At 58.1% G+C, this 115069-nt stretch carries 111 protein-coding genes, 1 pseudogene and 1 riboswitch (2 of these 113 only partly in view); of the genes and pseudogenes, 45 read left to right on the forward strand and 67 right to left on the reverse strand.

What is annotated here, in order from left to right:
* The 3 genes from tolQ to ACP7A4_RS12935 all read right to left on the reverse strand — a co-directional run.
* On the reverse strand, positions 1-216 hold the start of the coding sequence (gene tolQ / locus ACP7A4_RS12925; RefSeq protein ID WP_426247215.1) for a protein TolQ. It extends 495 nt beyond the left edge of the window; the window shows 216 of its 711 coding nt (coding positions 1-216); it begins with the start codon at positions 214-216; the stop codon falls past the left edge of the window.
* 92 nt (positions 217-308) lie between these two features.
* On the reverse strand, positions 309-2210 hold the full coding sequence (locus ACP7A4_RS12930; RefSeq protein ID WP_426247217.1) for a phytase: 1902 nt from the start codon (positions 2208-2210) through the stop codon (positions 309-311).
* A 38-nt stretch (positions 2211-2248) separates the two neighbouring features.
* A complete protein-coding gene (locus ACP7A4_RS12935; RefSeq protein WP_203302587.1) occupies positions 2249-4783 on the reverse strand; it encodes a TonB-dependent receptor in 2535 nt (844 codons plus the stop codon).
* Between the two features lie 385 nt (positions 4784-5168).
* Here ACP7A4_RS12935 and ACP7A4_RS12940 point away from each other — a divergent pair, with 385 nt between their 5' ends.
* Entirely contained in the window at positions 5169-6089 is a 921-nt protein-coding gene (locus tag ACP7A4_RS12940; protein WP_203302586.1) for a GGDEF domain-containing protein, read from the forward strand.
* The gene (locus ACP7A4_RS12945; protein WP_426247220.1) at positions 6086-7117 is read left to right on the forward strand and encodes an AraC family transcriptional regulator ligand-binding domain-containing protein; all 1032 of its coding nucleotides are present in this window, start codon (positions 6086-6088) and stop codon (positions 7115-7117) included. Before ACP7A4_RS12940 ends, ACP7A4_RS12945 begins: the two co-directional genes overlap by 4 nt.
* 24 nt (positions 7118-7141) lie before the next feature.
* Here ACP7A4_RS12945 and ACP7A4_RS12950 read toward each other — a convergent pair whose 3' ends face one another.
* Positions 7142-8173: an Ldh family oxidoreductase gene (locus tag ACP7A4_RS12950; protein ID WP_059763260.1), complete on the reverse strand. Its 1032-nt coding sequence runs from the start codon at positions 8171-8173 to the stop codon at positions 7142-7144.
* A gap of 131 nt (positions 8174-8304) precedes the next feature.
* Between ACP7A4_RS12950 and ACP7A4_RS12955 the strand changes: the two genes are divergently transcribed.
* The 14 genes from ACP7A4_RS12955 to ACP7A4_RS13020 all read left to right on the forward strand — a co-directional run bounded on the left by ACP7A4_RS12955 (position 8305) and on the right by ACP7A4_RS13020 (position 19869).
* On the forward strand, positions 8305-9180 hold the full coding sequence (locus ACP7A4_RS12955; RefSeq protein ID WP_203302583.1) for an SIS domain-containing protein: 876 nt from the start codon (positions 8305-8307) through the stop codon (positions 9178-9180).
* Between the two features lie 13 nt (positions 9181-9193).
* A complete protein-coding gene (locus ACP7A4_RS12960) occupies positions 9194-9943 on the forward strand; it encodes a transporter substrate-binding domain-containing protein (RefSeq protein ID WP_048401917.1) in 750 nt (249 codons plus the stop codon).
* Between the two features lie 103 nt (positions 9944-10046).
* Positions 10047-10766, forward strand: a complete 720-nt coding sequence (locus tag ACP7A4_RS12965) for an ABC transporter permease (protein ID WP_426247224.1) — start codon at positions 10047-10049, stop codon at positions 10764-10766.
* Positions 10763-11473 (forward strand): ABC transporter permease, encoded by a 711-nt coding sequence (locus ACP7A4_RS12970; RefSeq protein WP_048364948.1) that lies wholly within the window; start codon positions 10763-10765, stop codon positions 11471-11473. The genes ACP7A4_RS12965 and ACP7A4_RS12970 overlap by 4 nt, the downstream gene beginning before the upstream one ends.
* Before the next feature lie 48 nt (positions 11474-11521).
* Positions 11522-12763, forward strand: a complete 1242-nt coding sequence (locus ACP7A4_RS12975) for an NAD(P)/FAD-dependent oxidoreductase (protein ID WP_059763261.1) — start codon at positions 11522-11524, stop codon at positions 12761-12763.
* Positions 12764-12842: 79 nt separating this feature from the next.
* Positions 12843-13568 (forward strand): amino acid ABC transporter ATP-binding protein, encoded by a 726-nt coding sequence (locus ACP7A4_RS12980; protein WP_426247531.1) that lies wholly within the window; start codon positions 12843-12845, stop codon positions 13566-13568.
* A 156-nt stretch (positions 13569-13724) separates the two neighbouring features.
* A complete protein-coding gene (gene pnuC / locus ACP7A4_RS12985) occupies positions 13725-14288 on the forward strand; it encodes a nicotinamide riboside transporter PnuC (protein ID WP_048364951.1) in 564 nt (187 codons plus the stop codon).
* Positions 14285-14809: an AAA family ATPase gene (locus ACP7A4_RS12990; protein WP_426247227.1), complete on the forward strand. Its 525-nt coding sequence runs from the start codon at positions 14285-14287 to the stop codon at positions 14807-14809. The genes pnuC and ACP7A4_RS12990 overlap by 4 nt, the downstream gene beginning before the upstream one ends.
* A 323-nt stretch (positions 14810-15132) precedes the next feature.
* A complete protein-coding gene (locus ACP7A4_RS12995) occupies positions 15133-15591 on the forward strand; it encodes a hypothetical protein (RefSeq protein ID WP_059763264.1) in 459 nt (152 codons plus the stop codon).
* Complete coding sequence (locus tag ACP7A4_RS13000) at positions 15588-16157, forward strand: hypothetical protein (protein ID WP_059763265.1); 570 nt, start codon at positions 15588-15590, stop codon at positions 16155-16157. The genes ACP7A4_RS12995 and ACP7A4_RS13000 overlap by 4 nt, the downstream gene beginning before the upstream one ends.
* A gap of 70 nt (positions 16158-16227) precedes the next feature.
* Complete coding sequence (locus ACP7A4_RS13005) at positions 16228-17001, forward strand: hypothetical protein (protein ID WP_048364955.1); 774 nt, start codon at positions 16228-16230, stop codon at positions 16999-17001.
* A 60-nt stretch (positions 17002-17061) separates the two neighbouring features.
* Positions 17062-17742, forward strand: a complete 681-nt coding sequence (locus tag ACP7A4_RS13010) for a C39 family peptidase (RefSeq protein ID WP_059763266.1) — start codon at positions 17062-17064, stop codon at positions 17740-17742.
* 43 nt (positions 17743-17785) lie between these two features.
* On the forward strand, positions 17786-18532 hold the full coding sequence (locus ACP7A4_RS13015; RefSeq protein ID WP_426247230.1) for a hypothetical protein: 747 nt from the start codon (positions 17786-17788) through the stop codon (positions 18530-18532).
* A 47-nt stretch (positions 18533-18579) separates the two neighbouring features.
* Positions 18580-19869, forward strand: a complete 1290-nt coding sequence (locus ACP7A4_RS13020; protein WP_203302579.1) for a hypothetical protein — start codon at positions 18580-18582, stop codon at positions 19867-19869.
* A gap of 64 nt (positions 19870-19933) precedes the next feature.
* On the opposite strand, the gene ACP7A4_RS13025 is transcribed toward ACP7A4_RS13020, so the two are convergent.
* Positions 19934-21259 carry a sigma-54 dependent transcriptional regulator gene (locus ACP7A4_RS13025; protein WP_059763269.1) on the reverse strand — a complete coding sequence of 442 codons (1326 nt, stop codon included), beginning with the start codon at positions 21257-21259 and terminating at the stop codon, positions 19934-19936.
* 342 nt (positions 21260-21601) lie between these two features.
* Between ACP7A4_RS13025 and ACP7A4_RS13030 the strand changes: the two genes are divergently transcribed.
* Complete coding sequence (locus ACP7A4_RS13030) at positions 21602-21868, forward strand: hypothetical protein (protein ID WP_203302577.1); 267 nt, start codon at positions 21602-21604, stop codon at positions 21866-21868.
* Positions 21869-21994: 126 nt separating this feature from the next.
* Here the strand turns inward: ACP7A4_RS13030 and ACP7A4_RS13035 are convergent, their stop codons facing one another.
* The 6 genes from ACP7A4_RS13035 to ACP7A4_RS13060 all read right to left on the reverse strand — a co-directional run bounded on the left by ACP7A4_RS13035 (position 21995) and on the right by ACP7A4_RS13060 (position 31948).
* Positions 21995-22735 carry a vWA domain-containing protein gene (locus ACP7A4_RS13035; protein ID WP_426247233.1) on the reverse strand — a complete coding sequence of 247 codons (741 nt, stop codon included), beginning with the start codon at positions 22733-22735 and terminating at the stop codon, positions 21995-21997.
* Positions 22660-23667: an ATP-binding protein gene (locus ACP7A4_RS13040; RefSeq protein WP_426247235.1), complete on the reverse strand. Its 1008-nt coding sequence runs from the start codon at positions 23665-23667 to the stop codon at positions 22660-22662. Before ACP7A4_RS13040 ends, ACP7A4_RS13035 begins: the two co-directional genes overlap by 76 nt.
* Before the next feature lie 15 nt (positions 23668-23682).
* Positions 23683-27453, reverse strand: a complete 3771-nt coding sequence (cobN, locus tag ACP7A4_RS13045; protein ID WP_426247237.1) for a cobaltochelatase subunit CobN — start codon at positions 27451-27453, stop codon at positions 23683-23685.
* Positions 27454-27456: 3 nt separating this feature from the next.
* Positions 27457-28524, reverse strand: a complete 1068-nt coding sequence (gene cobW, locus ACP7A4_RS13050; RefSeq protein WP_048364963.1) for a cobalamin biosynthesis protein CobW — start codon at positions 28522-28524, stop codon at positions 27457-27459.
* A 93-nt stretch (positions 28525-28617) separates the two neighbouring features.
* A riboswitch (cobalamin riboswitch) is annotated at positions 28618-28816 on the reverse strand.
* A gap of 44 nt (positions 28817-28860) precedes the next feature.
* Positions 28861-30426, reverse strand: coding sequence for an amidase (locus tag ACP7A4_RS13055; RefSeq protein ID WP_426247239.1), 1566 nt, complete (start codon positions 30424-30426; stop codon positions 28861-28863).
* Between the two features lie 85 nt (positions 30427-30511).
* Positions 30512-31948 (reverse strand): coniferyl aldehyde dehydrogenase, encoded by a 1437-nt coding sequence (locus ACP7A4_RS13060; RefSeq protein ID WP_426247241.1) that lies wholly within the window; start codon positions 31946-31948, stop codon positions 30512-30514.
* A 195-nt stretch (positions 31949-32143) separates the two neighbouring features.
* Between ACP7A4_RS13060 and ACP7A4_RS13065 the strand changes: the two genes are divergently transcribed.
* The 5 genes from ACP7A4_RS13065 (at position 32144) to dmpG (ending at position 36801) form a co-directional block, all read left to right on the forward strand.
* A complete protein-coding gene (locus ACP7A4_RS13065; RefSeq protein WP_426247243.1) occupies positions 32144-33124 on the forward strand; it encodes a flavin reductase in 981 nt (326 codons plus the stop codon).
* Positions 33125-33170: 46 nt separating this feature from the next.
* A complete protein-coding gene (locus tag ACP7A4_RS13070; RefSeq protein WP_426247245.1) occupies positions 33171-33944 on the forward strand; it encodes a glucose 1-dehydrogenase in 774 nt (257 codons plus the stop codon).
* 80 nt (positions 33945-34024) lie between these two features.
* Positions 34025-34816 carry a fumarylacetoacetate hydrolase family protein gene (locus ACP7A4_RS13075; RefSeq protein ID WP_203302571.1) on the forward strand — a complete coding sequence of 264 codons (792 nt, stop codon included), beginning with the start codon at positions 34025-34027 and terminating at the stop codon, positions 34814-34816.
* A 22-nt stretch (positions 34817-34838) separates the two neighbouring features.
* The gene (locus ACP7A4_RS13080; protein WP_426247533.1) at positions 34839-35768 is read left to right on the forward strand and encodes an acetaldehyde dehydrogenase (acetylating); all 930 of its coding nucleotides are present in this window, start codon (positions 34839-34841) and stop codon (positions 35766-35768) included.
* Between the two features lie 10 nt (positions 35769-35778).
* Positions 35779-36801 carry a 4-hydroxy-2-oxovalerate aldolase gene (dmpG, locus tag ACP7A4_RS13085; RefSeq protein ID WP_059763280.1) on the forward strand — a complete coding sequence of 341 codons (1023 nt, stop codon included), beginning with the start codon at positions 35779-35781 and terminating at the stop codon, positions 36799-36801.
* Between the two features lie 73 nt (positions 36802-36874).
* Here dmpG and ACP7A4_RS13090 read toward each other — a convergent pair whose 3' ends face one another.
* Together ACP7A4_RS13090 and ACP7A4_RS13095 are read right to left on the reverse strand one after the other, a co-directional pair.
* Entirely contained in the window at positions 36875-37957 is a 1083-nt protein-coding gene (locus ACP7A4_RS13090; RefSeq protein WP_059763281.1) for an NAD(P)H-dependent flavin oxidoreductase, read from the reverse strand.
* Between the two features lie 111 nt (positions 37958-38068).
* Positions 38069-39637: a L,D-transpeptidase family protein gene (locus tag ACP7A4_RS13095; RefSeq protein ID WP_059763282.1), complete on the reverse strand. Its 1569-nt coding sequence runs from the start codon at positions 39635-39637 to the stop codon at positions 38069-38071.
* Between the two features lie 138 nt (positions 39638-39775).
* On the opposite strand from ACP7A4_RS13095, the gene ACP7A4_RS13100 reads away from it, so the two are divergent.
* Together ACP7A4_RS13100 and ACP7A4_RS13105 are read left to right on the forward strand one after the other, a co-directional pair.
* On the forward strand, positions 39776-40489 hold the full coding sequence (locus tag ACP7A4_RS13100) for a murein L,D-transpeptidase catalytic domain family protein (RefSeq protein ID WP_426247248.1): 714 nt from the start codon (positions 39776-39778) through the stop codon (positions 40487-40489).
* A 113-nt stretch (positions 40490-40602) separates the two neighbouring features.
* Complete coding sequence (locus ACP7A4_RS13105) at positions 40603-40869, forward strand: hypothetical protein (protein WP_059763284.1); 267 nt, start codon at positions 40603-40605, stop codon at positions 40867-40869.
* A 1927-nt stretch (positions 40870-42796) separates the two neighbouring features.
* Here ACP7A4_RS13105 and ACP7A4_RS13110 read toward each other — a convergent pair.
* From ACP7A4_RS13110 to ACP7A4_RS13265, 32 genes and pseudogenes are all read right to left on the reverse strand, one after another.
* Positions 42797-43708: a hypothetical protein gene (locus tag ACP7A4_RS13110; protein WP_426247250.1), complete on the reverse strand. Its 912-nt coding sequence runs from the start codon at positions 43706-43708 to the stop codon at positions 42797-42799.
* A complete protein-coding gene (locus ACP7A4_RS13115; protein WP_426247252.1) occupies positions 43708-46020 on the reverse strand; it encodes an ATP-binding protein in 2313 nt (770 codons plus the stop codon). Before ACP7A4_RS13115 ends, ACP7A4_RS13110 begins: the two co-directional genes overlap by 1 nt.
* On the reverse strand, positions 46001-47287 hold the full coding sequence (locus ACP7A4_RS13120) for a DNA cytosine methyltransferase (protein WP_426247254.1): 1287 nt from the start codon (positions 47285-47287) through the stop codon (positions 46001-46003). The genes ACP7A4_RS13115 and ACP7A4_RS13120 overlap by 20 nt, the downstream gene beginning before the upstream one ends.
* A gap of 190 nt (positions 47288-47477) precedes the next feature.
* Entirely contained in the window at positions 47478-48302 is an 825-nt protein-coding gene (locus ACP7A4_RS13125; RefSeq protein WP_426247256.1) for a DNA adenine methylase, read from the reverse strand.
* Positions 48303-48452: 150 nt separating this feature from the next.
* Positions 48453-48980 carry a lysis protein gene (locus ACP7A4_RS13130; RefSeq protein ID WP_426247258.1) on the reverse strand — a complete coding sequence of 176 codons (528 nt, stop codon included), beginning with the start codon at positions 48978-48980 and terminating at the stop codon, positions 48453-48455.
* The gene (locus ACP7A4_RS13135; protein WP_426247260.1) at positions 48977-49522 is read right to left on the reverse strand and encodes a glycoside hydrolase family 19 protein; all 546 of its coding nucleotides are present in this window, start codon (positions 49520-49522) and stop codon (positions 48977-48979) included. The genes ACP7A4_RS13130 and ACP7A4_RS13135 overlap by 4 nt, the downstream gene beginning before the upstream one ends.
* Before the next feature lie 46 nt (positions 49523-49568).
* A complete protein-coding gene (locus ACP7A4_RS13140) occupies positions 49569-50615 on the reverse strand; it encodes a phage late control D family protein (protein ID WP_426247262.1) in 1047 nt (348 codons plus the stop codon).
* 636 nt (positions 50616-51251) lie between these two features.
* Positions 51252-51638 (reverse strand): hypothetical protein, encoded by a 387-nt coding sequence (locus tag ACP7A4_RS13145; protein ID WP_426247264.1) that lies wholly within the window; start codon positions 51636-51638, stop codon positions 51252-51254.
* The gene (locus ACP7A4_RS13150) at positions 51635-52990 is read right to left on the reverse strand and encodes a hypothetical protein (RefSeq protein ID WP_426247266.1); all 1356 of its coding nucleotides are present in this window, start codon (positions 52988-52990) and stop codon (positions 51635-51637) included. Before ACP7A4_RS13150 ends, ACP7A4_RS13145 begins: the two co-directional genes overlap by 4 nt.
* Before the next feature lie 163 nt (positions 52991-53153).
* Positions 53154-53360: a tail protein X gene (locus ACP7A4_RS13155; protein WP_426247268.1), complete on the reverse strand. Its 207-nt coding sequence runs from the start codon at positions 53358-53360 to the stop codon at positions 53154-53156.
* Positions 53335-54180 (reverse strand): phage tail protein, encoded by an 846-nt coding sequence (locus ACP7A4_RS13160; protein WP_426247270.1) that lies wholly within the window; start codon positions 54178-54180, stop codon positions 53335-53337. The genes ACP7A4_RS13155 and ACP7A4_RS13160 overlap by 26 nt, the downstream gene beginning before the upstream one ends.
* Positions 54181-54191: 11 nt before the next feature.
* Entirely contained in the window at positions 54192-57230 is a 3039-nt protein-coding gene (locus tag ACP7A4_RS13165; RefSeq protein WP_426247272.1) for a phage tail tape measure protein, read from the reverse strand.
* A 148-nt stretch (positions 57231-57378) separates the two neighbouring features.
* Positions 57379-57687 (reverse strand): phage tail assembly protein, encoded by a 309-nt coding sequence (locus tag ACP7A4_RS13170; RefSeq protein WP_426247274.1) that lies wholly within the window; start codon positions 57685-57687, stop codon positions 57379-57381.
* An 11-nt stretch (positions 57688-57698) separates the two neighbouring features.
* Positions 57699-58202, reverse strand: coding sequence for a phage major tail tube protein (locus ACP7A4_RS13175; protein ID WP_426247276.1), 504 nt, complete (start codon positions 58200-58202; stop codon positions 57699-57701).
* Positions 58203-58214: 12 nt separating this feature from the next.
* Complete coding sequence (locus tag ACP7A4_RS13180; protein WP_426247278.1) at positions 58215-59387, reverse strand: phage tail sheath subtilisin-like domain-containing protein; 1173 nt, start codon at positions 59385-59387, stop codon at positions 58215-58217.
* A 90-nt stretch (positions 59388-59477) separates the two neighbouring features.
* Positions 59478-59924, reverse strand: coding sequence for a phage tail assembly chaperone (locus ACP7A4_RS13185; protein WP_238938308.1), 447 nt, complete (start codon positions 59922-59924; stop codon positions 59478-59480).
* Positions 59925-59926: 2 nt separating this feature from the next.
* Positions 59927-61078, reverse strand: a complete 1152-nt coding sequence (locus tag ACP7A4_RS13190; protein ID WP_426247535.1) for a gp53-like domain-containing protein — start codon at positions 61076-61078, stop codon at positions 59927-59929.
* A gap of 171 nt (positions 61079-61249) precedes the next feature.
* Positions 61250-62107: pseudogene (locus tag ACP7A4_RS13195) on the reverse strand (phage tail protein); the annotation flags it as partial.
* A complete protein-coding gene (locus ACP7A4_RS13200; protein ID WP_426247280.1) occupies positions 62104-62706 on the reverse strand; it encodes a phage tail protein I in 603 nt (200 codons plus the stop codon). The gene ACP7A4_RS13200 and the pseudogene ACP7A4_RS13195, both read right to left, overlap by 4 nt.
* Entirely contained in the window at positions 62703-63590 is an 888-nt protein-coding gene (locus tag ACP7A4_RS13205; protein ID WP_426247282.1) for a baseplate assembly protein, read from the reverse strand. Before ACP7A4_RS13205 ends, ACP7A4_RS13200 begins: the two co-directional genes overlap by 4 nt.
* Positions 63587-63913, reverse strand: coding sequence for a GPW/gp25 family protein (locus ACP7A4_RS13210; RefSeq protein WP_426247284.1), 327 nt, complete (start codon positions 63911-63913; stop codon positions 63587-63589). Before ACP7A4_RS13210 ends, ACP7A4_RS13205 begins: the two co-directional genes overlap by 4 nt.
* A 6-nt stretch (positions 63914-63919) precedes the next feature.
* The gene (locus ACP7A4_RS13215) at positions 63920-64153 is read right to left on the reverse strand and encodes a hypothetical protein (protein WP_426247286.1); all 234 of its coding nucleotides are present in this window, start codon (positions 64151-64153) and stop codon (positions 63920-63922) included.
* 82 nt (positions 64154-64235) lie between these two features.
* Entirely contained in the window at positions 64236-64481 is a 246-nt protein-coding gene (locus ACP7A4_RS13220; RefSeq protein ID WP_426247288.1) for a hypothetical protein, read from the reverse strand.
* 167 nt (positions 64482-64648) lie between these two features.
* Complete coding sequence (locus tag ACP7A4_RS13225) at positions 64649-65212, reverse strand: phage baseplate assembly protein V (protein ID WP_426247290.1); 564 nt, start codon at positions 65210-65212, stop codon at positions 64649-64651.
* Positions 65209-65718 carry a hypothetical protein gene (locus ACP7A4_RS13230; RefSeq protein WP_426247292.1) on the reverse strand — a complete coding sequence of 170 codons (510 nt, stop codon included), beginning with the start codon at positions 65716-65718 and terminating at the stop codon, positions 65209-65211. Before ACP7A4_RS13230 ends, ACP7A4_RS13225 begins: the two co-directional genes overlap by 4 nt.
* Entirely contained in the window at positions 65711-66376 is a 666-nt protein-coding gene (locus tag ACP7A4_RS13235; protein ID WP_426247294.1) for a hypothetical protein, read from the reverse strand. The genes ACP7A4_RS13230 and ACP7A4_RS13235 overlap by 8 nt, the downstream gene beginning before the upstream one ends.
* Entirely contained in the window at positions 66373-66693 is a 321-nt protein-coding gene (locus ACP7A4_RS13240) for a head-tail joining protein (RefSeq protein ID WP_426247296.1), read from the reverse strand. Before ACP7A4_RS13240 ends, ACP7A4_RS13235 begins: the two co-directional genes overlap by 4 nt.
* Before the next feature lie 2 nt (positions 66694-66695).
* Entirely contained in the window at positions 66696-67691 is a 996-nt protein-coding gene (locus ACP7A4_RS13245) for a major capsid protein (RefSeq protein ID WP_426247298.1), read from the reverse strand.
* Positions 67692-67754: 63 nt separating this feature from the next.
* A complete protein-coding gene (locus tag ACP7A4_RS13250; RefSeq protein ID WP_047275417.1) occupies positions 67755-68099 on the reverse strand; it encodes a head decoration protein in 345 nt (114 codons plus the stop codon).
* Positions 68096-69205: a head maturation protease, ClpP-related gene (locus tag ACP7A4_RS13255; RefSeq protein ID WP_426247300.1), complete on the reverse strand. Its 1110-nt coding sequence runs from the start codon at positions 69203-69205 to the stop codon at positions 68096-68098. Before ACP7A4_RS13255 ends, ACP7A4_RS13250 begins: the two co-directional genes overlap by 4 nt.
* Positions 69202-70686, reverse strand: a complete 1485-nt coding sequence (locus ACP7A4_RS13260; RefSeq protein ID WP_426247302.1) for a phage portal protein — start codon at positions 70684-70686, stop codon at positions 69202-69204. Before ACP7A4_RS13260 ends, ACP7A4_RS13255 begins: the two co-directional genes overlap by 4 nt.
* Positions 70687-70893 carry a phage head-tail joining protein gene (locus ACP7A4_RS13265; protein WP_047275423.1) on the reverse strand — a complete coding sequence of 69 codons (207 nt, stop codon included), beginning with the start codon at positions 70891-70893 and terminating at the stop codon, positions 70687-70689.
* A 136-nt stretch (positions 70894-71029) separates the two neighbouring features.
* Here ACP7A4_RS13265 and ACP7A4_RS13270 point away from each other — a divergent pair, with 136 nt between their 5' ends.
* Complete coding sequence (locus ACP7A4_RS13270) at positions 71030-71473, forward strand: hypothetical protein (protein ID WP_426247305.1); 444 nt, start codon at positions 71030-71032, stop codon at positions 71471-71473.
* Positions 71474-71475: 2 nt separating this feature from the next.
* Here the strand turns inward: ACP7A4_RS13270 and ACP7A4_RS13275 are convergent, their stop codons facing one another.
* From ACP7A4_RS13275 to ACP7A4_RS13310, 8 genes are all read right to left on the reverse strand, one after another.
* Positions 71476-73488: a phage terminase large subunit family protein gene (locus ACP7A4_RS13275; protein ID WP_426247307.1), complete on the reverse strand. Its 2013-nt coding sequence runs from the start codon at positions 73486-73488 to the stop codon at positions 71476-71478.
* Positions 73489-73491: 3 nt separating this feature from the next.
* Positions 73492-74100, reverse strand: a complete 609-nt coding sequence (locus ACP7A4_RS13280) for a terminase small subunit (RefSeq protein ID WP_426247308.1) — start codon at positions 74098-74100, stop codon at positions 73492-73494.
* 164 nt (positions 74101-74264) lie between these two features.
* Positions 74265-74603 (reverse strand): phage holin family protein, encoded by a 339-nt coding sequence (locus ACP7A4_RS13285; RefSeq protein WP_047275720.1) that lies wholly within the window; start codon positions 74601-74603, stop codon positions 74265-74267.
* Positions 74604-75113: 510 nt separating this feature from the next.
* Complete coding sequence (locus tag ACP7A4_RS13290; RefSeq protein WP_169837198.1) at positions 75114-75473, reverse strand: hypothetical protein; 360 nt, start codon at positions 75471-75473, stop codon at positions 75114-75116.
* Complete coding sequence (locus ACP7A4_RS13295) at positions 75466-77682, reverse strand: VapE domain-containing protein (RefSeq protein ID WP_426247311.1); 2217 nt, start codon at positions 77680-77682, stop codon at positions 75466-75468. The genes ACP7A4_RS13290 and ACP7A4_RS13295 overlap by 8 nt, the downstream gene beginning before the upstream one ends.
* Positions 77672-77890 carry a TraR/DksA C4-type zinc finger protein gene (locus tag ACP7A4_RS13300; RefSeq protein WP_170047835.1) on the reverse strand — a complete coding sequence of 73 codons (219 nt, stop codon included), beginning with the start codon at positions 77888-77890 and terminating at the stop codon, positions 77672-77674. The genes ACP7A4_RS13295 and ACP7A4_RS13300 overlap by 11 nt, the downstream gene beginning before the upstream one ends.
* Positions 77883-78401: a phage regulatory CII family protein gene (locus tag ACP7A4_RS13305; protein ID WP_169836235.1), complete on the reverse strand. Its 519-nt coding sequence runs from the start codon at positions 78399-78401 to the stop codon at positions 77883-77885. Before ACP7A4_RS13305 ends, ACP7A4_RS13300 begins: the two co-directional genes overlap by 8 nt.
* Positions 78402-78740: 339 nt before the next feature.
* Positions 78741-79001 (reverse strand): hypothetical protein, encoded by a 261-nt coding sequence (locus ACP7A4_RS13310; protein ID WP_426247314.1) that lies wholly within the window; start codon positions 78999-79001, stop codon positions 78741-78743.
* A 79-nt stretch (positions 79002-79080) separates the two neighbouring features.
* Between ACP7A4_RS13310 and ACP7A4_RS13315 the strand changes: the two genes are divergently transcribed.
* On the forward strand, positions 79081-79812 hold the full coding sequence (locus ACP7A4_RS13315; RefSeq protein WP_426247316.1) for a LexA family protein: 732 nt from the start codon (positions 79081-79083) through the stop codon (positions 79810-79812).
* On the opposite strand, the gene ACP7A4_RS13320 is transcribed toward ACP7A4_RS13315, so the two are convergent.
* Positions 79799-81076, reverse strand: coding sequence for a hypothetical protein (locus ACP7A4_RS13320; RefSeq protein WP_426247318.1), 1278 nt, complete (start codon positions 81074-81076; stop codon positions 79799-79801). The two genes, ACP7A4_RS13315 and ACP7A4_RS13320, sit on opposite strands and share 14 nt — an antisense overlap.
* Positions 81077-81413: 337 nt before the next feature.
* Between ACP7A4_RS13320 and ACP7A4_RS13325 the strand changes: the two genes are divergently transcribed.
* The 6 genes from ACP7A4_RS13325 (at position 81414) to ACP7A4_RS13350 (ending at position 83536) form a co-directional block, all read left to right on the forward strand.
* On the forward strand, positions 81414-82007 hold the full coding sequence (locus tag ACP7A4_RS13325) for a hypothetical protein (RefSeq protein ID WP_426247320.1): 594 nt from the start codon (positions 81414-81416) through the stop codon (positions 82005-82007).
* Positions 82008-82015: 8 nt separating this feature from the next.
* Positions 82016-82300: a phage antirepressor KilAC domain-containing protein gene (locus tag ACP7A4_RS13330; RefSeq protein WP_426247322.1), complete on the forward strand. Its 285-nt coding sequence runs from the start codon at positions 82016-82018 to the stop codon at positions 82298-82300.
* A gap of 25 nt (positions 82301-82325) precedes the next feature.
* The gene (locus ACP7A4_RS13335; protein WP_169964868.1) at positions 82326-82466 is read left to right on the forward strand and encodes a hypothetical protein; all 141 of its coding nucleotides are present in this window, start codon (positions 82326-82328) and stop codon (positions 82464-82466) included.
* A complete protein-coding gene (locus tag ACP7A4_RS13340; protein ID WP_426247324.1) occupies positions 82459-82785 on the forward strand; it encodes a pyocin activator PrtN family protein in 327 nt (108 codons plus the stop codon). The genes ACP7A4_RS13335 and ACP7A4_RS13340 overlap by 8 nt, the downstream gene beginning before the upstream one ends.
* Before the next feature lie 42 nt (positions 82786-82827).
* Positions 82828-82965 carry a hypothetical protein gene (locus tag ACP7A4_RS13345; RefSeq protein ID WP_156466854.1) on the forward strand — a complete coding sequence of 46 codons (138 nt, stop codon included), beginning with the start codon at positions 82828-82830 and terminating at the stop codon, positions 82963-82965.
* A 286-nt stretch (positions 82966-83251) separates the two neighbouring features.
* Positions 83252-83536, forward strand: a complete 285-nt coding sequence (locus tag ACP7A4_RS13350) for a pyocin activator PrtN family protein (RefSeq protein WP_047275453.1) — start codon at positions 83252-83254, stop codon at positions 83534-83536.
* On the opposite strand, the gene ACP7A4_RS13355 is transcribed toward ACP7A4_RS13350, so the two are convergent.
* Complete coding sequence (locus ACP7A4_RS13355) at positions 83514-84647, reverse strand: site-specific integrase (RefSeq protein ID WP_426247326.1); 1134 nt, start codon at positions 84645-84647, stop codon at positions 83514-83516. The two genes, ACP7A4_RS13350 and ACP7A4_RS13355, sit on opposite strands and share 23 nt — an antisense overlap.
* 100 nt (positions 84648-84747) lie before the next feature.
* Here ACP7A4_RS13355 and dusA point away from each other — a divergent pair, with 100 nt between their 5' ends.
* A complete protein-coding gene (gene dusA, locus ACP7A4_RS13360; protein WP_426247328.1) occupies positions 84748-85758 on the forward strand; it encodes a tRNA dihydrouridine(20/20a) synthase DusA in 1011 nt (336 codons plus the stop codon).
* Positions 85759-85821: 63 nt separating this feature from the next.
* Here the strand turns inward: dusA and rssC are convergent, their stop codons facing one another.
* The 3 genes from rssC to ACP7A4_RS13375 all read right to left on the reverse strand — a co-directional run bounded on the left by rssC (position 85822) and on the right by ACP7A4_RS13375 (position 88480).
* Positions 85822-86304 carry an anti-sigma factor antagonist RssC gene (gene rssC, locus ACP7A4_RS13365; protein WP_048364970.1) on the reverse strand — a complete coding sequence of 161 codons (483 nt, stop codon included), beginning with the start codon at positions 86302-86304 and terminating at the stop codon, positions 85822-85824.
* Positions 86301-87485: a two-component system response regulator RssB gene (gene rssB, locus ACP7A4_RS13370; RefSeq protein ID WP_059763287.1), complete on the reverse strand. Its 1185-nt coding sequence runs from the start codon at positions 87483-87485 to the stop codon at positions 86301-86303. The genes rssC and rssB overlap by 4 nt, the downstream gene beginning before the upstream one ends.
* Positions 87486-87790: 305 nt before the next feature.
* Positions 87791-88480, reverse strand: coding sequence for an MlaA family lipoprotein (locus ACP7A4_RS13375; protein WP_059763288.1), 690 nt, complete (start codon positions 88478-88480; stop codon positions 87791-87793).
* Positions 88481-88793: 313 nt separating this feature from the next.
* Here ACP7A4_RS13375 and ACP7A4_RS13380 point away from each other — a divergent pair, with 313 nt between their 5' ends.
* Positions 88794-89057, forward strand: coding sequence for a DUF4404 family protein (locus ACP7A4_RS13380; protein WP_426247331.1), 264 nt, complete (start codon positions 88794-88796; stop codon positions 89055-89057).
* Positions 89058-89128: 71 nt separating this feature from the next.
* Here the strand turns inward: ACP7A4_RS13380 and ACP7A4_RS13385 are convergent, their stop codons facing one another.
* Positions 89129-93985 (reverse strand): NAD-glutamate dehydrogenase, encoded by a 4857-nt coding sequence (locus ACP7A4_RS13385; RefSeq protein WP_059763290.1) that lies wholly within the window; start codon positions 93983-93985, stop codon positions 89129-89131.
* 509 nt (positions 93986-94494) lie between these two features.
* Here ACP7A4_RS13385 and ACP7A4_RS13390 point away from each other — a divergent pair.
* Positions 94495-94851, forward strand: coding sequence for a hypothetical protein (locus tag ACP7A4_RS13390; RefSeq protein ID WP_059763291.1), 357 nt, complete (start codon positions 94495-94497; stop codon positions 94849-94851).
* Positions 94852-94947: 96 nt separating this feature from the next.
* On the opposite strand, the gene ACP7A4_RS13395 is transcribed toward ACP7A4_RS13390, so the two are convergent.
* Together ACP7A4_RS13395 and ACP7A4_RS13400 are read right to left on the reverse strand one after the other, a co-directional pair.
* Entirely contained in the window at positions 94948-95814 is an 867-nt protein-coding gene (locus ACP7A4_RS13395; protein WP_426247334.1) for a DMT family transporter, read from the reverse strand.
* Positions 95811-96572: an iron-containing redox enzyme family protein gene (locus ACP7A4_RS13400; protein WP_059763293.1), complete on the reverse strand. Its 762-nt coding sequence runs from the start codon at positions 96570-96572 to the stop codon at positions 95811-95813. The genes ACP7A4_RS13395 and ACP7A4_RS13400 overlap by 4 nt, the downstream gene beginning before the upstream one ends.
* A gap of 146 nt (positions 96573-96718) precedes the next feature.
* On the opposite strand from ACP7A4_RS13400, the gene ACP7A4_RS13405 reads away from it, so the two are divergent.
* From ACP7A4_RS13405 to ACP7A4_RS13450, 10 genes are all read left to right on the forward strand, one after another.
* On the forward strand, positions 96719-97591 hold the full coding sequence (locus ACP7A4_RS13405) for a LysR family transcriptional regulator (protein ID WP_426247336.1): 873 nt from the start codon (positions 96719-96721) through the stop codon (positions 97589-97591).
* A gap of 174 nt (positions 97592-97765) precedes the next feature.
* A complete protein-coding gene (locus ACP7A4_RS13410) occupies positions 97766-98725 on the forward strand; it encodes an AAA family ATPase (RefSeq protein WP_048364979.1) in 960 nt (319 codons plus the stop codon).
* A 3-nt stretch (positions 98726-98728) separates the two neighbouring features.
* On the forward strand, positions 98729-99673 hold the full coding sequence (locus ACP7A4_RS13415; RefSeq protein ID WP_426247339.1) for a DUF58 domain-containing protein: 945 nt from the start codon (positions 98729-98731) through the stop codon (positions 99671-99673).
* Positions 99670-100164, forward strand: coding sequence for a DUF4381 domain-containing protein (locus tag ACP7A4_RS13420; protein ID WP_059763296.1), 495 nt, complete (start codon positions 99670-99672; stop codon positions 100162-100164). Before ACP7A4_RS13415 ends, ACP7A4_RS13420 begins: the two co-directional genes overlap by 4 nt.
* Positions 100157-101233, forward strand: coding sequence for a vWA domain-containing protein (locus ACP7A4_RS13425; RefSeq protein WP_426247341.1), 1077 nt, complete (start codon positions 100157-100159; stop codon positions 101231-101233). The genes ACP7A4_RS13420 and ACP7A4_RS13425 overlap by 8 nt, the downstream gene beginning before the upstream one ends.
* Positions 101230-102957: a tetratricopeptide repeat protein gene (locus tag ACP7A4_RS13430; protein WP_426247343.1), complete on the forward strand. Its 1728-nt coding sequence runs from the start codon at positions 101230-101232 to the stop codon at positions 102955-102957. The genes ACP7A4_RS13425 and ACP7A4_RS13430 overlap by 4 nt, the downstream gene beginning before the upstream one ends.
* Entirely contained in the window at positions 102954-104588 is a 1635-nt protein-coding gene (locus tag ACP7A4_RS13435; RefSeq protein WP_059763299.1) for a BatD family protein, read from the forward strand. The genes ACP7A4_RS13430 and ACP7A4_RS13435 overlap by 4 nt, the downstream gene beginning before the upstream one ends.
* Positions 104589-104639: 51 nt before the next feature.
* Positions 104640-105884, forward strand: coding sequence for an exonuclease SbcCD subunit D C-terminal domain-containing protein (locus ACP7A4_RS13440; RefSeq protein WP_426247346.1), 1245 nt, complete (start codon positions 104640-104642; stop codon positions 105882-105884).
* Positions 105881-109522 (forward strand): AAA family ATPase, encoded by a 3642-nt coding sequence (locus tag ACP7A4_RS13445; protein WP_426247348.1) that lies wholly within the window; start codon positions 105881-105883, stop codon positions 109520-109522. The genes ACP7A4_RS13440 and ACP7A4_RS13445 overlap by 4 nt, the downstream gene beginning before the upstream one ends.
* Positions 109519-110115 (forward strand): glutathione S-transferase, encoded by a 597-nt coding sequence (locus ACP7A4_RS13450; protein WP_059763302.1) that lies wholly within the window; start codon positions 109519-109521, stop codon positions 110113-110115. The genes ACP7A4_RS13445 and ACP7A4_RS13450 overlap by 4 nt, the downstream gene beginning before the upstream one ends.
* A 106-nt stretch (positions 110116-110221) precedes the next feature.
* Here the strand turns inward: ACP7A4_RS13450 and ACP7A4_RS13455 are convergent, their stop codons facing one another.
* From ACP7A4_RS13455 to ACP7A4_RS13480, 6 genes are all read right to left on the reverse strand, one after another.
* Positions 110222-110761, reverse strand: coding sequence for a cytochrome b (locus ACP7A4_RS13455; RefSeq protein ID WP_426247350.1), 540 nt, complete (start codon positions 110759-110761; stop codon positions 110222-110224).
* Complete coding sequence (locus ACP7A4_RS13460; RefSeq protein WP_426247352.1) at positions 110758-111840, reverse strand: catalase family peroxidase; 1083 nt, start codon at positions 111838-111840, stop codon at positions 110758-110760. Before ACP7A4_RS13460 ends, ACP7A4_RS13455 begins: the two co-directional genes overlap by 4 nt.
* A gap of 249 nt (positions 111841-112089) precedes the next feature.
* Positions 112090-112263 (reverse strand): hypothetical protein, encoded by a 174-nt coding sequence (locus tag ACP7A4_RS13465; protein WP_165599935.1) that lies wholly within the window; start codon positions 112261-112263, stop codon positions 112090-112092.
* Between the two features lie 138 nt (positions 112264-112401).
* Entirely contained in the window at positions 112402-113574 is a 1173-nt protein-coding gene (locus ACP7A4_RS13470) for a lactonase family protein (RefSeq protein ID WP_426247354.1), read from the reverse strand.
* The gene (locus ACP7A4_RS13475) at positions 113564-113863 is read right to left on the reverse strand and encodes a DUF5629 family protein (protein ID WP_426247356.1); all 300 of its coding nucleotides are present in this window, start codon (positions 113861-113863) and stop codon (positions 113564-113566) included. The genes ACP7A4_RS13470 and ACP7A4_RS13475 overlap by 11 nt, the downstream gene beginning before the upstream one ends.
* A gap of 82 nt (positions 113864-113945) precedes the next feature.
* Positions 113946-115069, reverse strand: the end of a protein-coding gene (locus ACP7A4_RS13480) for a dermonecrotic toxin domain-containing protein (RefSeq protein WP_426247358.1). 3580 nt of this gene lie beyond the right edge of the window; the window shows 1124 of its 4704 coding nt (coding positions 3581-4704); its start codon lies beyond the right edge, outside the window — the gene reads right to left on this strand; the stop codon is at positions 113946-113948.

Raw genomic sequence — 115069 nt, forward strand, 5'->3', positions numbered from 1 at the left:
CTCGCGGTACAACGCGTTCAGCTCACCGGGCGCACGCAATCGTTCGGCAAAAGCGTCCATGCCACGCTCGCTGCGGCGCAACACAGCGCTGCGGCGCACGATTAAAAACCAGCTCAGCAACGACGCCAGAAACAACACCAGCATCACCCCTTTGACCAACAGACTTGCGTCGCTGATCAGACCCCAGATCGTCATGTGTTCCATGCTGGCTTGCATGCCTTACTCCTTGCTCAAGTAGGCGCCGCTCTGCGCGAGTGACGCACCGAAAGATTCAAACCCACAGCGGTGAACGGCTGATGACAGCCCGATCAAGGCAAGTTCAGGGTTTTGGCCACATCGGCCCACGGGATGTATTTGTAGTTCTGACTGTGCTCGGGCATACGCTTGCGCCCGTCCTGCACCACCAGCATGCCTTGGGTAAACGGGCCGCCGAGGTTGGCGGAGGTCACTTCCAGGCCATCGGTCTCTGACGCACCGTCAATCCCGGCCTCGGCGTTCACGCCGACCCGAAAGGCGCCACGTAACGCATACGGCGGTTGCGCATCGAGCACCACGTAGCTGTCATTACCCTGGCTGGAAATCACCAGGTAGCTGTTTTTTTCGCCCTGATACAGCGCCAGCCCTTCAATATCATCGTGCACTGGCCCACCGACGTTGATCACGCTGCTCAGGGCGGCCGGTTGCTCGGGTCGCGCGTCCAGTGCCCACACCGCCACGTCTTCCTCACCGATAAACAGGCGTTGATGCGTGTCATCGGCAACACAGCCTTCAGGTTGGGTCGCGACCTTGAACTGACGCACCAGTTCGCCTTGCACCTGCTCGCCCTTGGCGCTCAAGCGGTGTTGCAAAAAGGTGCCGTCCTTGTCATTGGCAAAGCTGTAGATCTCACCCGTGGGCGCCTTGAACAGGCACAACCCGTAAATATCCTTGAGCGGTGTCGGCACCTCGCCTGCTGCACGGACCTCACCTGTGGCGCGGTCGATGCTGAACACGCTCAGGCTGTTGTGATCCCGATTGGTCGCCACCGCCAGATCCACAGTGCGCGTGCCCAGCTTGAAATCCGGGCGTACATCAACGTTGTTCAAGCGCCCCACTTCCAGATGCTGTACGCGCCGCCCTTGCAGGTCATACACCTCAAGGCCGTTCTTTTTATTAGTGCCCAGCACCCGACTCAACGCCGGATCGTGCGGGTGAAGCCAAATCGCCGGGTCATCCGCCGCATCGCCCTGGCTCACGACGGGGTCGGTTTGTACGGAAGGTTTCACCACGGGCAACACCGGCGGCACACTCACCGGGACGGGATTCCAGCTCAGTCGGCCTTCAAACAGCTGATTGTTGTCAGCGTCCTGCACCCACACGTCCAGCCCTTGTGGCGTCTGGCGCACCGCCAGGTGCTCGGGTTCAACCAGCGGCTTCAACGGGAAGCGGGCCACGGGCGACCAGCCCTTGCCTTGCTGCTGATAGAGGTGCAGTTCGCCAGCTTTTGGATCAAGGCCCAGCATCCCGCCCGGTACTGGCACCATGGCCCCGGCCGCCTGTTTCACCTCGCCAAACGGCTCGATCATCGCCACCGGTACCCGTGAAGCCTGCGCCTCGGCATGGGCCGGATACGCCCACCAGCCCACCTTCTGTTCATTGACGAACAACTGATGTGCCGTGTCGTCGACCTGACACAAGCCAGCCTCTGGCGGCAGCGGCAGGCTGCGCACCAAACGCGGCTGATTCAGCCGTTTACGGTCTGCGGCCACCAGCCATTGCTCGCCCTTGCCCTCCTCGCCGACAGTGAACAGGTAAATATTGCTTGCCTCGTCGCGGTACAGACACACACCGTTGACCGCGTAATCACGCCTCGGTAAATAGACCGGCGCCAGCCATTCGTGGCTCTGGGGATTGAGGCTGAACAGCGCCACTTGCTGTTTCTTCTCGTCATGGCTGGCCACCAGCACTTGATCGCCCAAGGCGCGACTGTCCAACGAGGCGAATGCCCCCGGCACATGGCTCAGGGTTTTGCCTTGCGCGTCGAGCAGCAACACACCTTCACGCTTGCTCACCGCCAGGCGCTGATCCCCGGCGAGCCAACCCAAGGCCTGGGCTTTGGTGGTGCTCCAAGGCTTAAGCGTCGGCGCGGTTACGGGCGTGGCGGCCTGCGCATGGCCTGCACTCAGGCTGATCAACAGCGGCAACAGGCACGGTTTACAGTTAAAACGCATGATCGAAGATTCCTTCTACAGGCCCGCTCGGGCCGCACTTAGAAATGGGTAAAGGTCAGGCCCAACGAATAGGTCGGCCCGTACTCTTCGTACTGGTTGTTGTAGCGACGGTTGCCGCTGTAGACGAAGTAAGGCTGGTCGGTGAGGTTTTGCGCCTCGAAGCTGACTTGCAGGTTTTTGGTCAGCGAATAGCGGGCACTGAAATCAACAAACGTCTGCGCATCGACATGCAGGTCGTGGGCTTTGTCAGCGATGCCCGCCAACTCGTAGAGGTACTGCGATTTGTAGTTGGCCGACAGGCGCAGGCTGAGTGTGTCGTCCTCCCAGCCCAGCATCAGGTTGCCCACGGTGTCGGATTGGTTGGGCAAGTCGATGTCACGCTTGCGGTTCATCCCCCGGGCCTGGTCAAAGCCTTCAATGCTGGCGCTGGAGCGGCTGAACGTCGTGTTGGCACCCAGCAACAGGCCATTCCACGGCGCGGGCAGCCAGTCAAATTTCTGCGAGTAGGCCAGCTCCAACCCGTACAACTTGGCGCTGTCACCGTTGGCGTAGGTATGCGCCTCGCTAAAGTCAGCCCACTGGCCGCTGCCCGCCAAATCGTTGTTGTAGACAAAGTTCTTGATGTCTTTATAGAAAAGGAACGCCGAGACGGTGCCCGCCTGCCCCATGTAGTGCTCGATGCCGAGGTCGAAGTTGCTCGATTCCAGCGGCTTGAGGTTGGGGTTGCCAAAGGTGGCTTGGTCATCGTCGATCACAAAACCCGGTGCCAACTGGCCGAAGGTCGGCCGCACCACGGCGTTGGTCCACGCGGCGCGCAGTTGGGTGTTTTTGCCCCATTGATAACGCGCGTGCAGCCCCGGCAACCAGTGGTGGTAATCGCGTTTGGTGTCCTGCGCTTCAAACACCCCGTCGCGCGCGCCAGTGCCCTTGGCTTCAAACTCGGTGCCTTCGTAGCGCATGCCCGCGATAAAGCGCCAGTCGTCGATGTCGACGGTATTCATCACGTACGCCGCATTAATGTCTTCGCGAATTTTGAAATCATTGGCCCGCGACTCCTGCTCATCGTAGTAAGCATCGGGGTTAAGCCCGCCGATCAGATCCTTGATCGCACCACCGCTGAGACCGGGGCCGAACTGGCCCAATTGATAGTGCACGTTGCCCTTGTCGAACGCGCTCATGTTCAATTGCGCGTCGTTAAAACCCGCCTCGTCGAAGTCCTTGTAGACCCAGGCATTGAGGTCGTTGTCTTTATTGCGCCGACTGACCTTGCCGCCAAATTTGGCCTGCGCGGCATAGCCTTGCACGTCATAGTCGCGGGCCAGATCAAGGCGGATATTTTTCTCGGTGTCCTGGGTGTTTTGCGCTTCCCAGTCCACCTTGTCGAGCGAGAAATTCGACGGGTCATAAAAGCCCGCTCCAATGATCGGACGCGGCTTTTCGGTGTCGTAAAAACCACTGTCGGGGAAATTCGTGTTGCCCTTGAAGGTGGCGCCGGCGATATGCCCTGGGCTGTCTTCGCTCGACTTGCTGTAGCCCGCCTGCCCGCTGAGGGTCCACAGGCCCAGCAGGCGTTCGCCACCGAACACGTAAGACTGGATTTCCTGTGTTTCTTCGCGCTGCTTGAGCTTGCGCTTGGCTTTTGCCTTGCCCAACTCTCCAGCTGCCTGCGGCGTGTCGAATTCGAGGTGGGTGGAGTTGCGGGTTTCGGTGTCTTTGTAGCGGCTGTACAACGTACGCACATACAGGCGGGTGTCATCGTCAGGCTTGTAATCCACATTCAGGCCGCCGCCGGTGCGCTCGCGGCTGATGTCATACACCCGCTGTTCGAAGCTGTTGAGTCGCGCGCCGTCAGTGAAGTCCCAGGCACCGCCGGTTTCGACGTTGTCTGAACCAAAGTCACGTTTGTTCCAACTGAGGGCGGCCGCCACCCCAAAGTTGTCGACGCCATCGCCCAAGCTGAAGCGATCACTGATCGCACCGGACAGCTTGGGGCTGGTCTGGTGGGTGTTTTTGTTGTACCCCGCCTCGCTGCTGCCGGTGAAAAACAGCCCTTTGTGATCGAACGCCGACAAGCTCTGTACATCGACCGTACCGCCCAACGAGTTGGCGTCCATGTCCGGGGTCAGGGTCTTGATCACCGATAACGACTGCACCAGCTCGGCGGGCAACACATCCAGCGCCACGGCACGGCGCGCGCTCTCAGGGGACGGCACCAACGTGCCATTGATGGTGACGCTGTTGAGGTCCGGGCCCAGGCCGCGCACGCTGACAAACCGCCCTTCACCCTGATCCCGCTCCACACTGATGCCCGGCAGGCGCTGCACCGCTTCGGCGACGTTGGCATCCGGTAACTGCGCGACACCATCGGCATGCACCACGCTTTCGATGTTGTCTGAGTTGCGCTGTTGCTTGAGTGCCTGATCAATGCTGGCCGCCTGGCCCACCACCTCAACATGCTCGGTGGCACCGGCCGCCGTAGCATCGGCGGCACTCAGTCGTTCGCTGGCAATCGCCAAGGCCAGCGCACTGACCGTAAACCCCACCCACTGCGCCTTGCTGCGGCTTGTGTACATGCTTGTGTTCCCCCAGAAACCCGCTAACGACCCGGCAAGTGGCCCGGCAATAGGTAGCGAAAACTAGGCACGGCGAATGACAGTGCTGTGACAGTCCTGGGCGAGACATCCCGTAAAAGCGGGGTTTAAGGGGTATTGAAGGGCCAACTGAGCTGATTTGACCCAACACGCCGTCGTCGCGGGTGCTGGCAGCGAGCACGTTGGCAGCGCCTATGAACGTCATGACTGTTGCGCAGCCCATCGCAGCCTGTGGCCGCGACGACAGGAGGCTGTTTAAAGGAAATTTCTGGCAACACACCTGAGCTGATTCGACCTGCCTGCCCCGTCATACCGCTGTCACACACCTCTGTTGTGCTGACCGGCACTGCATTTTGGTAGACCCCTCATGACGTGGTTAAACGTACTTAAACATCATCGCTACAAGCTCACGCTGCTGGTGTTCGGCGCCAACTTCGGGCTGCTGCTCAATGTGGCGTTCGGCACCCCGAAAGCCTTCAGCGAATGGCAATGGCTGGATATTTTCGGCGAGGGCGGTACGGCGCTGTTCATGCTTTTCTGGTTGGCGCTGGTGCTCAAGAGCCGCCCTGCCGGGCGCGTCACTGACTACCTCGCCAGCGGTTTGTGCTTCATGTTTTTTTCATGGTGGATCGACGTGCTCGACGAATTCATCCGCCTGCCCAAGCACATCGGCTGGGATCACTGGCTGGAGTCGGCCCCGATGCCGGTGGGCATGGTGCTGCTGACCCTCGGCCTGTTTCACTGGCACCGCGAACAATTGGCCATCAGCCAGCAAATGGAAAAACGCGAACGGGTGTTTCGCGAACATCGTCTGTTCGACAAACTCACGCCGCTAGGCGGGGCCGACTACCTCAAACGCCAGGTCAGCGATTGCCTGACGCAAAGCACTGAGCAACAACAACCGCTGTCGTTACTGGCGCTGGACCTCGATCACTTTGCCGCGATCAATCAGCAGTACGGCCACGCTGAAGGTGACGCCGTGCTGCAAGCCATCAGCCAATTGTTGCTGCTCAACCTGCGTCGTCACGACCTGCTCTGCCGCCTGGCGGGGGATCGCTTTGTGGTGGTGCTGCCCACCACCGGCGAAAGTCAGGCGCGCTTGTTGGCACTTGAATTGGAACAGGCCGTACAGAGCCTGGCGCATAAAACCCGTCAACAAGGCGAGCGGGTCTACTTGAGTGCCAGCACGGCGGTGGTGATGGCGGTCGATGAAACCACCGAGCCCCTGCTCAAGCGCCTGAACCTGGCACTCGCCCGCGCCAAGCCGCTACGGGTCAAACGCGCATGAGCCAATTCGAGGCGTGGTACGAAGCCGACACGCGGTTCATCGCGGGCCATTACCAACCCGCTGCGTTGATTGACCTGGCGCTGTCACGGGACATCGACAGCCATCGCCTGTTACGTGGCACAGGGTTGTTTTACGACGACATTCTGGCCGGCACCACCCGTCTCAGCCCGCAGCAATTCTTCAGCCTGATTGCCAATGCCCGGCGATTACTGGACGCCGACGACAGCAGTTTCCTGCTCGGTCAGCGTTTACTGCCAGGTCATTACGGCCCCGCCAGCCACGCCCTGCAACAGGCGCCCAACCTGCAACACGCCCTGCAAACCGTGATTCACCACCGTGCCCTGCTCAGCCCGCTGTTGACACCACGGCTGCTGCTCGACGAGAAATATGCCTATGTGTATTGGCTCGACAGCAGCGGCGCACAGGAGCAACTGCGTTTTGTGCTGGAAGCGAGCATGACCGCCTTGCTGGCCATGAGTCAGTGGCTCAGTGGCGAACGCCTGCCGTGGGAGTGCCACTTCAGCCATGCCGAACCGCGTTATGTAGAGCAATACTGGGTGCATCTGGGAGAAAACAGCCAGTTTGGCTGCCAGTTGGACCTGATGCGCATCCCGCGTGAATACCTCACCCGGCCGTGGCCCAATGCGTCTGCCATCGCCCGGCAAGTGTCGTTGCAGCAAGCCCGCAACGAACTGAATGCGCTGGGTTTCAGTGCCAGTTTGATCGACCGCTTATACGTGTACTTACGCAACCACGCGCAGCACGCACCGAGTCTTGAGCTGACGGCGCAGAACTTTGGCATGAGCCAGGCCACCCTCAAGCGCAAATTGAGCAAGCACGGCACCCACTTTCAGGCCCAGCAGGACCAGGCACGCAAGCACATGGCGCTGTACCTGTACCAGATCAAAGGCATGAGCAATGAAGACGTGGCGCAGTACCTTAATTTCAGCGACCCGGCCAACTTTCGACGCTCACTCAAACGTTGGACCGGGTGCACGCCCAACCTCATTCGCCAGTTGTTTTCTTAACCCGCGCGCAACAAACGCCAGCCGTTATTGCGCCAGCGCGCGCAGCCTGGCCAGTTCGTCCGCTGCCAACGGAATGCCCGCAAGCAGCGATTTGGCCCGTTCCTTGAACCGACGATCACCCGGCAGGCGTTCAAGCCCCACGGCTTGCATCTGACGCACCAGTTCGCTGCTGCGTTGCGCAAAACTGTTGCCGCCCGATTTGCCGGGATCAATCACAATCAGCAACTGCCCGGTCCACGGTGTTTGCGCCCCCGGATGCTTGGACCAGTCGAATTCGAACGAAAAGTTACCGCCCGTCAACGCCGCGGCCAGCAACTCCACCATCATCGACAGCGCCGACCCCTTGTGCCCGCCAAACGGCAGCAGCGCGCCGCCGTCAAGGATGGCTTTGGGGTCTTGTGTCGGTTCACCGCGACGGTCCACGCCCATGCCCGCAGGCAGCTCATGGCCTTTACGCGCAGCAATTTGGACATCGCCATGGGCAATGGCGCTGGTGGCCAGATCGAACACGATGGGGTCGGCATCGGCGCGTGGCGCAGCGAATGCGATAGGGTTGGTGCCGAACAACGGCTTTTGCGCACCGTGCGGCACCACGCAGGTCATGCTGTTGACCACGCTCAGCGCCACCAGACCTTCTTCGGCGAACGGCTCAACGTCGGGCCAGAGCGCGGCAAAGTGGTGCGAATTACGAATGGCCAGTACCGCAATCCCGGCACTGCGGGCTTTTTCGACCAACAGCGCACGTGCGGCTGCCAGCGCAGGTTGGGCGAAGCCATTGGCCGCGTCTACCCGGATAAAGCCTGAGGCCACGTCTTCCACCTTGGGGGTGGCCTGACCATCCACCCAATTGCTGGCCAGTGACGACAAATAACCCGGGATACGAAACACGCCATGGCTGTAAGAGCCATCGCGTTGTGCCCGTGCGCAGTTGTCGGCCAACACCCTGGCAACGGCCGTCGAGGTGCCGTGGCGTTCAAAAATCTGCTGCAACAAAGTGGTCAGTTGATCCAGAGACAGCGATTCCACGGCCTGCGCGGAAGAGGCGGACTGAGACATGCGGGCGCTCCAATCGAGTTGTTATTGTGGGGCCAACTATCCGGCGGTGACAGATATCTGTCAATTGTTGACTTAATGACAGAAAACATTCACTTTCTGCAACGCGCTGAAATAAAAACAGGAAAACAGCCGTGAGTCAGTCGATCAAACAACGTTTGGAAAGCAGTCTGTCAACCGCCGCGCCTTCGGGCCGGGCGATTGCCAGCTACATGCTGGCCAACCTTTACGCGCTGCCTTTCCAAACCGCCGCCGACATCGCCAGCACACTGGGGGTCAGCGAATCCAGCGTCGGGCGTTTTTGCCGCGCACTGGGTTACAGCCATTTCAAAGAACTGAAAAACGACCTTAAAGACGACTTGGGCGATGGTCCCTGGCTGGTCGGTGATCGCCTGCAAGAGTTCCGCCAGCAATCGAGCCAAAGCCCGCAGGCACTGCCACGCAGCTTTGAGCTGGAAGTCGGCGCGCTGGTCAAGGTCTACGAACACAGCCTGACGCGCGAATGGCAAACCGTCAGCCAGCGCCTGGCCACGCGGCGCAACGTGTTTATTGCCGGTTTTCAGACCGAACGCGGCATCGCCGCCTCTATGGCGCACTTGCTGCAATACCTGCGCGATGGCGTGCATCTGGTGGATGGCGCCGCCGGGCATTACGCCGATGTGCTGTTATCCCCCGCCAATGATTGCGCACTGGTGGTGTTTGAGGCCCGGCGCTACTCGCGCCATGCCCAGCACCTGTGCCGCAAGGCGCGTGAAGCGGGCATTGCGGTAACGCTGGTGACGGACACCTTTTGCGACTGGGCCGACGCCTACGCCGATGAAGTGTTTCGCGTACCCAGCCAATTCAATCTGTTCTGGGAATCCACGGCAGCCATGCTGTCGCTGGTGCATTTGCTGGTCAATGAAGTGTGTAAACAACTGGGACCCGACGTTGAAAAACGTCTTGAGGCAACCGCGGCCTTGCACAACGAGTTCGTGGGCTACACCTCCTCACCCGGCACAAAACAATAAAACGAGGTGCTAGATGAACAATGTCATTCGCTTTGCCAGTGCATGTGCAATGGTTGTGGCCGCAGCGTCCAACGCTTGGGCCGATAAACTGACAATCGCCACGGAAGGCGCCTACCCTCCGTTTAACTACGTTGACTCAGACAACACGCTGCACGGTTTTGACGTCGACATCACCCTGGCGCTGTGCGAGCGCATGAAAGCCGAGTGCACCCTGGTGGCACAGGATTGGGACGGCATCATCGCTGGCCTGATGGCAAAAAAGTACGACGCCATTGTGGCCTCGATGATTGTGAACGAAGAGCGTAAACAGAAAATCGCCTTCACCAATCACTACTACCGCACCCCGCTGTCGATCGCGGTGCCAAAAGACTCGCCGATTACCGATGCCCAGAGTGACTTCAAAGGCAAGGTCGTCGGTGCACAGAGCGCTGCAACCCAAAGCATCTATGCCGAGGAGCACTACAAAGACGCGGATCTCAAACTCTATCCAACCCTGGATGAGGCCAATAGCGAACTGGCCAACGAGCGTGTTGACGTGGTGATTGCCGATAAATTCCCGCTGCTGGAGTGGGTCAATAAAACCGGAAAAGACTGCTGCAAGATTATTGGCGATGTCGACGGCACGATGGCCGACGCTGCCATTGCCGTGCGCCAGCAAGACACCGAACTGCGCGAGCGTTTCAACAAAGCGCTGGACGAGATCGTGGCTGACGGCACCTACAAAAAGATCTCCAGCAAATACTTCGATTTCGACATTTATTAAGTTGCCTGCCCTGTATTAAGGGCATCCCGCCCATTACCTTGCCCTGCGCACCCTGTGTGCGCAGCGGCTGAATATCGGCCCGATTTTGCCCGGGGATTCGAGCATGCTCGATCAACTTTCTCTGCTTTCATTTGCCAGTGGTGGCTGGGGCTCGGCACTGCTTGCCGGCTCGCTGGTGACCATTGCCCTGGCCTTGAGCTGCCTGCCCATTGGTTTACCTCTGGGCCTGGTGGTGGCGGTGGCCGCACGCTCCAAAAACCGCTGGATGCGCGCTTGGGCGACAACCTTTTCGACCGTGTTTCGCGGGCTGCCAGAACTGCTCACGCTGCTGATCATTTACTACGGCTGCCAGATCGCTGCGCAAAAGATCCTGGCGCTGATGGGCTACGACACGCAATTTACGATCAACACCTTCGTCGCCGCCATGATCGCCTTCAGCCTGGTATTTGCCGCGTTCTCCAGTGAAATCTGGCTGGGAGCGTTCAAAACCATCCCTAAAGGCCAGTTCGAAGCCGCCTCGGCGCTGGGCCTGTCGCCCTTCACCACGTTTCGTAAAGTCGTGTTGCCACAACTGGCACGCATTGCCTTGCCCGGCCTGTCGAACAACTGGCTGTCGCTGCTCAAGGACACGTCGCTGGTGTCGACCATTGCACTGGTCGATTTGATGCGTCAAACCAACCTGGCCGTCAGCGTGACCAAAGAGCCCATGCTCTTCTACAGCGTGGCGTGCTTCATCTATCTGTTTTTTTCAGCCATCTCGGGGCGCCTGTTTGCCTTTCTTGAGCGCCATTTCAACCGCCATCAGCGGAGCGTGCAGCCATGAGCCTGACGGAACTGCAAAACATGTTTCTCAGCCCCGACTTGCTGGAACGCTATGGCCCGCGCTTTATCGACGGATTGCTAGTAACCAGCAAACTGGTGGCCATTTCATTCACCCTGGGCGCCGTGCTCGGCCTGTTGATTGCGCTGGGCCGATTGTCCAACAGCCGCTTCTTGCGCAGTTTCACCGGCGCCTACGTGTACTTTTTTCGCGGATCGCCCCTGCTGGCACAACTTTTTTTGCTGTATTACGGCCTCGGCTCGTTCAAAAGCCTGTGGCAAGACGTGGGCCTGTGGTGGTTCTTTCGCGATGCGTGGCTGTGCACCTTGCTGGCGTTCACCCTCAACACGGCGGCGTACCAGGCCGAAATCCTGCGCGGCGCCATCCTGTCCGTGGCACAAGGGCAGCGTGAAGCCTGCAAGGCGCTTAACCTGTCGCGCTGGACCACCTTTCGCAAAATCGTCCTGCCGCAGTCGTTGCTGGTGGCCATCGGCCCGTTGGGCAACGAACTGATCCTGATGATCAAAGCCAGCGCCATTGCCTCGCTGGTCACCATTTATGACCTGATGGGCGTGACCAAGATGGTGTTTTCGCGCAGCTTCGACTTTCAGGTCTATCTGTGGGCCGCCGTGCTCTATCTGTTGATCGTGGAAGTGGTGCGCCGCACCTTGAAACTGATCGAAGGCCGCCTCGGCCGTCACTTGCAGTAAGCCCATTGTTCGGGCTGCGAACACGGCCCTCGTCTCAAGGATTTGTTTATGCATTGCGACACCATCGTTCTGGGAGCCGGCATTGTCGGCGTCAGCACCGCGTTGCAACTCCAGGCCAGGGGCCGCAACGTCGTGCTGCTCGACCGTGCTCAGCCCGGCAGCGGCACCAGCCACGGCAATGCCGGGTTGATTGAACGCGCCAGTGTTATCCCCTACTCGTTCCCACGCGAAATCTCACGTTTGCTGCGCTATGGCCTCAACCAACAGTCGGACGTGCGCTACAGCCTTAAGCATCTGCCCAAAGCCGGACCGTGGCTGATGCAGTATTGGCGCCAATCCGGCGACAAAGGCCTGGCCAAAGCCACCCGGGCCATGTTGCCGCTGATTGAACGCTGCGTCAGCGAACATGACCTGCTGGCAGAGCCTGCAGGCATGAGTGCACTGATTCACGACAGTGGTTGGGTCGAGGTTTATCGCACCCGGGCCGACTTTGAAAAAGCCCAGCGTGATGCTGTGGCGCTCGTGCAATACGCACTCAATTACCGTGTGCTGGGCCAACAGCAAATCCATGCGCTTGAACCCGGTCTGCATGAGGATGTGGTCGGCGGCATTCACTGGCTCGACCCCAAAACCGTGAGCGATCCCGGCGGCCTGACCCGCGGCTACGCCGAGCTGTTTATCAAGCGCGGCGGCACCTTTGTGATTGGTGACGCCAGCAGCCTGCGCCCTACGGCCGGGCAATGGCAGGTAGACAGCCACAAAGGTTTGATCGTAGCCAACGAAGCCGTGGTAGCCCTGGGCCCGCAGGCACGCGATATTTTCGAGCCGCTGGGTTATCGCATTCCGCTGGCGATCAAGCGCGGTTACCACATGCACTACGCTGCCAAGGACGGGCACACCATGCAGCACCCGATTCTGGATTCAGTGGGGGGGTATGTGCTGGCACCGATGGTGGGCGGGATTCGCCTGACCACCGGTATTGAGTTTGCTGACAGCGACGACCCGATCAACGAGATCCAGTTACGCCGCTGCGAAGAGCGCGCGCAGCGCCTCTACCCACTGGGCGAACGACTGGACCCCGAGCCGTGGCTGGGTCGGCGCCCGTGCCTGCCGGACATGTGCCCGGTGATTGGCCCGGCCAGCCGGCATAAAGGGTTGTGGTTCAACTTTGGGCATGCCCATCACGGCTTGACACTCGGCCCGGTGACAGGCCGCCTGCTGGCCGAAATGATGACCGGCGAGTACCCGTTCACCGATCCGACGCCCTATAGCGCCGAGCGCTTTTACTGATCACTGGAGACACACAATGCATGCACAACCTGCTTACGTTCACACGCCCGTGTCTCCATCTACCGATACCCGCAAGGTGGTGGTGGATATTGCTGGACTGAACAAGTACTACAGCGCCTTTCATGTGCTCAAAGGGATCGACCTCAAGGTGCGCGAAGGTGAACGCATCGTCCTGTGCGGCCCTTCAGGCTCGGGCAAGTCCACCCTGATTCGCTGCATCAACCGTCTGGAAATTGCCGAACAGGGCCGCATCCTGATCAATGACACCGACCTGTCGCACGCCACCCGCGAAGCCGCCAGCGTGCGCAGTCAAATCGGCATGGTGTTTCAACACTTCAACCTGTTCCCGCACATGAGCGTGCTCGACAACTGCATCCTCGCGCCGATGTCGGTGCGCGGTCTGTCGCGAAAAAAAGCCATCGAACTGGCACAGCACTTTCTGACCAAAGTGGGCATCGCCAGCCAGGCCGATAAATACCCCAGCCAGCTCTCCGGCGGCCAGCAACAGCGCGTGGCGATTGCCCGAGCCTTGTGCATTGAGCCAAAAATCATGCTGTTCGACGAGCCCACCTCAGCGCTGGACCCGGAGATGGTCAGCGAAGTGCTCGACGTGATGGTTAACCTGGCAGGCAGCGGCATGACCATGCTCTGCGTGACCCACGAAATGGGCTTCGCCCGCCAGGTGGCCGAGCGCGTGTTGTTTCTGGACGGCGGCATGATCATCGAAGACTCGCCGCCCAACGACTTCTTCAGTGCGCCGAAAAGCCCGCGAGCCAAGGCCTTTCTTGCACAGATCGTGCATTAAGCCGCGTTCGGCCAGCCCGGCACCTGCTCGCCGCCTCCCCTGGAGGCGTGGGCAGACCGGCCTTCTCCCCTACGGGATGTTTGTCGTTGCCGACGACCACAACAAGCGCACCTGAGGTTACAATCCCCGCCCTTCTCTCTCCCCCAAGGAACCCCCATGTCAGGGCTTGAACTGTTTGCCGCCGCACTCGGCGTCATTGCCGTCTGGTTGACAGTCAAACAAAACCCTTGGTGCTGGCCCATCGGGCTGGTCATGGTGTTGCTCTATAGCTGGATTTTCTTCGAGGTGAAGCTCTATTCCGACATGTTGCTGCAAGTCATTTATGCGGCATTGCAACTCTATGGCTGGTGGCAGTGGACACGCGCTGGCGCACAACACCAAGGTCGTCAAGTGACGGCGCTCAACACGCGCCAGGTCGCCACGGGGCTGGCCATCGGCGCCGTGGGCAGTCTGGCTCTGGGCGCCGCCATGGCGCACTGGACCGACGCCGCACAGCCGTGGCTTGACGCTGCGCTGACCGCTTTCAGCCTGGTGGCGCAAATGTGGATGGCGCAAAAACGGTTGCAGTGTTGGGCGCTGTGGTTTGTGGTCGATGTGATATTTGTCGGTTTGTTTGTGTACAAGGGCTTGTACCTCACGGCAGGTCTGTATGCCCTGTTCACGGTGATTGCGATTCAGGGCTGGCGTGACTGGCGGCTTGATCCGGCGCTGCGTACATGAAGGTCGTGGTGTTGGCCGGGCCTGAGTCAAGCGGTAAAAGCTGGTTGTCGGCGCAGTTGCAACAGCAGTTTGGCGGCCTGTTGGTCGCTGAATATGTGCGCTATTTCATGGAGCAAAACCCTCGCGATACCTGCCTTGGCGATATTACGGCCATCGCCCGTGGTCAATTGGCATGGGAGGACGCCGCTCGCGCCCAAAGCCCGCATTTGCTGATTCTCGACACGCATCTGCTGAGCAATATCCTGTGGAGCAAGACCCTGTTCGGCGACTGCCCGGCCTGGCTTGAACCTGAATTATTGAGCCGTCATTACGACCTGCATCTGCTGTTGTCGCCCAAGGATGTGGACTGGACGCCCGACGGTCTGCGTTGCCAACCGAGCCTGGACGAGCGCCTGCAATTCTTTGAACAAAGCCGCACGTGGCTCGAACAGCACCGTCAACCCATGCAAATCATTCGCGGGGGTTGGGAAGAGCGCCAAGCTTGCGCACTGCACGCTGTGGGCCAGCTACTGGCCAATTGACACAAATACGCGCCTGACATGTCCGCTACTGACACACTCATGCCCTCACCCGCCCTTGATTAATAGGGCCTGCAGGCGATTCAGACGACTGTGTAACTGTGCCGTTACATAGGCTATTCGAGCCGCCAAAGCCGCACCAAGCACCCGCCGCCCACCGTTACACGCTCGACCCGCTGTCTCAGCATTGAGACAGTTGAGGTGACGCGCCCCTGACACAAACCCACAACTCATTGCTTTTAAACGCAATTGAAAAAGCGGCACAGCTTCTGCTCTCTCTTTCGCAACGCTGATCAGGGCCAGCGTATTGAAGAGAGAACGATGTCATGGGGACTTTACGCACTCAACTCACCCGTTACGCGCTTACGGCTTGCAGCCTCAGCGCTGTACTCGTTTGCCTGAGCGCCCAGGCGGCGGGCAACGGCGAAATCGTTATCACGCGCCAGGTGTACCCGCATGCCGTTGGCAGTATCCCGGCCCCGCCTGACCCCAACCCCACCGTCGTCAACGCCAACCCAGCAGCACAGATCAATGCGATGACAGCCCAAGGCGAATTGGGCGATGGCGATTTTGCCCGCATCAGCACGGGTTCAAGCATTACCCGCACCATCACCACTGGTACCAATAACCTGCCAGGCATGATCAACCACACCGGCATGCCGGGCCTGACCAGCAGTGGCCGAGCCGGCGGCTCAGGTGGCCCGAGCGCCAATCTCGGTGGCCAGATCAATCGCAGTATCGAGCAAGGCATGCGCCCGCTCACCACATTGGGCGGCGGGCAATGAACGTGAAAAGCTCTGTGCTGGTGCTCGCCCTGCTGGCATCCACCCCCGTGCTGGCTGACAGCAATCAGGCCCAAATCAATAATTCCGGCACCGGTTACACCGGCAACATGATGATCAACCAGGCTGCCGGCAACCAGCAGCAACAAGTCAATGCCCGCACTATTTCCATTGGCAGTCAGGTGCAGGGCAACACCAGGGTGAGCCAGCAACTCACCGGGCAGGCCGACCCCGCGCTGGACGCCAAGGTCAGTATTAACGGCGACTCGTTCAGTCATGGCAGCGGTATTTTGGGGATCAACCAATCTGCGGGCGCCAACAATCAAATGGTCAACGCCGTGCGGATCAGCATCAGTACAGCGGCGCAAAGCATCGACGACAACGCCCTCGCGCAACAGAACGTGGCGTTGACACCAAACTCGGTAACGGGAGCACTCAACACCGGCAGCCGCCAGGTCGTTACCAGCGATCAGGCCTTCACCGGCAGCCGCGGAGTGCTTCAAGTCAACCAGAGTGCAGGGGTGGGGAACCGCATGGCTAACACCCTGAATGTACGGGTCGCGCAATGACTCGGGTAACGCGCAGTGCAATTAGAAAAATGCCAACACTCACTTAACTAATGAAGCACGGAGAATCACCATGAAACCTGCAATGGCTCTTAAACCACTGGTTTTCGCTCTGGCTGCACTTATGGCTGTGGCCGCTCAAGCGGACACCAGTGATCGCCACCCAACCCCTACCCCCACGCCTACCACCGCTGTGGTTAACGGCGCCAGTGCTGTGATCGCGGATGTGCAAGTCAGTCACGACAACAACATCACCAATAACGGCACGCTGAACAGTGCAAAAGTTGACGATTCGATCAAAAGCACCAGCGGCAACATCGGTGCCAACGTGGCGTCGGGTGCCGGTAACCAGCAAGATAACGCCGCTGCCATCGCCAACAATGACCAGAACTTTGTGCTCGGTACCGGCGCTGCGTTGACCAGCGCCAGCCAGTCCAGCTATTACAACAAAGTGAACAACCACGGCACTCAGAACGGGGCAACACTCAACAACTCGGTCAACACCACCTCGGGTAACGTTGGGGTGAACGTGGCTGCGGGCGACCTTAACCAGCAGAAAAACAACCTGGCCATTGCGGTGTCCGGTGGCAACCTGGCAACCGCCGGTGCCGGAGCGACGCAGACCTCCAACAACCTGACCGTGGTTAACGACCTCAGTTCGGTCAGCACCCACACCCCGTGGAGCTTTGGTTCAACCACCACCCGGGTACCGGTCAGCAACAACTCCAACATGACCAATGCGCTTAAATCCACCTCCGGCAACGTGGGTGCCAACGTCGCGTCAGGCGTGGGTAACCAGCAGAGCAACTCGCTGTCTATCAGCAGCGTCAGCAAAACCGCCATGTAACACGGCGGTTCAAAGGGCCTCTGCATCAGAGGCCCTTTCTTTGTTCGAGGTGGCCTGCTCATGTTACGCATCGCACTCGCTGTGTTGCTGTGTTTGACCGGTGTTGCGCAAGCGGCGCAAATGGCGGTGGCTGCGTTGCCGGGCGCCAACCTGATTTACAAACCGGTGCAGAGCATTCGCGAACGTCGTTTCAGTGACCTGGTGGAACAGAAAACCGACTTCAGTTGTGGCGCCGCCGCACTGGCGACGATTCTGCGTCAGGCGTACTGGCTGGATGTCGATGAAGACCATGTGATCAAGGGCATGCTGGTCAATGCGAACGAAGAGCTGGTGCGTACCCAAGGTTTTTCGATGCTCGATATGAAGCGCTACATCGAAAGCATCGGCATGCGGGCACGGGGTTATCGCATCCCGGCGCAAAACCTGCAAAACATCAACGTGCCGGTGGTGGTCCTGTTGGACATTCGTGGCTACAAGCACTTTGTGGTGCTGCAACGCACACAAGACAACTGGGTGTACATCGGCGACCCGGTACTGGGTCACAAGCGTTATTCCCAAGACGATTTCGTTAAAGGCTGGAACGGCATTGTGTTTGCCGTGATAGGCCCCGGCTACGACAAAACCAATGCATTACGTGATCCGCCTGTTCCGCTCTCAGCCAAGAACACACTGAACGGGTTCAGCCCGGTCAAAGATGCCGAGCTGCTGGACTTCGGTTTTATCCAAAGCGATTTCTTTTAAGTGCACACACTGACCACGGGGCAGGACGCTTCGGGAGAGGCACATGAATATCAACTATTGGCTGGCAATCAGTTGCGTTGCCGTCTGTTTGCAGGCGCAAGCCGACTCGATGTTTAAACCGATTGAATTAAAGGATCAGGAGTTGGCTGAGTTGCGCGGACGGTTTGTGATGCCCGGACGCATTGTCAGTTTCGGTCTGGTCATGAGCAGCACCTGGACCAACGCTCAGGGCAACAGCATCGGCGCCAGCACCTCCCTGCAATTACAGAGCTCGGTCAAACCGCAGTTCTACGTGACCACCTACTCGACTCAAGGTCAAAGCCGTCCCGGCACGCCCACCGTCGGCACCGGCAGCGTGGTGGGCGGTGCCGGGCTAGGCGCGGGGCAAGGCGTGGTCCAAAGCGTGCGCGCGGCGGGCGACAACAACGGGGCCAACAACACTGTCGATATCAATGTCAGCTATGGCAATCAGGCGCCAGTGCTTAATCAGCAAGGTACATTGCTCACGACCAACGCCCCGGTACAGCTTAACAATGCGGCTGGCAACCTGAATGTTTCAATGAGCGGCGGCGCGGTTCAGTTAGCAATTACCGCCCACAATAACCAAGGCACTACATTGCAGCAGATCGCTCAAGGCGGGGTCTTACAGAACACCACGTTGCTCGGCGGCGGTAATGCGGTGAATAACATGACGCAGTTAAATATGGTGCTGCGTAACAACGCGGTGAATACCGACGGACTTAATTCCAGTATTAACCAACTAAAAGCCCTTCGCGCTGCGGGATATTGAACTAGGCTGAGGCACTACTAAATAGACTTCCCCGGACGGCTTATTTCATGCATCGATCGTTTACCTTTCGCGCCGTTGTATGTATGAGCACTCTGCTTCCCTGCGCGCTGCTACAGGCAGCCCCGCAGGGTGATGTCGAGGCACTAAAGCAAGAATTACTGGAACTGCGTCAACGTTACGACCAGCAACAAAAAGCCCTGGCAGTACTCGAACAGCGGGTACGTCAAGTGGAAGAACAACCTGCAGCCCCAGCCCCGCAACGGCTGGTCAAGTCTCCGGCAGACCTCAAGCGCGGCCAGACCGTGTCTCAAGCCAGCGGCGGCGGTGCGGGCGGCAGCGGCAGTTCTTACGGCCAAGCCCTCAAGGACGACTCGGCGCCAGCGCAGAGCGTGACCAACCTGTACGACGAAGCCAGTGGTTTTTTTGGCGGCGGCAAGTTCAGTGTTGAAACCGGCGTCACCTACTCGCGCTACGACACACGCCAGTTAAACCTCAACGGCTTGCTGCTGCTCGACTCGATCCTGCTCGGCAACATCGACCTGGACCGGATCAAGGCCGACAACTGGACGCTTGATCTCACCGCACGCTACAACCTCGATAATCGTTGGCAGTTCGACATCAACGTGCCGGTGGTCTATCGCGAGTCGACCTTTCAATCGGCGGGCGCCGGTGGCGACGCCACCCAAACCGCCGAAAAAACGGTCACCCGCGACCCGACCCTGGGTGACGTCAACGTCGGCGTGGCCTACAAGTTTCTCGACGAGTCCGCCAACACACCCGACGCGGTATTTTCTGTGCGTGTGAAAGCGCCCACGGGTAAAGACCCCTACGGCATCAAACTGGTTCAGGCGAGCGGCAGTGGCGACAACATTTCCTACCCTGAAAGTTTGCCCACGGGTAATGGCGTGTGGTCCATCACACCCGGCATCTCACTGGTCAAAACCTTCGACCCGGCGGTGCTGTTCGGCTCACTCTCCTACACCTATAACCTGGAGGACTCCTTCAGCGATATCGGCTCCAGGGCCAATCAAACCCAACCGGGCAGCGTAAAGCTGGGTGACAGCTACCAGATCGGCGCCGGTATCGCCTTTGCCCTGAACGAGAAAATGAGCATGTCGTTCTCGGTGTCTGACCTGATCCAAAGCAAAAGTAAAATCAAATACAAGGGTCAGGACTGGCAAACCCTCACCACCAGCGACGCCAACGCGGGGTACTTCAACGTGGGCATGACCATTGCGGCCACCGACAACCTGACCATCGTGCCCAACCTGTCGATCGGCCTGACCGAAGACGCGCCCGACTTCACTTTCAGCCTGAAATTCCCGTACTACTTCTAACCCAACGCCCATGGAAAAGGCCCGCCGTGGGTGAACACGGCGGGCCTTTTCGTTGTGCCCCGCCCTAGCGGATCTGGTGCTTGTGCAACAAACGGTAAAACGTAGGCCGCGACACGCCGAGCACACGTGCGGCCACGCTGAGGTTATTGCTGTGGCGTTGCAATACGTCACACAGTGCCTGGCGTTCGGCCCGGTCTTTGTATTCTTCCAGCGTGCCCATTGCCACGCAGGGCGCTTGGCGCGTTTCAAGGCCCAGGTCAGGCGGTTCAATCTGCCGCCCTTCGGCCAGCACCAAACCGCGCCGAACCCGGTTGGCCAACTCGCGCACGTTACCCGGCCATTGATGATTGCCCATCGCAACCAGCGCCTGGGCGCTGAAGGTGCGCGGGCGGCGGCCGGTTTCAAGGCTGTAGAAGTGTGAAAAGTGATTGGCCAGCATGGCCAGATCACCATGGCGTTCACGTAAAGGCGCGGTTACCACCTGCAATACGTTGAGGCGGTAGTACAAGTCTTCACGAAACCGCCCATTGACAATGGCCGCCTCCAAGTCGACGTGGGTGGCCGCCAACACCCGCACATCCACGGCAATCGGTTGACTGCCACCCACCCGTTCGATGTGTTTTTCCTGCAAAAAACGCAGCAAATTGGCTTGCAACTCCAGCGGCAGGTCGCCAATTTCGTCGAGGAATAACGTACCGCCGTTGGCGGCTTCAATACGGCCGGTCTTGCGTTGATGAGCGCCGGTAAACGCCCCTTTTTCGTGGCCAAACAACTCGGACTGGATCAGGTGTTCAGGGATCGCCCCGCAATTGATCGCAACAAAGGGTTTGTCGTGACGCTGTGACTGACGGTGCAGGGTGCGGGCAACCAACTCCTTGCCGGTGCCGCTTTCGCCGCGGATCAACACCGGGGATTCGGTGGGTGCCAGTTTTCCCAGGAGTTTGCGCAGGTCACGAATGGTACGGCTTTCGCCCAGTAACTCATGACCGGCGCTCGCCACCGCACTTAAACCTTGCCCACGTAATCGGGCCATGCCAAACGCACGCCCCAACGTGACCTGGACCCGTGATACGTCAAAGGGCAAAGTGTGGAAGTCAAAAAACCACTCGCCGACAAAATCGCCCATTTTCTTCAGCTTCAAGACCTCAGGGCTGAGCACGGCAATCCATTCGGTGCCGCTGCGACTGATCATGTCTTTGATGGCTTCTGGGCGCTCCAGGTGAAACGGTTGAAGGCGAAGCAAGCCTACGTCACATGAACGATCAAACACGGCGTCCAGATTACAACTGTCCACATCCCAGCCGATGGTGCGCAGCCCGGGCAGTATCTGATGACAATCATCACAAGGATCAACCACTAACAGACGGCGGGATGAGGACAATTCGAGCATGACTGTTCCTTGGCGCCAAAATAATAAAAGGTTTTTAGAAACAGTAAGTTGTAGAAGCTGTTGGTAACGGTAGTCATTCTTTGACGCGCGCTTGTACCGTTTCTTTATAAGCCTAATATCAAATTGAACTTTACCCACTCAAAGAGCATTAGCCGTCACTCAAAAGAGTGTTTTCGAGCACGCTGAACATTGACCTGAATCATGTTTATGAAAAAAGGTATAAAAAAATCGATTCTGCGTGTGACCTGAGAGGGGGCATCGGTCATCAGTACAAGTAACCAACCGAACGGTATGCCCAGCCGACGGTTAATCACTTGATGGGCCTATTAGAGAGACCACCTTATGAACGCCCCGCTCCGTTTCAACGAAGCACTTTTGATTGCCGGCCACGCCTTTGAGCCTTTCCAATGCGTTGCCTGGGCTGCACAAGATGGCCATGGCGAACTGAGCCTGAGCGTCATTGACCGCACCAATACCCGAATTGTTAGCAAACAGATCCCACGCAGTGCCTGCGCCGACGCCGCCCAACTCGAAAACCTGCTGGCCCAAGCCCGCGCCGAGTTAAGCAATGACGGCTACACGCTGCAACCTTGGGTGATGCCAGCTTAAGACGCAGATCAATACGGCTGTAGCCCCTGACGAGTAGGGCGAGGCTACGTCTGCCCGCGCAGCAGTTGTCACAGCATTCTTTACAGCTGCTGCGCCCCCGGGCGCAGCTTCGTGCCTCGTCAGCGCCTACACGGTTTTGAGTTCGTCGATGTGCCGGTAATCCATGCCCAGACCGGTCGCCATTTGCTTGGCCCGGCCCAGGCGGATCGGCCCGCGCTCTATATCGACAAGTATCCCCGGGCACTCGATCAGCGCCAGTGTTGACCACTCTTTAAGACGACCGTCAGTGAACAGCAACACCTGCTGCTGTTCATTCGCAAAGCGCTTTTGCCGGGTGCTCAGCCAGGACGCTGCCTCAGCCAGCGCCTCCAGTAATGGCGTGCCGCCTCCGGCCCCCAAAGTAGTCAGCCAGTCGTGCAACGCCTTTGAGGCTTTTAGCCCGCTCACGTGCCAGGTCGGCACATTGCCACTGGCGGTCATGACGGCAACCCGCGCACGCTCGCGGTAAGCCTGCTCAAACACCTGGGCCAATAACCCTTTGGCATCGGTCAGCGATTGATGGCGACGGGTTGAAGCCGAAGCATCAACGATCACCAGCCACATGGCCTGCGGCGTACTTCGACGCTGATTAAAGGCCAAATCCCGGCGCGCTCGCGGGCGCCCGCGCAGCAGTGTCTGAACCCAATCAATTGAACCCAATGCACCACTGCGACCGGCACCTTGTTTGCCCGTTTTCAACGTTCCGGCTTGGGGTTTGGCACCCGCCCCCAGCGCTGAAAGGGGGCGAATGCCTAGGGCTTTTTTGGCCAGAGGGGTACTTCTCGACGCGCACCTACCGCCTGTGGCTGGGCTGGCAACTCGCCCCACTGCCCTTGCCCTGCGCTGGAAGTCGAGTTGCCGGTTGTGGTTTGAGGCGGCATCGACGCCGGGGCTGGCGATTGTGTCGCATGCGCACGTCGACGATGGCGCAAGGCAAACTCGGCGACGGCATCTATGTCGTGCTGGGCAATTGCGCTGGCACCGCGCCAGGCCGCATGGGCACGGGCGGCACGCAGCCACACCAGGTCGGCACGCATGCCGTCGACACCTGCGGCGAAGCAACGCTCGGTAATGATTGCCAGCGACTGGTCATCCAGCGCTATCTGGCCGAGCAATGCGCGGGCCTGCTCACACCGTGCGCGCAGGGCATCCTGATGGCTGGCCCAGCGGGTGCAAAAGCCTTGCGGATCAGCATCAAAATCCAGACGCCGACGAATGATTTCGCCGCGCTCGGCCGGTAGCGGCTGCCCGCTCATGACCACATTCAGACCAAAACGGTCGAGCAACTGCGGGCGTAATTCGCCCTCTTCCGGGTTCATGGTGCCAATCAGCACAAAACGCGCCGGGTGACGGTGGGATATGCCATCACGCTCAACCACGTTGGTGCCGCTGGCGGCAACGTCGAGCAACACGTCGACCAGGTGGTCGGCCAGCAAGTTCACTTCATCGACATACAGCACGCCGCCATCGGCCTTGGCCAACACGCCGGGCGAAAACTGCGCCGTGCCTTGACCCAACGCAGCATCCAGGTCGAGGGTTCCGACCAATCGCTCTTCGGTAGCCCCCAACGGCAACGTGACGAACTGACCGCTGGCCAGCACATCTGCCAGGCCGCGGGCCAAGGTCGATTTGGCCATGCCGCGCGGGCCTTCGATCAGCACGCCACCGACCTTGGGATCAATTGCGCTCAGGCACAGCGCCAGTTTCAAATCCTCGGCGCCCACGACTGCGGAGAGTGGAAAGTGCGGGGTGTCAGTCATGTCCAGATTTCCAAGTCAGTCTTCTTCAATGTCGAGCAGCAGGTTTTCCAACGCCTCGCGGTACTCACCCGGCTCACGCCACAATCCACGCTGCTGGGCTTCCAGCAGGCGTTCGGTCATGTCGCGCAGGGCGTGCGGGTTGTGTTGCTGCACGAACTGGCGTGTGTCGCCATCCAGCAAGTAGGCATCAGCAAGCAACGCGTACTGATGATCGTCGATCAAATGCGTGGTGGCATCGAACGCAAACACATTGTCCAGCGTGGCGGCCATTTCAAACGCGCCTTTATAGCCGTGACGCTTAACCCCCTCGATCCACTTGGGGTTGGCGGCACGCGAACGGATCACCCGGTTCAGCTCTTCTTTGAGGGTACGGATTTTAGGCAAATCGGGCTGGCTGTGGTCGCCGTGATAGCTGGCCGCCGATTGACCGCTCAAGCTTTCCACGGCCGCCAGCATGCCACCCTGGAACTGGTAGTAATCATTAGAATCGAGCAGATCATGCTCGCGGTTGTCCTGATTGTGCACCACGGCCTGTACCTGGCTCAGCCGCTGGGCGAACTGGTCACGCGCGGCCGTACCTTCATCGGCACCGCCATACGCATAACCGCCCCAGTTCAGGTACACCTCGGCCAGGTCCTCGCGGCTCTGCCACACGCGCCCATCAATGGCATTTTGCACCCCGGCGCCATAAGCCCCGGGCTTGGCCCCGAATATGCGCCAGCCCGCCTGGCGTGCAGCGGCTTGCGGCGCAATGCCTTCGCGCTCCAATTGCTCGCGCTCGGCACGCACTTTGGCCGCCAGTGGATTCAGTTCATCCGGTTCATCCAACGCCGCCACGGCTTGCACGGCGGCGTCAAACAGGCGAATGAGGTTGGCAAAGGCATCACGAAAGAACCCGGACACCCGCAGCGTCACATCGACACGCGGCCGGTCGAGCAGGCTGACCGGCAGGATTTCAAAGTCATCCACCCGCTGGCTGCCCGTGGCCCACACCGGGCGTACGCCCATCAGTGCCATGGCTTGCGCGATGTCATCACCGCCCGTGCGCATGGTGGCCGTGCCCCACACTGACAGTCCCAACTGACGCAGATGGTCGCCGTGGTCTTGCAAATGGCGTTCGAGGATCAGATTGGCCGATTGAAAACCGATGCGCCACGCAGTGGTGGTAGGCAGGTTGCGCACATCCACCGAAAAGAAATTGCGCCCGGTGGGCAATACATCCAGTCGCCCGCGGCTCGGTGCGCCACTGGGGCCGGCGGGTACAAAGCGTCCCTGCAAGGCATCGAGCAAACCTTGCATTTCGGCCGGGCCGCAGGCATCCAGACGCGGGGCGACCACCTCACGCAAGGCGTCAAAAATGCTCTGCACTTCGCACCATTGCTCGCCGTCAGGCAGGCGCAATTGACCGTCTAACGCCTGCTCGATCAATTGCGCGGCATACAGTTCAAGGCGCTCACGGGTATCACCTGCGGTGCGCCAAAGCGCCTCACTGACCGCCCGCAACACCGCCGGTCGGGGCGCTGTCCACGGTTCGGCCAGGGCGCAATCGAGCGGGTCAAAGCCCAGTTCGAATGCCTTGGCCAGCGCACGCAATACGCTGGACTGCGCCCCACGTCCGTTGCCACGCGGAATGCGTAACAACGCCAATAGCGTGTCGATGCGCAAACGGCCGCTGGGCGATTCGCCGAAGATGTGCAGTCCGTCGCGTATTTGCGACTCTTTGAGGTCGCACAGGTAGGTGTCGAGCCGCGGCAGCCAGATCGCAGCATCGGCATCGCTGTCGAGCTTTTCATCCAGTTGTAATTCGCGGTCGATATGGGTTTCGCGCACCAGCTTCAGAATGTCGCGTTGCAACTCACGCGCGCGCCGCGGGTCCAGCAGTTGGGCTTCGTAATACTCGTCAGCCAACAGCTCCAGATCGCGCAACGGGCCATAGGTTTCAGCACGGGTCAGTGGCGGCATGAGGTGGTCGATGATCACCGCCTGCGTCCGCCGTTTGGCCTGCGCGCCCTCGCCCGGGTCATTCACGATGAACGGGTAGACATTGGGCAGCGGGCCGAGCAGTGCGTCAGGCCAGCAGTGCTCTGAAAGACCGACGCCCTTACCCGGCAACCATTCCAGATTGCCGTGTTTGCCGACGTGGACCACGGCGTGCGCGCCGTAGGTGTGACGCAGCCAAAAGTAGAACGCCAGATACGCGTGCGGCGGCACCAAGTCCGGGTCGTGGTAGACCGCGCTGGCGTCCACTTGGTAGCCACGGGCGGGCTGAATGCCGACAAAGGTCTGGCCAAATCGCAGGCCGGCGATCATCAGCCGCCCACTGCGAAACATTGGATCGTTTTCAGGGCTGCCCCACCGTTCCAGCACGGCGCGCTGATTGGCTTGAGGCAAGGCCCTGAACATGGCGCCGTATTCGTCCAGCCCCATGCTTTGATGGCAAGGTCGCAGGTCAAGGCTGTCCAGGTCATTACTGACGCCGCCAAGCAAGGCGTGAATAAGCGCGGTGCCACTGTCGGGCAGGTCGGCGTCGAGCGGATAACCCTGCGCCTGCAACGCGCGCAATATATTCAACGCGGCGGCCGGGGTGTCCAGCCCTACCCCGTTGCCGATACGACCGTCACGGGTCGGGTAGTTGGCCAGAATCAGGGCAATGCGCTTTTGCGCATTGGGCACCCGTGCCAGCTCAACCCAGCGCCGCGCCAGGTGTGCGACAAAGTCCATGCGCTCCGGTTGCGCGCGGTAGCACACCACATCTGACTGGCTGCGCTCGCTGCGCCAGGCCAGGTCTTTGAAACTGATGGGGCGGCTGATGATGCGCCCGTCCAGTTCCGGCAAGGCTATGTGCATCGCCAGATCACGCGGGCCAAGGCCCTGTTCGCTGGCGCGCCAGCCTGGCTCGTTGTCTTGGGCGCAAATGGCTTGAATCACCGGGATGTTGCGCCGAAATGGCCGCAGGTGCGGCGCTTCGGGGCTTGATTGAGCAAACCCGGTGGTATTGAGAATGACCCCGGTTTCAACCTGATCCAGCAGGTCCTGCACCACCGCCAGACAACCGGGTTCCTTAAGACTGGCCACGGCGATGGGCAACGGATTCAATCCGGCCTGTTGCAGGCGCTGGCAAAACACATCGACAAACGCCGTGTTGGCCGCTTGCAAGTGCGAGCGATAAAACAACAGCGCCGCCACCGGGTAGTCGGGGTGCCAGTCGGCTTGCCAGTCCTTGAGCTGTGGGCTGGAATGCGCCGGGTGATAGATCGCGGTGCGCGGCAATGTTTGCGGCGCGTCCCACGCATAGTCGCGGTCCAGCCATTGCTGGGCCAGGCAGTTATACAGTTGCAGTGCGTTGTGTCGCCCGCCCTGACGCAAAAAATGCCACAAGCGTTCAGCCTGTTCAGGCGCAACCGTGCTCAGCGCGCTGAGTTCCGGGTCGGGGCGATCGTCACCGGGCACCAGGATCAGCGTGACCCCGCGCTCGGCCAACTGCATCAGTTGTTCTATGCCGTAGCGCCAATAGCCAATCCCGCCGTGCAGCGACAGCACAATGACTTTGGCGTGTTGCAGCACCTGATCGACATATAAGTCGACCGAGGCATGATTTTGGACCTGCATCGGGTTGGCCAGACGCAGGCTGGGATAGTCGTGCGGCAACTGCTGGGCCGCTTCGGCCAACAGCGCCAGGCTTGAGTCGCCGCTGCACAGGATCACCAGCTCGGCGGGGGTTTGCCCCAGGTCAGCAATGTTGTCGTCTGATACAAAGCCGCCGGGTTGGGTCCTGAGCAAATGCATGGTTTAAGCGCTCAACGCTGTACGCAGGGACGCTTCGAGCAGGGCGGCGTCCAGGTCCTGGCCAATCAGCACCAGCTTGGTCACACGGCTTTCATCAGCGCCCCAGGCGCGGTCGAAATGCTTGTCAAAACGCGTGCCCACACCCTGGATCAGCAAGCGCATCGGTTTGCCAGGAATCGCAGCAAAACCTTTAACCCGCAAAATGCCGTGCTTGATCACCAGTTGGGTCAGGGCGTCCAGCAGGACTCGCTCTTCGGCTTGCGGCAATTGGATGGAAATGGAGTCGAAGGCATCGTGGTCGTGGTCGTCATGGTCATCGCCATCATGATGATGGTCGTGATGACTGTGGCGGCTGTCGATGTGTTCTTCCGAGCCGTTGCCCAGGCCCAACAGCACGTCCAGCGGCAGGCGACCGCTGCTGGCTTCGATGATTTTCACTGCAGGCGGCAGCTCTTCGGCAACTTCTGCGCGTACCTTGGCCAGGTCCTGCGGGTTGATCAGGTCGGCTTTGTTGAGAATCACCAGATCGGCGCTGGCCAGTTGATCGGCAAACAACTCATGCAACGGTGATTCGTGGTCCAGGTTAGGGTCCAGTTTGCGCTGGGCGTCGACTTGATCCGGGAACGCGGCAAACGTACCGGCCGCAACGGCCGGGCTGTCGACCACGGTAATCACCGCATCAACGGTGCAGGCACTGCGGATTTCTGGCCACTGGAACGCCTGGACCAGCGGTTTTGGCAGTGCCAGACCCGAGGTTTCGATCAGGATGTGATCGATGTCGCCACGGCGTGCCACCAATTCGCGCATCACCGGGAAGAATTCTTCCTGCACGGTGCAGCACAGACAGCCGTTAGCCAGTTCATACACACGGCCGTTGGCTTCTTCTTCGGTGCAACCGATGGTGCACTGCTTGAGGATTTCACCATCAATGCCCAGCTCGCCGAACTCGTTGACGATCACCGCAATGCGTCGACCCTGTGCGTTGTCGAGCATATGACGCAGCAAGGTGGTTTTGCCCGAGCCGAGGAAGCCGGTAACGATCGTGACGGGGATTTTGGCCAGTGTTTTCATCGGATGCCCTTTGGCAAAGCGGCGGGCATACGGGACGACGACCGCAGCCAGTGTGCGGTCGTTTTCGCCACCGGATCACCCCGCCCGGTTGAAGTAAGAAACAGTCACGAGGCAGGTCTCCTGGCTTACGGCTGGGCCTCAGCCAGTGGCTGTGCCCCTCCTTGCGCCTTCCCGCGGATCAGGCAGTGGCGATGCAAGGCAATTGACCGTTTACAGTTGCGGGGGCAGCCGCGGCATACCGCGTTCCCTTCTTAGCTTCGCGTGGCGAAGAACCTCGAACGCGCAAGGCTACGCAGTGCGTTGTGACAGGTCAATGTTAAGCCGCAAGGTGGCGCCTCACACGCGGGGTAATTTAGCCCAAGGGCGCTGTTGCTCAAGCTGCGCGCCCATGCGCAGCAAGACGTCTTCACCCCCCAATGGCGCGGTGAACATCATGCCTATCGGCATGCCGTTGTCACTCATGCCGACCGGCAGAGACAGGGCCGGTTGCCCGCTGACATTGGCCAGCACGGTGAAACTGGCGCTGCCCATCGCGTTGTGGGCGTAACTGTCCCACGGCTGATTGAGGCTCAGCAGGCCCAGTTCGGGCGTCACATTGGCGGTGACCGGGGACAGGATCAGGTCATAGGTCTGAAATTGGTCTTCCATGTAGGCACCAATGGTCTCGAAGGCTTGCCGCGCGCGGTACAGGCCCTCCCCCGTGACTTTTTGAGCGTTGCCCAGCACCACCTGCGTGATGCGTTCAAGGTCTTGGGGGGTGGCGCTGCGGCCCAGGGTTTGTTCGCGGTCGTGCACCAGGGTCAGCAGCGCCTGACCAATGACTGAGCCGTGGGCACCAAACAGTTGCCGTGGGTCGATCTGCAAACGTAATTGCTCAACGTTATGGCCCATTGCCGATAGGCGCTGCGCCGTGTCATCCAGCACCTTGGCGACAGCCGGGTCCAGCGGCGCGCCGGTCAGCGAGTCGCGTACCAGCGCGATACGCAAGCGACCCGGCGCGGCGCGCAACTCCTCGACATACGGGCGCACCAGCGGCTTGGCCCAATAGGGACTGGCGTGTTCATGGCCTTGACCCACGTCCAGAAACAACGCCATGTCCCGCACATTGCGCGTGACCACATTGCCCACGCTGGCCCCGAACCAGCCTTCGTATTTGCCTGGTCCGCTGGGGGTGCGATAGCGGCTGGGTTTGAGCCCCACCAGCCCGCAATACGAGGCCGGAATACGAATCGAGCCGCCGCCATCGGTGGCATGGGCCACCGGCACAATGCCTGCGGCCACTGCCGCGGCGGCGCCCCCTGATGAACCGCCAGCGCTCATCGCCAGGTTCCACGGGTTGCGCGTTTGGCCCCACAGCAAGGACTCGGTGGTGGTGGTCAGGCCAAACTCCGGGCACGTGGTTTTACCAAACGGTACGGCTCCGGCGGCTTGATAACGGGCGATCAGGGTGCTGGTGTGCTCAGCGTCGGGGGCGTCCTTGAACAGGCGGCAACCATTGCTGGTAGGTGTGCCTTTAAGGTACGTGTTGAGGTCCTTGAGCAGTATCGGCACCCCGGCCAGCGCACCCGTCGTAGACGCGCCGCTGGCCTCACGCGCCTTGAGCAGCGCGTGGGCGTATTGATCGTGACGCATGTTGACGGCGTTGACCTTAGGGTTAACGGCATCACAACGGGCCATGGCCGCTGCCAACAAATGCTGCGGGCTGACCTCGCCTTTACGCACCGCCTCGGCCATGTCCCAGGCGTCCATCGCCCCATACTCACTGGGGGTGATTGCCGACGGGCTTGCTGCGTGGGCAAAGCGCCCCAACAGAGCAGCCCCGACGGCCACAGCACCGGCTTTAAGGACATGACGACGGGGCCAACCGGCGCAGGTTAGAGCGTCTTCGACAGGGTTGTGCAAGGGTGTTCTCCAGTCCGGGTTTTATTATTGTGAGAGCGCTTAACGCACAGGCACTGGCGAAGGCTGCGATCGGTTGATCGTCGGCCTAATCAGCCGTGACCATTGCTTGCAGGGTCGTTAAAAAGTGTTCGCCGTACGGGGGCAGCAATCCCCACTCGCGGCGCGGATCGTGCGCCGGGGCTTTGAATACGGTGCGCATGTGGCTGAATTCAAGAAAGCCCTCGCGACCGTGATAGTGACCCATGCCAGAGGCGCCGATCCCGCCAAACGGGGCATCGTGCATGGCGGCATGCATCATCACGTCATTGAGGGTCACGCCCCCCGAGTGGGTGCGTTGTAGCACGTAACGCTGCTCTTGCTCACTCTGGCCAAAGTAGTACAGCGCCAGCGGCCGTTCGCGGCTGTGAATGTCGGCCAGCGCTTGGTCCAACTGCTGATAGGGCAACACCACCAGCGCCGGGCCGAAGATTTCTTCGTGCAGGATCTGGCTGTCGCTGGGCGGATTGACCACGACCTGCAACGGCCGACGGCGCTGCTGCTCATCGGCCGCGAGCGCTTGCGGGAAAGACTCCACGCGTGCACCGCGCTCGCGGGCGTCCTGCACATAGCCTTCGACGCGGTGCAAATGCCGGGCATTGACCACTGCGACCACGTCCGGATTGTCTTCGATGCTCGCAAACAGTTCGCCATAGGCGGTGCCGAGGACGCCGATAAAGTCCTCCAGCAACGCTGCGGGCACATACACCACATCGGGGTTGATGCAAATTTGCCCGCCATTGTTGGCCTTGGCCGCTGCAATGCTGAATGCGGCCTTAGCCAGATCAGCCGTGCGGGAGATGATTACCGGCGATTTACCGCCCAACTCCAGCGTCAACGGCACCAGGTGTTGCGCCGCGTTGCGCATCACTGAACGGCCCACGGCCGAACTCCCGGTAAACACCAGGTGGTCGAACGGTTGTGAGGTGAATGCCTGCGCGAACTCGGCGTCACCGTTAACCACGGCGATTTCCAGCGGGTCGAAATACGCGGCAAAGGCTTGCGCCAATACCTGGGCGGTACGCGGCACCACCTCCGAGGGCTTGAGAATGGCCCGGTTGCCCGCCGCCAGCACACAGGCCAACGGGCTGAGCACGGTAAACAGCGGCGCATTCCAGGTGCCCATAATCCCGACGGTGCCCTTGGGTTGGTGCATGACCCACGCCTTGGCGCCCAGTTGGTCGTAAGGCGCAAATACGTGGCGCGGCTCGTCTTCCATCCAGTGCTGTAGATGGTCGCGCGCGTATTTGAGTGACGCCAGGGAGCCGAGCACATCATTCATCAGCGAAAAACCCTGGGGCCGGCCTCCAAAGTCGGCATCCATCGCTTCAATCAGCGGTTGCTGATAGCGCACCAACAGCTCGATCACTCGCTGCAAGCGTTCACAACGCTGCTCGGCGCTGACATGACCATGGGCAACGAAGGCTTTCTTTTGCGCCGTCAACACTTGTGACAGCTGCGCGGGCGTGGTGTGCGTGGAGGTCATGCGCCAATCCTCTTCAAAGACAATGCGGGCGGTTTTTACTGCCGCTTCGATGGGTCGAACCTAGCCAATAACTGCGCGCAAAACCTCGTCCAATCGGACGATAATCGGCCGTTTCCGTTAGTCCATAGAGACGATGTAACCCGCGTTCAAGGGGCGAATACTGCGAGCACGAAAATTCAATCCATGAGGTTCGTCATGGCAATGCAAAGCAGCTTCGATCCGCAGGCGTTTCGCACCGCGCTCGGCACGTTCACCACCGGAGTGACGATCATCACGACCCAGGCTGAGGACGGTTCGCCCATCGGCATCACCGCCAATAGTTTCAACTCGGTGTCGCTTAACCCACCGCTGGTGCTGTGGAGCCTGGCCAAGACAGCGCGCAGCCTGCCGGTGTTCAGTTCCGGCAAGCACTGGAACGTGCACGTACTGTCAACCGAGCAAGAACCCTTGTCGGGTCGATTCGCCATGCAGGGCGAGAACAAGTTCGCCGAAATCCAGCTCGACAACGGCATCAGCGAAGCGCCGCTGTTGCAAGACTGCACGGCTCGCTTTCAATGCCGCACCGCCTTTCAATACGAGGGCGGCGACCATGTGATTTTTGTCGGAGAAGTACTGGCCTTCGATCACAGCGACCGTGCGCCGCTGGCGTTTCAAAGCGGTCAATATGCGCTGGCAACCCGCAAACCGCGCAGTGAACTGCGCCTGGCGACCACTCCGCCGCCGCCAGAATGCAGCTACACCGAGGACCTGCTCGGCTACTTGCTAGGGCGGGCACACTACCAACTGCTGGATGCCTTGCACCGTTTGCTGAGCAATCAGCAATTGGACGAGCACGCGTTTTTCATCCTGTCCGTGTTGTGCATTCGCGACAACCTGACGCTGCATGACATCAATACGTTCGTCAGCTACACCGGGCATGTGGTCACGCTCGCCAGCATGCGCTTTCTGGAAAAGCAACATATGGTCGCGGTGGAAGGCAGCAGCCAGTCACCGCGTTACGTGTTGACCGCCACCGGACGAGAAGCGTCCGTGCAACAGTTGGCATTGGCCAAGGCGGTAGAGCAAAACCTTGCAGCCAAACTCGGGCCGGGCGATGCACAGGCCCTTAAAGTGCTGCTCAAACGGTTGATTGCGGCCAGCGATCCAGGCTTGCCCGACCTGTGGGCGCCGCGCTAAGGCTTGAGCATGATGCAAAGGCCATCCAACCCTTAAAAGGAGTCTTATGAACATTCTTCAACGCTTCAGCCTGACGGGCAGCGTGGCCGTGGTTACGGGCGCCGGGCGTGGCATTGGCCGGGCGATTGCCTTGGCTTACGCACAAGCAGGCGCCGATGTGGTGCTGGCTGCACGCACCCTGAGCGACGTAGAACGCGTGGCGCAAGAGATACGCACGCTGGGCTGCCGCGCACTGGCCGTGAGCTGCGACGTGAATGACGCAGAACAGCGAATCGCCCTTATTACCCAGGCTCGCGAACACATGGGCCGCATCACTCATTTGGTCAACAACGCCGGTGGCGCAGGGCCTAACGATCCATTGACGCTAAGCGTTGAGCGCTTTGAAGACATCATGCGTTTCAATGTGTCCTCGGCGTATCACCTGTGCCAGCTGTGCGTGCCGCACATGCGCGATGCAGGCAGCGGCAACATCATCAACATCACCTCAGGCGCGGCACGTTACGCACAAACGCAGTTCAGTGCCTATGGCACCGCCAAGGCTGCGTTGAGCCACATGACCCGCTTGCTCGCGCAGGATTTTGCGCCATTGGTGCGGGTGAACGCGATTGCTCCGGGGCCGATCCTCACCGATGCGCTGAACGGTGTACTGCCAGAACCCATGCGCGAGGGCATGGTGCGGGCCACACCGTTGCAAAGCCTGGGTGAACCCGAAGACATCAGTGCCGCAGCGCTGTACCTCGCCTCCCCGGCCTCACGCTGGGTGAGCGGCAAAATCATCGAAGTGGACGGCGGCGCTGAATCGAGTGTGTGGCCGGGCTGAGCGTGGCGACACCTTCACCCATCGCCTGCGACAGCGGCTACGGCCCGTGTGATTAACCCGTTATGAGCAGAGAGAGATTCATGGACGCCACATTGATTGAAGCCCTGGGCGATGAGTTGTTTCACGCCCTGCGCGAGCGCCGTAGCGTGCCCCCCCTGACGCAGCGTTACCCGAACCTCACACTTGAAACGGCCTATCAGATTTCCCTGCGGTTCTTGCAACGCCGCGAGGCCTTGGGCGAGCAAGTAGTCGGCAAAAAAATCGGCGTCACCAGCCGCGCGGTGCAAGACATGCTCGATGTGCATCAGCCCGACTTCGGCTTTTTGACCCACCGCATGCACGTCGCCAATGACAGCGAGGTGAGCTTTCACAGCCACCATCTGGTGCAACCCCGGGCGGAAGGCGAGATCGCGTTTATCCTCGGCGAAGACCTGAACGGCCCCGGCATCACTGCCCAAGACGTGATGGCTGCCACGCAATGGGTTGCGCCGTGTTTTGAGATCGTCGACTCGCGCATTGTTGACTGGAAGATCCGCATTCAGGACACGGTGGCCGATAACGCCTCTTGCGGCGTATTTGCTTTGGGCGATGAGCGCATCAATCCGCGAGAGCTGGACTTGGCCAAGGTCGAGCTTAACCTGCTCAAAAATGGCCTGCCCGCCGGTCAGGGTTTGGGTTCTGCGGTACAGGGCCACCCGTGCGCAGCCGTGGCTTGGCTGGCGAATACGCTGGGTAAATTCGACATCCCGTTTCGCAAAGGCGAAATCATCCTTTCCGGTGCCTTGGCCCCGCTGGTGCCGGTGCAGCCTGGCGACCACGTCAGCCTGAGCCTCAGCGGCCTGGGCAGCGCCCGCCTGCGTTTTGTGTCCTGAACCTGTGATCGAGACCTTGATGATGACTAAAAAAATCAAATGTGCCCTCATCGGGCCGGGCAATATCGGCACCGACCTGCTCTACAAATTATTGCGCAGCGAGGTGCTGGAGCCGGTATGGATGGTGGGCATCGACGCCACCTCCGAGGGCCTTGTGCGGGCACGAGCGATGGGCCTGAAAACCACCAGCGACGGGGTCGACGGGCTGCTTGCGCACGTACTGGAAGACAACATCCAGATCGCATTCGACGCAACTTCGGCCTATGCCCACGCGCAAAACAGCCACACGCTCAATGCCCTCGGCGTGCTGATGATTGATCTGACCCCAGCGGCCATCGGACCGTACTGCGTACCGCCGGTGAACCTCAAGTCCGGCCTCATGCGCGGGGCGATGAACGTCAACATGGTGACGTGTGGCGGGCAGGCCACGATTCCGTTGGTGGCGGCTGTCTCAAGTGTGCAGCCGGTGGCCTATGCCGAAATTATCGCCACGGCAGCGTCGAAGTCCGTCGGCCCTGGCACGCGCAAAAACATCGATGAGTTCACCCGCACCACCGCCAGTGCCATCGAACAGGTGGGCGGCGCAAAAAAAGGCAAAGCCATCATCATCGTCAACCCGGCCGAGCCGCCGTTGATCATGCGCGACACCGTGCACTGCCTGACTGAAACCGAGCCAGATCAGGCCGCCATCCGCCTGGCCATTGCCAACATGATCGAACAGGTTCAGCGCTACGTGCCGGGCTACAAACTGGTTAACGGTCCGGTATTTGACGGCAACCGGGTCTCGATTTTCATGGAGGTCGAGGGCCTGGGCGACTACCTGCCCACGTACGCTGGCAACCTCGACATCATGACCGCCGCGGCGGCCCGTACCGCTGAAATGTTCGCCGAGGAAATCCTCAACGGCGAACGGCAACTCAGCGCCAGCGCCTCACAACCTGCCCTCGTTTAAGGAGTCGACCATGGACCTACGCGGTAAAAGAATCACCGTGCACGACATGTGCCTGCGCGACGGCATGCACCCCAAACGTCACCAGATCAGCCTGCAACAAATGCAGGACATTGCCTGCGGCCTTGATACCGCGGGCGTGCCCTTGATTGAAGTCACGCACGGCGATGGTTTGGGAGGCAGTTCGGTGAACTACGGCTTCCCGGCACACACCGATGAACAGTACCTGTCAGCCGTGATCCCGCTGATGACGCAGGCCAAAGTGTCCGCGCTGCTGTTACCGGGAATTGGTACGGTGGACCACCTGCAAATGGCCTTTGAGCTGGGGGTCCACACGATCCGGGTGGCCACCCACTGCACAGAGGCAGATGTCTCACAGCAGCACATTGAATACGCCCGAACCCTGGGCATGGACACTGTGGGTTTCTTGATGATGGCGCACATGAACAGTGCCGAAGGGCTGGTCAAGCAAGGCAAACTGATGGAAAGCTACGGCGCCAATTGCGTTTACCTCACCGATTCTGCGGGTTACATGCTGCCCCACGACATTCAGGCACGCGTGAGTGCACTGCGCGCGGCGCTGCACCCGGACACGGAGATCGGTTTTCACGGCCATCACAATTTGTCGATGGGCGTGTCCAACTCCATTGCGGCTATTGCAGCAGGTGCGACACGCATCGATGCAGCCGCTGCGGGGTTGGGCGCAGGGGCTGGCAATACGCCGATGGAGATCCTGATCGCCGTGTGTGAGCGCATGGGCATCGAAACCGGAGTCAGTGTGTTTGGTATTCAGGACGTAGCCGAAGATCTGGTGGTGCCTATCATGGACTTCCCGATCCGCAGCGACCGCGATGCCCTGACGATGGGTTATGCCGGGGTTTACGGTTCGTTCTTGCTGTTTGCCAAGCGTGCCGAACAGAAATACGGCGTGCCCGCGCGCGAGATCCTGGTGGAGATGGGCCGTCGCGGCATGGTCGGCGGTCAGGAAGACATGATCGAAGACACCGCCATGACCCTGGCGCGGCAACGCGCCTGATCCAGTTCATACCAAAGACGCAGGTGCCAGTGCGCCAGCGCCTTTGGCGTGTTAGCGAACAAAACACTCGGCCTTAGGCTGGGCGGCGTGCGGCATACGCATCGATCAATGTGCGTGTCAGCTCATAAGAGGACAGCTCGGCAGTACGCCCCGGGCTTAACGTAAAGCCCTGGCCCGCCCACAGGTTAATGAAGTCGCCTGAACCGTGGGGTTCGGTTTTGGCTTTGAGCGCCAACAACACCCCGCCGGCCAACGGAAAGGCCGGCGCCTGAGGGTTGATCGGGCCCAGTTCGCGCATCACCCTATTGACGATCCCGCGCGCCGGGCGCCCGGTAAACAGATTGGTCAGCGCCGTTTGGCTGCCACTGGCTTCGCGCAGGGCGCGGCGATGCGGTTGCGTCAACTTGGCCTGCGGGCAAAACAGATACGCCGTACCGATTTGTACGGCACTGGCGCCTAACGCAAACGCGGCTGCGATGCCCCTGGCATCTGCAATCCCGCCTGCGGCAATGACAGGCACACCCACCGCGTCAACGATCTGCGGCACCAAGGCGAACGTACCGATTTGTGTGCTCAGCTCATCACTCAAGAACATCGCCCGGTGGCCACCGGCTTCGTAGCCCATCGCAATAATTGCGTCGCAGCCGTGGCGCTCCAACCATATCGCCTCCTGCACCGTGGTGGCCGAACTCAGCACTTTTGCCCCACAGGCTTTAACCCGTGCCAAGAGCTGCGGGGCCGGTAAACCGAAATGAAAACTCACCACTTGCGGGCGTAACTCTTCGACCAGCGCGCACGTCGCCTCGTCAAACGGTGCACGGCTTGACACGGGAGTAGGCGCATCATAATCGACACCCAATTCTTGGTAGTACGCCTTGAACAGCGACTTCCACTGCTGGGCACGACCTTCATCGTGGGCGGGTGACGGGTGGCAAAAGAAGTTGAGGTTCAGGGGTTGATCGCACGCCTCACGAAAAGCTGCAACCTCGGCACGAATCGAGTCCAACGTCAGCGTGGCACACGCCAGAGACCCCAGCCCACCTGCCTGCGCCACGCCGATCATGAGGTCGGCGCCCGCCCCCAACATCGGTGCTTGAATGATCGGCGCGCTAATACCTGCCAATTCAATAAAGCGTGAATCCGGCCAACCGTTCATGCGGGTATCTCCAGAGTCGATCATCAGAAAAAAGTGAATTGAAGCGCGCCAAGGGACTTGAGTGGTTCAAACCCGGGGTGCCTGCCACCCCGGTACATAGGCGAACCCTGACTACGGGGCTGGGGACTTGCTGACAAGCGCCGCAATCAGCGCTGGATCGTGGTCATAGATGTCCGGGGCAAAGGACACTTTACCGTCCTTGTCGGCTTGTGCGGTCCAGTAGGTCATCAAGATGGGCACGGGTTGTGCCAGTCGAAACTCATGGGTGCGGCCGGTACTGAGCAGTTCTTCGGTGCGGGCTTTTTCCGCAGGATTGACCAGCCAGTCGCGCAACTCAAACGCCGACTCAACCCGCACGCAACCCGAACTGAAGGCGCGTGGGCCTTTACTGAACAGCGCCTGGCTCGGGGTGTCATGCAAATACACCGAGAACGGGTTAGGGAAGCGCACCACAATTTTGCCCAGCGGATTGCGCGGCCCTGCCCCCTGGCGCAACAAGATATTGCCGGGGCGATCCCAGTTGACATCCTGAGCGGCCAGCACTTGCCCGTTGCTGTCGAGCACTTGCAAATCATGGCGGGCCAGATACGACTGATCACGGCGGATTTGCGGGAGTTTGTCCTGTTTGAAAATGGTCGGCGGAATGGTCCATGTGGGGTTCAGCGTCAACCGCGTGACGCGCGATTTCAACAAGGGTGTTTGTCGATCCGCCCTGCCCACCTGCGTTCGGGTCTGCCAAACCGGCACCCCATTCTGATAGACCATCAGCAGCGCTGCGGGCACATTGACCAACAAACTGGTGGGTTCGAAATCGTGCGCCATCCAGCGAAAACGCTCCAGGTTGATACGTAACTGGTCACGCCGCATCTGTGGGCTGACGTTCATCTCTTTCAAGGTGCCCGGCCCGATGACCCCATCGGCTTGCAGCGAATGATCAAGTTGAAAACTCTTCACCGCAGCGGCCAACTCAGGCGAGTAGGTGTTGTTACTCACTTTGGGTAATGCGCTTAAATAGCCTTCGCTGAGCATGCGCTGCGCCAACACCGGCACCCGCGCATCCTGCATGCCGGGTTTAAGCAGGGGGCCACTGCCCACGACCGGCCACGTCGGCAAGGGTTGTTGGCGCAAACGTGCATAGACCTTGCGCAAGTTTTGATAACGCTCAAGCGCTGGACGTGCCTGATCAAATGCACCGGCGACGTCCTGCACACCCGGCACCGCGAGGGCAAGAAGTGCCGCCTGGCGGTCCGGCATAACGTCGTTGGAGTGCCACACCGGCTCGAAGCGCGACTGGTTCAGACGACCGTAATGCAAGTCGTGCAGGGCTTGCAGGTAGTGCAGGCTGATGTCGATGTCGGCACACATGCCCTCGTTTTTGGGCAAGGCGTAGTGCGCGGGGTCAAGGCCATCATCCGCAAGCTGGGGCAACGCGGCCTGCAAGGCAGAAAGGCGACCGTTGACCGACCACACCGGCTGATAACTCTGGCCCTGGTAAAACCCCTGCAACAGTTGCTGAGTGGAGGCTGTCAGGCGCGGTGCCAACTGCGGGCAAACCTTGGACAGTTCTGCGGGCGCCACTTGCAGCAACGTGACGGGATCAACCGGCACTTCATCCGCCAGCGCGACCAATGGCGCTACAAGCAAGGCAAGGCTCAAGTAACATGCGTGTTTTTTGATCAACTGCTTTACTCCAATCCATGGCCATCCGGTAGATGGGGCACCGTATCACCCGTCGCACTCAGGCCAGCCTTTTATACAGTCGTTGCGCGTTACCCGCGAAGCGTCAGGAGCCCATTCAACAGTGAGAATATTCAACTTATGCTGATTTTTTTGCGTCGGCTTTGTCTGGCCGCTGCGACCCTGGGCACACTCTGTAGTCCTGTGTTCGCCGCCAGCCCCTCTAAACCGGTATTGTTCAACAGCCTCGCCCAGGCAGCACCAGAACTCAATCCCCAAGCACTAAAAAGTGCCCTCAGTGCGATGCAATGCGCGGTCAACAACGGCGCCAGTCAAGCTCAACACCTGGCCGTGATTGACTACTCCCAGCCCTCGACAGCACGCCGCCTGTGGATATTCGATCTGCGCAAAAAAACGCTGGTACTGCGCGATCTGGTTGCCCACGGGCAAAATTCCGGTGAAAACTTCGCCACTCAATTCTCCAATAACGAAGGCAGCTTTCAGTCTAGCCTGGGCCTGTTCCGTACCCAGGAAAGCTACAAAGGCGCGCATGGCTACTCCTTGCGCATGGACGGCCTGGAGCCTGGTATCAATGATCGAGCCCGTGAGCGTGACATCGTGATACACGCGGCCAGCTACGTGAACCCGCTCTGGAGCCAGCGCCAAGGCCGTATAGGCCGCAGCCAGGGCTGCCCTGCCGTACGCCCGCAAGTGGCGCGCCAAGTGGTAGACAAACTCAAGGACGGTCAGTTCATGTTTGCCTGGTATCCCGACCAGCGCTGGCTACAGTCCTCGGCCTATCTCAACTGCCAGCCGCGCTTGGTCGCCACTATCGTGACCGCTAAAGGCAGTTAAACCCTTCGACTTTCACCGAGTGGCACTACAGACCTTCCGCTAAGAGACTACGCTAAGAGCTGTCATTAACATGGCACCTCTTAGTGAGGTTCCAATAGACAAGGAACGCTGAAGTGACATTTCTGTTGAAGTTCGTCCAGGCAGGTAAAGACAACGCCATCAACGTTGCAGGAATTGAAGAAGCTCTTTCACTGATTACCCAGGCTGATACAGCACTGGAACAGCCCACATTGTTTTTCGAACCCAAGCAAACCCATTGCGCCCTGCATCCCGGCTTGCCTTACGAAGCTGTTGCAGAAGAATTGGACAGCCAGTGGGAATGGCCCGCAGACGACCACTTAAAAGTTCATCCCAGGCTAAAGGCCAAGTACCAGACATAACCTGCGCGCCAGCCACAACCGAAACCAAGAGCAATAGCCTGTTCTGCCAAGATGCTCAAAAACTCCAGTCATACAGAGCAACACCGTGCGAACGCGCTGCACCGCAACGGTCAGTTGAGCATCTCCCAGGCTGCTTTGAGGACGACGCACTCGTCGGGCATGTGGTGGTTTCTCCAGTCACCCTCTCTTTGGGTGACACCCACAGGTACCGCCCCGGACCTCTCTCGGTACGACCCGATCGACAAGAAAACCGTATCGGTTCAGGCCAGATGAACGCTGCGCTGACTCAATTGCAACGCATTGGCAGTGCTGGCTGTGTCCAGCAGGGTAATCCTGACTGCTAGGCTCGCTCAGGATTCAAAACCTGCCCCGGGCTTGAACTTCCATGTGTTACTCAAAAGAACCTCCAAGCGATCACCTTTGAGGGCGAACTACCTACGGGAACAGTCAAATACCATGATGCGTTTGATGCCACTGAGTAAGCCCAAGCACAGTGGGACTGCCCGAGGCAATGCCTCTCACTTCGGAGATGAACGTAGTCGGCTCATTTTCACGCGTGCTAGCCCTCGCATGAGCAGCCTGTTTACGGACGAAGGCGTGGCTCTCTTGGTAGACTTGCGCTCTGTCGCGTCAAATGCGGATCTGCGCGGAACGGGTAACAGCCCTACTCGCCCTTTTTCTTGCCATCACGAGTTGCCATGGGAAAGTGGTACGCGTCGGTTTTAAAGTGGTACATCGTACCCGCGAGCCCTGAAAAACGCCCTAAAACCCCCTAAAACACGCTTAAAACACGTAGAGCAAAATGGTACAGAATTCAGCTACACCCCACGTAAACACAGGCTCTACGGTGTCCAGACGCTTTAGCGTGGCACCTATGATGGATGGGATCGCTTTAATTAATAAGTCTTTATAAATCAGATAGATAGATCGAAGCATACTGTTGCTGTAGCAAATTTTAAGCAAGCTGTTCAAAACGAACCTGCCCAATGCGAAAGCACCTTCCCAGTCCGTCCAATCAGTGACAGTACAATCTTGGCTGCTCTGATGGAATGTCGCAAGTTAGCTCCCTAGTACCCCATGTTTGATCGTAAAATCTCGCAAGCAATTGTAATTAAAAGAAAAATACAATTATTGAGGATGGCAAAATATGCAGCGATTCGGGCGTAGGCAAACGGTAAACCGTGGTCTGCAGGATGGGTTTTGCGCAGCGTCAATACCACCTCAGCTCCAACTTTTGACTACAGCCGCTCTAAGACCAATAACGCTGAGCTGACTGCTTTCAGCCGATTCTGTTGAAAAATTCAGTTCTTCCCGACTGCCCAACTACTGACTGCTGAAAACACCATTTTCGCGCGCTGCTACGCTAAATCTGAAGCCGAACCCTCTGCTCAAAATGAAGATTTCAATCTCAAGCGCGTACTTTGATGCCATCAAAAACATGGTTGACTTTTTCAGCATAATCGGCAAAACGGACGATCGGCTCCGACTGTTTCGGAGCAGATGAGGATGATTTAGCCTCTCAAGCAAGGTGCGATCCATACTGATCGTATGCATGACCGTGCGACAGATTTTAGATATCTGGACGGCAACGCTAATATCGATTTCTGGCGCTAGACAAGCGCTACACTTTCGCGTGATCAAGAGTCAGTTTGGTTATACGGAAGTGCGCTTTCGCGTTGTCGAATCAGTGGATGGCGCTAAAACGATTGCTGAGTGCAGGAGAGGGGCGCCTGTAATGCGGGTCAATCGCTCTGAAACGGCGCGATTACGGGGAAAGTCATGAGTTAAGAGCAGAAAAGGTCTGGATTTCGACCGAACAAACCATTTTTGGGCCTAAAGCAGATAGGGCATCAAGAATCGGTGGGTACTTCAGACCTCTCTAAATGGCTAAGTTAAAATATGGAGGGTTACCCCCCCACAAAAAATCCTACTGGAAATATTTACTTATATTTTTAGCTGCATCGTAATGCTCACGGAGTTTAAGCAATAAGTTTCTCATCTCCACCGGCCCCCAAACTTTTTTATTTCTATCCTGAAAAACCGGTACGCCTTCAATATTAGTGGTTCTTGCGTGAGCAAACTCTATTCTGTGTTGATTTATTTCATCTGAAAATTTTGAAATGATCTGATGACAATTTAAACTTAACTGCCCACCATCCTCATCCAAAAGCTTAAGAAGAAGATCGACTTTTACACGCAGGTTTAATTTTGAAATTATCCGCTCTGTCGACATATTATCGAAACGCGGCAAATTAACATTTTGCAGCTCATCAATGTAATCTTGTAAGGATTCTTTCGCCATCCCCCTTACTTCGTCTACTGTTGGAGACCCTTTCTTATTAATAATAGAATTAATAGTATCTCCAAAAAGCCCTTCTAACTCACCAACTGAGCCAACCACCAATCCACGCATATAATTAGGATGCACAACTCTCCTTATTGCGTTCTGCGCCAGAGAAAAAACCTCTTGAGCTAATGATGCGCGCTGCATACAATAGACACCGTCAACTTTTTCCTGATACAGCTTCTTCCTCAACTCCTCATCTGGAGCTGAGCTATAAAAAACCATATCCCCATAAGTTTGACTTCGTATGATTTTCGTAAGTCTATGCCCTATCTTTCCAACACCGAGATCATAATCCACCATTATAAGATCATAAGGAGAATGTTTTCTCAGCCCATCAGTCAGTGTTTTAATGGACGCTTCGTCAAATGCATCATGCCAAGTTATATTTACATTTAACCCAACACTGTACAGGCGACTCTCTAAATTTCTGACCACACCATTAAGCTCATCCTTCTGATCATCCAACCAAAGAATGCAATAGGTAGCGTCCATTAACTGTACACCTTAATTTCAAAAGTTGTACCATCGAAACTAGATTCCGCTAGCTCTATGGTGCCATTAATATTTTGTAATAGCTGTCGCACATTATACAAACCCAAACCAGAGCCACTGGTCGTGGTGATGCCTTTTTCGAATATTGACTCAGAGTTGGATATTTCATTAGGAACACCTACCCCATTATCCGTAAGACTTACAAGCAGAACATTTGAATGAGATTTTGAAATCTCTATCCTCATACTAGAAGCAGTTGCCTTAATAGCATTATCTATTAAATTATCAATGATAATCGATATCTCAATAGGCTTGAACTGTATAACAAATTCTTTAGAAGATCGAACAACCTCAATTGAGATTTTACTTTTATAAACCTTACATATTTTCTCTACATACTGATCGAGGTACAACGCCAAGTCTTCTGTGATAGAATTAGAGTCAAGCTTGAAATTTGCCTTTGTTGCAAATCTGGATGCAGCAATAACCTGTTGATTCAGCAGAAGTAAATTCTCAAGTGTTTCTTCTATATCTTGCTGAGGCACCTGTCTTCTGCTGTGCATAGAGAATAAACTAGCTTCAATTAGATTTATTGCATTACTCGCATAAATAATGACTTGATGATGCAAACTTTCGAGTACATCTTTATCGTGGCTTTGGAGCGAAGTCAAAAAAAGATTTCTTTCCTGTTCCCTTTTCAGGTCTTTCTCAACTTTAAAAGCTAATGCCTCTGCCTTATGTCGCTCAGCCCTCTCACGCTCCGCATACTGGACAGCTTCGGACTCGGCCTTGAGCATCTCCTGATAACGAAACTTAGCACTTTTTATTTCTTCAACAAGCTCATCATTGCCGGTCTTTTGCGCGATATTGGAAAGACTTTCTATAGTTCTGTCGAAATCTTTTGCTTTATTATCGATAAGTGTTAAGAAATCTTCTGCAAAATACTCGACTCGTACACCGGGCGAGTTAGAAAGTTTATTAATAACATCAATTATTTTTGATCTTAGTTCATCGCGAGTTAAATGACTAGAGTCCAACAAGTCAGCATCATACTTGACCCTCCAGCTTACGCCCACAACGTAGTTCTCAAGTCGCAATAAGCATTTTTTCCAAAACGCTTCCTTCAACTGTGTATACGCAGGTGTTTCTATCAGCCCCTTATCTCGGCTTGAGGACTCTTTAAAGCTTGAATCATCTCCATAGACATCAATTTTTCCAAGAATTTCTCGAGTACCTAAATACCTTGAGTGACCTTGCTGCTTTCTTCTATCAATACCAAAACTATCGTCAAGCTCTTCACCTACTGGATAAACTCTAAAGCCATTTTTAAATAAAAAAACGGAACCAAACGAGACAGAGTTAATTCCCATGCGGCGAGCAAATGTAGCTTTAGCCGACCTATTCAAGTAAAAAATATTACATTCAAAACCTGAACTATCCAATTCCTTGAACTCATTATCTTCAGAAATCCTGTAGATAATTTTCCCTCGATCAATCAGCTCGGTCCTTATAACCCCGTCAACAATCCAAGTCCTTAACCAAGTGGTTTTCTCTTGCAAAGTTTGAAAAATAAAATTATCAACAGGGCCATTAACTATCTCATTTGGACTAGGCTCATCCTTCAAACTACTTAATCGGTTATCCTCATCGAGCTCAGACTCTGCTTTAATAAAAACTGAAAAATCTTTTTTCTGAGCCCCAAAAGGATTTATCAACTTAGCGAGAGATGACTTTAAATCTTTTAACTTAGTGCGCCCCCATGCCTCTCGTAATCCACTAATCTCCAATACAGTGCCACTGTCATAATAAAAACTAACACTATCGCAAAGAGAAAAACTTTGGGACATGCTATGACTGATATCAATATCAATAAAATCATCTTTGGAGGAATATTCAAATGCAGACCAGATAACATCTAGACGATTGACATCAGGGCTAGATTTCACTTTAGTCTGCAACGACAGCACTTCACCCAATCTGTCACAAGAGAATCGCCCTACTCCTTTACTCCCTGCATACCTTTTGGATTGGATTGACTCCCTATAATCCAACTGCAGAACATCCTCAGAACCATCCTGCTTTGCTGAGTATGCTACAAATAGCCATTTATCGACTAAATCTTGATACGACATACCTTTACCATTATCTATGATAAAGATTGAAGTATCCGTGAAGTGAAGAGTAACTTCACATGCACCCGCATCGAAAGAATTCTTCACCAATTCGAATACTGCAACGAAATCATCTGTAATTAAGTCGCGACCAATAATAGATTTCAGGTGCGAACTAACTCTAAAATTCAGGGGTTGCATTAGCCGGGCCTTTATAGGTTTTATTAAGTTCACCATCGTCTAAGCACACAGCCTGCTCCAGCAGCAAATGCCCAATAGCCTCTGCTAGCAATGGAGGAACTGCATTACCTATCTGGGTATATCGAGGACATTCAAATCGCCTGCTTTTTCCACCCGTCGTGTACTTGCCCGTAAACTCAAACCAATCAGGAAAGGATTGAATTCTTGCAGTCTCTCTAGCTGTTAAAATTCTCAACTCATCATAATGAATAATATCATCTGGCAAGGTAGTAATTGTAGGCGATGGGGCATTCTTAGTTAACACTGTGATTGCATGCTTTTTTAAGCCCAGCTTATCCCGCGCTTCTTTTGAAAGAGACCGTCCAGGTTGAGACTCACTCTGTATCCGCCCAAACTGTGCTATCGTATCCAACTTATGCCTAGGCAAACGTCGACTATTAGGAGCACCATAGAAACCTTCTCTCATAATAGCCAAGTAAGGAGACGAAATTTGAGGAACTTTATATACAGCCTCAAAAAAGCCCTTAACATTCGAATCGGAATTTTCGACTAACTCCCGACCTCTCGTTTGCAAATCAGCAATTGCTTCATATACTGATACAGGGCGAGCGACAGGCAGCCCTTTTAGCTGTAGAAACTCTTGACGTTTATCGACAAGAGTTTCCAACAACCCTTCCGTACCACTCAGAGAACAAATTATTATGTATCTTCTTCTATTTTGCGGCACCCCGAAATCAGCACAATTAACTTTTCCTCGAGAAACTGAATACCCTATCTTAGAAAGCTCCCCACTGATGAAATCAGCGTATGATTTTTTAAAATGATGATCTTCATCACAGCCAGAACACTTTGCCTCACTAAACTTACTATTGAACCCGCTGACGTTCTCAATAACGATAAATTTTGGCAAAACAATTTTAACTAATTCGAGATACTGCTCTGCCATTTTATTTCTTGGGTCAGCTGGATCACGCCGACCAGCTGTAGAAAAACCCTGGCAAGGGGGCCCGCCAACCATAAGGTCTATGGTCCCACGCAGTAGCCTAATTTTCTCTCCGAAGCCTTCTAGAAAATCTTCACAACTTATGGCTTGCTTTGGAAGCCAAGATGGCCACTGAAATTGGTAGCGAGCACCATCTATGAGGTTGTGCTTGAGGGTTTCGAAGGCCATCGGATTTTTTTCTATTGCGACCACACCCTCGCATCCGGCCTTCAGCAAGCCAAGAGAGAGACCGCCACACCCGGCAAAAACATCCATGAATCGCATGACTGCCCCCCCTAAAAATCACGCGATAATAATTAAACCAGCGACACATGTCTAGATATGACTAATCCCTCGAAAACCTCTGCACAATCACAAATCCAATATAAATGGCTGTTTAGCTTCACTCTCACTCAGCTTTCAAAGCAATAAGTTTACATTTAGAACCCACAAACAAAATAGTGTCCTTCATTGCTTACAGGTCTCTTTCACCAGCACAGTTAAATGAAAACAAACCTCTTATATCTTCGCGACCCCAATTCATCACAATCAGCTCCCCCGTCACCTCAGCCTTCCCTTGCCGCTGGTTCGTGGTCGTGTACCGAATCTCGGTCGTCTCAAAATGAAACCCCTCAAACACTCGTCGGATGTCTGGGTGATCGTTGATGCTGACCATCACCTTGCCTTTGCAGCGCCGCATAAAGTCCGCCATGCGTTCGTAGTTGTCGAACGGGAAGTCGACACCGTAACCAGCCGTCTGCCAGTAAGGCGGGTCCATGTAGTGGAAGGTGTGCGCTCGGTCATATCGCTCTGCGCACTCAAGCCAGGGCAGGTTTTCAATATAGGTGCCGGACAAACGCTGCCAGGCTGCAGAAAGGTTTTCTTCAATGCGCAGTAGGTTGATTGCCGGGGCTGTTGTTGCGGTACCGAAGCTCTGACCTGAGACCTTGCCACCAAAAGCATGGTGCTGCAGGTAGAAGAATCGGGCCGCGCGCTGGATGTCGGTCAGGGTTTCCGGGCGGGTCATTTTTTGCCACTCGAATATCTGCCGTGAGCTGAGAGCCCATTTGAATTGACGCACGAATTCTTCCAGATGGTTCTGCACCACGCGGTACAGGGTCACTAGGTCACCGTTGATATCGTTAAGCACTTCAACTGGAGCAGGCTGTGGCCGCAGGAAGTAGAGCGCACCGCCGCCGGCAAAGACTTCGACATAGCATTCGTGGGGTGGGAACAGGGGGATAAGACGGTCGGCCAGGCGGCGTTTGCCGCCCATCCACGGAATGATGGGTGATGACATTGTTTGCAAGACCTTTGCTGTATGGATAGACAGGTGTTAGGCTCGCTCCGCTTTGTGCACGGAGCAGGAGCCTTGACTGGGCTTGCAGGACAGTTCTGCGGGTTTGGTGGCCGGGCTGGATGTTGACGCATCCAGCTTCGGCCGCTCCTTTTATTTCGTGCGTGAGACTTCTTTGGCGTAGGCCTGACAGGCTTGCAGCGCGATCAGTCCTTGGTCGCCGTCGCCGGTGATTCCGATAATTCGTTGAGCATGCGCTCGGTCAAGTTGGGCTCTCGGGGTGCCATGAACCACGCCGCCGGGGCCGGTGGTGGCTTGCATTCCGTCACGATCATTTGTGGAGGGGGTGTCGAGTAGGACTGACAGCCGCAGGTCAGCAGTAGCAAGGCGATCACGCAGGCGTTCCTGTTTAGTTTTCTCATCGGCAAGGACTCGGTAATGGGCTTGATCGCTGGCTGCCAGCCACTGCTCTAGGGCGAAGCGCTTGCCCTGCTCAGCCAGAATTTGCGCGGAGTTGGCATTGGCCAGATTGGTGCGCTCAGTTTGATAGGCGGTTTCTTTGGCAGCTAACAGCTGACCGTAGGCGTTGTACTGCCACGTCCATGCCGTCCAAGCGCTGCCGGCCATAAGGCCGAAGATCAGCAGTAATGTTCCGCCCCACTTCACCGCATCAAGCTTCACGCCAACACCTTAAGCGCGCGGGCGTACAGCGCCTGACGATCTGCTGCGCCGTTTTGGCCACCGTTGATGCGGCGGGTGATGGTGTCGAACTGATCCGCGTCAGCCAAGGTGTTGAGTCCCCTGCTCGCCCAAAACCACGCTGCTGACATGCAGGCATGCTGGGGTTTTTCCAGCAGTTCGGGTTGGTTGATCAGGTCAAGGGCCAGCGCTTCGCCGCACATCATGTAGTTGGCCCGGCCGGTGATCTGGATCAGGCCACGGCCTCGATATTTTTGACCGTCACCATCCGCCTCTGGTGTGTTGCCCAAGCGCTTGGCCAGTGAGCCGGTGTCGTATTTGCTCAGGTATTGGTCATTGCCCAGTTCGCGGACGTAGCGGAACTGGCCAGACTCGTGACCGATCTGGGCGATAAAAGCGGCGATGCGTTTTGTGCCGACGATCTGGAAGCGGACCATCGCGGTGTTTAGCACAGGAACAAAAACGCCGGCTGTTTGGCCGGCGTTGGGGAGGATCTGCTGGAGTTGTTGCTGGGTAATCGACATAGGCTTGCCCTAATGAAAAACCCGCACAAGGCGAGTTGGTGTGGGATTAATCAGCTTGTAGCTGCACGACTTTTAGCGGGGCCTTGGGCTTCTTACCTTTGGCCTTGGCTTTACCTTTTTTGCCGCCATTGCATTCGACGGTGGTGCTCCAGCCGCTTTGGGTGAAAACCTGCTCCACCGAGTCCACCAGGTACTCACCATCGAGCCCGACCTTGAAGCCTTGAGCGTTGATGGTCCGCTCAGCAAACAAATCAGTTCGCCCGGGCATTTCCAGACGCACTCCGGCGGTCGAGCGGTTGAACGCGGCCAGCCGCGCTTTGGCGGCCTGTTCGGCGGCGGATTTGTTGGGGTAAATGTGGCGGTCTGTGTGAACGGGCGGTAGACCGTCCGGGGCTTCGTCGTTGTCCAAGGTGACGATGGCCAGCTTGCCGGTCTTCTTGTCCTGATGCTTAGTGCTGACCGCCTTGTGGACGCTGCGATCACCGAGGCGGAACTGCCAGCGGCTAACGTCGCTGCGGGTCAGGGTGATATTGCCCAAGGCTTTGCCGGTCGCACTCTGACCGCTTTGACGCTGCATCACCAGCAACTTGCCGTCTGCCACTTTGGCGGTGCAGTCGAACTGCTTGGAGAGTCGGGTGATGAAGTTGAAGTCGGATTCGCTGAGCTGGTCAGCACGCGGCACTATCGTGTCCACCGGGCACACCGGCGACCAGCCGTTACGTGCAGCTATGTCCTTGACGATGCTGGCCAAGCTCACCCCTTCCCAACTGCCGCTGCGGGTGGTCTTGCCACTGCCGCGCATGTCGCTGGCTTTACCCCGGATCACCAGCGTATCGGGCGGGCCGGACAACTCGACCTCGTCCACGGTATAGCGCCCGAGGCGGGTTAATGCGGTGCCGCTGTAGCCGAGGAATACTTCGATACTCGCCCCACGGCTTGGCAATGACACGGCGCTATCACGGTCATCGATGCGAAGTTCAAAGTCGTCGGACTCCATCCCGGGTTTATCAGTGGTGCGCAGCAACAGAAGGCGGTCGTTTATCAGCGCGGTGATGTCGGCACCGTCTGCGACGATGCGGAAAGATGGGGTCATGAGCAAACTCCAGAAACTAAAAAGCCCGCATGAGGCGGGCTAAATAATGATGTTGATATGAGTGGTTTGAATTGGAAGCTGATCAGCTACTTACAATTCAAGAGCAGGCTGTTGATAAGCGATCTTATACAATCCCAAAATTAGTCACTGCTGCAAGACCCACCATAGTCAACAGAAGTGTGAGTCCAACCCACTGCAAGATCACTAGCTTGCGCTTGAGCGCCAAAGGGAACTTGTGCAAATCGTCAGGACTAATCTTGCCGCGTTTTAGGTAGGATTCGGGAAACGCGAGTACGCTAGAAATACTACCCACGAGCAAAAGCTTGCCCCAAGGCCCACTGTGCTTAAGCGGGGTCAATGTATGAAGCAATGAGCTATTTCTCAGATGATCCAACATGTGGTCCATCTTTGTATACCCAAGGTGTAGGCATACTCCAATCCAAAGAAATATCCCTCCAAAGTCAATTAAGCCCACTGACAAAAAAATCTTATCGCCGAAACTCATATTCATTGAGCAATCTCATAAATTATCAGCCCCTGGCTCTCCTCCGCCCACAATTTCTCGGGCTACGCCCCCTCCACCTACAACGACCTCAGCACAAATAAGGCAGTGCTATTGATAGGGCATGACTAACTTTACTTGTGCCAACCAACAACCTTGCCGACAACCCATAGTAAAAAAGCAAAGCTAAAAAGCACGATAATACTCCACTGCATGAGTATCAGTTTTCGCCTAAGCGATGCCGGAAACTTAGATAAATCATCTGCACTTAGCTCACCTCTTTTAAGGTAAAAATTTGGGAATGTAATGATTCCGGATATGCCCCCAATCAGTAGTAGCTTGCCCCAGGGCCCACCGTTTCGCAGTGGAGCTCTAACCATGATCGCAGGGCAATTCTTCAAATGGGCTAACATCAAATCCGTCTTGGTATAAGCCAAATAGAGAGCGACACCAATCCAAATTAAGACACCAAGAAGTACAGCGCCCCCGAGGTAACCGAATACAAACTCAGCCGCACTCATTTGCTGTGCTCATAGATAACCTCGCCAAGCTCTTCTCCAGCAGCCCCCAACACAACGCCTCCTGCAAGAGACCCGGCACTGACAACTACAATCCCGCAGACCAGTGTACCGATACCACCAGTGGGGACGCCCATAGCAAAACAAGCCCACCCGACAGTAGCGCCTGTCATCATTGCACCAGCAGCTGCCCCCCCTGCAACGCCACCCACAAAACCTCCTGCCTCGGTGAATTTAACTTTTCGACATGCCTCGGTATCGCCCGCAGAGCAAACGTCCTGAACCTTCATATACGATGCCCCCCCGCCAATGGCGGTGCCGACCCAACCTCCGGCTTTTACATATTTCGCAGCCTTCGACACGCCCTCTATATGCGTCGCATACCCGGGTATCTGGTCAGCGCCCCCTGCTGCCTTCCAGCGATGAACCAGGCTACGACTGGAAATACCCAGCGCACTTTTCAAGTTCGGGTGGTCAGGAAGCCCAATGCTTTTGCGTGTTAACGCGGTAAGGTTCGTGTTCAGTTGAGCAAGCAGACGTTTACGTTCGGCGAAGAACTCTGCGGACTTAAGGCCGCCCGTGGCCTGAAACGTCCTCACATGCAAGGCTTCGATATCCTTCATTAACCTCTGAACGTCATCCAGATGCTTGGAGAATATCGCCTCACCAACCCCTATCGCTGTCGCACCCCGCGCCAAGAACGTTTCAATTTCTTCACGATGTCGAACCATGAACTCAGCTTCTTCAGGCGTCATCTCTTTAATAACGGCATTAGCCTTGGCCGCAACTTCCATCAGCATCGCTTCTTCACGCGTGCATTGCAGGTTATTCGGGTCGCTCAATACGATCATCGTACCGGCGTTGATGTTGCCAAGGTTTGGATTCAACGCTTCGAACTTGCTCATCACGGTGGGATTTTGTACCGAGAATAAAGCCGCTTTTAACTTTTCGCCCGTGGTGCTCTTAGGAACGACATAGAAGCCAGGCTCTTGCGGTTGCGGTTTGAAAATAGGTTCAGCTTCCGGCAACGGCGGTTTTTCCTGCTCAACAGGCATATGGAAACTGCCCGTCCAACCGCGTCCTGTGATGTGGGAATACTCGTTGAATGTGTCTTGGCTCAGCGGACTGAAGGGATCGTCTTTAACCAATAAAATGTCGCCCGCTTCTACGGCGTCTACGATTTCTTCATGGGTTAATTGTCGGCCGTACGTTTCGATATCAAACAGGCTTAGCGTGGGGAAAGGCGTACATAAAGCGTCTTCGACTTCAAATTTGGCAAAGAAAGGGGCTTCGATCTCACTGAGACGAACCCCAAGTTCTTCTCGGTCGTCTGCATAAATCAGGCGCATGTACATGTCGTATTTTCCTTAATCACCAGGGCCGATTAAGCAGCGGCCCGTTCCAGGTCAATCCATTGAAGTGCGCGGACTGTATCGGCCAGTTCGGCCAAGGGTCAATAAGACCTTTCCCACAATAACTTAGGCTCTATCTCTTTTTTTTCTCTCAGGACCTCTGTTTTCAACCCCACAACATCACCACCTCATCACTCGGCGCGGGCAAATCCGGCAGGTGAATGATCAGCCCGGCCTTGAACGGTTGCACCTCATCGGCCAGCCCTTGATTGGCATCGAGCACGGCCTCGACCGTGCCGTTGAGGTGGCCGTAATAGTTCTGGCAGAGGGTGTCGAGCACGTCGCCGCTAGCTGTTCTGCAGGTCGTCGCCATAGCGAACAAACTCCAAGGTAAAGCCCTGCTTTCGCGGGATGCCGCCTTGCAGCAGGGCGCTTTGTTCTTCTTCGATGTTTTTCAAACACCAGTTGCCCAGCACGTCGCCATAGCCGGTAGTCAGGCCCAGCGGTTGGAGCTGGGCGCCGATGCTGCGCAGGGTGTCGAGTTGTTTAATACCGCCTTTGAACCCGCCAAAAATCGCACCCGTGAGGGTGATGCGTTCTTCGCCCATGCCCACCGCTTGTTGTGCCGGGCGGCGGCTCAGGCGCTCTTGCGATGCCCAGCGGAATTCGCTGGAGCGCTTGAGTTCGTCGAACGCGGCGGTGTCCAGGTTGAAGTAGAACGGTGTCGATCCGGGCTTGAGCGGTTGCATGATCAGCAGGTGAGGGAATGGCTTCACCGCTTCGGCGGCCGGGGTCGCGTCTGCGCCCAGCGCGCCGGTGGGCACGATGTTGGCCAGTGACGGGCTGACTTTGCCCGCGATTTTGTTGATCGCGGTCGCGGCCTTGCCCGCCTGTTCTTTGAGCACGCCGAGGCGCTCCTCGATCTGCGAGGCTGCGCGGGTGGCTTTGTTGTAGGTGGCCACCACCGCGCCGACCTTGGCCTGTGCCGCGTTAACGCCGCGCATCAGCCGTTGCACCTTGGCCCCTACCGCAGGACCAATAAACGGCAAGTCGCTCAGCTCAGATGCGGCGCCGCTGATTTCACCAATGGCGCCGTTCACTGGCCCGAGCATGCCGTCCAAGCTGCGGCGCCCGGTTTCCCCGGCCGCCGTCAGGTACTTCAACCCTGACTGCAATTGTTCCATGTAGGCCATGCGTGCCCTCCTTACAGATGCGGTTGGTCGTACAGGTTACGGCTCGACATCTGCTGGTTGATTTGCTCGATCTGACGTTGCAGGTGCGGCTGTAGCTCGCGGGCCAGTGCGGCCGGGTCTTTTACGTCGCCTTGCACGTTGATGACCAAGTCAGCCTTAACATCAATCTTCTGATCGATCTTCGGCGGCTCGACCTTGAGCACCGGCTCCACCTTCGGCGGCATGGCCAGCGGCCCCGCAGGCGCGGTGCTGGCAAACGAGCGCACCACGTCGCCCATGTTGACTGCACCGGGCAGCTCGCGTGATGCGCTGGCACCGGTTGAGCCTTCAGGCGGCAGCGACTGGGGCCGCACCAAGTCCGCGCCCGGGAAGCGCGGTTTGTTGGCAAAGTGCGGCAACAGAAACGGATTAGCCGAGTCAGGATCATCAGGGTCATAGGACACCGGTTTAACCACCGGCGCCGGTAATTGTGTTTGTGCCGGCAACGCACTCGGAGGCACCAGGTCAGCACCGGGAAAGCGCGGTTTATTGGCAAAGTGCGGCAACAGGAACGGGTCTTTCGAGTCTGGATCGTTCGGGTCATACGACACGGGCTTGACCACTGGCGTCGGTGGCTCGCCCGCAGGTTTTGCCTCGGGCTTCTCAGGTTCGGCCGGTTTTTCATCGTCCGAGCCGAACCACGATTTGCCCACAAAAGCACCGACCGACTCGCCGCCCATGCTGCCCAAAATGCCGCCGATCAAGCCACCGACCGCCGTGCCCAAAATCGGCACCACGGAACCGATGGCCGCACCGGCAGCGGCCCCTGCCAGCGCACCGGCCATGTTGCCCGCTGCGGCGCCGTAGCCTTCGGCCTTTTCCTCCTTGGTTTCGGCGTTCTGGTAGGTGTCAATTGCGCGCATGCCGCCCTCAAGCAGCGACCCGCCTGGGATCAATTTACCGACCTTGCCCACCTTGCTGGCAAAGCCCATCACCCGACCAAGGCGACCCGGTGGTACGGGCGGAACCGGTGGAACAGGCGGCACGGGCGGACGCGGCGGCCGAGGTCCACCACCACCACCACCACCACCACCACCCCGGCGACGTCCGTTGCGATTGCCACCGCCGCGACGGCGCCGACCTCGATCACCGCCGCCTCCACCGCCCCCGCCGCCCATTGCTGCGGCGTTGACCACAAACACCTTTTGCGGCCCGGAGTCTTCGCCGCCGTCATCATCGTTTTTTGCTTCACGGAACACGTCGAGCAGTTTCAGACCGGTATCAATCGGGTCAAAGCCTTTGCTCTCGCCGCCTTCCTCGTTGTCGTCATCACCGTCCTTTTTACCGCCGAACGCTTTCAACCCGATCTCAGCGAGGGCCAGCACCTTGGAGCCTTTACTATCGTCCTTGTCGTCGCCGTCACCGGCGTTGGTCACAAAGACCTTTTGCACGCCCTTGGCATCACGGCCGCCCATTGCGCCGCGCGCGAGGTTGAACAAGCCCTTGCCGATCTTGAACGACCCCAGCAGCCCTTGCAGGGTTAGCGCTCCACCGGCCAGCACCGTCAGCCCCATTGCCAACCCGGGGGTGCGATCACTGAGTGAGGTGATGCCCTTGGCCACCGTGGTCAGCCCTTCGGCCACGCCGTCTGTGATCGGGCGGATCGCATCGCCCACCGAGCGCATGGCGTCGTCCATCGACTGCGCCATTTCGGCCCATTTTTGCGAGGAAGACTCGCGGCGCTCGCTGAGGTTTTTGTCGAGGATGCCGGTGGCGTCCCGCGATTCACGTTTCAGTTGGCCGTACAGTTCCTTGTTTTGCATGTAAGCAGTGAGCGCGGCCTTGACCTGCATGTCGGCGAACAGGTCGCCAGTGCGCAACGCCTGCTCCAGCGAGGCCATCATGGCCTTGGCTTTTTCCGGGTTGGACTCCTTGCTGATTTTCGCCGTCGCTTCGGCCATCTTGGCCGCGCGTTTCGGGTCGGTGGTCTCGATGTATTTTTTGGCCAACGCCATGCTCGACTCTAGGGTCGACATGTTCTGTTGCAGGCCGGTGCGCATCGAGCCTTCGTAATCGATCCCGGCCTTGTTGTACGCGTCGACGGTCTGCGACGAACCGATTTTATCCATCCAGTTCTTGATGTTGTTGGCCGCTTCGTCGGCGCCGCCCGCTGTTTTCATCTGCACCTGGAGCATCGCGCCCAGTTGCGTCACGGCGTCCATGCCGGTGATGCCCAGCTTGCCCATGTTGGCCAACAACTCGGGGAACCAGCGCGCCATGTCACTGGCTTCAAAACTGCCCGCTTGCCCTTGAAACGCGATGGCCTCCAGTGCCTGCTGCATTTCCTTGGCGTCGGTGATCTTGGCGTTCTGCCCGAGGGCGTTGATCATCTTCGCCGTTTCGGCACTGCCCGAGCCTTGGCCCACGACAAACTTGGCCGCGACCGGCGCGTATTCCAGCGCCTTGGCCAAGTCCATACCGGCGCCCACCAGTTCGTTGACCACGTTGGCCACTTCGTTGCGGGCCAACCCGGTGTCGCGTGAGGTGTCGATGATGGTGCGCGACATCTGCTTTTCTTCGGGGGCATTGGCAATACCGGCCTTGATTGCGATGTCACGAATGATGGCGTTGTAATCGGCGCTGACTTTGGTCGGTACCGCCAGTGCGGCCACCCCTACCGCCGCCCGGCCGACCGTGCTTTTGACACTGGCCCGGCCTTCGTTGATTTGCTTGTGCCCTTGGGCTTTGAGGTCAGCTTGGCGCGCGGTGCGGCCCAGCGCCTGATACGCCCGGTCGAGCCGTCCGACCTCGATCCCCTGCTTGCGCAAGCTGTCGAGGTTGGAATTGAGTTTGGTCAGCAGCGTGGACGCACCGGCGGCGCCGCTGTCGTGCGCTTTTTTCCACTCGTTGCGCAAGCGGATGGTGTCGCCGATCTGACGTTGCATGACCCGGGCTTTGGCCCCGGCCGCTTCGAGCTTCTTGATCCGGCCCTCAACGTCTTTGAACGCTGAACCCACGGTGGAACTGACCGCCCCGCCGATCACCAACCCGAGCGCGAGTTTGTTTGCCATTTGTACGCCCTACCCTGTGGTTGCGCGGCAGGTGGCTCAATCCGTGAGCCACCAGACCATTTCTGAGAACGGCATGGCCGTGATCTCAGCAGCGGAAAAGCTCGTTTCCGCCGCCAAGCGCTTGGCCATCTGTTTCAGGGTGTGGGGGTTACAGTTCACCTTCGTCGACCAGACGAAAATAGCCTTCCTGCACCCGGGTGTAATCAACCACCTTAAGCCCTTCAAGATCACCGGTCGGGATCTCGGTGAGGCTGGAGAACAGTTGCAGTTCGCGCTTTTCAGCATCACCGCCTGAGACCGCATTGGCGGCGCGCACGTCGCGGATGGTCGGGGCGCGCATCACCAGCTTGTCGGTTTTGACATGGTTGAGTTCAGTCGGGTAACGCAGGGTGATCGTGACGCCTTCGTCGGTCAGGTTGAGCCAGGTGGGGATTTTCTTATCAGTTGCAGTGGTCATGCGGTGACTCCTTAAAGGCCAATAGCGCTGCGTACATCTGCCATTTGGTCGACGCCATCAATTACGCGCACGCAATTGACCATGTCGATTTCGTACATCACACGACCATCCACTTCCAACTTGTAATATTGGAGGGCCATCGCGTACTTGTTTTCGGCCTTATCGCCGGGTTTCCAGTCGCCCATGTCCAGCTCTTTGAGCATGCCGCGCATCGTCGCGATCACGGGCGTTACCTTGCCACCCAGCCCTTTAAAGGCGCCGCGAAACACGGCATTGCAGCTGGTCTGATCAGCCAGACCGAAGTACTTCATGGACTCGCGGCGTACGCCGGTAGTGACGAAGCTGGCTTCCAGTTTCTCCAAACCCATGTCCATCTCAATTTCGCCACCCATGCCGCCGCCCCGGAACGAGTCGGTTTTAACGGTCAGTTTGGGCAGGGTCACGGACGGCACATCACCCGAAAAACTGATCCCGCCCAAAAACAGGTTGGTTTCAAAAAGCACTTGAGGAATCATTGAGCGGCCTCCTTAGGCGGCGGTGTCCACGACTTCAGTCAGACCCTGATTGGTCACTTGAACGAGGAAGTTCGGGTTCTCAGCAGGCGGGACGTCCGTGAAGCGGATGTTCCAGTAAATTTTGCCCTGCTCCAGCTGGCTGGTCGTGTTCATCTCAGGGTCCGCATACACCTCGAAATACAGCACCGCGCCAAGGTTTTTCAGATCCCGCATGAACGCATCCAGACCATCTGTAACGTTCTTGACGTAGGTCTTGTTGATTGGAAGATCGACCGCCCATTTATGTCCGGCCTGAATCGCGTCCATCACGATGTCGACGGTGCGCACCCGAGTCACAAACGACCATTTCGAATCAGATGACAGCGTACGGTTGCCCCACAAGCGGTAGCCGCCGTCGCGAATGATGGTGGCAATATTGGCGTTGTTGAGTAGGTTGGCGCGGCAGGTTTCATCACCTTCCAGGAACTCAATCGGGCGCGTGGTGCCGGTGATGCCGACAAATTCCTTGTTCGACGGCGAGGCCCAGAAGCCGTACTCGGTGTCAGTCCAGGCGAACAGGCCAGCGGTAAACGCCGAGGCCGGGGCGTCGATGGTTTTGCTGGTGATCGTGTCCCACTGCTGAACGCCCGGGTCGACCATGTAAATGCGCTTGCTGCCGAACTCCTGCGCGTAGGCCAGCACCGCCTCGTCGGTGGTGTTGGGGCCGTCGACGATGGCGATGGCGCGCAACTTGCCCGCCAGTGCATCCATGGCCGTGGCCACCGCTTGCGTGGCGGAATGCTTGGGCGCGATCAACAGACGCGGCTGGGCGTTGAAGCGGCTTTTGCCATCGAGCAATGCTTGCAGGCCGGTACGCTGACCCGAGGCCAACACGCCGCCGATGATGGCCGAGGTTTGCAGCGCTTCGTCTTCCAGCTGGGCCACGCCGCACGCGACGATCACGGCTTTGGCTTTCAAGAAAACGGCTTTGGCGGCGCGCGTGATGGCTGAGTCTTCACCGAACGCGGCCACCGCTTCGCGCTCGCTGGTCAGCAGCACCAGGTCATTGGGTTTGGCGGTGGCCTTGAGGCCCGGGGTGAAGGTGTCGCAAAGGCCGATGATCGAGGTCGACGGCAGCGCAATGGTGCGCGCGCCGGTGTCGACCAGCGTGACCGTAACGCCGTGGAAACGGCTGGCTGTGCTCATACAGGTACTCTCCAGAAACAACAAAGCCCCGCAGTGCGAGGCTTATGGGGGTCAAACGGTGGATACAAAAACGCCTCAGGTTGGGCGTTATCAGGTTTGTTCGGCGAGCCAGTCGGGCCGCACAGGTCGATATTTCAATGTCGGGAAGTCCGACGACTGCGGCCAGTCACGCAACGCTTGCAGGTAGCTCAGCAGCCCCTTGAAGTGGTCCAGTGTGAGCGTGGTGTCCAAGCCCAGATCGACTTCGTCCCGGTGCCGCTCACGCAGCCATTTGACCGACTCGACCTCGGCGTCACGCCATGCCCGTTCATCACTGGCTGCGCGGTCTTCAGGACTCAGGAGGTCAATGACACGAAATTCAACCTTGCCTGCCTCAGTCAGGTAAGCCGTGCCTTTCCCACCGCTCAGTGTTTGCGAAAAGATTCGACGTGTCACCGGCGTGGCGCCCTCAGGCACATCCTCCCCGTTGATCACCGTGTCATAGCGCATCAGCACCCGGCCGTCCTCGGCCAGATTCAGGTAGTAACGATCCGTCATGCTCAACTCCCCCATGCCCAGTAATAGCCATAGCCGCCGCCGGACAGACTGCCGCCGACCGACCAGATGAATTTCGTGCGGTCGATCACTTGGGTGACATAGCCGAAGCCGCTGGCATGGCCGCCTTGGGTTGCCGCTTCAATGCTCATGACCATGCCGAAGCAGGCGCTAGGAAACGGCACGTTGAAGCCCCGATAATCGGTGGCACCCTGCGACTCGTAGACGTAGCCCCATTGCAGCAAAAACCCGCCCAGCCAACTTGGAAAGCAGAAGTAGCCGTTTTGGGTGGGGCTGAACGAAAAGCCCCACTTGAGCTTTTTGGGCGTGACCATCGTCGTGTCATCGGTGCCCGCGTTGACCTGATTAATCGACGCGATCCCGGCGATGCCTGCCACGTACTCCGTGGCCTGTACCACCTTTTTAGCCACGTAGCGCGCCACCGAAAAGGGGTTCATCCAGCGGGCGATGTTGCTGCCGCCTTCAGCCTCTTCGACCGAGGCCTGCATTGAGATGTCCACCAGTTCAGGTGACGACACCCACGCAATCGGGTTGGCCCCGGCCGGGGCTTTGCGGATCACCACCCGCCCGGACGCCACCGTGATACACACCGCAGGGGCCGCCACGTCATGACGCAACCAGGTGGTGCCATTCCAGTAACAGTTTTGCCCGATTGAGGATTCAGACACCGAGGTCACGAACGCGAATTGCCCACCGTGCAGGTCCAGGCTGCCGCCGCCCAACGGGTTACGAATCGGCACCCCGTTGGTGATGTTGTAGTCCTCCAGCGTGGTGCCTTTGTTGGCCTTGCCCGCCAACCCATTGATGATGGTGTTGGCAAAGTTCGGATCGCCGCCCAAGGCTGCCGCCAATTCGCGGATAGTGTCCAGCGCACCCGGTGCGCCGTCGATCACCCCTGAAATAGCGGCTTGAATGGCAGTCGTCACTTGCGCCTTGGTATAGGCATCAAGGATGTTGTACCCGGCCAAGGTGGTAGGTTTGTTACGGATCGCGGCAAAGGTCAGGCTACTGGCGTCGATCACCGCGTCACTGACACCCCAGACAATCGGGTTAGCCCCGGCAGCGGCCTTGCGCACCACCAGCGCACCGCGCTCCAGCGCAATGCACACCGCAGGCCGCGACACGTCATGACGCATCCAACTGGCGCCATTGAAAAAGCAATTCTGGCAGACCGACGCCTCTTGATTGGCTGACAGAAACGCGAACGAGCCGCCGTGAATATCCAGGCTGCCACCGGCCAGCGGGTTGCGAATCGGCACCCCGTTGGTGATGTTGTAATCCTCCAGCGTGGTGCCTTTGTTGGCCTTGCCTGCCAAGCCGTTAATGATGGTGTTGGCAAAGTTGGGGTCGCCGCCCAAGGCGTCGGCCAGCTCTTTCAGGGTGTCCAGCGCACCGGGGGCGCCCGAGATAACCGCCGAGACGGTGGCTTGCACAAACGCGGTGGTGGCCAGTTGCTGGTTGTTGCTGCCCATCGCAGCCGTAGGCGCAGTGGGCAAACCGGTGAGCGCCGGGCTGCTGAGAGGCGCCTTAAGTTTCAACCCGGCATCAACCTGCTCTTTGGTGTAAGCGTCCTTGATCCCGTTATCGGCCAGTGTGTCGGGGTTGCTGCCCTCGATCACCACGCCGCGTTTGTCGATCACGACCTTGGTGTAACTGCCGGGCTTGCGCGTCGGCGGCAACACTTCAAGGATGCGGTCGTCCACGTACTGCCGGGTCGCAAGCACCACACTCGGGTCAATCTTGAGCGTGACGTTGGCGGCGCTGCTGACGATGAAGTTAATGCGCACCACTTGGGTCTTGCCCGAACCTTGGGCCAGCGCCGGTTTGAAGCTCGGCGCACAGTTGGCCACCGCCACCAGATCGCCGTCCGCGTCGTACAGGCCGATTTCACGAATCCACCAGCCGCCGACGTTTTCCGGGATCACCTGCTCGGCGATGATCACGTGGGTGTTTTTCGGGTCGACCTTGACCTGATTCAGCGGCGCGCGGCGGCGTTCGTTGATCAGCTTGGTTTGCGCCCGGTTGGGTTGCGGGTCGGTGCCGTTCGCATCGCCCACGCCCATCTGAGAAAACGTCCACGGGATGTTCATCGCGTCGGCGTTGGCCTGCTTGGCCTCGCCCACGGCGGTGAGGATCGCCATGAACTGGCTGCTTTGATCAATCATGAGTACACGTCCAGGATTTCAATGTGATGTTCGCGGCCCGCCGGGCCGTAATGCCCCGTGACCTCGATGTCGCGCGGCGCCGGTGGGTACACGTCGATCACCTCGCCCTCGTACAGGCAGGCAAAGACGTTGAGCTGGCCGGTGCTTTCAAGGCTGATCACCAGTTCGGTCAGCGTGCGGCTGAGGGGTTTGGCGTCATCGATCAGGGCTGTCAGCTCGCGGTACATTTCCTCGGTGATGCCGGTTTCCAGCACCCCGACCTTCAGCCCGAATGTGCCCGGCACCCCCATCGGTACGGTCTGCCACCACTCGATCACTTCCAGCAAATAACCCAGCGGCTCGACCACCCGGCGCAGCGCGCCGATGGTGCCTTTGTGGGCATGGATGAAAAACGCCGATTCAATCGCCGCACGTTTGACCTGCTCGCTCCAGCGGTTGTCCCAGCGGTCGACCGACCATGCCCACGCCAACTGGTGCAGCAAGTGCGCCGGGCAGGTTTTCGCGTTGTACAGGGTGCGAATCGGAATCGCCGGGTTGTGATCAATCGCCGCTTCGATGGCCCGCTCTAACTGTGTGCTGTTGAGCGGCAGCAGGCTCACCCGGCACCGCCTTGGATCACGCTGTAACCGATACAGTACGCGGCTTGGTGCGTGGCCCGGGGGATGTCGACCCAGCCGGGCAAGTCCACGCGGCTGACGCCGGTGATGTGCAGTTGCGCGTCAATCGCCGAGCGCGAGATTTCCACGCCGAGGCGCCGACGCGGGTTGATCCAGGCCGCGAGGCGCCGAGTCGCTTCGGCCAGAATCGCTTCGTTTTCCGAGCCGGTACCGGCCATGTGCAGCACCGCGTCAATGCGGTATTCCTGCACCTCGGCGCTTTGCACCGTGACCCGATCCCCGACCGGGCGAATGTCTTCATCGCTGAGATATTCCAGCACCTTGTCCAGCAAGGGCGGGTCGGCGACGCCCGTGCCTTCCAGGTGCAACACCGTGACCACCACATGCGCCGGGCTTGGGCTTTCGGCCTGCGCGTCGGCCACCAGCGCCGAGGCGTTGCGCGCGTGCAGGATGTAGCTGTTGCGCGGCCCGGCCGTGGTCAGGCCCTCGTACACCAACTGGATGCGCTCACGTAACGCGTCGTCCAGTTCCAAGACCTGCGGCACCGGCGGCACGCTTTGCAGATCCGCTTCCTGAATCACCAAGCGTTTAAGCCGCACATTGGCGGCGAGGTGATCGAGGTCAGTGCGCTGGGCGTAGGCCAACAGCAGCGACTTGGATGCATCGTTAACCCGCGCCCGGTGTTGAACCCGGCTGTAGGCGCCCAATTCCAGCAGCTTGACCACCGGATCGCTCTCCAACGCCGCGTTCCAGTTGTCGCCCATGTGGGCGCGAAACACCGCCAGCTCTTCCTGATAAGCGCCCTCAAAGTCCAGCGACTCCAGCACCTCCGGGGTCGGCAAGGCCGACAGGTCTACGGTACTCATGCGCTCACCTCCATTGCTACGCCCTCGCCCCGGTACAGGCCCTTGAGTTCAAAACTGATCACGCCATCGAGCACCGCCGATACCCGCACCGACTGCAACTTGAAACGCGGCTCCCACAGGTTCAGGGCGTGGGCGACTTCGGCCTGTACCGCGCTTTTCCAGCCTGCGTTGATCTGCATATCAACAAAGCGGCGCAATTGGCAGCCATAGGCCGGGCGCATGCGCCGACTGCCGACCGGGGTGGTAAGAATGTCGCCGATGGACTGGCGAAGATGCTCGACGCCGGAAAGGGCCGCGCCGGTGTGGCGATCCATTCCGATCATCGCGGGTTACTCCGTGAGGCGTTCAAAGTCCGGGTGGGTGTTGAGGTACTGGAACTGCTGATCGTCGACCGCCGTGGCACGGCCTTGGGCGACCGGGAGCGTGGCGCCGCCGGGCAGGATCAGGGTTCGAGAGGTGTAAACCTTGTCTCGGAAAGTGCGAACCGGGTCAGCGACAGGGGTGGTTTTTTGCAGGACCAGGGCGGCGGGTTCGGTGACTTTTTCGTCAGGTGTTTTGCTCATGGTTTGCTCCAGGCATTAAAAAACCCGCACTTGGCGGGTTAAGCTGTAAACATACAACACTACATAGCTCAAATATTAAACTTTAAGGCAGTGACTTATAAGCTTTGAGGAAGCTTGAGTAAGATATTTCATCGTCAGGTTCATCAGAGCCATCAATGAGCTCTATTAACACAGAGATAGTATAAGGAGCCAAGCTCACCTCAACTAGAGGCAAGTTTTTTTTAATTTTAAATTCAAAATTACCAAAAGTCACTGGATCTCCGTCCAAGGCTGAGGACGTGAACATAGCTTCAACTGCAACCAACTCGAGAGGTGTAAGTATACCCATGGGAAAACTCCTTTTTAACTGTTCATGAAAACAAATAAATTAGCTACATCCTTGTTCTACGCACAAACCTTCCGCCTCATTTGAAACACTGTCAACTGTCACTTCTAACAGTTGACAAGAGGCATAATAAGACACGGAACCTTTATTCCTCAGCCAACACTAATAAATCAATGTTTGTGATTTGGGGTATTGCCACCGGTATCGATGATTTTTCCGAGACTGGTTATATCGCCTGTCACCGATAACGTACCGTCAATTTTGACCGGGCCTACCAGGTCGATGGCACCCGCCGTGACGGTCACGGCGCTGTCTGTCACCACCGCCGAAGTACCGCCGACCGCAATCGTCACGGTGCCGCTGGGCAGGGTGATGGTGTAGCTCTTGGCCTGCCAGTCGTAGACCAGCGAGCCGCCGTCATCGAAACGCCACACTTCAACGTGGTCGCGGTTGTCCGGTGGCGCGCCTGCATCGCCATAAAGCCCAGGTACAAAGGTGCCCATGCCCGCCTGTCCGCTGGGGTTAAACAGCACGCCCTGCTCGCCCAAACTCGGCGCGCGCCAGTGCCGGGCCTTGCCCGCTGCCACGCTGTGCCAGCGCACCCAGGCGCTGGTCCAGTCGCCGGTGGATACGCGGCAGGCCGGTGGGCTTGCCGCCAGATCTACCGCGACCACGTAGCAAGGAATCAACAGAGCCGCGATCATGCGGTCGTGTTCAGCACTCGCGTAGCTCACGGCAGATCCTCCGGTGCGACTGACTCTTCCTCGTTGACGCTGATCAGCAACGAGCCCGGCGGCTCATCGGGCCACGGCCACACCTGTTCACCGAGGAATACCGTCTGCGTCCACTCCACCAGCCACACGGTGTAGCCGTCCAGTTCCGGGCGCGTCCAGTCCTGACTCGACCGCTGGAACTCGGCCGGTTCAACTGCCAAGCCCCACGATTGGCCACGCAACAGCACCGCCAGTTGCGTGGCCAGATGCACGGCTTGCGGGTAGTGGTCGGCACGGATCACGTCGACAACCACCCGCGCTTCAAAGGTGAGGGTCAGGGTGGTTTCACCGGTGCCTATGTCAGTACCGGGCTCGATCTCGGCGATGTCGAGAAACACCGCTGGGAGCGGGATGTGCTGCTGGATGTCCGGCCAGAAGCTGACCAATTGCACACCCGGCAAGTGCTGCTGGAGGTGCTGCTCGATGGCCTGATACAGCAGGTCGAGACTAAACGGCTGCTCAGACACGGCGCGTCCCCTTCAAGTATTTTTGCAGTTCGAAGTTCATCTCTTGTTTGAGGACGTGCATCAAGCGTTCGTCGGCCTTGCGGCTCCAGGCGTCGAAGTGGGGGCGCACGGCGTCCAGTGAGATTTTGGCTTTGGCCAGCGGGAAGCGGTCACTGTTTTCACCGACAAACCCGGAGCTGGCCCCCGTCTGTGAGGTGACTTGGCTATCGGGATAATCGGCCGGGTTGAAGTGCTTGCTCGCGGTACGAATCCACACGTCAGCCTGATTGCCGTACACCTTCTTATAGAAGGCGCCCTGATACCGCCGCCCCGCCACCGACACGCCCGCCTTGGTCTGACGGGCGCGCCCTGCCCGGCTGGCTTCCAGCGGGTTGATGCCGAACCAGAGTTTGCCGCGCATTGCACCGCCTTTCACCGGGTAAGTGATCAAACGCTGCCGCACGGCTCTCACTGCAATTTTTTCTTGCTTACCTACATTACTGGCGATTTTTCCGCGCAACCAACCGAGCGTTTTGTTGATCGCCCGTCGCTGAGCTTTGGCGGCAGCCTTGGGCACCAGGATGGCCAAGTCTGCAAACGCTTTCAGATCCTCAGCCGAGGCCTGGATGTGGAGCATGCCGCTGTTCTTTTTGACTTCACTGAAACTGCCGATGCTCATGGGCGTCTCCTCAAGATCAGCGACACCAAACCATCGCCGCTGGGTTCCAGTTGCAACAGATCGTAATCACCGCCACCGTCCAGCGCAGGCAGGTCGATGGTGACTTTCAGGCCTTTGCTCAGCCCGTCTGAATCCGCCACCCGCACCACAAAGTGTGGCTCACGAATGGCCGTGTTTAGGCGACCGATCTGCGGCTGTTTCCACGGTGCCGAGAACATCCCCAGCACCGGCTCGGCGCGGCCTTCGATGTGGCCGGTGTCGGCCAGCACGTCGAAGATCACGCTGTCGAGGTCGGCCACCAGATCGCGGATGCCCACGCTTACAACTCCAGCAGGATCTGCGCGCGCGGTCGGGTGCAGATGTGGAGCGGGTTGGACTGCGCTTCACCGGCCATGCCTTTGTTGAACGGCATCGGCTCGATTTTGCTGTAGTACGGAATGCCCTGGGTGTTGACCGTTTCCATGTAGTCAGCCGGGGCGAAGGCCGAGATGTACAGGTCGGGCACGCCTTCGGGGACGAGCAGGGCTTTGTCGTCGTGGACGAACGCCACGCTCGCAATCTTGCCGCGATAGCGTTCCCAAACGATGCCGCCGTATTCGAAACTTTCACGGGCATCACCTCGCAGCGCAGCGGCTTGCGCGGAGTTGAGGTAAGTGGCCTTAATCTCCTCGAGGCCCATCATTTTGTTCCAGAAATTCTTGCCACAGAACGCACGGGCGCCGGTACTGGTGACACTGCCGAGCGCATCCTCTTGCATGTCCAAGGCTTCACCGCATTTAACGCGGAAGTCAGTGCCCTTGATGGTCAAGCCCATCGATATTTTCTGTTGCTTGACGCCAAAGCGGTCGTAGAGGTTCAGCAGTACTGTCTTGCCGTCAGCGTCCAAAATCAGGCCGTTCAATGCACCGGCACGCTGGAATTCGTGAGTGGCGTCCAACTGACGACGCGCTTTCAACAGTCGCGCATTGACCACGTCCTGCACGGCCTGCAACTCACTGCGAGTACCGAAGGCGCGGATGCCCTGAATCTCATCGGCCTTGATGGTGAAGCGTTCCGGCAGGTGCACGGTGTTGAACGGGATCAACGTACGTTTGCTGGCACCGACGATCAGGCCCGAGGTGCCGCGCTCACCGGCCGGGACCAGGGCCAGGGTGTCGCCGTCCTTTTCGATCTGTACGGTCAGGGTGGTGATGCCCTCTTCCTGAAACAGGCCAAGGCTGCTCAGGCGGCCGGGCTGGTACGGTTGTTCGTTGATGGCAGCGGTCAGCGACGAAACAGAAAACGCATCGTCTTCAAAGATGGCGATGTCGGCCATAGGGGACTCTCCAGAATGTAAAAACCCCGCTCGATGGCGGGGTGCAGTAAAGAGATGGTCGGCTTAGCGCACGATCACAAAGTGTTCAGCCAGCGACTTTTCGCCCTCGGGGTCGAGGCCGGTCAGGTGCGCTTCGCTGACTTCGGCCAAGCGCACCACCGCACGGCCACGGCGCACGATGTCGGACTCGCCCAGCGGGCCATACAGAATGGCGACGGCGGTCTGGCTGCCGTCTTCGGCGGTCGGCACGTAGGGCGCGAACTCGCCCGAGGCCGTGACCAGACCCAGCACTTGGCCGGGGTTCAATGCAGGGCCAGCGGCCACGTTGATGGCTTCGCGGGAGATGTTGCCCGCGCCTTCGGAGAGCAGGAACTCGCCCGCGTGCATCGGCTCATGTTTGATGGTCATGCTTTTACCCCTGTCTGGGCGGCGCGACGGGCCGCGTAGATCGCGTTGGTGTCAGGTTGTTTGGCCTGGGTTTTGGGTGCCGGGTCGTCGTTGATCGGCAGGCTGTTGTCGATCTCAAATCCGCCGCCACTGACCAGCTTGTCGAATAGACGACCGCGCACCGCTTCGGCAGTCAGCCCGGACGCCACGAACTGTTGAGTGAACTCGGGCAAACGCGCTGCCACGCACAGGTCGCGCACGGCCTTGGCGTTGCTAATTGCAGCGTTGACCGTGGCTTCATCGGCCAGTTTGGTGGTGTTGATGATGGGTTCGATCAGGTTGCTGATTCCAGCCGTGTTGCAGCTTTGGGTGATCAACAAGGCCAATGCGGCTGAGTCAACTACGGTTGGTTTTTCCGGTTCGGGGTCAGGAGTAGGCTCAGGCGGCTCGTCCAACTGAGCTAGCAAGGCTTGCGGCGCATGCTGATAACGCTGCAATGCGCCGCCCTGCCCCAGACAAGCTTTGACGGTGACGCCCTCGCCCACTTCATCGGCCAGCCCCAAGGCCACCGCTTCACTTGCGGTGAGCCAGGTTTCGGCATTAACCAAACGCCGTAGCTCGACCTCGTCGATGTTGGGCGACTTGACCTTGTAGGCGGCGATGATCACTTCCAGCGCCTGATCCAGGGCGGTGGCGACCTTGCGCAAATCCTCGGCATCGCCTTCCGCGTAGGTCCACGGGTTGTGGATCATCAGCATGGCATTGGATGCGATCACCACCTTGTGCGCGCCACACACCGCAACACTGGCCGCGCTGGCTGCCAGGGCATCGACACGCCCGGTGCAACGTTCGCCCAACCGCGACAATGCGTTGTGAATGGCCAGCCCGTCGAACAGGTCGCCGCCGATGCTGTTGAACGCCACCACAATCGGCGACACGCCGTCGTCCATCGCTGCCAGATCGCGCACAAACTGGTTGGCGGTGATGCCCCAGGTGCCGATCTCGCCATAGACGTAGACCTCAATGCTGCGGGCTTCGGCCTCGCCGCTGGCCTTGAGGCTGTACCAGTGTTTGTCCTGCGGCAGCGGTGGATCACCGGCCTTGTTGAAAATGCGTAGCCTGTTCATGGCGTCTCCTTGTCGGCCGGTTCGATGGGCAGCTCGACGAGCGTTTTGTAGTTGAGGCCCAGCTCGCGGGCGCGTTTTTGGTCAGCGGCGTTTTCTTCGTCGACGGTTTCGGCGTCGTAGCCCTGACGCAGGACCATTTCGCTGCGGGAGTTGAAGCCCGCGTTGACTTCCATCATTCGCGCCTGAATGTCCTGCACCGGCTGGATGTAGGCCCAGCCTTGCGGCACCCAACGGGTGCGCAGGTATTCACGGCGCCGTTGCGCGTAGTCGACCAGTGTCAGGCGACCGGCGAGCACGGCCATGTCCAGCCACGCAGCCCGCACCGGGCGGCACAGTTGGTGCACGTACACACTGAATTGCAGTTGCTCCAGGCGACGGCGGAACTCGTTGAGCACCACGCGCAGCGCCCGGTCGTTGACCTCGCGCATGTCGCCGCTGAGGATTTCGTACGGCGTGCCGGTCCCGGCGGCTGCGGCCATCAGTTGTTGGCGCATAAAGTCCGGGTAGTTGTTGCCCGCATCCGGCGGCTTGGAGAACTCCACCTCCTCGCCCGGCCCCAGTTCCTGCATGGTCCCAGGCTCTAGCGCGACCATCGGAGTGAAGCCGTCGCGGTCCTCGGTCAACGGCAGGCCGGTGACCGGGTCGCGCGGTTGTTGCGTGGCTTCGGGCGGTGGCCGCGAGATGAAGCCTGCGAACAGGTTGGCCACCTCTTGGCGAAACAGCACCGCGTCGTCGTAGTTGTCGAGGCTGCGCAGGCGTTTAAGCACTGGCGCCAAACGCGGCACCCCGCGCAACTGGCCCGGCTCAACCGGTTCAAAGATGTGCAGCACTTGTTCGGCCGGGACGCGCACCAGTTGGTTGTAACCGGCGTTCAGCGACGAGGCGTCACGCGGGTGGACGCGGTACATGTGATAGGCCACGCGCTTGTGCGCCGGGTTGAACTCGATCCCGGCACGGATGCTGTTGCCGTTTTTGCACGGCTCAAATTTGTCATGGGGCACAAACTCCGGGGCCAGTACCTGGAGCTGCAACGGCACTGCCAGATCGTCGTCCAAACCGCGTGGCCGCAAACGCACAAAACACTCACCGGCCGTTTCCACAGTGCGGGCAATCAGCGCCTGCTGGCCGTAGAAATCGGTCAGGCCATCGGCATCTGACTCGTCGACCCAGTCATCCCAAAGGTCTTGCTGCAACTTGCGCAGGGCATCGTCTTCGGTTTTAGGCCGAGGGGTGATGCCGGTACCGATCAGGTTGCTGACGCGTTTGTCGATGACGTTAAACGCGTAGGGATCATTGCGCACCGCCGAGCGCGAACGGGCGCGCAAATTGCGCAGGGCCGGGGTGTTGAGGCTGTTGATGCCGATGTCCGGCGCGTCCCAACTGGCCGAGCGCCTGCCCTCACCGGCCCCTTCGTAACTGGCTTTGATCCGCTCGGGCAACAGGAAGCCGTTGCGGGTCAGGGTTGGATACTGGCGCGCCATTTAAAGCCCCTTGCCTGCGTGATACAGCCGGATCACCCGCGAGCGCGGCCCCGTGGCGGCGACCAGCGAACTGCGGATTTGGTCGCGCGCCTTGAGCAGCTCATCGACCGTGCGGTACTCCACGGTGCGGTCGGCGTAGCGCACGGTTTTCTCGCCACGCGCGATGGCCGACTCAACGGCGTCGAGGTGCTTTTGGGTAAAGGACATAGGGGCTGCTCTTGGGTTGAGGTGACGCGGGCTGGTATATGGGACACAGTAGGGCCGAGTTGGCTGAACCGGCTACGATTCAGTCAGCGCTTTGACCTTCTTCGTGCTCAGCACTTTTTGATCGGAGTTTTGCGACATGTCAGTTTCCAATCTCGATAAATTCAACGACCTGACTGGCAAAGTTTTTGATGAGCTGTATACCCACTTTCCAATCCCCTGTGACTTGATTGCCGCCCAACTCATGACACCCGCCTCGTGCGCAGCAGACGGGGATGATTGCCTGCTGGAACTGGCGGACCACGACGCACAATTCTTCCTGGCCACGGTCCGCTGGCTGATCGGCTCCGGTTTTTTGAGCGGCGAAGTCATCCCCACGGCCCAAGTGACAGGGGCAGTGCTGACGGTCAAAGGGTTTGAGGTGCTCAAAGCCATGCCGCACTGCCTCACCCACGGCCACTCAATCCGCGAGCGGATTGCAGAAACCATGAAAGAAGGCAGCAAGGAAACGCTCAAAAGCTTGCTGGCCGAAGAAATCGCCGTCGGCGCCAAGCTCATCACGCCGGTGGTTGAGATTCTTTAATTTCAACGACGCTTCAAGTAGCCACTGCTGGAGCTGCGACGTTGTGGAGGTCGTGCTATCGGCTGCGGTGGTACAACCGGCGGTGCTTCGGGTGGAGCCGTTTCAACCGCTAGTTGCATGGACGCTGCAGCAACCGGCGCGGCAAGGCGTTCAGCGTGTACCGGTTTTTCATCAAATAAACCGGCCTGGGCCAGGGCTTGGCGGATGCGTTCCCAGTCGTGTTCCTTGTAGCGGTTCAGGCCCAGGTAATGCGCCATCGCCAGGTTGTACACCATCAGGTCAAGGGCTTCGTTGCGCTCGGCTTTGCCCTTCACCCACTCGACGCGCTTGTGTCCGCGCACGTACCGCGTCACCTTGCGCTCGGCCACGCACTGGTCGAAGAACTCGTCCGGCAAGTCGTTGGCAAAGTGCAAGGCGCCCGGCCCGTCTTCAAACGGGTAGCGGTTGTAGATCCAGTCCTTGGCGGTGTCGGTGCCGACAAACCACAGCTCGGCGCCGTTGCGTTCGGTCTGGCCTTTCCATGTCACGTCGACCATCGACGGGCGTTGCGCGATCACCGGTTTCCCCGGTTTGCTCGCGCCCTTGATGGCGAAGATGTTGCGCCACCGGCGCACGCGGCAGAACTGGTAGACCTCGTCGGTATGATGGCCGCCGGAGTCGACGGCGGTGGCGAGAATGCCCAAGCCGACGCCGCATGGATGCGGGTAACGCACCTTGAGTTTGTCATCGAGCACGGCCCAGGTGCGTTCGTCCGCCGGGTCGCCCCAGATGATCTGGAAGTCGACGATCCAGCGTTCCATGCCCACGCCCCAACCCATCACCATCAGCTCCAGGCGATTGGCTTGCACGTCGACCGAGGCCGTGAGCATCAGCACGCGATGGACCATTGCGCCGAGGCCGTAGGGTTCAAGGCGGGCGCGCTTCATCAGAACTTCGGCTTTGGTTTGTTCCTGGGCGCAGTCCCAAACCTTGGCCAGACGGGTGTTGTAGAACACCTGCATAGGCTCCAGGTCGCCCCGGCTCTGCGCCTTCTTGGCCTTCTCAAACTGCTTGGCCAGCGACGGCCAGTCCATCCAGCCGAGCGGTGAATACAGGGCGTTGAGGTGAAAGCCGATGGTTTCGCCGTCGCCCTGCGCGTGGGAGCGCCATTCGCCACGGGCCAGCATCAGGCCCTTGTGGTGCTCTTCGATCAGTACGTCGCAGTCTGGCCCGGCGCACTGGTAATGCACCACGCGGTAGTCGGCCGAGTAATGCAGGTTTTCCCACTCCAGGATCTGCATGTGTCCGCAGTGCGGGCATGGCACGTAGTAGTAACGCTGGTCGCTGGTTTCAAACAGATCAGCAATACGCGACGCGCCCTTGATCGTTGGCGAGCTGGAGAAGTAGAACTTGGCGTTACGGCCAAAAGTACTGCCCCGGGTTTCGGCCAGCTCGATGGGGTCGCCCTCTTCGCCCACGTCGACATCCCAGCGGTCGATCTCATCGCCGTAGATGTAGCGTGCCGACAGCTCGGCCAAGTTGGCCGCAGAGCCGGCGGTGGTGACGTACAGCGAGCCGCCTTCGAACTCCTTGGTGTCCATCGTGTTGCGCGAGTCACGCGAGCGAGTCGCCGCCACGCGTTCGCGCAGCACCGGCGTGGCCTTGATGGTCTTGCCGATACGCGACGACACCCGCTTGGCAAGGCTCAGGCTCGGCAGCAGGGTCAGGATGTTGGACGGCACCATGTGGATCAGGCCGCCGATCCAGTTCAGCGCGATCTGGGTTTTCATCAACTGCGAAGCCACCATCGTGACCACGCGTTTGCAGGGGTGAGCCGGTGACAGGCAGCGCATGGGCTCGCGCGCATACGGCGTGCGCGAGGTGCGGTACTGGCCGGGCTCGGCAGCGCCGGTGTCACGCGGGATGCGCATGTATTCGTCGGCCCACTGGTCGACCCACAGCGACGGGTCAGGCCGTAGCCCACGGAAATACGCCTCGCGGTACACCTCTGCACCGTTCGGGATTTCCGTGTGCATGGGTTAACTCTTGTGGTTGAGGGCGTGAACCAGGTCAGCCGAGGACATGCGCTCGGCGTCTTCCAGCGAAGCGCGGATCGCAGCGGTGAGGCGGCGTTCGATTTCCCACGGGTCGGTCATGGCGGCCAACTCGGGGGCCAGTTGTGGCGGCATGCCCAGCAGTTGATCGCGTAGCAAACGGCCCGCGTTGAAGGCGCCGGTTTTCACCGCGTCCAGCTCGACCTGAGAGCCTTGCACTTTGTGGAATTCCGCCTCGGCCAACTGCGCCAGGTAGTACTCGCGGTGGGCACGGGCCTTTTGGAAGTCAGGTTGCTTGCCAGCGGTACCGATGGCGGGCTGCGGCGCAGCCATGTTCGGCGTGGATTCGACCAGCGGGGACAACTGGCTAGTCACGTCGCGCTGCACCCGATCCGCTTGATGCCGGGCCGTGACGGCGGCTTTGCTGGGGTCGGCGGTGTCGCGAATCAATGCGACGGTGGCGTCGACATTCACCCGCTTGCCGTCATCCGACAGCACCAACCGGTTGTTGTCTTTAAGCCAGGTGATGTAACTCGGCGCCTTGCCGATGTGAGCCGCAAAGGCGCTCTTCGACAGAAAGATGGGGTCTGTCACAAGCCCTCCTTTTCAACGGCTTTTCAATGCAAGCCTTTCAATTTCAATGGATTGAATTTCAATAAGCTGCCAGCCCAGCGGCTAACGATTTCCCGCGGGTTTCCTGCCCCGTACCCGTGGATATTCCCCAGGGTCCCCGGCAGGTTTTGAACATCCGGGGATTATTACGAGCGATCCGATGGCGGCACGTCACAAACACCCAGCCGCTTGGCAACCCAACGCTCATAAAGCCCAATGGCCACATCCGCCCCGGCCATGGCCGTGAGGCAGCCCAGTGCCGAAGACGCCCAGAGCGAAACGCCGTTGACGTGCAACAGCATCATCGTCGACAACCCGCACACGACGCAGGCACCGGAGCGCAAGACCAACCGCCGCACCAGTGACCAGCCTCGCGCCCCGTCCTTGTCCGCCCGCCACATCTCGCCGGACACCCCGCCAATCATGGACAGGACGATCAGTAACCAGATCGGCATATCAGCTAACGCTTGTTGCTCTGTTGTCATCGCCTGCCCCATAAACGCAAAAACCCGGCACAAGGGCCGGGTTTAGTGGTGGGTGCCTGCCGCTCTCTGCGGTCGCACCTATCGAAGATGGCTACTTTTTACAGGTGGATTCCGGTGGCAGCAAGCGGGTTTTAATGCCACCGGTGAATAAGTGGGTTAGGCGGGTGAATGCCCCACAAATATCGGCGAATACATCACCCCGGCTAACGCTTTTGGGGCCTGTCTGCCCTGCCCCACTGTTCAAATTCGAGGCGGGACAAGGGAGAGCGCGTAAATCAAAGGCTGTGCCCCACTGTCCTACTTCTTTTACCTTTTCCTCGTATAAAGAGAGGTTTATAAAAACACGCGTGCGCGTGACACGCGCGTATGTCTGCCCGCTGCGCTCACATGGGCGGGAGGGACTTTTAAGCGGGACGGTGGGACAGCCCGGCAACGACGCGGCCTGCGCCTGACCCACTGCGACACAAAGCAGCGGGACAAGGCGGGCCATAAAGGTGTTCGATGCAATCATCACGCCGCACGCTTCCCGAGCAACAGGCTGGCGATGCACTCATGGGCCTGGTGCAGCCGCTGGTAGTACGTCTCACGACTGCATCCGCAATGGGTGTACTTCTGCGACAAGAAGCTGTCGTGGTTGCAGTAGTGCTCGCGCACCAACACCGACAACTGCGGCGGCAGGTGTTTGTTGACGATCAGCTCGATGTCAGCCGACTCATCGAGCAGCACCCGACTGCCGCGTGTACCGCGTATCAGCTCGCCCTTGGTTTCCATCAGCATGGCAATCATGTTGCCGCTGCCCGTGCCCTCGGGTGATTCGCTGTGCAGGTCTTCTGCCCACAACTTGAGCAAGGTGTCGATGCGCTTAATCAAAGCAAGGCTCCTCGACTATCTCTACCTGCAAGGCCGAGGCGCCGCCCCAACCTTGTGGCTTCTTATAAGCCCAAGGACGCTGCCCGCTTTTAGCCAAAGCTGGCAGGCGCACACGACGCCATCCAAGCCGGTGCATGATCGCGCCGACGCGCATCTGCTCGGGCTTGCCCCAGTGGCCGAAGTCGAGCTTGAGCGCGCTGGCCAACACTTCGCTGCCGCTGGTGGTTTCACCGATCTGTGATTCTTCCAGCCAGTTGAGGATCGGGCCTTCCCACTCATCCACCACAAAGCGTTCATCTTGGGCTTCGGAGAACATGGCGGTTTCGTCGCGATTGACCCACCAGATCTCGTCGGCCTTGTAGCAAAACATCGCCTCGGCCCAGAGTTGGTCGCGCATGTCGCGCAGCAGATCCAGATCGACCTTGGTGCACGCTACGGGCCAATAACGCCGGTTGCCCGTGGCGTCCTTGAGGTATTCGTCCTGGTTGGTGGTACCCACGAAAACACACTGGCGTGGCACGTCATTGGTTCTGCGGCCATAGCTCTCGCGGTAGGTGTCGGTGGATGCCGAGAAAAACTGCTTGGCCTTGGTACTCTCGGCCTTGTTGAAGCTGTCCAGCTCGCCCAACTCGATGATCCACTTGCCCCGGATCGCCTGAAAACCGTCCTTGTCGCCCAGGGCAAACGGCGTGTCCATAAACCAGTCGCCGCCAAGGATGCTCATGGCCGTCGACTTGCCTTCGCCCTGCCCGCCTTCAAGGATCATCACCGAGTCAGCCTTACAGCCGGGACGCATCACCCGTGCCACTGCTGAAATCATCCAGCGCTTGCCGACCTTGGCGCTGTAACCGGTTTGGGCTACACCCATGACTTTGTTTAGCCACGTGTCGAGGCGCGGCACGCGGTCCCATTCCAGTTGGTTGAGGTAGTTGCGCACCGGGTGAAACGAATGGTCGTGAGCCACCACGCTGACGGCCTCGATCACGCTGGAGGCTTTGACCCGCAGATTGTATTGCTGAGCCAGCCACTTCATGACGCGGATGTCGTCGATATCGCCCCAATCACCGGTGCCACCGCCATAAGGCGGCGTGCGCAATTTGACGATTTTTGAGCTGAATGCACTGAAGGCGATCACCCCGGCCCATCTCTCATCGTTACCGAGGATCAGCTCGACGTTTTGCATGTGCGCGATCAGTGAGCCGTTTTCAGTGCGGGCAAGTTGGTCTTTCCAGCCACCGGCTGCAGGCGGTTTGACCACCGCCAACACCTGACGGCGCACAGCGTCCAGCCCTTCGGCACAATGCAGGTCGTTAAAGTCCGTCCACTTGATCTCCCGCTCACCCGAGAAAATCGGGCCGACGACTTGGCCGCCGACGATCAACGCTGCGTTACTGCCCTTCTCTTCACCGGGGTTCCAGGGCTCGCCGTTGGGGCGCTTGGTTTTCCAGTCATCGTCGCGGCACACGATCAACGCACGGCCGGGGAAACGCTCGCGCATGGCTTTGGCCACGGCGCTGAGGTTGCCTGCATCAAACGCAATGGCCACCGCAAACGAGGTGGCCATGTGCAGGCTTGCACCGGTGGCGTAGCCCTCACACACCAACACCGGCTCGCCGGGTTCAGGGTGCGGGCCTATCAGGTGGTAGGCGCCCTCTTTGGACATGCCATGCGGCCAGTAGGATTTGTCGCGGCCAGTGTCTACCTGCTTTTCCGGGTAGATCACTTGCAGGCCGACGATCTGGTCACGCGCGGTGGTCATGGGGATCAGCAATGCCCCGGTGCGCGGGGCATAACGCACACGCATCCCAATGATCTGCTTGCGTTCCAGATAGGCGCTGCGGCCCTTTTCCGGCATGCGTTTGAACAAGCCCGCCGCGCGATTGGCAGCCCGGCGAGCGGCATTGGCGGCAACCTCAGCGGCACGGCGCTTGGCGTCTTCCTGACGAGCACGCATCACGTCGCGCTCCTCCTGACTCATGCGCCCCGGTTTTACTTTGATCTTGTTGCTGTCGCCCGTGCGCCAATCACCGAAGCTGCCGAAAATCAGTAGTTCGTTTTTCTCGGTGCGGTGCTCATGGATCACGTACCAGCCGTTTTTCTCCTTGCCCTTGTCTTGCGTGGTCTTGCAGCGGGTGAGCTTGCCGAAAGTCAGCGGTTGCGCAGGCTCAAGGCCGTGGTCAGCGAATTGACCGAGAACGTCATCGAGCATAACGAGTACCTACTTGTTCATTGAGTTGTTGGCAGGCTGCACAGCGTGTGCAACTGGTGACGGCCAAGCGACGGGCCAAAGGGATAGTTGAATCGCAATCCACGCAGAACTCGTAAGACTCAAACACCGGCAACGCCTTACGCGCTGCCAGTGCTTGATCGATACGTTCCTGCACCAGGTCGTTGGCAAAATCAGCGATGTCAGCCACGGTCGCCACCTCGCGTAGTCGAGTTGACGTAGCAGGCGCGATTAAACAGACCCAGCAGCCCTTGGATACCGCGAAACACTTGCAGGCGGATCTCGGCCAGTTCGCTGTCGTTGACCACGCCGTCGCCAATGCTCTTGGCCCAGGTGTCGGCCAGATCCGCAACCTGACGGAAATACACCGCAAGCCCGGTGGTTAGCGTCTCGGGCATGTCATCGGTATACGCCTCGGCCAACTCCTGCCAGATCGTGTCGCCTACCAATGCGTGCACCGCATCCAGGATGCGGCGGTCTTTGGTCAGCTCCAGGATCTCCGCGAACTCTTGAACGTTCACTGTGTGGCTTGGGTGGGTCGGGGACAATTTATGTTGCAGCGTGGTGGGGTTACGGCCGGTGGTGGCGGCAATGGCAGCAGCGCCGCCGGGGTAGTCGCGTGCAGCGTGGTACAGCGCCAAATCGAGCGGCAAGATTTCGCGTCGCGCTCGCTGGGTGCAACTCAGAGCAATACGGCTCATGGCATTAATCCTTGAATGTTGCCAGTGCCGCGCGGCGTGTTGTGGTGGTACATTTGCCGCGTGGCTTGTAAGGGCCCAAAAAGCCGGCTCGGTCCGCAAGACCAAAACCGGCACCGTGCCGAGGCGAGCGATCCGTCGCTCACCTCTGGCGCAACAGCTGCCAGATCTGTGGTGGAGAAGGCAGCAACCCAAGGCTTCCGAGCCTTGGAAAGCGCGGTTAAAGGGAGGTGGTTTAGCATGTGGTGTGCCCGCCTACCTTTACCGCGACCCGACAGCACTGTGGTGGTGTGTGTCGGGAGGAACTGGGCGGCCTTATGGGTCGCCTTTTTTCTTTCTAATCTATGCAGCCGCTTTATGGGGCGACGATGCCTCTAACAACCATGCAGCTTCAAACGAGTGACCGTTTCTGCTCGCCGCTGCTGCTAACAGCTCGGCATAGCGGGTTTCACCGGTGTAATCAGTCCGAGGCAAACACGCTGCTTGGCGCCATTTGTTCAGCGCCTGATAACTGCGTTTACACACCTTGGCTGCGGCACCGATGCCACCTACAGCTTCAAACGCGAACGCAATGGCATTCGGAAAATCTGCGGGGTTCAGCATGGCAACCTCTACTTATCAACTCGCGGTTGATATTAAACATCAACTGACTTTTGCGCAAGCTCTATGAGAGCCTCAACCTATGGTTGATAAAGATAAGCTACGCGCCGCATTTAGCGCGCGCCTACATGAAGCACTCGACGCCGCCGGGGTTCGCGCCCGTGGACGCGGAGTGGACATTCACAAGCGCCTGAAAAGCGTGGGGGTGAACAAAACTACCCAAGCAATCAGTAAATGGCTGAACGGCGAAGCGATGGCCGAGGCAGACAGCATGGTCGCGCTGTGCGACTGGCTGAAGGTTCGCCGTGAATGGCTGGAGTACGGTGTTCTGCCTAAAGAGCAGATAGGCGAAGGCAATGTTCATCAACTGCGAGTTGGTGACGACAGCAACGTGAGCGGCATGCTTGAACGCTTTGGTAAGGTGCCGCTCATTTCCTGGGTGCAGGCTGGGGCTTGGTGCGAGTCCATCTGCAACTTTGAACCCTATGATGCGGATGAGTGGCTTTCCTGCCCTGTGCCTATTAGTCAGAATGGTTATGCACTCAGAGTCTTGGGTGACTCAATGACTAACCCAGGCCCCGGTAGAAGCTACCCGACTGGCTGCATTATTTTTGTTGATCCAGAAGTGCCAGCCAATACAGGGGATCGAGTGGTTGCGCGGGTTCCACGTACCAATGAAGTGACCTTCAAAGTACTGGTAGAGGATGCAACACGGTTTTATCTGCGCCCGATCAATCCGCAATATCCAATCATTGATATTACGGAAGAGACGCATATTTGTGGAAAGGTGGTTGGGTCGTTCATACCTGAGTAGCAGTCGCTAAAACAGGCTCATCATGCACATGTCCTTCAGTATAAATTTCAATCAGAAAACCAAGCTTGGCTTTCAAGGCATTTAGCTTGTTCAAGGATGTGTTTAAATCAATTTCACCCGACATATATGCTGAGTTATGCACCACCAAATTCCTAATAGAATGCAGGTGCGCTATTTCTTCAGACACCTCCTTATCTATCACACCATCCTTGAGTAGGCCCAATGCGAAAACCGCAGCACTAAAACGTTCGCGTTTTGTAATACTAAGTCTACCCACCTCGCTATCAGAAAGATAAGCCAACTTAAAGATCAACTCATATACTGCATTCCACGCCACTATAAAATCACCAACAACCGCACTCATTGAACTTGCAATATTCTCAGCCACATCTTCCTTCTGCTCACTTGAAACTTGAACCTTGTCCAAATCCAAGCCTTCTAAAGCCTGCACTAATTTATCTTTAACTTCTTTTGCTAATCGACAAATTTCAGAGTAATCCGCCGATGTCATAAAGTTATTATGAGCAACGATGCACCTTAGAATATATAGCCTTTCCCAACGCGGTTGAAGGTAGTCACTTTTGCAGTCAACAATTGGCGAGAAATATCTTTCCCAATTTGATCTAGGAACAAGTTCTTTTAACTCATCCAATTGGAGCTGATCAATATTTTCCACAACACTAAGCTTCTCAACAAGAGTCCTAGAATTAGCTGTAGAGTATTCTTTAAAAAGGAAATTTGATAACTGTATAAAGTCTGCCTCATACAGATAATTCTGACTTATATCTCGCTTGTTTTTTAATGATTCGGACACTTCCCTAGGTACTGCATCCTTTGTCCATGCAAGGCCAACTGTTATCAACATAAATTTGGTAATGAGCTTGCGCATCATATTTTCCAACTCATGTATGATAGGGTACGCTAAAGCTGACAATTCACTGCTGGTATCATCCCATAATACTTCTGGTGGCTTATCACTTGCCTTTGTAAGCAACGCTCTTACAGATCGCAAAAGACACTTAAAAGAATCAAGATACTTCGCATCATCACACCCAAGCTTCACATGAAAGTATCTTTGAGCACCGTCAACAATTTCACCATATTGAACATCATAACTAAAAATTACTCCTTCAAATTTTATCTTCCCAGGTGTAATTTTTATATTATCATATGACTGAATAAGATTATTAAAAGATGGTATAGATTTGCAGAAGTTCTCTTTAGATCTAATTACCGAAAGGTATTCCACCTTATAAACATCCATGATCTAAGACTCAGCAATGAATTTGTAGTGCCATTATTTTGGCATCAAAAGCTATAGCGTCGCAATCCAAGAATTTTCGAGGCCAGAATTATTGCTGTTGACACAAATCAACCTGTGGTTGATATTTGCTTCACTCTCCCACCACAGAGCGAGGCAGCACCATGCACACCACAGCAACCCTGCACGTCCATCCAACGTGTGCCAGTAACCGTCGACTGATCGAGCAGCTGCAAATCACCACCGGCTGCTTGGTCGTCCTCCATAACCGCAAGCCCAGGCTTGTACCGAACAGCAACCGCCCTGCCCCCTTCGATCCGAACAACGGAGGGCATGCGGCATGAATCGCCTTTCCCTTCCGGACAACACGCTTCGCCTGCTGGCTGCCCAAGTCAATTTGAACGGCATGTTTAACCACACCTGCCGCTTCAAAAACATCAACCAGCCGTGGAGTTTCGCTCTCCAGGTTGAGCGCGCACCGACCGGTACGCTCTTTACCATCATCACAGGCACCGAAAAACACAGCCTGACGGTGTACGACACCGATCAGGACACGTGCCGAGTGCTGGCGGACTTCATTGAATGCATCGCCCACGGCTGCATGGACACAACCGAACCGGCGACACGCCGTGAGAATACGGAGTCTGTCGAGCGCGGCCAGTTACTAGATGGCATGCAACACGAGCAGTTGCACCAGTTGGTGCGTAACGGCGGCTCGTTGCTGCTCGATATCGGTTTCGATGAGGACGTCCGAGTGGCTGTGCACCGCACCCTTAGCCGTAAGGGCATCACAGCGATCATCGTCGCCGGCGACACGTGCCCACATACCCAGTGCTTTACGGCCTATGGCGACGAGCAACACTGCGTTGATCGGCTGATGCAGTCCCTCACCCACTTGGCTGCGTCGGTGGTTCCTGCCGCGCTCGCCGCTTAGGAGGTGGTATGGAACGCACCCTCGCCAAAGCGGCCGCGCACCTGGGAACAACGCGGCCCAAGCTGATCAAGTTGATGCGCGATAAAGGCTTGCTCAATGACCGTAACTTGCCCGCCTTCCCGGTTCGGGATCGCGAGTTTTTACGGGTCAAGGACAGCAACTGGTTCCACGCTGAACTCGGCATGCAGTACAGCCAGTCGACCCGGGTACGTCAGCCCGGTATCGCATGGCTGGCCGACCAGTTGGGCCTGGCCCTGCCACCGATTGCGGCTGACCACCGTGACGTGGCCTAGGGAATACGCGCGGCAGATCGTGGCCATGCCGACACGCGAGGAGCGCAACGCAGCGCTCCTTGAAGTGCCGGAGCATTTGCGCGAACTCACCAAGCGCCACTGCCTGAACGCCTGGAATCATCCGACCCGTCGCCCACCCAAAACGAGCGCGCCCACCCATGAATAACGCCAACCAAAGCCCGCTGCGGCTAGTGCCAGCACCGGACGCGGCCACCGTTGAGCTGCTGTATCGCAACTTCGGTGACGTGCTGATCCCCCTCGACAAGCTGCGCGAACAGTACTTTCGCTACCTGAACGAACAGTCGTTCATCGCAGAAATCATCAGCGGCCGGATTCAACTGCCCATCACCACACTCGACAGCAGCCGCAAGGCCACCAAGTTTGCTCACATCAAACACGTGGCCGCCCTGATCGACATCCGCGCCTACAAGGCGGACGAAGAGATGGGCAAAGCGCACAGCGATGCGGCTGAACCCAAAAACTGAGCCAACGCTGCCACCACCAGCCAAGTACCAGGAGCACACCACATGACTTCGACACAGATTTACGCGCTGATTTTTCTGGCCTTCAACGCGGCCTTTTTGTACTGGACCGGCTACAAGACCGGCCTGGCCGATGGCCGCAAACATCAACACGGTGCCAGCACCCGGAGGAAAGCGGGATGATGCCCTCACAGACAAACACCCCAACCGCGCCCGCTTTGCTCTGCATCGAAAGCGGGAGCGACACGCCTGTAAAAAACAGTCTCTGTTGCGCAGCAACAGGCGTTATTAACGCCCTTCGCGCCACTGCGGGAGTGCTTATACCCCACGTAAAGCTGCGCCGGGCAGCGCGTGTTGATGCAACGCTAAACGCTCAAAACCGCCCGCTCGCGCAGCTTGTGGTGGGGTATGGGCACCAAACAATATCAATTGAATCTCTATCAGCAGCCGACGTTCAGGCGGTGGAACTATGAATACTCAATTTCTGCTACTTGCGCAGTATGGCGGCCAGGCAATCATTCCTCTTGAGCGAGTGTGCGCTGACTACTTTAGCCATCTGACACCCGAAAAGATGAAGATGAAAGTCGCAGCAGGCCAGATTGACCTGCCACTTGTAGCCATCGAACGCAGCCAAAAATCAGCACGCGGGGTTCACCTTGCCGACCTGGCTGCCTATCTGGATACCCAGCATGCACGTGCTCGTACGGAGCATGACAAGCTGATGCGCAACTCTAGTCTACGCCGCGCTTCTTGATTCGCTTCCGGGCCTCAATGATGGGGCCCGTTACTATCGTCTCCAGCCAAGACCAGTTTTCGTAAGGATCGCCATTCCCTTTCAAGTGCGTATATCTGCGCATTGAATTCCAGTCCCGGTGGCCAGATACAGAGGCCACTTTCGGGATATCCCAGCCCATTTCAAATAGGCGGCTGACACCATCGTGGCGAAGGTCATGAAAGTGCAGGTCATCGATCTCAAGAAAGTGGCAGGCTCGGGTAAAGGATGCCGAGATAGACCGTGAGTTGTATGGGAAGACATCCTCTGCAACTTTAGGCATCGACTGCATGATTCGCCACGCTTCATCCGGGACATGGCACCAAACGTCATTGCCGTACTTCTGACCCGGATTCTTCATATCAGTGATCAGAACCATCTGGCGCTGTTCATCTAAGGCATTCCATTTGATGCGCGTGATTTCTTCCTGTCGACGCGTAGAGAACAGCGCAAAGGCTGTCACCCGAACCATGTCTATTTCCTGCTTGCGCCGGTCTCGCATCTCACCGAAGTATTGAAACAGCTTATCCAGCTCTTCAAGTGTTGGGCGACGGTTCCTTTCCTTGCTGCGTGTCACCGCGCCCATCTTGCGCAATACCTTGCGCGCATCGGGCATGGCCATTGGATCGATGTCATAGCCCCACGCTGGCCGCGCCACAGAAAGCACGGCACCCAAGTGAGCCAAGTCATTGCCCACGGTCTGCGCCTGTATGCCATCGTTCGTCATTCGTCCATCAGCGTACTCCACCAGCTTCTGACTGGTGATCTCTCTATCCTGCAGCTTGCCTAACCAGGTTTCACCGATAGCCTTGAGTGTGGCGCGCTTGGTCTTCCCTAGCGGCCTCAGCTTTTCGTACTCCAAAAGGTAGCGGTCGATCATCTCCTTGACCGTCACACCTGATCGATTGGCCCTCTCGATTGCTCCAGGAACTGACATTTCAGTTTCGACACGCTTAATCCAAGCCTGCGCGGTCGCCTTGCGGTCGAACGTCTGGCTTTCCTGATAAACTGTCACACCCTTTTGCATGATGCGGATCTGCGCGGTGTAACCCGTCGATCCATCTCTGCGCTTGCGAACGGTGATAGTGCCCATGATTTTGCTACACGAATATTCGGATTTGCTACATTGTAGCAACGAGCATTCAAAAACAAGCAAAAACAGCGGTAAACAGTAGTGAATGAGAGTTACCCGAATGCACACCAAACCCGCAGAAAACCTAGCCTGCCCACTAGATTCGGTATCTAGGAGGTTTTCTGTTGCACCTATGATGGATTGGACAGATCGTCATTGTCGTTTCTTCTTGCGACTGCTGTCTAAAAACGCTCTTCTTTATACCGAAATGGTGACCACTGGCGCGCTCCTGCATGGCGATGCGGAGCGGTTTTTACGTCACGACGTGTCTGAGCATCCACTGGCTTTACAACTCGGCGGCAGCACTGCCACCGATTTGGCGGCGTGTGCACGTTTGGCGCAAGAAGCAGGTTATGAAGAGGTCAATCTTAACGTCGGATGCCCAAGTGATCGGGTGCAAAACAATATGATTGGCGCATGTTTGATGGCGCATCCCGCGCTGGTGGCCGATTGCGTGAAGGCGATGCGCGACGCTGTGTCTATCCCTGTAACGGTTAAACACCGTATCGGGATTAACGGACGCGATAGTTATGCCCAGCTGTGTGATTTCGTCGCAACTGTGCGCGAAGCGGGTTGCAACAGTTTTACAGTGCATGCCCGCATCGCCATTCTTGAAGGACTTTCGCCTAAAGAGAATCGCGATATTCCACCGTTACGCTACGACGTGGCGGCGCAGTTGAAGACCGACTTCCCTGACCTGGAGATCATTCTCAACGGCGGGATAAAGACACTTGATCAGTGCATCGATCATTTGCAGGTCTTTGACGGCGTGATGCTGGGACGCGAGGCTTATCACAACCCGTACATTCTGGCCGAGGTCGATCAAAAATTGTTTGGTTGCACACAGCCCGTCGTGACCCGCGCTCAAGCATTAGCCTTGCTGCGACCCTACATCGCCGAGCATATCGGCGCAGGTGGTGCGATGCATCACATCACTCGACACATTTTAGGATTGGGCCAAGGCTTTCCTGGCGCCCGTCGTTTCCGCCAGTTGTTGTCTGTGGATATTCACAAAGCCCAAGACCCACTGGCGCTGCTTGATCAAGCAGGTGAGTTGCTGGAAGGCCGATAAACGATTAGATACAAAAAAGGAGCCGCTCCTGCACTGAACGGCTCCTTTTTTTGCGCATGTGCATCAATGTCGCTCGAGGGCATTGACCAAATCATGGAACGCTTCGCGATTGGTATCGTTAAGGCTCATCAATATTTTGTGTGCTTCGAGCACTTTGACTTTCACAATCTCTTCGGACTGGTCCTGCGAAGGCAGATCTGTCAGGCAGTCAGGGCACGGCAAGGGCGTTTCAATGATATTGAAAACCTGATCGAAACCCATAGATTGCAACAGCCGCGTGATGTCTTCGTGAGTGGTCACCACTGTCGGTAACAAGCCCACTTTCTGGCGAGACAAAATGGACAGTTTCGCCAATAAACCCAGCGTGGTGCTGTCGATGCTGCGCGTCTCGGTCAGGTCGATCACGATGGCCGAAAAGTTCAGCGCCGTGAAGATCCTCTCGATGGTTGCGTCCAGTGCTGAACACAAGGTCAGGCGCACTTCACCCACAAACTTCAGGACGAAGGTGCCATCCTGTTCGGCAAACTGAATTCTACCGGTACTCATTTAAGATTCCTGCTTAACACTAACAAGGCGATATCATCCGGCATCTCCCCGAGCGTAGCTAAACCAAACACTTGGCGCAGGCCGTCCAGGCTGCCACCCGCTGCTTTTACCAATTGAGGCAAAGCGGCTTCTTTCTCTTTGAGCGTCTGCTCGGTCAAAAGATCCAAAATGCCGTCCGACATCAGCGTAAGGCTGAAGACGTGCGGCAATGTCATTACATGATCTTCATACGTAGCCTCATTGAACAAGCCTACTGGCAATCCGCGACCTTGCAAGTATGCAACGCTGTCGGGCGTATAGAGCACCGGCAACGGCAGGTGCCCGCCAATGCTATAGGTGAGCGTGCCGGTCTCTTCATCAATGACGCCGCCAACCATGGTCACATGCTTACCGAGCTTGCAGTTGATTAGCCCGCGATTGATATGCCCCAGCACCTCTGACGGCTTGAACTCCGGCAATGTGCCGTTGCGTTTGGACTCAAACAACAAACGCGTGGTCATGAACTTGAGCAGCACGGTGACAAAGGCAGAAGAAGCACCATGTCCCGAAACATCTGCCAGATAAAAGGCAACACGCCGCTCGTCAACCCGGAAGTAATCGACAAAATCGCCTGATAAATACAAGGAAGGAATGATCTGATGCGCAAAATCGAACGCATCAATCGACCAGGGGCTGGGCGGCAGCATGTTCATCTGAACTTGGCGACCGGCGTTCTGATCTTCTTGTAACAAGTGCAAGCTGGCTTCGAGTTCGCGATTGGTCGACTCAAGCTTGTCGCGATAACGCTGGTTTTCAAGCAGCAATCTGGCCCGGTCCAATGCCCGATGAACGGAATGTTCAAGCACGGCCAGGTCTTCGAGTGGCTTGATTAAATAATCCGCCGCGCCCAGACGCAGCGCTTCAACCACATCACTCATGACGCCCGCGCCAGAAATCACGATCACTGGCGTTATGGCCGACTGCTGAGTCACCTGGCGTATCAGTTCCAGGCCACCCATTTGCGGCATCCGCAGATCACAGATGATCAGGTCTGGCTGCTCTTGCTCAAACACCTGAAGGCCCTGCAAGCCGTTGCTGGCCTGGAGGATGCTGAATCCGCTGTCTTCCAGATAGGCCGCCAAACTGGCGCGCACGACTTCGTCGTCATCAATGATCAGCAGCGTGGCACTGGTTTTTGGCATGTGGGCAAACGGCGCCAGAATGAGGTTGGCGTATAAGCCCGGATAAAAAAGGCTTAACGACTGAATGTAGGTTTGAACACCCTAAACTCAAAATGAGCATTGCTCAATCCTACAAAGGTGCGTGTGTAAGGCGCAGACGGTACTCCCATCCGCGGGGGGTTTCAAGCTCAGCCCGATAGCGGCCTGCAACGCTCAACAGGTTAAATTCCCCAAGGTTATAAGAACCCTGCCAACGGCTACTAAAACCGAGGTCAAGAAGCTGAAAAAGGCCCCGAAGGGCCTTTTAGAATGACGGTGAAAACGGCTTAAAAGTCGTCTTCAACCTGCCCGTCTTTAACTTTGAATTCACGGTTTTGCAGATAAGCGTTGCGAATGAACACGTACTTGTCACCGGTGATCAGTTTTTCTGCCGACAGCAAGCTGGCGCGCGTATCGATCACGTCCATCCCGATCGCCATGTTGCGCGCCGGGATGTCATTCATGTAACGGTACGGTTCGGCGTAGGTATCCGGGTAAATGGCGACCGCATCACGCACGGTGCTTGGGCCCAGCAACGGCAGCACAACATATGGGCCGCTTGGTACACCCCAGTGACCCAGGGTCTGGCCGAAGTCTTCATCGTTGCGTTGCAGGCCCATCTTGGTGCCAACATCAAAGAAGCCGCCCACACCGATAATGGTGTTCATCAACACGCGCGCGGTGTCTACCCCGGCAGCATGTGGCTTGACCTGCAACACGTCGTTGGCCAGGTTGCGCACGTCACCGATATTTCGGTACATGTTGTGAATGCCATCTTCGAGAAATTGCGGGGTGATGAATTGATAGCCTTGGGCAATTGGCTTCAAGGCATAGGTATCCAGCGTGTCGTTGAACTTGAAAATGACACGATTGACCCCTTCCCACGGGTCATCTTCAGTCGCTGCATGCGCGGCAAATGGCAACATGGCCACACCGGCAAAGAGGCACAGTTGAGCGAGACGATCATTCCAGCGCATAGCAAAAAACTCCTTGGTAGCACTAATACTCGGGCGCTATGCCCTGGTTCTGGGCGGTAGTATAACGGCAATTGCCAGACAGACAGCCCCCTAAAATAAACATCCTGAGTTCAGCACCGGCTTGTGCACCGACAAATGCCCTGTTCACTGCCAGGTATCTAAGGGCAAAGAGCGCTGAACACCGTGTTTTCCTGTGAATGTGATAGAGATCATGCCAATCGGGCATCAGTGGATTAATCTAAAGACCCGCTTGATCGACCTTTTGTTCATTACAACGGTCTATCTAACAGCCTCTCAATAAAGGATGAACGCTATGCCTGCCCGCGAACTGCAACAACAACTCGACGCCCTGCGCGAGCAAATCGATCAGAACCCGCCCCTTTCTCAAGAAGAACGCGTCCACCTTAACGATCTGGCACAGAAAATTGAGGCTCAGCTCAACCTCGAGTCTGCAAGCAACGACACCAACCTTGCCGACAGTGTCAACCTGACGGTAGAACGCTTCGAACTTGACCATCCAACCTTGGCCACCACATTGCGTAACATCGTCCAGACCTTGGGCAACATGGGCATCTAAGTTCACCGCAGCCCGCAAACAATAAAGCCCCGACTCATCCGAGCCGGGGCTTTGTTTTGTCACTCAGGCGATCAAAGACCGGTTTGGCCGCTCATTGCCAAGTCCAGCAATTCACGGTTGGCGACTGCATACATCGCGTAGTCATTGCCCGTGGCGGCACGCAAGTCCACCAACATGGAGCGCCAGCGCTCCACCATCGACTGATTTTGCTCAAGCCACAGCGCCAGACGCGCCTCGATGCTGTCGCCAGCATCCGTCATCTGCAAGACCGAAACAGTAATCGCACGCTGCTGCCAGTCAATATCGTCCCGGAAGGCTTCACGAGCCAGCGCCTGCCAGTTGTTTTCGACCGGCAGATTGCTGATCTGCTGCAAGTACCAGGTCAAATCCAGCGCACTGCCCACGGCGAAATACGCCTTGGCCACGTCCGCCGCATTTTGCCCGGTCACATCTGATGCCTCGATAATCGGCAGCAAGGTGTACAGGTGCGTAGTGCCCGCCACCATGCGCGCCAACAGCTCTGGCACGCCCGCTTCTACGTAAGCCTGGTAACGGGTCTGCCAGCCCTCGCGCGTCGGGCCTTCCAGCAATTCATCGAGTTTTAGGCCCAGCGCAGCCAGGTGCGGGCCGAAATGCGCTACATCGCGCGCGGCATCCAGTTCATTGCGACGGCTGCGCAAGAACCAGCGGGTTGCACGGCGGCCCAGACGCATCAGCTCATCCATCAGCGCCATCTGAATCTCAGCCGGCACTTGATAGTCCAGCGCTTCGATCTGACGGAACCAGTGCGGGAGATGGAAAATGTCGCGCACGATCACATAAGCACCCGCCACATTGGCTGCACTCATGCCGGTCGACTCTTTAAGCCGCTCGACAAAGGTGATGCCCATGTGATTGACCAGATCGTTGGCGATCTGGGTGCTGACGATTTCGCGCTTCAAACGGTGACGGCGCATGGCGTCGGCGAACTTGCTCACCAGCATCGGCGGGAACGCCGTTTCCATGTCACGGGTCAGGTAATCATCATCGGGCACCTGCGAGTTGAGCAGCGCCTCCTTGAGATCAATCTTGCTGTACGAGATCAGCACCGACAACTCGGCACGGGTCAGACCATGGCCCGCTGCAACGCGCTCGTTGAGCTGCTCTTCAGATGGCAGGAACTCAATGGCACGGTCAAGCTTGCCACGGGCTTCCAGATCGTTCATCAGACGCTTGTATTCAGCGATCCGCTCATAAGCACGTCGCGCTGCCAACGAGATGGCTTGCGTCTGCTTATAGTTGTTGCCCAAGACCAGGCCGCCGACTTCGTCAGTCATGCTGCCCAGCAGCTGGTTGCGCTGCTTCTCGGTCATATCGCCCGCCTGCACCACTTCATTGAGCAGGATTTTGATATTCACTTCGTGGTCAGAGCAGTCCACGCCGCCCGCGTTGTCGATGAAGTCGGTGTTGGAACCGCCGCCGTTGAGGTTGAACTCAACACGCCCCAGTTGGGTCATGCCCAGGTTGCCGCCCTCGCCTACCACTTTGCAGCGCAGCTCGTTACCGTTGACGCGCAACGCATCGTTAGCCTTGTCGCCTACATCGGCATGGCTTTCGCTGCTGGCCTTGACGTAAGTGCCAATGCCGCCGTTCCACAACAGGTCGACTGGCGCCTTAAGCAAGGCATTGAGCAATTCGGTGGGGGTCAACTTGTCGGCAGTGATTGCAAAGCGCTCTTTCATCTCAGGCGAGATGGCGATGCTTTTCGCGCTACGCGAGAAGATCCCGCCGCCTGCCGACATGATGCTGGTGTCGTAATCTGACCAGGCCGAACGCGGCAGGTCGAACAGGCGTTGACGCTCGGCAAAGCTGTTGGCCGGCTGCGGGTTAGGGTCGATAAAGATGTGCAGGTGGTTAAAGGCGGCGACCAGTTGCAGCTTGTCGGACATCAACAAACCGTTACCAAACACGTCACCGGCCATGTCGCCCACGCCGACCACACTGATGCTGTCTTGCTGAACGTTAATCCCGCGCTCTTTAAAGTGGCGCTGAACGCCCACCCAGGCACCTTTGGCGGTAATGCCCATTTTCTTGTGGTCATAACCGGCCGAGCCGCCCGAGGCGAACGCATCGCCCAGCCAAAAGCCGTAGTCGATCGCGATGCCGTTGGCGATGTCGGAGAACGTAGCAGTGCCTTTGTCGGCTGCCACCACCAGGTACGGATCATCGTCATCATGGCGAACCACGTTCAAAGGCGGCACCAACGCGCCGTCTTTCAAGTTGTCGGTGATGTCCAGCAGACCGGAAATAAAGATCCGGTAGCAGGCAATCGCCTCAGCCTGAACCTCATCCCGACCGCCGCCCAGAGGCAGGCGACGCGGTACGAACCCGCCTTTGGCGCCCACCGGCACAATGACCGAGTTCTTCACCTGTTGGGCTTTAACCAGGCCCAACACTTCCGTACGGAAGTCTTCTTCACGGTCCGACCAGCGCAAACCGCCACGCGCTACGTTACCGAAGCGCAGGTGCACACCCTCAACCCGTGGCGAATAAACAAAGATTTCGAACTTCGGCACCGGCTTGGGCAGTTCAGGAATCAAATGCGGATTGAACTTGAAGCTGAAATACGAACGGTTTTGACCGTTGGCATCCGGCTGGTAGAAGTTGGTGCGCAACGTGGCCTTGATCAGGTCCAGGTAGCGACGCAGGATGCGGTCTTCGTTGAGCACTTGAACGTCGTCGAGCGCTGTCAAAATCGCCTGTTCCAGACGCTGCTGCTTGTCTTCGAGGTCTTCACCCGTGAGCTTGCGCGCCAGATAGAAGCGCGTCTTGAACAACCGCGTCAGCTCGCGGGCGATGTCGGTGTGGTTGTTCAACGTGCTGGCGATATAGCCCAGATCGAAACCCAGGCGGATTTGCTTGAGGTAACGCGCGTAGGCCCGCAGCAACGCTACATCGCGCCAAGGCAGGCCGGCCGTCAGCACCAGACGGTTGAACGCATCGTTTTCCGCGTCGCCACTCACGATGTGCACGAACGCGTCTTGCAGCGTGTCGTTGAGCTGCTGAATGTCCAGATTCAAGCCTTCGCCCGCGGTAAAGGCGAAATCATGGATCCAGAATTCACGGCCATTGACGTGGCGCAAGCGGTACGGAAACTCGCCCAGAACGCGCAAACCGAGGTTTTCCAGAATCGGCAACACGTCGGACAGCGCCAACGGCGTATCGGCGTGATACAGCTTGCAGTGCAGCTCTTGCCCGGCGCTCTGGCCCAGCGGCTGATAGAAGCTCATGACCAGCGGGTTCTTGTCGCTGAGGCTCATCAGGTGTTGCATGTCGACCACGGCCGAGTGCGCGGCAAAGCGCTCGCGGTAACCTGCCGGGAAACCTTTCGGGAAATCGGTCAGCACCTTGGTGCCATTGGCTTCGCCGAAGCTTTCAACCACCAGGCTGGCGTAATCGTCCTGCCAGCTGCGGCAGGCTTGAATCACTTCTTTTTCCAGCAACAGCGGATCAATGTCGATCCGGTTTTTAGGATCAACCCGCAGAATCAGTTGCACGCGCGCCAGTACCGACTCCGAGAAGAAGGTCCAGAATTCGCAGTCCGATGCTTGCAGGCGGTCCATCAGCACTTGTTGGATTTTCTGCCGTACTTCAGTGGAGTAGACATCCCGCGGCACATAGGCCAGGCAGTAGCAGAAACGGCCATACGGGTCTTTACGCAGGAACACGCGAATCTTGTTGCGTTCCTGGATCTGCACAATTGACATCACCGTGCTGAACAGCTCATCGACCGGAGTCTGGAACAGGTCGTCGCGCGGCAGGACTTCGACTACCTGCGCCAATTCTTTGCCCAAGTGTGCCTTGGGCTGGAAACCCGAACGACGCTCTATTTCAGCCACTTTGCGACGGATATACGGGATTTCACGCACGCTCTCGCCGTACACCGAAGAGGTGTAGAGGCCCATGAAGCGACATTCCTTCACGACGTTGCCGTCAGCATCGATCTGGCGGATCGACACATAATCCGGGTACGCCGGGCGATGTACACGACTGGGGTGCGCGGCTTTGGCAAACGACAGCAACGTCGGTTCGCGCAGGTAGCTCACCGCATAATCTTCGATGCGCAGGTCTTCAGGGGTCAGCCCGGCGCGCAGCAGCTTGGTCAGGCCAAGGAACGAATTCGGGTCATATTCGATATGCCCGCCATCCGCTTCGTCGCGTACTACAAATTCTTCATAACCGAGAAAGGTGAAATGGTTGCCGACCAACCATTGCAGGAAACTCTTGATCTCGGCTTTTTCATCTTCGGCCACCGCGTACTGGCAGCTATCAATGCTCGACAGCAGCTCTTGGACTTTGGCTTTCATCGGCTCAAAATCGGCCACCGCGATGCGCACTTCACCCAGAACCTGTTCCAGTTCTTTGCTCAACACATTCAATTCAGCTGTATTGGAGCAGCGATCAATCTCCAGATACATCAGCGACTCTTGCGATATACCTTCGCCCTGCGTGCCCTTGGGCAGTATCTCCAGCAATTCGCCCTTGCTGCCACGGCGAACGCTCAACACCGTGGTTTGCAAGGTATGGATGCTGTAGCCGCGACGGTTCAGCTCGGTGCGTACCGAGTCCACCAGAAAGGGCAAATCGTGGTGCAGCACTTCAACCGCCGTGTGGGTCGACTGCCAGCCATGGCGCTCATAATCAGGGTTGTAGACCCGCACTTGGGGCTGGGTCGGATCGAAACGTTCAAGCAGGCGCCAGGCCGACAGCGTACAGCCGGCGAGGTCGGACATGCGACGTTGCGTGAGTTCATCCAGAGAAATGATGCCGAAGAATTGTTCAGCAAACAGCGCCACTTGTGGCAGTGCCTGTTCACTGATGTGCTGGGCCAGTGCCGCTTGCAGTTGATGCTGGAAGTCGGCCTTGCTGGCTGCGGTGAAGAACGCCATCTGTGGTACTCCGCTTGGGCTTGTTATTGAGAGACGCGTCGCGTGCTATTCCCGCATGGGGAGCTGCCAGTACTGCGCACGGCCTTCGGTTGGCAATTGACCGTGAATCATCAGCATGACAGGGAGGTGAAGCTGGCCGCGACCCAGGGGTCACATTCACGTTCCAGGAAGGGTATCTACAAAAACGACTGCCGGACTGGCCGACTGTGCCTTTAGAGATAGCTATCCCGGATGCAGCTTAACGAGTGAGCTGTGCGCACTGCTTGCGGTGCTGCGACATATTCGGTCATCAGGATGCAACCTCATGCACGGTGAATGAACAACCCTAGCACTGCGAAACGATAAATCCCCACAGAAAAATCTGCTTATCTGTTGTCAGACTGCGAAATGACTGATCGGCCACGGCCGTCCGCACGCCCTGCTTTGACATTCAGATCAGCACAAAAGTGCGCAGGCTGGCAAAATCGCGGTTTGATTGCTTTACACGCGCGCAGCGCCAGGAATGCCCCATGAAAATGACCACCGACCACTTGCTGGCCAACCCATGCGATGAAGAAGAAGACAACATGGCAATGCTCTGTTGTATCAGCGCGCCAAACGACATGTTCGTGATGAGTCGCTACCCGGACGAAGATGAACTGGATATCACCCTCAATGACGAGTTTTCGTCGCTCGACGGGGTGAAAGTGACACTAAGCCCTACTCGCCTGCTGATCGAAGTCGCCGCCGATGACACGGATGTGTTCAATGGCGATGATCATCTGGAAATCACTCACGGCACCGATGTTTCGTGCCTGGCCGACGTCGAGCAAACCCTGATCAACATCCTCAAAGGCACCGGCACCTACGTCAGCGAGCTGAGCTGATCAGCCTTCAACCGGCAGGTCAGGCACCGGGGGCACGTAAAGCCCTATGGCATAACGCTCAGGGCTTCTATCGTTCAGCGTGATGAACAGGCGCCGTCAGCGCTCTTTGCGCATTGCAAACACGCTGGTCAATACAATCGCGGCGCCCAGCAGAACCCCGGCCGTGACTGTGCTGCCCAGCATCAAGGCCGCCATCAGCATGGCGACCGGCGGTACGAGGTACATCACGCCCACCGCGCGGCTGACGTCGGTATGCGCCAGCACATAGGCCCAAAACAGATAAGCCAGCGCACTGGGAAATACCCCCAGCACCAGCACGGCTGCATTGACGCGTAACGGTGTATTAATCACTGCCTGGCCAAGCCCCGGCCCATACACACCCAGCAGCAAGGTCCCGGCCCAAATGGTGTAGCACACGATAGTCAAGGGACTGTAGCGGCTGGAGTAGTGTTTTTGCAGGGTGAAATACACACTCCACGACAGCGCCGCAAGCAAGATCAGCAACCCTTGAGGCTTAAAGCTACCCAGCCCCTTATCCCCCCAAATGACCACCAGAGCGCCCACAAGCCCCACGCCCACCCAACACCAACGCCACACGCTGACAGACTCTTTGAGCCAGAGCGCGGCAATCAGCGTGCTGAAAATGGGCGTTGACTGCGCCAGCACACTGGAGGCTCCGGGGCTGACCCAGCGCTGCCCCATGTTTAACGCCACATGATGAAAAACAATAGCGAACAACCCCAGCAGCAATAGCCAGGGAATGTCCACCCGCCGAGGCAGCCCGATGCCTATAAACAACGCTACAACGCCCATGAACAACGAAGCGACCAGAAACCTCAGCAAAGCCAGATGCCCGGGGCTGTAACTTTGCAAACCGATATGGATGCCTATCGGTGAATAGGCCCAGCACAGCACCACTGCCCCTGCGGCGGCGGCAAGCCTGATCGACGGCGAACACTTCAAGCGCGGGCCGCCGTCATCGATGAGGCCGACATGGCAAGTGCCATGCCATTCCAATAATTTTCGGTGATCGACAGAAAACGATTAAAACCCACCTTCAGACCTTCCAGGTCTTGCTCAGTACAACACTCAAGGGCGGCGGCTTTAACGGCTTGTACTTTGTGCTCTTTTTCAGCCTCGCCAATATGAACATGAAAGTATTCGCACTGCTCATGAAACTCATCATTGTGTGTATACAAGTGCTGATAATTACGTGCGCCCTCGTACAAGCGCGTCAACATGGAATACGCCAACCACTCTTGCGCCAACAAGGCCCCCAATACATAACTGTCGGGACGCCCCAACCCGTGCGGCGCATATAACGCCTCCTGCTCTTCAATAAATAACTGTGTGGAGGGCAATACCGGCACGGCTTCAAGTTCGGCCAATGAATAAGGGCGCCCGGCCAAACGGCTCAACACGTCCAGCAAGTAACTGCGTAACAGCACGCTGTGCACCTTGTGCACGTCACCCCCGCCCAGTTCCGAGTAGAGGTTTTTAACAATCTCGACCCGCGCGGGCAAGGTGTTGGCGCGCAACAGTGACAGCGCCACCATCGTGGCGGTGCGCCGAGTTCTGGCCCAGTAGTTACGGGCAAATATTTCAACCTCATCAAAGCCCATGCGTTCATTGAGCCAGCGTTGATAAAACGCATTATTCAGTGCGCCATGGGTAAACACGGTGTGCGCCAACGCCTCGACTTTTGTTGTTGTGATGTTCATATTGACCTCGCTTACACAGCCGTTATCTTTTAACGCGCCAACGCACAGTGTCGTCAGCGCCAGTGTGTGCAGAACTCAAATTCTGTCAGGCATGCGTTAACCCACAAGTGATAGATAGCGAGTTCTGAATTCTTTAGGAGTGAACCTTGGAATTAAACCAACTCAGGATGATCAAGGCCGTGGCAGAGTGCGGCAGTATTGCGCTGGCCGCCCAGCAACTGCACTGCGTTCCGTCCAACATCACCACGCGCATCAAACAGTTGGAAAGTGAACTGGGCACGGCGCTGTTTACCCGTGCCGGACGCGGTTTACGCATCAGCCCCGCCGGCGAATTGTTCCTTGGCTATTGCGAACGTATTTTGTCGCTGGTTGATCAAGCCAAACGTGCGGTCAAGCCCGATGCCATTCCCAACGGCAAGCTACGCATTGGCGCCATTGAATCTTGCGCGACAGGCCGACTGCCCCCGTTACTGGCCCAATACCATCAACGATACGCCGACGTCACGCTGGAACTGATCACCGGGCAATGGCCGCAACTGCTCGATGACATTCAGCATCACCGCCTTGATGCCGCGATTGTGGCCATCGACGTTCAACATCCAAAACTCCACACCTGTGCGCTGTACCACGAACCGCTGGTACTGATAACCGGCCCCAACCACCCCCCTTTGCCTGACTTGCAGGCTATCAGCCAGCAAACGGTGTTCATGTGGCCGCCAGGCTGCCCCTATCGCGCAACGCTGGAGCACTGGCTCAACGATAACGGCTTGCACATCAACCGCGTTGACTACGCCAACTGGGGCAGCATTATCGGGTGTGTGGGCGCAGGCGCCGGGCTGGCAATCGTCCCCGAGGGCATCCTTGAGCGATTTGGCGCATGGGCTGCGCTCAGTACCTACCGCTTCACTGAGCTGCCCGCGGTGCAAAACGTATTGGTCTGGCATAACGAAACCGGCTGCCACACGGCACGAGACGCTTTCGCCGCACTGCTGGCCGAGCACTTCGCGCAGAACCAATAACGACCAGCGGACCGTTCCAAATAAGCAGCATTCTCAACAACCCGCTTGTTTTGGGCTTTTTCCATAAAAAGCCCCACTCCCATTAGTCCCAAAGCCCTGCAATGGATTAAAGTAACGCCCCCAGCCCCGGCGTAACGTTTACGCCGTCGGTGTCCTTTTCAGGAACAGTCATCGATGGAACATCGTGAAGCGCTGCTTGCGCTGCGAACCTTTCTTTCCACGCAGATTCTCGGTCAGGAAAAACTGATCGACCGGCTGCTGATCGCCTTGCTGGCTGACGGCCACATGCTGGTCGAAGGCGCGCCCGGCCTGGCCAAAACCAAGGCCATCAAAGAGCTGGCAGAAGGCATCGAAGCACAGTTCCATCGCATCCAGTTCACCCCTGACCTGTTGCCTGCCGACATCACCGGCACCGAGATCTATCGTCCCGAAACCGGCAGCTTCGTATTTCAGCAAGGCCCCATCTTCCACAACCTGGTGCTGGCGGACGAAATCAACCGTGCCCCGGCCAAGGTGCAGTCGGCCCTGCTGGAGGCCATGGCTGAACGTCAGGTCAGCGTCGGGCGCAGCACCTACGAGCTGTCACCGTTGTTTTTGGTGATGGCCACGCAAAACCCGATTGAGCAGGAAGGCACCTACCCCCTGCCAGAAGCGCAGCTCGACCGGTTCCTGATGCACGTCAAAATCGGCTTCCCGGACGCCGCTGTCGAGCGGCGCATCTTGCAGCAGGCGCGGGGCGAAGCCCTGAACGGCGAAACCAAACCCGAGCGCCGGGTCAGTCAGCAAGCCATTTTTGCTGCACGCAAGGAAATCCTCGGCCTGTACATGGCGGATGCCGTGGAGGAATACCTGGTGCAGTTGATCATGGCCACTCGCACCCCCGGTAAATTTGACCCTGAAATGGCCGACTGGATCGCTTACGGCGCCAGCCCGCGCGGCTCCATTGCGCTGGATCGCTGCGCGCGGGCCCACGCCTGGCTGGCCGGGCGTGACTTCGTCAGCCCCGAAGACATCCAGGCCGTACTGTTCGACGTACTGCGCCACCGCATCATCCTGTCGTTTGAAGCCGAGGCGGCCGGTATTGACCAAGACCGCGTGGTACAGCGCATCCTCGACGTCGTTGCCGTTGCCTGACCGATGAACAACCCCCTGCCCGCCGAACCCGGCATTCGCGTCACCCTCGCCGAATTGATCGAGATGCGTCACCGGGTGCGCGAAGTGCAACTGTTTGCCTCCCCCAGCCAGCGCAGCCCGCTGGTGGGGTTGCACCACTCAAAACTGCGCGGTCGCGGCGTCGACTTCGATCAAGTGCGGGTGTATCAGGCCGGGGACGATGTGCGCACCATCGACTGGCGCGTGACGGCCCGCACCCAAGAACCCCACACCAAAATGTTCCATGAAGAGCGAGAACGCCCGATCTTCATCCTGGCCGAACAAAGCCGGCGATTATTTTTTGGCTCCGGCCTGATGTTCAAATCAGTGCTGGCCGCACAAGCCGCCAGCCTGATCGGCTGGGCTGCATTGGGCCATAACGACCGGGTGGGCGGGCTGGTATTTGGCGACCACGAGCACTATGAAATCAAACCCCGGCGCAACAAGCAGAGTTTGCTGCAACTGCTGAACCGTCTGGTACGGGTCAACCAGTCATTGCACACCGAAGTTCAATCAGACCGCGATGCACTGGGCATGGCGTTGATCCGCGCCCGCGAAGTGCTGCGCCCCGGCAGTCTGGTGATTGTGATCTGTGACGAGCGGGCACTCACCGATGCAGCCGAACAACAACTGAGCCTGTTGGCTCGCCATTGCGACCTGATGCTGTTGCCCTTGTCCGACCCGCTGGACCATGCCCTGCCCGCCGCCGGACTGCTGCGCTTTGCCGAGCGCGGTGCATTACTTGAACTGGACACCCTCAACTACGATTTACGTCAAGCGTACCGTGCTCAGGCCGAAGCCCGAATTGCGCGCTGGGAACTGCTCGCGCAAAAGCTTAGGGTCATGCTCATGCCCCTGAGCACGCAAAACGAAATGATCGAGCAACTGCGCGAATACCTGAATGCCAAGCGCCCCGGCAAAACCCTATGAAAGAACTCGAACAGCTACAGCCTCTGATCCTGCCTCCTGCAATTGGCTTTTGGCCTCCCGCCCCCGGCTGGTGGCTGCTGCTCATTGTGGCGCCCGCGCTGGGCTGGGCCTTGTGGTGGTTGCGTCGCTACTTGCCTGCCAAACGCCAGTCAAGCCGCGCCGAGCAGCCTCTGGACCCGGTGCGCCTGGCAGCCCTCGAGGAACTGGCACGCTTGCCCAAGCCATACGATGGCGCACCCGCAGGCGCCTGGCTGCAACAGCTCAACGGCCTGCTCAAACGTCTGTGCCGCAATCACTACCCTTACAGCCAAAGCCATACGCTCAACGGCCGTAAATGGCTGGCGTTTTTAGACAACCGCTGCCCCGCTGCCGGGCTGACACGCTGGATGGTGCTGGTAGAAGGCGCTTACAAACCCGAATGCAAACTCGACGACAAAGCCATCGCCGGGCTCAATCAAGCCGTTGAAACCTGGATTCGCAAACATGTTTGAGTTCGCCTGGCCGTGGCTGTTCGCCTTGCTCCCGTTACCTTGGCTGATGCGGGTCTTGCTGCCGGCGGCCGACAGTGGCGAGGCTGCACTCAACGTCAGCTTCCTCAGTGATCTTGAAGAACTGGCACGACGCAAAGCTCGCCCCAACTTGCCTTCCTGGCGTCAACAAACCCCGTTTATCGTGTTGTGGTTACTCCTGCTGAGCGCAGCTGCGCGCCCGCAATGGTTGGGCGAGCCATTACCCATTGCGGCCAGCGGTCGTGATTTATTGGTCGCCGTGGATGTGTCCGGCTCAATGGATTTCCCGGACATGCAGTGGAACGACGAAGACGTGACACGCCTAGACCTGGTGAAAAGCCTGCTCGGAGACTTTCTGGAAAACCGTGAAGGTGATCGCGTAGGTCTGATCCTGTTTGGCAGTCAGGCGTATCTGCAAGCGCCTCTGACGTTCGATCGACACACCGTGCGTACATGGCTCGACGAGGCGCGAATCGGCATTGCCGGTAAAAACACAGCGATCGGCGACGCGATTGGCTTGGCCTTAAAACGCCTGCGTCAGCGCCCGGCGCAAAGCCGCGTGCTGATTCTGGTAACCGATGGCGCCAACAATGGCGGGCAAATCGACCCGCTCACCGCCGCGCGACTGGCAGCCGAAGAAGGGGTCAAAATCTACCCGATCGGCATCGGCGCCGACCCTGAAGAAAACAGCGCCCAGGGCCTGTTCGGGATCAATCCGGGGGTCGACCTGGATGAGCCTGCACTGCAAGAAATCGCCACCTTGACCGGTGGCCAATACTTTCGCGCCCGCGATGGCAAAGAACTGGCGGCGATCAAAGACACCCTCGACCAACTTGAACCCGTCGCCCAACAACCCACACAAGCGCGTCCGGCGCAGGCGCTCTACAGCTGGCCACTGGCTTGCGCCCTGCTGCTCAGCGCGCTGCTGGTCATCCGCGAGCTGTGGCCCAATACCTTGATGCAACGCTGGCTGAGCAAGGAGCACTTTCTGCAACCCCCTCCTGACTGGCGTGAACGTCTCAAGCGACTGCGCTTGCGGAGGCGTCGATGAGCGCGCTCTGGCCGCACTGGTTTCGCCCCGAATGGCTACTGGCCCTGCCGCTGCTCGGCTGGCTGCTGTGGAAGCTGTGGCACCGTCAAAAACGCGCAGGCCGCTGGCAGATGATTCTGCCCGCAGCGTTCCAACCCGTGCTGCTGAGTGGCGGCAATGGCCGCGACAGCAAACTGCCCTGGATCGCCCTCGGGCTGGCCTGGCTGCTGGCCCTGCTGGCCTTGCTCGGGCCCAGCTGGCAGCGGGTGGAACAATCCACGCAAAAGCCCGCCGATCCGCTGGTGGTGATGCTCGAGCTGACCCCCGACATGCTGGCGACCGACAGCTCGCCCAATCGTCTGGAGCAAGCGCGGCGCAAGCTCTACGACCTGCTGCAAAGCCGTAACGACGCGCAAACCGCGGTCATTGTCTACGCCGGTAGCGCCCACACGCTGGTGCCCTTGTCGGACGACCTGGCCACCAGCCGCAATCTGCTCGAAGCCCTGAAACCCTCGATCATGCCGCAACCGGGTCATCGCGCCGATCTCGCGGTGGTCAAAGCCCTTGAATTACTCAATCAGGGTGCGCTGGGTCAGGGCCGCTTATTGCTGATTGGCTCATCCCTCAGCGAGCAGGAACGTGAAGGCATCCGCCAGGCACTGGGCAGCCACACCGCGCAACTACTGATGCTCGGCGTCGGCAGCCGCGAAGGCGCGCCAGTGGTCGACGAAAACGGGCAGTTGCTCAAGGACAATCAGGGCGCGATCCTCCTGCCGCGCCTCGACAGTCCCGGCCTACGCGCGTTTGCGATGGATGTCGGCGGGCGCTACCGCCAGGCTCGGCTGGATGACAACGACCTGCGCGGGCTTGGCCTGCTGGACGGCCCGCAGCACCTGCGCGACAACGGCCAGACCCAACGTCTGGATACGTGGGCCGACCAAGGTTACTGGCTACTCCTGCCCCTGTTGCTGCTGGCTGCCTGTGCCGGTCGCCGCGGCTGGCTGTTCTGTCTGCCGTTGTTGTTTATGCTGCCGCAGCCCGGCTATGCCTTCAGTTTCACCGATCTGTGGTTGCGCGCAGACCAACAGGGCCAGCGCCTGCTGGAGCAGAAAAAACCCCTGCAAGCCGTCGAACACTTCAAAGACCCTATGTGGCAAGGTTTAGCGTTGTATCAGGCGGGTGACTACGCTGCGGCTGCCTTGCGCTTTGCTGAAGTCAACAGTGCCAGCGCCCACTACAATCGTGGCAATGCACTGGCCATGAGTGGCGAGCTGGAAGCCGCCATCGATGCCTACGAACAAGCGCTGGAGTTACAACCCGATTTGTCAGCCGCCGCACAAAACAAGGCGTTGATCGAGTCGGTGCTGGCACAAAAACACGACGTGCCTCCCGTCACGCCCGAAAAAGAACCCGAACCCGGCGCCGAACCACCCGCATCCGACACCGCGGTCAGCAGCAACACCGCGACCAACGCCGGGGCGGCGGTGAAAAACCAGCAAGAGGACGTGCCTGCCGGTGAGGCCAACCTGCACGAAGCCACCCCCCCTGAGGGCACACCGGCCACGTCTGGCCCGCCCGGCACCGAACCCGACACCGGGCCAGCCGCGCCTGTGACGCCGTCAATCGACGAAGAACACCGTCAGGCGCTTGAGCAATGGCTTAAACAGATCCCCGACAACCCCAGTGAACTGTTGCGACGCAAATTTTGGTACGAACAGCAGCAACATCAGGACACGCCCCAATGAACCGCCTTTGCGCCTTTTTACTTTTGCTGTGTTGTTCGGCCCTGCCTGCCTACGCCGCAGGGCTGGTCGCCCGTGTTGATCGCGACCAACTCAATTCGGGTGAAACCGTCGAGCTGACACTGGAATCCACCGACGCCACGCTGTTTGGCAAACCCGACCTCTCCCCCCTCAACGCGCTGTTTGAAGTGCGTGGTACGCGGCAAGTCAATCAACTGACCAACCTCAGTGACACCAACAAAGCCAATACCCGCTGGATCATCACCCTGCAGCCCAAGCAAACCGGCACGGTGATCATTCCTCCGCTGCAAGTGGGCGATTACCGCAGCCAGCCCATCAGCCTGAATGTCACGCAAAGTGAGACCAGTGAAGCGCAACTGGCCCCGGTTTTTATCGAGTCCAGCCTCGACCAGCCGAGCGTGTACGTCCAGGCGCAAGCCATTTTGACCTTGCGCATTTATCATTCGGTGGCGCTGTATGACGACAGCAGCCTCACGCCCCTGCACCTGAGCGATGCCCTTGTCGAGCAACTGGGCGAGTCGCGCACCTACGAAAAACTCATCAATGGCGTGCGCCATGGCGTGATCGAAACCCGATACGGTATCTACCCGCAGCACAGCGGTGAGCTAAACATCCCGGCCCAAACCTTCAGCGCCACGCAAGTCGACAGCCAGCAATCGACCGCTCCCGCCCCGCTTGGGCCAAAGCCCGGAAAACTGGTGCACGTCACCTCTTCCGACATTCCGCTGAACGTCAAGCCCAAGCCAGAGGATTACCCGACCAATGCGGCTTGGTTGCCGGCGCGCAGCCTCAGCGTCAGCGAAACCTGGAACCCCGAGCCAGACCATTGCAGGGTCGGTGACTCGCTGACGCGCACCTTGACGCTAAAAGCCGAAGGTCTGTCCAGTGCACAATTGCCTGCGCTGACCACCACCGACGTCAACGGCTTGCGGCGCTACCCCGACCTGCCACAACTGAGCAATCAAGTCACTGAAAACGGCCTGATCGGCAGCCGCGAAGAGCGCGAAGCACTGGTGCCCACCCGCGTGGGCCAGGTTGAGTTGCCCGCCGTCGAAGTGGTGTGGTGGAACACCCACGAAGACCGGCTAGAGCGCAGTTATCTACCGGCGCGCACCTTGCAAGTCGCGGCAAACCCCGAGCTTGCCGTCGATACCCCCAGCCATAACACCCCGCAGACCTTGAGCGATGACTCACCGTTGTGGCTATGGCAGCTCAGCACCCTGGTGTTGGCCAGCACCACGTTGATCGGCTTTGGGCTTTGGTGGCGTGCCCGCCGGCAACCGGCCATTTTGCGCGCGGCGCAAACCGGGCCAAGCCCGCGCACGTTACTGGATGACCTCAAACGCGCGTGCCTGGCCAATGACCCGCAGGCAACCCGTCAGGCATTGGATGCCTGGGCACGCCAACAACCCGAGACACTGGCCGACATGGCCGCGCGTTTTGTGCTGTTGAGTGATGCGCTGGACGGCCTCAATGGCGCGCTCTACAGCGAAACCGGCCAGCACTGGCAAGGCGAAGAACTGTGGAAAGCGATTCGCAGCATCCCTGCGACCGAGCGCGAACAGGACCTGGCCAGCGAGCCGAGCAGCCTGCCGCCGCTTTACCCCAAATAATTTCAAGGTGTGGTCAATACCGCTGACCCTCTTTTCTAACCGGATTCTGTTATGCGCCTGTTTCACACTTCCGACTGGCACCTGGGGCAAAACCTCCACGGCCAGGAACGCGACTTCGAACACGCCTGCTTTATCAATTGGCTATTGGCCCAACTGGCCAGCGAGCAGCCCGATGTGCTGCTGATTGCCGGCGACATCTTCGACACCGTCAACCCGCCGGTCAAAGCGCAAGAGCGCCTCTACGACTTCATTGTCAGCGCCCACGAACAACAACCCAAGCTGACCATCGTGATGATCGCCGGCAATCACGACTCCGGCTCGCGCATCGAGTTGCCCGCGCCCTTGATGCGGCGCCTGCGCACTCACGCGCTTGGCCGGGTGCTCTGGCTCGATGAGGGTCAACTCGACGCTGAGCGCCTGCTGATTCCTTTGCCCGATGCGAGCGGCAAAATCGCCGCGTGGTGCCTGGCATTGCCCTTTTTGAGGCCCGCCGAAGTCACGGGCGCACACTTGGGCGACGATTATCTGCGGGGCATTGGCCAAGTCCATGAATGGCTGATCGAGGCGGCCAACGCCAAACGCGTCCCTGGTCAAGCGCTGATCGCCATTAGCCACGCTCACATGGCCGGGGGTTCGGTGTCTGAAGATTCAGAGCGCAGCCTGATTATCGGCAATGCCGAAGCCTTGCCCGCCAGCCTGTTCGGCCCGAGCATCAGTTACGTGGCGCTTGGCCATTTGCACAAGCCGCAACGGGTCAACGCTGAAGAACGCATTCGCTACTGCGGCTCACCCATCCCCCTGTCCTTTTCGGAAATCAGCTACGCGCATCAAATTCTTGACGTGACACTGGACGGCGAAACACTGGTCAGCGTCGAACCACGGCTGATCCCGCGCGCCGTTAACCTGCAACGCATCGGTCCGGCAGCGCTGGCCGAGATTCTTACCCATGTAAGCCAATTGCCCGAAGTTGACCTGCTGGCCGACACACAGCGTCAGCCGTGGCTTGAAGTGCGCGTGGTGCTTGATGAACCGCAGCCCGACCTGCGCCAGCAAATCGAAACCGCGCTGCAAGGCAAAGCCGTGCGTCTGGTTCGCATCAGCGCCGAATACGCAGGCAGCGGCAGCCGCGCCAACGATGACGACAGTACGCGTCTGATCGAGCTTGACCAACTGACCCCACAAGAGCTGTTCAGCCGCGCCTGGCAAGACCATTACGCCAGCCAGGCCTGCGAACAAACGCTCAAGGACTTTGCCGTGCTCTTGCAAGAAGTCCAGCTGGAGGGCGAACAACCATGAAAATCCTTGCCATCCGCCTGAAAAACCTGGCCTCGCTGGCCGGTCCCTTTGAGCTGGACTTCACCGCCGAACCTTTGGCCAGTGCAGGTCTGTTCGCCATCACCGGCCCCACGGGCGCCGGTAAAAGCACCTTGCTCGACGCGTTGTGCCTGGCCTTGTTTGGTGCCGTCCCGCGCCTGAACAACACCGGCCGCGATGCCAAAGTGCCCGACCTCGATGGCGAGATCGCCACCGGCGACCCGCGTACCTTGCTGCGCCGGGGCACGGGCGAAGGGTATGCCGAAGTCGATTTTATCGGCATCGACGGGCGTCGCTATCGCGCCCGCTGGGAGGCCAACCGCGCCCGCGAAAAGGCCACGGGCAAACTGCAAGCCAGTCGTCAAAGCTTGCGTGACCTGGACAGCGACCAGTTGCTGGCCAGCCAAAAGGGTGATTACAAAGTTCAGCTCGAAGCACGACTGGGCTTGAACTTCGAGCAGTTCACACGCGCCGTGATGCTGGCGCAGAGCGAGTTCAGCGCCTTCCTCAAAGCGGACGACAACGAACGCAGTGAACTGCTGGAAAAACTCACTGATACCGCGCTCTACACCCGCCTGGGCAAACGTGCTTTCGACAAGGCCAAGGAGGCCAAAGAGGTGCACAAGCAGCTTGAGGATCAGGCGGTCGGGATCACCCCGCTGGCGCCGCAAGCGCGCGCCGAACTGGATCAACAGTTCAATCACTCGCAACAACAGCTCAAGGCCCGGCAACAACAGCTCAAGCAACTGGAGCAGCAGCACGCGTGGCTTGCCACCTTGCGCGAGCTGCGCGATCAGCAACAGAGCGCCGCCGAGCAACTGCAACAGGCACAAACCCAATGGGCGGCCCAAGACGAGCCGCGCCAGACCCTTGACCTGCTGGAGCAATTGGCGCCGCAACGCCATCAGTTCGCACAGTTGGCAGCGCTGGACACACAACTCAGCCCAATGGCTGAGCAGATGGCCGCGCAGGAACACCAGCACGCGACGCTTCACGCACAGCAGTTGCAGCTTGAACAGACGCTAGACAGCGCACGCCTGGCGGCCAGCCAGGCGCAAACCCAGCAACAGGACAGCGCGCCGCGACTCAAACAGGCGCATGTGGAACAGGCCAACCTTCAGCGACTCAACGCAGAACTGGACAAACAACGCACCCTTGCGCAACAAGCCGAACAAGCCTGTGAAACCGGCCAACAGGCCTTGAATACGCTGCTCGAGCGCCATCAGCACAGCGTCGAACAGCTGGCCCTGATTGCGCAACAGCTTGAGCACAGCGCTGAGCTGGCGCCTCTGGCCAATGCGTGGGATGCGTATCGCCCCCGTTTGCAACAGTTAGTGCGTTTAAGCAATACCCTGAGCACCGGGCGCCAGGAACTGCCCGCCCTTGAGCAACGCGCCTTGCAGGCCGCGCAACAGATCACGCAACTGCGTGACAGCCTGGAGATTCTGTTCCAGGAAGCCGTGGCCGAGCCGCAGGCGCTCAACGAACAAATCCACACATTGGGCAGCCTGCTCAAAGACAATCGCCAGCAACAGCGCGACGTCGAAGACTTACAGCGCTTGTGCCACAGCCAGCAGGCGCTGGATACCCGTTTGCAGGCACTTCAGAGCAAGTTGCAAGCCTTGCAAACCGAGCGCGAGCAACGGATCGAACAAGGCACGGAGACCAAAAAACACTACGAGAGCGCCGAGCAGGCGCTGCACATCACCCGCCAACTGCTTGAGCGCCAGCGCCTGGCCCGCACTGCCAGCGTCGAAGAGCTGCGCGAACAGTTGCAAGATGATCAGCCGTGCCCGGTGTGTGGCAGCCACGAACACCCCTATCACCCGCCCCAAGCGCTGTTGCAGAGCCTGACACGTCACGATGAAGAGGAAGAAGCCAAAGCCCGTGAGGCTGTGGAGGCACTCAAAAAAACCCTTGATCAATTGCGCGACAACGTCAGCGGTTTGAATGCCCAATTGCGCGAATTGCGCCTGCAACATCAACAACTGGTAGACGATCAGCAGGCCCTCGCGCCCAGCCTTGAACAGCACCCGCACTACCCGCAATGGCAGGCGCAACTGCCAGCCAGGCGCGAACCTTGGCTGACCCAGCGTCTTGAACAGTTGCAGTACCGCATCACGCAAGACGAGCAGCGCCAAAACGCCCTGCTCACCGTGCAAAAAGACGCCGCTCAACTGCAACACGAGATCCAGCGCCATAGCGAAGCCAGCCAACAGGCGGCGCAACAATTGGCCGAACAGCAATTACACCTCAAGGCGGACGCCCAGCGCCTTGACGAGGAACTGACAGCGTTTAGCAGCCTGCTGCCTGCTCAGGTGTTTGCTGCTCTGCGCGACGACAGCGCCGCCTGCTTTATGCGCCTCGATCAACACATTGCCGAACGCCTTGCCCAATGCGAGCAACTGCGCGAAGAACAGGCAGAAAACACGGACCGCAGCCAGAAGATCGAACGCGAAACCGACCAGCAGGCCAATCGCCTCAAACAACGGGACGCTGTGCAACACAACGTGGCTGAAGTCACGGCGCAGCAACACGCCAGCGCACATACCCTGCAAAACCTGCTGGGTGATCACCCCAGTGCCCACCTCTGGCAAGAGCAGCTCGATCAGGCCGTCGAGCAGGCTCGCGCCAGCCACACGCACGCCAGTGAGGCGCTGCATGACACAAACCGCCAACTCATCCAGTTGGCGGCGCAAATCAAGGCGCAACACGAGCGCTTGCACGCGCTGCAACACGAGCACGCCACGTTGAGCGCGCACGTCACCCAATGGCGCGCGGCACACAGCGACGTCGATGACGCACGCCTGGAGCAGTTACTGGCGTATGACGACCCTCAGGTTCGCGAGCTGCGTCAAGCCATACAACACAGCGAAAAAGCACTGGAACAAGCCCGCGTACTGATACAAGAACGCGAGCAGCGTCTCAATCAGCATCAAGCCCAGGCCAATGGCAACCTGGACGCTGACGCCCTGAACGGCGCATTGAACGAATTGAATACGCAACTGGCTGCCAGCGAACAACTGAGCGCGCAATTACGCGCGCAACAGGCAGAGGATGAACGTCGTCAACTCGCCAATCAGGCGCTCACGCAACGTACCGCACAGGCCTACGCGCAATGGCAGCGCTGGGCACGCCTCAACGACCTGATTGGTTCAAGCACCGGCGACAAGTTCCGCAAAATTGCCCAAGCCTACAACCTCGACCTGTTGGTGCATCACGCCAACGCACAACTGCGCCAACTGGTGCGCCGCTATCGCCTTAAACGCGGGGGCAGCATGCTCGGCCTGCTGGTCATGGACACAGAGATGGGCGACGAACTGCGTTCCGTGCATTCGTTATCCGGGGGCGAGACCTTCCTCGTGTCTTTGGCGCTGGCATTAGGGTTAGCCTCGATGGCATCGAGCACACTGAAGATTGAATCGCTGTTTATCGACGAAGGGTTTGGCAGTCTTGACCCCGAATCACTGCAATTGGCGATGGACGCGCTGGATGGCTTGCAGGCCCAAGGCCGCAAAGTGGGGGTTATTTCCCACGTTCAGGAAATGCACGAACGTATTCCGGTGCAGATCCAAGTGCTGCGCCAAGGCAATGGGTTAAGCACGGTGCAGGTCAAATGAGCGAAAACCTGCTGTATTCCTTCCGGCGCTGCCCCTACGCCATGCGCGCACGCATGGCCTTGCGCTACAGCGGTGTGCCGTTGACGATCGTTGAAGTGAGCTTAAAAGCCAAGCCTGCGCAGATGCTCGCCCTCTCGCCCAAAGGCACCGTGCCGGTATTGGTGTGCGCCGACGGGCGCGTGATTGAGCAAAGCCTGGACATCATGCATTGGGCGCTGGCCCAGCATGACCCGGACCAGTGGTTGCAACCCGCGCAGCCCTTGGTCAGCCAACTGATCGAAGCCAACGACACACGGTTCAAGGTGTGGCTCGACCGTTACAAATACGCCATCCGCTATCCCGAGCACCCGATGGAACATTACCGGGCGCAAGGCGCTGCATTTTTGCAGCACCTGGAGGCACTGCTTGAGCACGACGACTACCTGGCAGGTTCCACCCTGTCGTTGGCCGATGTGGCACTGGCGCCGTTCATACGCCAGTTCGCCCATGTCGACCGCGAGTGGTTTGCGCATGCACCGTACCCAAAACTTAAGCACTGGCTGGAACGTTTTATGGCGTCAGCGCTGTTTACCGGGGTGATGGCTAAAACCTGAAACACGTCCCCTCCAGCTCCAGGAGCCGCCGCAGGCTGCGAGCTTTTCAGAATCGAAAGATCGCAGCCTGCGCCAACGCCTGCGCGCAGTGCTGCTGGCATACAACTCAGTCTTTACCACGCAGCATGCTGTTGAGCACCCCGTCGCGTCGTACCCACGCGTGAAACAGGGCTGCCGCCACATGCAGCAAGACGGTGAAGAACAGTAAATACGCCAAGTACGTATGCGCGGTGCGCAAGAAGGCGAAGGTCTTGGCGTTCGCGGGCAATAAGGCGGGCAGTTGCAGCGATTGGCTTAGCATCACCGGCTCACCCGCCGCCGAGATCATCGCCCAGCCCACAAGCGGCAAGGTGAACATCAGCGCATACAACAACACATGGGACATTTTGGCCGCGAGCACTTGCACCGCAGGCAAATCGGCCGACAGTGGCGGTTGCCGGGTCGAAAACCGCACAAACAGACGGACCACCACCAACAACAAAATCGCAATGCCCAACGGTTTATGCAGATTGAGCAGCCATACGTGCCGCTCTGAAACCGACGCGGCCATACCCGCGCCAATAAACAGCATGCTCACGATCATCAAGGCCATCAGCCAGTGCAGCAGGCGCGCCAACGGCGCGAAGTGAGAGACAGGCGCGCTCATGGGCGTGGCTCCTGAGGGAGTTGATCAACTTCACCGGTGCGCCGGTGATACGAACTGGCGTAGGCGGCAGACCGCGCGGCCAGCAACGGGTCTGCGGAAGCCTGGATGCCCGCAGGCAGGATCAAGGGGTCGTAGTTGATGTCGCGGCATTCGCCGCTGTTCTGCGCCTGTGTGCTGGTGAGCACCAACGTGCCCGCCGTGATCACTTTGCGTGCAGCGGGCCAGGCTTTGCTGGCGTCCTCAATCGGGTCGCCCGCCTCGGCCAGGGTCAAATTGAACTGCCACTTCAAAGGCCCGTTGGCTATGCGCTGCACCAAGTCCTGCTGCAGATAATCGGCTTCGTTCGGGGCAGTGGCGCCGGGTGCATCCTGATCCAGCGGCACTACGCCCCAACGCACCGCCTGGCGCTCGCCCGCCGAATTCACCAGGTAAAAGGCATTAATCGCGTTGTAGCGCTCAGTGGCATAACTGGCAGAAGGTTTGGCTGTTTTCACCCATTGCAAAAACGCGGCGGTTTCGGGGTGCGAGGCAAAAAAGGCGGGCATGGCGGTGGGTTTGGGCTTACCGGTTGAAGGTTCAGGGCTGCCCGCTTGAAGCATTTGGTAGAAGGCTTGGGGGGTGCCCACCGGAAATACCGGCATGCTGTTCATCCCGGTGCGCCATTGTTGGCCATTGGCTTGCGTAAAACGCAGCGCCAGGCTGCGCAGTGGCACGCTGCTGTCAGGCGCATACGGCTTACCGCTGGGCAGTGCAAAGCGCCCGACCACGGGCGTACGCCCCGGGTGGAAGACCTGCGCACTGGACACGCCCTGCGCATCGCCGTTGCTCTCGAAATAGCCCACCACGCAGATGCCTTTGGCGTGGTTGCGCCTGAAACCAGGGTGCAGGCCGTTGTTGTGCTCCAGGGCGTTGACGAAACTCTTGGGTTGCAGCCGTTGCGGGTCGAACGTTCCATTTACGTAATAAAACGCGGCACCTATAACGGCCACGACCGCACCAATACCGGCCAAACGCACCACTGCAGCACTCGAACTCAAGGGGGATTTTGCAGGCCGCCGGGGCGGCAACTGATCGACCATAATGCACTCCACGGCCACGGGGCCGACAGTTGGGATGGCCTATGAGACACAGGCCACGCAGGCTTATTCCCGTGGCAGGGCGATTATTTTCTACACATTATTTTGACGCCCCCGGGAATCACTATTAATCCTAGACGTCTTCATGGCAACGCCCCGATTAACCGACCAACACCCTGCAGGCTTCGTGCCATTTTTTGATCGGTCATTGTGCGAACACATCCCCTGTCGAACGGTCAGCCTGACGTGCTTTCAGGGTTGGGTTTTGTGATCCAGCGCGGCATAGAAGTTCGCACTTTGCTGAAGGTATTTTTGCGTGTAGGCCATCGATTTTTTATCACTGGCTAGCGGTGTGGCGCTGGCGGGTAGAGCCACGGTGGCAGAGATGGCGGACGCGGCAATCACAGAGAAAAGATTGAAGTTCATGGTTAACCCTCGACGATTCAGTTGGCTTGCTGCCTTTTCAGGCCGTGGAGCCAACTTAACGCCGGGGGTCATCCGGCAAAAATTCATTGCAGCACTAGCGGGTATCAGCGTGATTGATACAGCGCTGCACCCCGCGCTTTACGGGCGATTGATGAACTTCAAGTCAGAGGGAGCATCCATTTCAAGGGTCTGCACAGTCTTGCCCAGCAGGCCGGTTTTCGGGTCACGCTCAAGCACCACAATGGCGTTGCTCATCTGATTGGCAATCAGCAAAAATTTGCCGTTCGGGCTCAAGGCGAACTCACGCGGGTGATCACCTTCAACCGAACGCCGCTGAATTTCGGTCAACTCGCCAGTGGCCGGGTCAATGCTGAACACCAGCATTTCGTTGGCCTTGCCCCGGTTACTCACATACAGGAACTTGCCATCGGGTGACGCATGCAAGCCGCCAGCCGCACGGTTTTGCGCAGGTTTACCCTGGGCCAGTTCAATGGCCTGGCGCTGCTTGAGTTGACCCTTGTCGTAATCAAACACAAACACCTGCGCACTCATCTCAGTGGTCAGGTACGCGTGCTTGCCATCTTTGGAGAACAACAGGTGACGCGGACCGCTACCCGCTGGCAACTCGATAGCGGCCGGCTCTGCGGCGACCAACGGGTGCTCGGGGTTGGCAGCCGGATTGTAACGGTAGACAAACACCTTGTCCGCGCCCAAATCACTGGCATAGACAAACTGGCCATCTGGGGACGACACCACCGAGTGCACATGGGCAGACATCTGGCGCTCAGGGTTTATCCGGCTGGCCGGATGGCTGCTCATCTGCGTCACGGGTTGCAACTCACCTTGCGCGCTGATCGGTAACACCGCCAGGCTGCCGCCGGGGTCAGCATGCACGCCGTAGTTGGCTACAAACAGGTAACGCTCATCGCTGCTCAAGCTGGAGTGGGTGGGTTCTTCGCCCAGGGTTTTAACCTGGTTGATCGCGCTTAAACGGTTGGTTTTTGGGTCAATCGCCAGGCTGCTCACGCGCCCCGCGATGTCTGCCTGCCCTTGCCCGTTCTCATTGACCACGAACAGCCGTTGCTGGTCTTTGGACAGGGTCAGCCAGGACGGGTTATCCGTCTTGAACACTTGCAGCGGTTGGGGCGTGATACGCCCTTTATCGCTGTCAAATTGCAGGCGGTAAATGCCCTGGCTTTTGCCCTGGGTATAGGAACCGACCAGCAGCTCGACTTCGCTTTCAGATGCAGCCTGCGCCGACATCGCGCCGACACTTGAGGCCATCAACAAGGGCAACCATTTAAGCTTCATCAGCGACCTCGTAATCATCGTCATCGTTCGTGGCTTTCAGCGCTTTTAAGCAAACCAGACGGTGTTCTACGCAGTCACCGGTCAGGGTCCAGCTTTGCAACGTGTCGTCGAATACGGCCGCGTCGAGCTGCGCCGGGTTGAAGCTCCAGCGCTTTTCGGCGCGACCGTCCATGCACGTGATGAGCAATTGCACATCGTCCAGAGAGAAATCCCAGGCATGCAGCCCGTCGATGACCAACATATCGCTGGTTTCAAGGGCTGCGCGCAAGGTCTGGTTTGAATCGCTCATTCATCAATCACCTGTAAGAAAGGCGCAATGATAGGTCAATCCGTCGCAGTTACCCACGCAAAACAGTGATCACTCAGCGAATTCAAAGCAAAAAGCGCTCAACAATCATGCGTTGGCTGATTTTGCCGTAATACACCTCAGGCACTTTTTCACCCGGCCTGGCTTTGGCTTCAAGGCTTTGTTTGCTGACTTTACGTTGATCCTTGAGTTTGAAATGCGCCGCCGTGGGCGGGTTATCAGGCGCATTCAGGGTTTCATAGTGAAGATGGGCATACCACACCACCTGATTTTTTTTGTTGAGTACCTGGTACTCCTGCACGAAATCGTTACGAGGCCCAAACATCTTGACCCGACCGCCATCTTTGAGCAGGTGCACATCGCCCTTGTCCAGTAAAAACTCAACAGTTGCCTCGGTCGGCGGCAACGACTTCAGGATCCACAACGCCTGTTCGCGTAGCTTGTGCGCGCCCTCACGCAAACGTTTGAGCAATGACTGGGGGGTGCCTGGCTTGGGTTTTTGCTGAACCGGCTCGTGCGCAAAGCCACGCTCTATCTCGCTGATCAGTGCATCAAGCTTTTGCGCGTCTCGCTCCAGAATTTCTTCAAGTTCCAGAGGATATTTTGAGTTATTGGCGTACACCTTCACGCGGTTGATCTTGGGGTCAACCTTGCTCAACAACTCATTGCATTGGGCGCGAATGACACCCAGCGCACGGGCTGGCACAGGGGCCATTATTGGTTCTATGGCCTCCCAGCGGTTGGGCGATGACTCGCGAAAGGTCATCCTGGGCAGGCTCGCACCCGGGCTCATCGGTCGATCTATCGGTTCGCGCAGAAGAGAATCACCCACTTCCACTTCCAACGGCTCTTGATCGGACGCGCGGGGGCGCGCCACACCAATCAAAACACCATGTTTGCGGGTTTTGATGATTCTGGAGGCCGGATGCACCCGTCGCGAGGGATTGGGTTGCGATGGAAGCCACTCCGTTTGTCGCCGGGCCTCTTCAGCCAGTTGCTGTTCAATTTTGAGGCTGAACCCTTCAATCATTTCTGTTAACCGGTTGTATTCGACCCGATTGAAGCGGTATCCCACCTCAAGGTGCAAAATGGCCAGCGCGTCCTGCGCCCTGGCATAGCGCTCCTGTAAATCGGTCATGATTTCCACACGTTCGCTGTGCGTGAACAGGCTGGTATCGGCCAATTGCG

The organism is Pseudomonas sp. TWR3-1-1 (genome assembly GCF_049896545.1).
Lineage (GTDB): Bacteria > Pseudomonadota > Gammaproteobacteria > Pseudomonadales > Pseudomonadaceae > Aquipseudomonas > Aquipseudomonas weihenstephanensis.

Coding starts and splice junctions, on each gene's coding strand:
- ACP7A4_RS13220 (WP_426247288.1), bottom strand. CDS start 64,481: ATGGGTATACTTACACCTCTCGAGTTGGTTGCAGTTGAAGCTATGTTC.
- ACP7A4_RS13000 (WP_059763265.1), top strand. CDS start 15,588: ATGAACGTGAAAAGCTCTGTGCTGGTGCTCGCCCTGCTGGCATCCACC.
- ACP7A4_RS12930 (WP_426247217.1), bottom strand. CDS start 2,210: ATGCGTTTTAACTGTAAACCGTGCCTGTTGCCGCTGTTGATCAGCCTG.
- ACP7A4_RS13390 (WP_059763291.1), top strand. CDS start 94,495: ATGAAAATGACCACCGACCACTTGCTGGCCAACCCATGCGATGAAGAA.
- ACP7A4_RS13025 (WP_059763269.1), bottom strand. CDS start 21,259: ATGCTCGAATTGTCCTCATCCCGCCGTCTGTTAGTGGTTGATCCTTGT.
- ACP7A4_RS13135 (WP_426247260.1), bottom strand. CDS start 49,522: ATGTCGATTACCCAGCAACAACTCCAGCAGATCCTCCCCAACGCCGGC.
- ACP7A4_RS13410 (WP_048364979.1), top strand. CDS start 97,766: ATGGAACATCGTGAAGCGCTGCTTGCGCTGCGAACCTTTCTTTCCACG.
- ACP7A4_RS13190 (WP_426247535.1), bottom strand. CDS start 61,078: ATGCGTCATGACGTGTCGCGGCCTGCGGTGTGCATTGCGCTGGAGCGC.
- ACP7A4_RS13150 (WP_426247266.1), bottom strand. CDS start 52,990: ATGTACATGCGCCTGATTTATGCAGACGACCGAGAAGAACTTGGGGTT.
- ACP7A4_RS13160 (WP_426247270.1), bottom strand. CDS start 54,180: ATGGCCTACATGGAACAATTGCAGTCAGGGTTGAAGTACCTGACGGCG.
- ACP7A4_RS13175 (WP_426247276.1), bottom strand. CDS start 58,202: ATGATTCCTCAAGTGCTTTTTGAAACCAACCTGTTTTTGGGCGGGATC.
- ACP7A4_RS13310 (WP_426247314.1), bottom strand. CDS start 79,001: ATGCTGAACCCCGCAGATTTTCCGAATGCCATTGCGTTCGCGTTTGAA.
- ACP7A4_RS13440 (WP_426247346.1), top strand. CDS start 104,640: ATGCGCCTGTTTCACACTTCCGACTGGCACCTGGGGCAAAACCTCCAC.
- ACP7A4_RS13355 (WP_426247326.1), bottom strand. CDS start 84,647: ATGGGCACTATCACCGTTCGCAAGCGCAGAGATGGATCGACGGGTTAC.
- ACP7A4_RS13115 (WP_426247252.1), bottom strand. CDS start 46,020: ATGCAACCCCTGAATTTTAGAGTTAGTTCGCACCTGAAATCTATTATT.
- rssB (WP_059763287.1), bottom strand. CDS start 87,485: ATGCCAAAAACCAGTGCCACGCTGCTGATCATTGATGACGACGAAGTC.
- ACP7A4_RS13255 (WP_426247300.1), bottom strand. CDS start 69,205: ATGAACAGGCTACGCATTTTCAACAAGGCCGGTGATCCACCGCTGCCG.
- ACP7A4_RS13165 (WP_426247272.1), bottom strand. CDS start 57,230: ATGGCAAACAAACTCGCGCTCGGGTTGGTGATCGGCGGGGCGGTCAGT.
- ACP7A4_RS13260 (WP_426247302.1), bottom strand. CDS start 70,686: ATGGCGCGCCAGTATCCAACCCTGACCCGCAACGGCTTCCTGTTGCCC.
- cobW (WP_048364963.1), bottom strand. CDS start 28,524: ATGAAAACACTGGCCAAAATCCCCGTCACGATCGTTACCGGCTTCCTC.
- ACP7A4_RS13010 (WP_059763266.1), top strand. CDS start 17,062: ATGTTACGCATCGCACTCGCTGTGTTGCTGTGTTTGACCGGTGTTGCG.
- ACP7A4_RS13315 (WP_426247316.1), top strand. CDS start 79,081: ATGGTTGATAAAGATAAGCTACGCGCCGCATTTAGCGCGCGCCTACAT.
- ACP7A4_RS12945 (WP_426247220.1), top strand. CDS start 6,086: ATGAGCCAATTCGAGGCGTGGTACGAAGCCGACACGCGGTTCATCGCG.
- ACP7A4_RS12970 (WP_048364948.1), top strand. CDS start 10,763: ATGAGCCTGACGGAACTGCAAAACATGTTTCTCAGCCCCGACTTGCTG.
- ACP7A4_RS13185 (WP_238938308.1), bottom strand. CDS start 59,924: ATGACGGATCGTTACTACCTGAATCTGGCCGAGGACGGCCGGGTGCTG.
- ACP7A4_RS13345 (WP_156466854.1), top strand. CDS start 82,828: ATGACTTCGACACAGATTTACGCGCTGATTTTTCTGGCCTTCAACGCG.
- ACP7A4_RS13470 (WP_426247354.1), bottom strand. CDS start 113,574: ATGAAGCTTAAATGGTTGCCCTTGTTGATGGCCTCAAGTGTCGGCGCG.
- ACP7A4_RS13120 (WP_426247254.1), bottom strand. CDS start 47,287: ATGCGATTCATGGATGTTTTTGCCGGGTGTGGCGGTCTCTCTCTTGGC.
- ACP7A4_RS12990 (WP_426247227.1), top strand. CDS start 14,285: ATGAAGGTCGTGGTGTTGGCCGGGCCTGAGTCAAGCGGTAAAAGCTGG.
- ACP7A4_RS13015 (WP_426247230.1), top strand. CDS start 17,786: ATGAATATCAACTATTGGCTGGCAATCAGTTGCGTTGCCGTCTGTTTG.
- ACP7A4_RS13250 (WP_047275417.1), bottom strand. CDS start 68,099: ATGACCATCAAACATGAGCCGATGCACGCGGGCGAGTTCCTGCTCTCC.
- ACP7A4_RS13400 (WP_059763293.1), bottom strand. CDS start 96,572: ATGAACATCACAACAACAAAAGTCGAGGCGTTGGCGCACACCGTGTTT.
- ACP7A4_RS13265 (WP_047275423.1), bottom strand. CDS start 70,893: ATGTCCTTTACCCAAAAGCACCTCGACGCCGTTGAGTCGGCCATCGCG.
- ACP7A4_RS13145 (WP_426247264.1), bottom strand. CDS start 51,638: ATGAGTGCGGCTGAGTTTGTATTCGGTTACCTCGGGGGCGCTGTACTT.
- cobN (WP_426247237.1), bottom strand. CDS start 27,453: ATGCATTTGCTCAGGACCCAACCCGGCGGCTTTGTATCAGACGACAAC.
- ACP7A4_RS13245 (WP_426247298.1), bottom strand. CDS start 67,691: ATGGCCGACATCGCCATCTTTGAAGACGATGCGTTTTCTGTTTCGTCG.
- ACP7A4_RS12950 (WP_059763260.1), bottom strand. CDS start 8,173: ATGTCTCAGTCCGCCTCTTCCGCGCAGGCCGTGGAATCGCTGTCTCTG.
- ACP7A4_RS13205 (WP_426247282.1), bottom strand. CDS start 63,590: ATGAGTACCGTAGACCTGTCGGCCTTGCCGACCCCGGAGGTGCTGGAG.
- rssC (WP_048364970.1), bottom strand. CDS start 86,304: ATGAGTACCGGTAGAATTCAGTTTGCCGAACAGGATGGCACCTTCGTC.
- ACP7A4_RS13235 (WP_426247294.1), bottom strand. CDS start 66,376: ATGAGCATCGGCAGTTTCAGTGAAGTCAAAAAGAACAGCGGCATGCTC.
- ACP7A4_RS13320 (WP_426247318.1), bottom strand. CDS start 81,076: ATGGATGTTTATAAGGTGGAATACCTTTCGGTAATTAGATCTAAAGAG.
- ACP7A4_RS13060 (WP_426247241.1), bottom strand. CDS start 31,948: ATGACCTCCACGCACACCACGCCCGCGCAGCTGTCACAAGTGTTGACG.
- ACP7A4_RS13155 (WP_426247268.1), bottom strand. CDS start 53,360: ATGGCGACGACCTGCAGAACAGCTAGCGGCGACGTGCTCGACACCCTC.
- ACP7A4_RS13305 (WP_169836235.1), bottom strand. CDS start 78,401: ATGAGCCGTATTGCTCTGAGTTGCACCCAGCGAGCGCGACGCGAAATC.
- ACP7A4_RS13340 (WP_426247324.1), top strand. CDS start 82,459: ATGAATAACGCCAACCAAAGCCCGCTGCGGCTAGTGCCAGCACCGGAC.
- ACP7A4_RS13455 (WP_426247350.1), bottom strand. CDS start 110,761: ATGAGCGCGCCTGTCTCTCACTTCGCGCCGTTGGCGCGCCTGCTGCAC.
- ACP7A4_RS13110 (WP_426247250.1), bottom strand. CDS start 43,708: ATGGACGCTACCTATTGCATTCTTTGGTTGGATGATCAGAAGGATGAG.
- ACP7A4_RS13020 (WP_203302579.1), top strand. CDS start 18,580: ATGCATCGATCGTTTACCTTTCGCGCCGTTGTATGTATGAGCACTCTG.
- ACP7A4_RS13285 (WP_047275720.1), bottom strand. CDS start 74,603: ATGACAACAGAGCAACAAGCGTTAGCTGATATGCCGATCTGGTTACTG.
- ACP7A4_RS13070 (WP_426247245.1), top strand. CDS start 33,171: ATGAACATTCTTCAACGCTTCAGCCTGACGGGCAGCGTGGCCGTGGTT.
- ACP7A4_RS13330 (WP_426247322.1), top strand. CDS start 82,016: ATGGAACGCACCCTCGCCAAAGCGGCCGCGCACCTGGGAACAACGCGG.
- ACP7A4_RS13210 (WP_426247284.1), bottom strand. CDS start 63,913: ATGATCGGAATGGATCGCCACACCGGCGCGGCCCTTTCCGGCGTCGAG.
- ACP7A4_RS13420 (WP_059763296.1), top strand. CDS start 99,670: ATGAAAGAACTCGAACAGCTACAGCCTCTGATCCTGCCTCCTGCAATT.
- ACP7A4_RS13430 (WP_426247343.1), top strand. CDS start 101,230: ATGAGCGCGCTCTGGCCGCACTGGTTTCGCCCCGAATGGCTACTGGCC.
- ACP7A4_RS13215 (WP_426247286.1), bottom strand. CDS start 64,153: ATGAGCAAAACACCTGACGAAAAAGTCACCGAACCCGCCGCCCTGGTC.
- ACP7A4_RS13325 (WP_426247320.1), top strand. CDS start 81,414: ATGAATCGCCTTTCCCTTCCGGACAACACGCTTCGCCTGCTGGCTGCC.
- ACP7A4_RS13030 (WP_203302577.1), top strand. CDS start 21,602: ATGAACGCCCCGCTCCGTTTCAACGAAGCACTTTTGATTGCCGGCCAC.
- ACP7A4_RS13100 (WP_426247248.1), top strand. CDS start 39,776: ATGCTGATTTTTTTGCGTCGGCTTTGTCTGGCCGCTGCGACCCTGGGC.
- ACP7A4_RS13140 (WP_426247262.1), bottom strand. CDS start 50,615: ATGACCCCATCTTTCCGCATCGTCGCAGACGGTGCCGACATCACCGCG.
- ACP7A4_RS13125 (WP_426247256.1), bottom strand. CDS start 48,302: ATGTCATCACCCATCATTCCGTGGATGGGCGGCAAACGCCGCCTGGCC.
- pnuC (WP_048364951.1), top strand. CDS start 13,725: ATGTCAGGGCTTGAACTGTTTGCCGCCGCACTCGGCGTCATTGCCGTC.
- ACP7A4_RS13475 (WP_426247356.1), bottom strand. CDS start 113,863: ATGAGCGATTCAAACCAGACCTTGCGCGCAGCCCTTGAAACCAGCGAT.
- ACP7A4_RS13375 (WP_059763288.1), bottom strand. CDS start 88,480: ATGCGCTGGAATGATCGTCTCGCTCAACTGTGCCTCTTTGCCGGTGTG.
- ACP7A4_RS13040 (WP_426247235.1), bottom strand. CDS start 23,667: ATGACTGACACCCCGCACTTTCCACTCTCCGCAGTCGTGGGCGCCGAG.
- ACP7A4_RS13065 (WP_426247243.1), top strand. CDS start 32,144: ATGGCAATGCAAAGCAGCTTCGATCCGCAGGCGTTTCGCACCGCGCTC.
- ACP7A4_RS13415 (WP_426247339.1), top strand. CDS start 98,729: ATGAACAACCCCCTGCCCGCCGAACCCGGCATTCGCGTCACCCTCGCC.
- ACP7A4_RS13080 (WP_426247533.1), top strand. CDS start 34,839: ATGACTAAAAAAATCAAATGTGCCCTCATCGGGCCGGGCAATATCGGC.
- ACP7A4_RS13295 (WP_426247311.1), bottom strand. CDS start 77,682: ATGCTCGATGACGTTCTCGGTCAATTCGCTGACCACGGCCTTGAGCCT.
- ACP7A4_RS12995 (WP_059763264.1), top strand. CDS start 15,133: ATGGGGACTTTACGCACTCAACTCACCCGTTACGCGCTTACGGCTTGC.
- ACP7A4_RS13335 (WP_169964868.1), top strand. CDS start 82,326: ATGCCGACACGCGAGGAGCGCAACGCAGCGCTCCTTGAAGTGCCGGAG.
- ACP7A4_RS13460 (WP_426247352.1), bottom strand. CDS start 111,840: ATGGTCGATCAGTTGCCGCCCCGGCGGCCTGCAAAATCCCCCTTGAGT.
- ACP7A4_RS13075 (WP_203302571.1), top strand. CDS start 34,025: ATGGACGCCACATTGATTGAAGCCCTGGGCGATGAGTTGTTTCACGCC.
- ACP7A4_RS13450 (WP_059763302.1), top strand. CDS start 109,519: ATGAGCGAAAACCTGCTGTATTCCTTCCGGCGCTGCCCCTACGCCATG.
- ACP7A4_RS13465 (WP_165599935.1), bottom strand. CDS start 112,263: ATGAACTTCAATCTTTTCTCTGTGATTGCCGCGTCCGCCATCTCTGCC.
- ACP7A4_RS13180 (WP_426247278.1), bottom strand. CDS start 59,387: ATGAGCACAGCCAGCCGTTTCCACGGCGTTACGGTCACGCTGGTCGAC.
- ACP7A4_RS12975 (WP_059763261.1), top strand. CDS start 11,522: ATGCATTGCGACACCATCGTTCTGGGAGCCGGCATTGTCGGCGTCAGC.
- ACP7A4_RS13380 (WP_426247331.1), top strand. CDS start 88,794: ATGCCTGCCCGCGAACTGCAACAACAACTCGACGCCCTGCGCGAGCAA.
- ACP7A4_RS12965 (WP_426247224.1), top strand. CDS start 10,047: ATGCTCGATCAACTTTCTCTGCTTTCATTTGCCAGTGGTGGCTGGGGC.
- ACP7A4_RS13270 (WP_426247305.1), top strand. CDS start 71,030: ATGTCAGTTTCCAATCTCGATAAATTCAACGACCTGACTGGCAAAGTT.
- ACP7A4_RS13385 (WP_059763290.1), bottom strand. CDS start 93,985: ATGGCGTTCTTCACCGCAGCCAGCAAGGCCGACTTCCAGCATCAACTG.
- dmpG (WP_059763280.1), top strand. CDS start 35,779: ATGGACCTACGCGGTAAAAGAATCACCGTGCACGACATGTGCCTGCGC.
- ACP7A4_RS13090 (WP_059763281.1), bottom strand. CDS start 37,957: ATGAACGGTTGGCCGGATTCACGCTTTATTGAATTGGCAGGTATTAGC.
- dusA (WP_426247328.1), top strand. CDS start 84,748: ATGCACACCAAACCCGCAGAAAACCTAGCCTGCCCACTAGATTCGGTA.
- ACP7A4_RS12960 (WP_048401917.1), top strand. CDS start 9,194: ATGAACAATGTCATTCGCTTTGCCAGTGCATGTGCAATGGTTGTGGCC.
- ACP7A4_RS12935 (WP_203302587.1), bottom strand. CDS start 4,783: ATGTACACAAGCCGCAGCAAGGCGCAGTGGGTGGGGTTTACGGTCAGT.
- ACP7A4_RS13445 (WP_426247348.1), top strand. CDS start 105,881: ATGAAAATCCTTGCCATCCGCCTGAAAAACCTGGCCTCGCTGGCCGGT.
- ACP7A4_RS13435 (WP_059763299.1), top strand. CDS start 102,954: ATGAACCGCCTTTGCGCCTTTTTACTTTTGCTGTGTTGTTCGGCCCTG.
- ACP7A4_RS13350 (WP_047275453.1), top strand. CDS start 83,252: ATGAATACTCAATTTCTGCTACTTGCGCAGTATGGCGGCCAGGCAATC.
- ACP7A4_RS13170 (WP_426247274.1), bottom strand. CDS start 57,687: ATGACCACTGCAACTGATAAGAAAATCCCCACCTGGCTCAACCTGACC.
- ACP7A4_RS13275 (WP_426247307.1), bottom strand. CDS start 73,488: ATGCACACGGAAATCCCGAACGGTGCAGAGGTGTACCGCGAGGCGTAT.
- ACP7A4_RS12940 (WP_203302586.1), top strand. CDS start 5,169: ATGACGTGGTTAAACGTACTTAAACATCATCGCTACAAGCTCACGCTG.
- ACP7A4_RS13005 (WP_048364955.1), top strand. CDS start 16,228: ATGAAACCTGCAATGGCTCTTAAACCACTGGTTTTCGCTCTGGCTGCA.
- ACP7A4_RS13425 (WP_426247341.1), top strand. CDS start 100,157: ATGTTTGAGTTCGCCTGGCCGTGGCTGTTCGCCTTGCTCCCGTTACCT.